The organism is Dehalogenimonas sp. W (assembly GCF_037094495.1).
Lineage (GTDB): Bacteria > Chloroflexota > Dehalococcoidia > Dehalococcoidales > Dehalococcoidaceae > Dehalogenimonas > Dehalogenimonas loeffleri.
Genome location: NZ_CP146612.1, coordinates 341,584 through 456,078 on the forward strand (window position 1 = coordinate 341,584; position 114,495 = coordinate 456,078).

The window sequence follows — 114,495 nt, forward strand, 5'->3', positions numbered from 1 at the left end:
ATTATCCAATTGTTCATCCGGCAATAGTAAGTTACGAGCCAGGCTTTCGGCTTCGGCCTGACGGCCGTGAATAAAGTCATCCACCAGATCCAGCGCTTTTTCCTCAGCCTGCAACAGCACCGCCTGGCGGATTTGTTCAGCCAGTTTGGCGCCTTCATCCCGAACATTATCCTGCATATCCAGAACGATGCCCTGAAGTTTGCGACGGTATTCGTGCATCGCCAGCGAACTGGCGCGCTGAGCCTGAACGCGGGCCTGTGAAGCTATCTGATCAATCATAGGGAAGGTATTTTGTACCGCCAGTTCAATATCCCCGGCGGGCTTTTTTTCACTTTTCTCACTGTTTTCCACGGGTACGCCTCCAGATTTTTGTTCCCGTATATATCCTAACTCCGTTCAAGGGAAGGCGCAATTACCCATTAGTACCGATTTGCGCAGAAAATAGTACCAAAAAAACAAAAAACCGCTGACGCGGTTTGATTTTGTAACATATCCAGATAAACGGCGGAGGGAGGGAGATTCGAACTCCCGACCCCGGTTACCCGAGGTAAGCACTTAGCAGGCGCCCGCACTAGACCACTATGCGATCCCTCCACGAGACGTTTCGGAGAATAAATATAGCACAGAAACCGCCTGACTCTCAAACTGCCGGACGGCATCGGCACAAGCCGGCAACTTACCGACGCCGGACATGAGTTGAGTTAACGGCGCTGGTTGATCTGCCGGTTACCGAACCAGTTAAGAATGTTACCCACCAGTCCCAGTAGCACACCGGTGATATACAGGGTGATGCCTTCGCCGATAAGGATACCGGCTAATATGGAGGCTACGGAGGCTATAATAAGGCCAAGCCCAATACTTCTTAATACCATAACTTTTTGTCTCCTTTCACTGCGGATACGCGCAGGCCAGTTAATATGATATACTAAACTCCAATCTATTGGTAGGAGAAAACACTCTGGAAGCTATTGATCTGGCCCGGCGTATCGCTGACATCGCAATGGAAAAACAAGCGGAGGATATCATCATTACCGATGTCCGCGGTTTGTCCAGTATAACCGACTATCAGGTGACCCTGTCAGCCGACAACCAGCGTCTGGCTCGGGCGATACTTGATGACGTCGTTGACAAACTCAAGAAGGAAAACATCAGACCGCTTTTCTCCGAAATAAGCGGACAGGACGCTGACTGGCTGATTCTGGACTACGGTGCTGTAATGTTGCACATCTTCACACCTCAAAAACGGGTCTTTTTTGACTTTGACCGCCTGTGGCCTGAAGCCAAGACGGTACTGGCGCTTCAATAAAGTTTCATTCAAAGACGCCTTTTTAAACGACTTCCCTATTCCATCACCCTTCGCCGCATCACCATTGAGGCCAGCAGAAACAAAGCCACCGTCGTGCCTGCAATTATCAGAAACGATGTTGCTGTTGTTGAGTTAAAATCCCCGGTCACCAAAGACCGCATCAGGTTAACCGACGGCGTTAACGGCAGAAACGGGCTGATGTCAGACACAACCGCCGGCAACCGGTCAAGCGGGAAAAAGGCGCCGGAGAAAAAACTCATCGGGGCAATAAACAGCGTGAAATAGTAGTTAAAGCTGTAAACCGACGAGGCGAACGATACAAATACGATCGCCATACTGGAAAACAACAACCCCACTATGAATGCCACTGCTGGAATCAATAAGGCCCACCAAGAATCCAGCAGACCGAATATTAGGGCTACCGAAAGAATAATGGTGGCAGTAATGATGGAGCGCGTAGCCCCCCAGAGCACTTCGCCGCTGACGATATCTTCAAGGGTCAGCGGAGTCGCCATGATGGCATCGTAAGTCCGACGATATTCCATACGAAAATAAGCCCCGTAAGTACATTCAAAAGTTGCCGTCGTCATCGCATAAGCCGCCAACACCCCGGGCACAATATAATTGATGTATTCAGTACCATCAATGACACCCATATAAGCCCCAAAACCCAATCCCACCGCCAGCAATAACAGCACCGGTTCAATCATAAAGGCCGGCGCCAATGACCACCATAACCGCAAGAATACGTCACGATTACGCCGCCACATATGAATGGCCCGGAAGGTCGGCAGGCGAATCATTCTACCAATGCCCTTCCGGTGAGCCGCATGAATACATCTTCCAGCGTCCCCAGGCGTTGCCAGGCCCGGTAACCCCGGGTGGTAAGGTCAGTGCATAGATTGCCGGCATCGGCATGAAAGACCTGAATCAGGCTTTCCGCCGGTTCTGCATCAAGACCACGTTTCTTCAGGTCTGCCAGCATCTGTTCCGCCTCGGCGGCTTCAGGCAGTATTTCCACCACTTCCTGGCCCACATGCTGTAAAACCATTGCTTTGGGAGTATCCAACGCCAGAATCCGGCCCTGGTACATTACCGCGACCCGGTCGGATAATACCGCGGCTTCGTCCATATTCTGTGTAGTCAGCAGCAGTGTCACGCCCCGTTCCTGGAGTTCTCTGAGCTTCTGCCAGACCAGGTTGCGTGACTGAGGGTCCAACCCCACGGACGGCTCATCCAGAATAATGATTTTGGGATTATTGAGCAGACTGCGGGCCAAAAGCAACCGGCGCTTCATCCCGCCGGATAAGGTTTTGATCTGGCCGTTGGCTTTGTGTTCCAGTTTAAAAAGGCTCAGTACATCATGACTGCGCCGTAACGCTTCCGCCCGCGGAATCTCAAAATAGCGGGCAAAAGAAGTCAGGTTTTCAATGACCGAAAGTTCCGGGTCAAGATTGTCGCCCTGAGGTACGACGCCGAAAGAAGCTTTGATTCGCCGCGGTTCTTTGGCCAAATCCAGACCCATGACCTTAATGGAGCCGCTGGTTATCGGAGAAATAGTGGTCAGCATTTTGACCAGAGTGGTCTTGCCGGCGCCATTAGGCCCCAGCAATCCGAAACACTCCCCTTCCATGATGTCCAAGGAAAGGCCGTCAACCGCCGTAAAATCCTTGAACCGTTTGGTCAGATTAGAAATTTCAATAATGGCGGACATTTGTTAATAATATCACCGGCACCTGCCCGGCACAAAACCAGACCCGATTTTTAGCTCATCGTGCCCTGACGCAGGCTGTTGAGCAGGTACTGGATTTCAGTGGCGGAAACACCGTAGCGGTGCAAAGCATGGCGGGTGATTTCCAAACTGGCTTCAAACTGGGGTCTGACCAATTCATTAACCCCGATGTCCTTGAGTATTTCCGCGTCCCGATCACGTTCTACCCGGGCCACGATATCCAGCCGGGGATTAAGTTTACGAGCGTTCTTAACGGTAAGCTCCACATCCATGAAACCGGGGTAGGTGCACACCAGCAATTTCGCTTTTTCCAACTGGGCGTGGGCCAGTATTTCCGGATTTGAAGCATCGCCGTAAATACAGGGGACGCCTTCGCGCCGCAATTCGGCAATCTTTTTGGGGTCAAGTTCAATGACCAGATAAGTCAGGTTTCGTCGCTTGAGCACTTTCGTCAGGGCGGCCGCCGACCGGCCGTGTCCGCAAATTACGGCATGCCCGGATAATTCCTTGATGGAACGGACGCTGGTGACTTCACCCCTCTGATTGAAAAATCGCCGGCCTAATGAGGTGTTTTCCAGCCGATGGTACAGGTTATTGCCTAACCCGATCAGAAACGGCGTTAAAATCATGGTGGTGATAGCGGCACCCAGTGTCAGTGAATAAGTTGAATCTCTCAGCACCCCTGAAGCCACCCCGACCCCGGCCAGCACAAAGCTGAACTCTCCAATCTGACTTAAACCAAAACCGGTGGCCATGGAAGTCCGTGCACTATAACCAAAAACCCAGGGCACGGCTGCACTGATAAAGAATTTCGTTACTAAAATAAACAACACCACTCCGGCAATCAACATGGGATTATCAAAGATAAACGACAAATCAGCCAGCGTACCCAGCGAAACGAAAAACAGAGCGCCGAAGGCGTCCCGGAACGGGACGATATCAGCCAGAGCCTGCCGGGCAAAACTGGACTGGCCGATCAAAAGGCCGGCGATAAACGCTCCGACCGCGGCTGAAACACCGAAAAACTCCGCGGCAATAGCAGCAGCCAACGACAGCGAAACGACAGTAATCAGAAATAATTCCCGGGAACGAACCCGCGCTACTCTTTCCAGTATCCGGGGCAGCAGCCAGAACCCCAGCGCCGCCATCGCGGCGATAAAAGCCAGCGCCTTGCCACCGGCGGTGATAAGCGCCGGGCCGATGTCGGCATCTTCAATACCCAGGGTCGGCAGAATAATCATCATGGGCACCAGCGAAAGGTCCTGTACCAGCAGAATACCGGTCATAATCCTACCGTGAGTGGTATCCAGTTCGCCGCGCTCCATCAGTAATTTCAAAACAATCAGAGTTGAACTGAGAGATACCAAAAACCCGAAAAATACGGATTCGGCGGCACCCCAGCCTAATAACTGACCCAGACCGAAGCCAGCAGCAGCTGTGAGCAGTATCTGGCCTGCCCCGCCGAGAATGGCCACAGGGCCGATGCGCCGCAGTTCTTCCAGAGAAAATTCCAGTCCCAGGGTAAATAAAAGGAGAATAACCCCGATACCGGCCATAGCCTCAATAGCTGCTGTATCCTGTACCAGGCCAAGCCCGTGTGGACTGACCAGCATCCCGGCAAACAGGTACCCAAGAAGAACCGGCAGTTTTAACCGATGCGCCAGCACACCGCCAAGCACTGCGGCTACCAGCACAATGATTATCTCTACTCCAAAATCAAGATGGCCCAAGAGCGGCTCCGATTACCTCAAGATGGTCAATTTTAACATAATCATGTCTAAGACGGTTAGATTACAGCTTTAACCACCGCCCGGCGGGTGTGATATACTAGGGAATCATGTCTAAAACCAGAGTCGGCATCCTCAACGTCACCGGTTACGCCGGGGTAGAGCTGGCGCGGTTATTGGCCGCCCACCCCGATGTTGAACTGACTTCGGTTACCGGACGAAGCACCGCCGGACAACCGCTGGGACAGGTATTCCCGCATCTGTCGGCCTTGGGGTTGACCGTGGCCGCAGAAATCGGTGAAGTTGATCTGGTGTTTTCCGCCCTGCCGCACCGGGAGAGCGCCGAACAGATACTGCCGTTGCTGGAACGAGGCCTTAAGGTCATTGACGTCAGCGCTGATTTCCGGCTTAAAGACAGCGCTCTGTATGAGGAATGGTACGGCTTCCGACATCCAGCTCCGGAACTTTTACCAAAAGCAATATATGGATTGCCGGAGCTTAATCGGGAATCTATAAAAACAACCAATCTTACGGCTAATCCCGGTTGTTACCCGACGGCCTCAATTTTAGCACTGGCACCAGCGCTTAAAGCCGGCCTGATTGACGGCAACATCATCATTGATGCCAAGAGCGGAGTATCCGGTGCCGGACGCAGTTTAAGTTTGAAAAGTCATTACTGTGAAGCAAATGAAGACATCTCAGCCTATGCCCTGACCGCGCACCGGCACCAGCCGGAGATTTTTCAGGAACTGACAGCATTGGACGCAAAGGTACAAGCCGTAGCCTTTACACCACACCTGATACCGATGAAGCGCGGCATCCTGGCGACTTGTTACGCGCCATTGAAAACCGCAGTGTCCGACACCGAAATCAGGGGTATTTACCACCAGTTTTACGAGCAGGAACAGTTCGTAGAAGTAACACCGGCACCACCGCACACCCGGGATGTCAGCGGCACCAACATGTGCCTGATTCACCCGGTAATTGACCGCCGCAGCGGTTTGTTGATTGTGTTGTCCGCTATTGATAACCTGATCAAGGGCGCCGCCGGTCAGGCCATCCAAAACATGAATTTGATGCTGGGTCTGCCTGAGGAAGCTGCTTTACCGAAGCTGGCGCAATACCCTTAGACCTATTTTCACCATATAATAAAAAGGCGCTGATTAATAATCAGCGCCTTTTTATCTTAGATTGGTTTTCCGTGCTAGGTTGCCGGTGCCGGAGCAGCGGCTGTACCCGGGTCAGGGTCAGCCGGCCGGTTTTTAGCCCTGGCTTTCGCCTTTGTCTTGGCCGGTTCAGCGACCTTTTCAGGTTTTTCTACGCTGGCAACAGCCGAAGTATCTTTTTCTGCCGGTGGCGGCACCGGTTCAGTGAAGAGTTTTTCCAATTCTTCCCCTTCCAGGGTTTCCACTGCCACGAGGCGTTCCGCAATATAACGCAAACGGTCTCGGTTATCGGTCAGTATGGTTTTTGCCAGCTGATATCCAGCTTGAATCAACGCCTCAACCTCCTGGTCAATAAGATCAGCCGTTTTTTCACCGTAATCCCGCTGCTCATGAATTTCCTTGCCCAGGAAAACCATTTCTTCCTTACTGCCGAAGGTCCGCGGGCCCAGTTTTTCACTCATACCATATGACGTGACCATTTTCTTAGCCAGGTTGGTAGCTTCCTTGAAGTCCTGAGAAGCCCCGGTGGACATCTCGTCAAATACTATCTCCTCAGCTAACCGCCCCCCCATGAAGATGGCAATCTTGGCAGCGAATTGAGATCTGGTAGCGATATAGCGGTCCTCGGACGGCAGTTGTTTGGTATAACCGCCGGCCATGCCGCGGGCTACAATAGTAATTTTGTGTACCGGGTCAGCAGAAGGCAACATCCGAGCTACCAGGGCATGCCCTGCTTCGTGATAAGCGGTAATCTCTTTTTCGTGCTGGTTGACCTTCCGGTTTTTACGTTCCGGCCCGGCAATAACCCGATCAATAGATTCTTCCAGGTCACTCATTTCAATGACTTTTTTACTAGCCCGCGCCGCCAGAATGGCACCTTCATTCATCAGATTAGACAGGTCAGCGCCAGAAAAGCCGATAGTTTGCTTGGCCAAGGTTTCCAGATTGACGTTGTCGGCAAGTGGTTTACCCTTGGCATGAATCTGTAATATCTGATGCCGTCCGTTTAAATCAGGCATATCCAGAACGACCCGCCGATCAAATCTACCGGGGCGTAATAGAGCCGGATCCAAAACATCAGGGCGGTTGGTGGCCGCAATGACAATAATCGTGGTGTTGGATTCAAAACCGTCCATCTCCACTAATATCTGGTTAAGGGTCTGTTCACGTTCATCATGACTGCCGCCGAGTCCGGCACCGCGCTGACGTCCCACCGCATCTATTTCGTCAATAAAAATAATGCAGGGAGCATTTAGTTTAGCCTGCTTAAACAAATCCCTGACGCGGGAAGCGCCAACGCCGACAAACATTTCCACGAACTCTGATCCTGAGATGGAGAAAAAAGGCACCCCGGCTTCACCTGCGATAGCGCGGGCCAAAAGAGTTTTACCAGTACCGGGATAACCGATCAGCAGGACACCCTTGGGTATACGAGCCCCCAGCGCCTGAAATTTCTCGCGTGACTTTAGAAATTCAACGACTTCTTCAACTTCTTGCTTGGCTTCATCCACACCGGCCACATCACTAAAGGTGTTAGTCGGCTTATCTACATTAAACATCTTAGCCCGGGAACGACCGAACTGCATGGCTTGAGAATTAGCACCGCGCGCCTGCGAAAACAAGAAAATGATGATACCGCCGATAATCAGAATGGGGATAAAATTAATAAATACCGCACCCCAGTCAATTCCGGTATTGCCCACCGGTGATATTTCTATTCCAGTGGGATCAAATCCAGGAATATCATAGATAGAAGTCAGACTTTCCTTGTAGGTGAACAGTTCCCGCGGGATTGCTTCATTGGTAGTGATGTTAATCTGGTCACCGTCAATAGAGATTTTCTCTATCTGATGTTGCTGTGAAAGTTCAACCAATTGGGTCTGGCTGATTTCTACCGGCTGTTCGCTGGCAGACGGCAGGAAAAACGTAAACACAGCGATACTCACAATAAGCATCACGATATAGGCAATGGTGGTTCTGCGCCAATTAAATTTCATTTTTACCTCAAAATAGATTTGGGTGCAAAGGTGGTTGGAATGTTATGTCCATTATACCAGAATAAGCGGTTTCCCAAAAGAATCAGCCCCCGATCAATCCAACGGCACAAGCTCCCGCCAGGTGCGGTACAGCAACAAGGCATCTTCTTCAATATTAGGACTTTCGCAGATAAGCATGCCGCCGGCTCTAAAGTCAGCCAACGCCTGGAGCAGTTCTTCGTACCGGTAATCCGTTTCCGGCAGGTTCAGGTGCCGCCGTTCGCCGCTCTTGCCGGCTTCAATGCCGGAAACATGTAGGTGCAGATCATTGACAGCTTCGTTGCCGAGTGCTTCGCCGACCCGGGCAAGAACTTCAGCGAATTCCGGATAACTGTTATAACGGCCGGTGACGGCGTGAAGATGGGCAAAATCAATGGCCGGGGCAGTCCCCGGCAGCTCTTTACACAGCCGCAATAGTTCCGAAAGCGTTCCGAACTGGCTGGTTTTACCGGCAATTTCCGGACGGAGCGTAATTTGTATGTCTTCTTCCCGTAATTTGGAAAGCACCAGTTCCAGTTGGTTCTTGATATTCTGATACACCGTTTCCGATTCGCCTTTGAGATAATAGCCGGCATGAAAGACCAGACTGCCGGCACCAGCCAGCGCCGCAATCCGGGCGGCGTTGAATACCATGGCAGAGGATTTACGCAGTTTGACCTCATCAGCGGCATTGAGATTCAAATAGTAAGGGGCATGGCAGGATAGCTTAAGACCAAGTTTTTGACCAATATAAGCCACCGGCGGCGCGGTATTGTCCCGGAGGTAGATACTGCGGACAAACTCAATCTCCATGCCGGACAGCCCCAATTCCTTGACCTGTCTGAGTCCGGCAATGGTATCACCGGTACCCTTGGTGCTGGCCGGAATACCGGCGGTACCAAAATAAAGCATGGCTGCAAGTATAGGTTACCCGGCAAAATGGGGCAAACAGTCCCGTTAAAAAATCTAGAATCAGGGTAACATGAAGTTGACTGCCTGAGGGGCTATCCGGATGGTTACCGGCGTGGTACCGATGATATCGCCGTCACCTTGAACCGGCATCAGCTGGGAGCAATCAATTGTGATACTGACGCCGGCGGTGCCAATGAACCGAAGTGCTCGGCGCCTACGGCGTAGTACAATGTCCAGTGCGGTGTTTGCGATATTGCGGGGTGTCCAGTGAGTGATACCCAGCACTTCCACCTGCCCATCGGCAAGAATGGATTTATCATAAAGGTGAAACTGGGGAACACCGATAACTCCGACGTTGGTGACATGCATTTCTACACCCCGAATGGTGGATGATTGACCATCAATGGTCAGTTGATAATCACAGGGAGCAACTTTAAGGGTCGCTTTGGCTGCCCCGATAACATAGGAAAACATGCCCGCTGCCGCCTTCTGGGCCGCATCCAGACCGTCAAGGGACATAGAGGATATACCGGCAGACACATTGAGTAAACATAGCTGCTCACCGACGATCAAACCGTCAACAGCGGTGACAGTGCGTCTGGCTACGGCGATACGAGCTGCCCGGGTCGAATTCAGAGAAATACCCAATACCCGGGCCAGAGTGTTAGCCGTACCCACCGGTATAATACCCACTGCGTGAGGTTTGCCGTACAAACAGCTGGCGAGGCGGCTGACCGTTCCGTCGCCACCAACCGCCAGAAAATCCCGACATCCGCTTTCTATGGCCCGATCAACGGCCATCTGCAAGCCGGGCAAAGTCTCCAAAAAGTGAAATTCCAACCGGTGTCCAACCCGCCGGAATTCTGTTTCCAGCAAGCGGCAAACTGCCGGCCGGAACTCCCCGGCCCGCGGCGAGACTACCGCCAGATAACGCCGGGAGGTGTCAAGCATCATATTCCCACATCAGATCATCTCGCTCTGTTGTCCAGAACACCTTGCTCCCTTTTAGAAACAGTCGGGAGGGGCCGGATGACCCCTCCCGAATATCGGCAATTGGGTTAATACGACAGGATATCTTCCGGCTTGAAGTAAAGAGAGATTTCATATTCAGCGGTCTCGGGTGAATCAGAACCATGAACAGCATTGCGTTCAATGCTTTCGGCAAAATCTTTGCGAATGGTACCAGGTTCTGCCTTGGCCGGATCGGTGGCCCCCATCGCCCTACGAATAACCGAGATTACATCTTTTCCTTCAAATACTGCCGCCACCACCGGACCGGACGTGATGTATTCAACAACACTGTTAAAGAAGGGGCGTTCCCGATGCACGGCGTAATGCTTCTCTGCGGTTTCGCGGGATATTTTCAACATCCGGGCCGCCACAAGGCGGGTGCCGGTGGCTTCCAGCCGGGCCAGAATGGCACCGGTATTGCCTTTCTCCACGCCATCGGGTTTAACCAGAACCAGAATTTTTTCCATTTATGCTCCTAATTTTATTTTTCGATCAATGATTCCCAACACTGTGGCGGCGTCAACCGTTTCCAATGAAGCCGTAACCATATCCGCTTCATTCAAAGCAGCCGCCGGATGGGTATTACTGACGGCAATAACCGCCATCCCGGCTCGGTGGGCGGCGATTACTCCGGCTACCGCATCCTCAATGACCAAACAGTCCTGAGGTTTCAATTCCAGCTTTTCGGCCGCTTTCAGAAACACCGCAGGGTCAGGTTTACCCCGGTCAACCTGCGAGGCATCCACTGTCGCTTCAATAAATGCTGCTAGGCCCAGTTCCTGAAGAACCAGTGCGATGTTCGCCGCTGGCGCCGAAGAAGCAACGGCCTGTTTAAATCCGCTTTCTTTTAATTCCCGAACAAGTTCCATGACGCCCGAAAATGACCGGGCGTGTCCCGCCACCATCTGGCGGTAAGAGACTTCCTTGTCATCACCGATAAGGCGGATCTTTTCAGCTGGCACCGCAAACCCGGCGATGTAATTAATAATATCGTCATTGCGCCGGCCAAAAGTCGCCTCAAACTGTTCCCGGTTCATCCTGAAACCGTGTTGCCCCAGGGCATCCCGCCAGGACTCAAAATGCAAATCGGCGGAGTCAATTATAACACCATCCATATCCCAGATTACACCACGCTCCGGCAAACCGGTGGTATCTCGCGGCTTTTTTGAAGGCGTGATTTGCGGTCGTCGCAGATACAATGGTTGTAGCGAGGCGGCTGATATGCCGTTGCCGGCGCGTAATTGTTCCAGTCCCAGCAGTCCCAAGGCCGCCGCCCGGCTGAGGCCGGTTTCATACATTATCTGAATATCCTGACGGGAGATACTGAATAACTCCACCAGCCGGTCAGGTAATTCACCGGCGACCAGCGCTCCCTGTGGTAAAGTCTGCAACAGCGTCTCCGCCGTGACGGCCTGCTCTTCCAGTGTTTTAATCCATACGCCTTCCAGACTGCCGGCCGCAGCCACAGCATAATCATGACCCAACGGCAGAATAGCCCATACCGGATGCCCCGTTTCCTGAAAGCGCCGGGCTTCGGCTTCCAGAGTACTGACGCCTAAAACCGGTTTATTCAGAACGAAGGCCAGTCCTTTAGCGGTTGCAATGCCAACTCTGACCCCATTGTAACTACCCGGACCCCGACTGACAGCGATAGCATCAAGGTCATTCAGGGTCAAGCCGGCCTGTTGCAACAGGCCGGTCAAACACGGTAACAGTTCCACCGTCTGATTATGCTGCGTCAGCCAGCCGGCCTCAGCAACCATTGCCTTGTCCCGCAGCAACGCCAAACCGGCACTGGAGGTGGCAGCATCAATAGCCAGAATAATCGTCATCCATCACCTTTCCGCAGCGCCTCAAGTTCCGTCAACAGCACCTGATAGCGTTCGCCGCAGGCCGTCAGCCGCACAGTGCGGGTGTTGTCATTAACATATTCAATCTCAACCCGCAGGTGATCGGGTGGCAAAATGTCTGCGGCCCGGTCAGCCCATTCCACAATGGTCACACCGTCGCCGTAAAAATAGTCATCCAATCCCAGGTCAGCAACCTCCGACAGATTATCCAACCGGTAAAGGTCCAGATGATACAGATTCAGCCGCCCCTGCAGCTCCCGCATGAGGACAAATGTAGGGCTCATGACACTGGATTTAATGCCCAGTCCTTTGGCAATCCCCTGAGTTAGAGTTGTCTTTCCGGCGCCCAGTGGGCCGGACATCAGCAGGACATCGCCGGGTGCCAGCACCCGGCCGATACAGCGGCCAAACTTTCTGGTATCAGCCGGTTTGGCTAAATTAATAATCAGTGATTCCATCAAGCCAATACAAAGGGTTAAAAATTTCCGATAAATTGTGCGTCAAAGCCACCACGCCGTCAATCAAAAATGCCGCCAGCCGCGGTTATTTAATGCCGCAGCCCGGCCGTCAGCCTCAAGAAAATCAAGACATCCCGCATCACGGGTTACCACCCCAATCACTGTTACCTTACACTCCGCTGCTGCGACCACTCGACCCATGACCGCCGGATGAGCGGTAAAGAGCAGTTCATAATCCTCGCCGCCGCTTATTGCCAGCTCCAGTGCTTTGTCTCCACCGACAGCTGCAACGGCAGGATGAACCGGGATCCGGGCCGCCTCAAGCCTGGCTCCGACGTTACCGGCCTGCAGCAGATGTCCCAGATCCGCCAACAAACCATCGCTGATATCGATAGCGCACTTGACGCCGTGGGCCACCAGCTGCCGCCCGATCGTCAGCCGCGGCTCTGGCCGCCAGAAAGCGGCTATAAGTTCATCGGCCTCCTTTACGTCCGCTTTCAAAGTGCCTTCAAGCAATTTCAGACCCGCGGCCGCGGCACCCAAAGAGCCGGTAACGGCAATCAAATCACCGGTTCGGGCTTTAGAACGTAACAGCACTCTGGATTTTGACTGTACCGTGCCGGTAACGGCGACGTGAACCGAAAGTTCCCCGGCGCGACTGATGTTACCGCCGGCAATGACCGTGCCGTTTTGGGCCGCCAAATCTGCCATTCCACGGTACATCGTGACAACATCTTCCACGGCGACATCACCGGGCAGGCCCAGGGACACCAGAGCATAAACCGGCGCACCGCCCATAGCGGCGATATCAGACAGGTTAACCGCAAGGGCCTTCCAGCCCAGGCAGGTCCAATCCAAATATTGTTTCTTAAAATGAACGCCTTCCACCAGCGCGTCCATGGTGGCCAGTTGATAACCGCGAAGACTTTTAAAAACTGCGGTGTCGTCGCCGATACCAATAAACGGCAGCTCCGAACCCACCGGCGGTATCCGGTTAATCTCGGTAGTGATGCGGTCAATGAGTTCAAATTCGGTCAAGCCGCTGATTTCCACCTGCGGATTATATCATATTTGTTCTCATCCGCCCGATTGACGGCGACTATTTGCCCGGCGGTCACTTTTCAGGTAAGCTAAAATCAATACTTGTATTTCGGAGGACGGTCCCATGCTGGAAGGTTTATTCGGCTTTTTCTTCGCCAGTATATTCGGCCTCATATCGTTCTTTCTGAGCCTGGTTATCTATTTTCTGCCCAGTTTCATCGCCTTTGCGAGTAAACGCCGCAACGCCCTGGCGATTTTCCTGTTGAACTTCCTGCTGGGCTGGACCTTTATCGGCTGGGTAGTCGCACTGGTCTGGTCGGTCAAAAAGTAAAATCCTGCCGATGATTAGAGGCACTGCCTCCCCTCAGAAAGGCAATTCAGTATCGGGTAGATCAGGGACATCATCCGCCAGCCGTTCCGGGCAATCGGCTGAGGTTAATTCGCAATAACGGCACTCGGAATGGCTGGGAGACCGCCTCGGCGGCTTTTCAGCCGACAACAAATCCAGAAAATAAGTCACCCGTTGCTGAAATTCCGTATCAACCGCCGCAGCGGGAATGTCGCTTGATTCGGCGTTCCGGTAAACCACACACCCCTTCAGGGATTTTCCCCGGTATAACGGCGAACCATAAGGCAACAGCAACATATATAGCATCACCTGGATAAGGTCTGAATGCCGCGGCGCGCCGGTCTTGACGTCGTAAACTGTTGTCAGCCCGCCCTCTTCCAGAGTAATCAGGTCAGGCTTGCCGGAAATAGTCAGCCCACCCTTACGGGATACTTTGAATTGGTTCTGCTCTTCTTTAAACATGGCCGTTATCCCGGCCTGACGCCGGCATAATTCATCCAGGCCCTGATTATGGGCCACCATCCAGGCGGCCTGTTTAAAATCCGAAGGTGCCTTTTCATACTCAGTGCAGTGCGCCCGAAACCAGGCGGACCAATGACATTGGACTTCACCGGCCATTAATTTGGCCAGCCAGCTTATCCATACATATGGACTTTTACGTTTCCGGGTCATGGCCAGATTATATCAGTCTTCGGTATCTCCCTACGACCCGCCATCGATTCACTTGTCCGGCAACCACAGTTTGTCATTTAGGATTTACAGCGCCTATAATTACCGCCAATGGAATCCGCTTACGCAATCGTCTTTTTCATATTCGGCACCGTCATCGGCAGTTTCCTCAATGTCATGGCCGACCGGATGCCCGGGGAACAATCCATCGTCACCCCGCCGTCACGCTGTCCCGGTTGCAGCCGCCGGCTTTCAGTCACCGATATGATACCTGTAATATCCTGGCTGGCGCTTAAAGGGCGTTGCCGGACCTGCGGCGAAAAAATACCCGCCCGCGTCTTTTGGGTGGAAACCGTGACCGGTTTGGCCTTCGCCTTTCTTTACCTGTATTTCGGCCTCACGCCGGAGTTATGGGTCGGCTTATTTTACGCCGCAGTAACCATCGTTATTTTTGTGATTGACCTGGAACACCAACTCATTCTCAATAACATCCTGATGCCGGCTATGGGCATAGCACTGCTGATCAGCCTTTTTGCCGGACAGATTGACCTCGCCCCCACGTTTCTGAACGCTGTTATCGGCGCCGTCGCCGGTTTCGGTATCTTTTTGGTGGTTTATATCGTCTCCCGCGGCGGTATGGGCGAAGGCGACGTCAAGCTGGGTGCTCTGGCGGGTCTGATTACCGGCTGGCCTAACGTTATCGTGGCCGTTATTCTCTCCTGGATTGCCAGCGGACTGGTGGCCATTGGATTACTGGCTTTCCGGCGCAAAGGCCGCCGCGAGGCCATCGCCTTCGGGCCGTTCCTCGCCCTGGCCATGTTCATCACCTTTCTCTGGGGCAGTCAGTTGATAGACTGGTATTTGGGGCTGTTCCTGAACTAATTCAACGGTTGATAGTTGAAGGACACTACAACCACTATCCCCGACCCTTCTGATTTGTTATAATACCGGTATTCCTAGGCCGTGCCGTTGCGCGGCTTGAGTTGTGAGGAAATGAACAGATGACCAGACTCCGTTTTGACGACCCTATTATTTATAATGCCATCGCCGCCGAGGACACCCGGCAACAGGAAACCATCAATCTTATCGCTTCAGAAAACTACGCTTCCCGGGCGATTCTGCAAGCGCAGGGTTCCTCACTGACTAACAAATACGCCGAAGGGTACCCCGGCAAACGCTATTACGGCGGTTGCCATAACATGGACGATATTGAAGCCCTGGCCATTGACCGCGCCAAAGAACTTTTCCGCGCCGAACACGCCAATGTTCAGCCGCACTCCGGCGCTCAGGCTAACATGGCAGCGTACTTCGCCTTGATTAAACCCGGCGACACCATAATGGGCATGAGTCTGTCTCACGGCGGACACCTGACCCACGGCGCCAAACCTAATTTCACCGGAAAAATGTACAACGTGGTTGCTTACGGCCTGGATCAGGAAACCGAGCGCATCAATTACGCCGAGATGGAACGACTGGCTGATGAGAGCCAGCCCAAGGTCATCATGTCCGGGGCGTCAGCTTACCCCCGCATTATTGACTTTGAACGCATCCGCCATATCTGCGACCGGGTCGGCGCTAAAATGATTGTAGACATCGCCCACATCGCCGGACTGGTTGCCGCCGGGGTGCACCCGTCTCCGGTACCCTATGCCGATATCGTTACCTCGACCACCCACAAAACCCTCCGCGGTCCCCGCGGCGGCTTTGTGCTGTGTAAAGAGGAATACGCCCACGCCATTGATTCGGCAGTCTTCCCCGGCATTCAGGGCGGCCCTTTGATGCATGTCATCGCCGGCAAAGCCGTGGCTTTCAGAGAAGCCGGCACTCAGGAATTCGGCCAATACGCCGCCCAGATTCTTAAAAATACCAAAACGCTGGCGCAGGAACTGGAGAAGTCCGGCTTCCGGCTGGTTTCCGGCGGCACAGACAATCATCTGGTGCTACTGGACCTGACCGCGACCGGCGTCAACGGCAAGGATGCCGAAGAAGCCCTGGGCCGCTGTAATATTGTGGTAAACCGCAACACCGTACCGTTTATCGTCGGCCAGAAACCCACGGCTCCCAACGGCATACGGCTGGGGACCGCAGCAGTAACGACCCGTGGTTTTGGTGAAACCGAAATGGTTAAAATCGCCGCCTGGATCAACGAGATTATCAAAAACTTCGGTAATACCGACACTGAGTCCCGCATCGCCTCGGAGGTGAAAGAGTTGACCGCTAATTTTGCGGTGCCTGGAATAACCGATTAATCTGAACATAAGCCGGTTGTGTATTCTTAGAGACTAGAAATTGTGAGGCGCCTGACTAATGGATGAACTGAAAGTATTTTCCGGAAACGCCAATCCTGATCTGGCTCATGCCGTGGTAGATTATCTGGGCATCCCATTGGGCAATTGTCAGGTTTTTGAATTCTCCAATGAGAATACTTTCGTCCGCATCATGGATAACGTACGCAACCGCGATACCTTCGTGATTCAGCCTTTCTCCTCGCCGGTCAATCAGAGCATCATGGAAACGATGATTATGATTGATGCGCTGAAGCGCGCTTCCGCCGGCCGTATTACCGCCGTCATCCCCTACTATGGTTACGGCCGCACGGATAAAAAGGACCAGCCGCGGGTGCCCATCACCGCCCGCCTGATCGCCGACCTGCTGACCACCTCCGGGGCGAACCGGGTGTTGACCGTTGACCTCCATGCAGCCCAGATTCAGGGCTTTTTCAATATCCCGGTTGACGAACTGTCCGCCATCAACCTGATTACCAATCACGTCAAGAAAAAGAATCTGGAAAATCTGGTGGTGGTGGCTACGGACATCGGCATTACCAAACGGGCAAGGGACTTTGCGGAAAGGCTCAACGCCCCGCTGGCCATCATTGAGAAACGGCGATTAGGCAACGATGACCGCACCGAAACCCTGAACATCATCGGTGACGTCAAGGGCCGCATTGCTTTAACCATTGACGATGAGATAGATACCGCCGGTTCGCTGATCAATTCAGTGCAGACTCTGCTTAAAGCCGGGGCGTCCGAGGTTTATTCCTGCTGTACTCACCCCATCTTTTCCGGCCCGGCCATTGAACGCATCGCCGCCTCTCCGGTCAAAGAGGTCATCGTCACCGACACCGTGCCGGTGCGTCCCGAGAAGAAACTGGATAAAATTACCGTGCTGTCCATCGCCCCGCTTCTGGGTGAAGCCATCCACCGTATCCATACCGGATTATCGGTCGGCGCTATGTTCCAACAGGATTCCTGAGTTCCTTGATTTGGTGCCTCAGAAGATTCATTGACAATTAGCTTCACCTAACACCATGTGCCTGTTTAATCCCCGGTACAGCGGTTTTTCCCCGCTTTTTTACTGGCATACATCAGGTCATCCGCTCGCCGCATAATGGTATCCGGGTCGTCGCCAGGCCTGGCAACCGTCACCCCCGCAGAGACAGTCACGCATATTTCCCGGTCTTGTCTCGTCAACATGGAACCGGCGACAAGATTGCGCATCCGTTCAGCGATTTCATAAAGCTGTATACCATCAACGTTAGTGCCCACAATCACGAACTCCTCCCCCCCCCAACGAAAGAATAATGACTGAGGACTGCGGATATTGGCCATAATAGTCCGGGCTATCATCTTCAACACGTCATCTCCGGTATCATGACCATAGACATCATTGACTGACTTGAAATTATCAATATCAAACATGATGACACCGAAAGGCCAATCATAACGGTTGAACTCATTGAACTTGGTTTCAAGGGTAATATTGGCATAACGCCGGTTACCGGCCCGGGTCAGTTCATCAATAAGCGATAGCTTTTCCAGTTCAGCGACTTGTTCTTGAAGCTGAAAGTTTTGTGAATTATCGGTGAAGGTTTCAATAGCACCGATAATGACGCCTGATTCATCACGCATGGGCATCACTTTGATGTTCACCGGCACCCTGTGGCCGTCCCGGTGCAGCATAAAAGCCGAGGATTCATGAGGCCGACCATCCGCCATGGTAGCCGTCAGCGGACAACCATTTAAACACAAACTTGTGCCTTTGTCATCAGTATGAACCAGGATATTATCAGCACACCGAAATCCCAAAACCTCAGCAGCGGTCCTTCCGGTCAGGGCTTCAGCGGCTTTATTCCAATAGGAAATCCGTCTTTCGCAATCAACAAAGTAAACGCCTTCGCTCAGATTGTCCAGCAGCGTTTCAACTAATTCGGCTTGTATCATAACAACGCATTAACCTTATCTTCCAGTTCTTTTTTTTCAAACGGTTTGGTGATAAAGGGAATCTGATGAGTGTTTAAATATTCTCTGGTCGTCAGGTCAGAAGTGTCCCCGGTAATAAATAAAATACGGCTCAGCAATTCCGGCCAACGGTGCCGAAGCTCTTCAACAAACTCAATACCGCTCATCCCCGGCATCCGGATGTCTAAAATCAGCAAATCATAGCCGCCTTGCCGCAGCTTTTCCAGAGCTTCCGCCGGGACCAGGCAATTGGTTACCTCATACCCACAGCCGGTCAAAATAGTCTTGACCAACATCCCTACCGTCGGCTCGTCATCCAACACCAAAACTCTGCCTTTTTTAGCCGGTGCAGGCGACGGAGCAACCGGTACCGGTACTGCAGACGGGGCTGTTTCCGCCGTCGCAACTGGTAACTCAATGATAAATGTGGAGCCCGAACCTTCCACGCTCTCCACGGTGATGCTGCCGCCGTGCTCCTTGATAATGCCGAACGACAATGCCAAGCCCATCCCAGTGCCCTCGCCAGGCTCTTTGGTGGTAAAAAACGGCTGGAAAAGCTTGGCCTTAACCTCAGCGGACATGCCGGGGCCGTCGTCCGTAATTGAAATCCGGATATGCCCGTCAATCCTCTCAGTCTTTATGACTAAAATACCCTTATCGTGCGCCTGCTTCATGGCAAATTCAGCGTTAACAATAAGATTAAGAAACACCTGTTGCAACTGGCCGGCATCCGCAGTTACCCGGGGCAACCGGGATTCAAAGTCCCTGACCACCTCAATATTACTGGTCTTGAGGACATAGCCCCGGAGTTCCAGGGTATTTTCAATAAGTTCATTGATATCAACGGAACTCTTTTCCGGCTTGGACTGGCGGGCAAAAGTGAGCATGCGCCTGACAATGCCTTTAACCCGCTGGCTGCCTTCGTTGATGATGGTCAGCTCTTGTTTCATATCCTCAGGCACATCAGGCCTGGTCAGTAATAATTCAGAGAAACCGATAACACCGGTCAGCGGGTTGTTGATTTCGTGGGCGATACCGGCGGCCATTTCACCTACCGCTGCCAACCGGCTGGACATCTCCGCTTTATCCCGCAACTGGTGCTGCTCTTCTTCAGCCCGCTTGCGATCACTGATATCCTTAATGATATGTACTGAACCGGTTATTTGGCCTTGGTCGCCCAGAATGGGCGAAGAAGTTGACTCCACCCAAAAGTTCAATTTTTCGTCAAAATATACACTGTATTCCACTTTGTTGTTTTCAAAAGTTCGGCTGTGAGGACATGAAGGATGAGGCGTATTCCTGCCGTGAATTACTTCGTAACAATGCCGGCCAATCACTTCATGCGGTCTGGTATTAAGAACCCTGGTAAAGGCGGCGTTGACCCGTGCTATCTTATAGTCGGCATCCACAATCGCCACCATGTCAGTTATGGAGTCAAAGGTAACCCGCCATTCCTGGACAGCGTCAACGGCAAGCTGTTCTGCCTGGCGTCGGGCAGTGATGTCAATTGAAGAAGCCACCACCCGCTCCACACCGCCAATAACCATGGTAGTCAAATTAACATATTCCCAGAACCCCGTCCCATCTGCCCGACGGCTAAACCATTCAAATTCCTGATGGCCTTCCTCGGCAGATTTGCGGATTAAGGCCAAGGCCTCGGCAGATGAAAAGGGCGCCTTAGTGAAGATATCATGGGTTATTAATTCCTCCAGCGAGGTCAAACCGTAACTCTCCCAGGCTTTGGTGTTAGCATCAACGATTTCCCCGGTGCCCTTGTCATGGACCATTATTGAAACCGGCGAATCCATAAACAGAATCTCAAATTGCCGCCGACTTTGAGAAAGCTCTGCCTCTTTTTGCTTCTGCGAAGTGATGTCCAGCATAAAACCGCGAAGTTTAACCGGAATGCCGTCACGCATTTCTACACTGACTACATCACGCAGCCAGATTAAATCGCCGTTCTTCTTAATAAACCGATATTCAAAGGTGTGCGGCTTGCCGGCTTTGGAGCATTCGTCGCAATATAAAGGCGCCCACTCGCGGTCCTCCTCGTAGATACGGTCAGTCCAGAATTTTATATCAGTCCATTCTTCCGGTTCGTAGCCGATAATCCTTTTCACCTGCGGGGCGACATAGGCCCATTGGTCAAGGACGACATCATACACCCAGGGAATAGCTTCGGTGTTTTCGGCCAGGAGCCTGAACTTCTCCTCCGATTCTCTCAACGCTTTTTCAGCGTTTACCCTTGCCGTAATATCACGGACAGTGGACACCATGATGCCCTGCTCCACCACCGGAATATTAACCGCATTGATGATTCTCGTTTCACCGGATTTGGTGGTTGTTTCTATGCCGTCCCAAACCATCCGCCCCGGGTCGCCGCTGGCAATATCCGCCATTATTTGAGAAGTAATAGTCTGCCGGTATGCCGGGTCCGGATAGACCTTTTCAAAAAAGGAACTGATATCAACAATGTCTTCTTTGGGCCAGCCGTATATTTCCTCAAAGCTGCGGTTCATATAGGTGGCCTTGCCGTCACCAATATTGTTCACCGCCAGCCCGATGGGCAAATTATCAATGATGGCTTGAATAAACACATTTTGACGCGCCAGCTCTTCCGAAGACCGCTTCAGTTTTTCCTCAGCTTGTTTTCGCTCTGTAATATCAACACTGACGCCGACAATCCCGCCAATTTCAGACATTGTATTAAACAACGGCTGCATATATACCAGAAAGGTCCGTTTATTCAGCACCGAAGTCTGTTCAAAAACCTGGGATTGACCGCTTAAGGCTTGTCTGAGGGCGATAACAAAGGGACTAGACTCAGTAAACTTGGGGGAATATTCAAAAATAGTCTTACCGACTAGGTCACCAGGGGTGCGGCCTGAAGTCTGTAATCCAAGACCTGAGGCAGTGGTGTATCTCAAGTCCTTATCCATTGACCATAAGATACAAGGTATCTGCCCTAACATCAGTTCAAGCTGGGCCTGGGCCTGAAGCAGCGCATCTTGGGCTTTCTTACGCTCTGTGATATCGCGGGCAAGCGTTAAGACCGCGGGTTTGCCCTGTAAATCAAACCTATGGATACTCACCTCAATAGGAATCTCATGCCCATCCTTGTGTCGGTATGTGGACTCCATGGTTACTTTCTTGTCAGTCTCCAGTCTTTTCGTGATGTTCGGAGGAGTTACCCCGGCTTTTTCCCAAACTACAATGTCCCTTGGACCGAGGGTCAACAATTCTGCTTTGGAATAACCCAATAACTCACAAGCGGCCTCATTGACCTCCTGAAATACACCCGGCAAACCTTCCGGAGAAGGCCGGTGCATGAAGGCAGCCTCACCGCTATCCTCGAATAGTGACTGATATTTTGACTCACTAGCCTGAAGTTTTTCTTCCGCCGCCTTGCGTTCAGTGATATCTGTGATGGTTATCTGAACCCTTTCCCACGTTGCCTGATACTCCGGCAAGATATGCACCCTCACCTGCGCATGTCCCGTTTCACCGTTGAACAGCCGTCCGTAAATCTCCGTTGCGTAGGATTCACCACGCATCAGTGCCGCCAATCTTTGGGCAAATAATGCGACTGACTGGTCAGCGAAAAGCCGTCTCAAGGAAGCGGTTAATGATTGCTTATCAGACGCCCGGAAAAGCCGAACCGCCATATCATTGGCGTCAATTATTTTCACCAGGTTGATGCAGTGGCCTAATTCATCTGGATGCTTTTCCAAATACGAACCGATATCACTGACGCCGGAAACGACCAGATTATCCAGATACGGCTTAACGGCTGAGTAATCCTGGACCATCAATCCCATCGGAAGACTGTTAAACAACCGTTGGTAGTAACTGTCGGTCTCTTCCCCGCCGGTTTGCCTGATATCTTTATCCTTCATGGTGCCTCCCGATGAATCCTGTAATCATCAGTTAAGGTGCATTCAATGTTCAACTGCCACGTTAAATCTACGGCAATAACCGTTGATTGTCCAATATTTTAATTCCATGTGACCGTTTATTATTAACTACCGTACGTTTTTCAAACAGAATGACAAAGAGGCCGGTTGTCCCCGACCCGGTCGCCTCGGTTACCATATTGGCCGCGTTCAACGTAAAATGTTATAATATGCCCCGTTTCAACAAAGCAGAGTAGAACGGAGATACCTCATAGAAATCATTCCGGCCATAGACATTCGCGGCGGCCGTTGCGTGCGCCTGTTCCAGGGTGATTATGCCCAGGAAACAGTATACTCCGACAACCCGCTGGCGGTGGCCCTGAAGTGGCAATCTTTAGGAGCCCCAAGGCTTCATATAGTTGACCTGGATGGCGCCAGAGACGGTGAAATGGTCAACTTCAGCATCATCTCCGAGATTGCCCAATCCGCCGTAGTTCCGGTGCAACTGGGCGGCGGCGTCCGTGACGTGGAAAGCATCAGAAAACTGCTCAATGCCGGAGTAGACCGGGTGGTGCTGGGGACCGCGGCAGTAGAAAATCCGGAACTGGTACGCGAAGCCTGCCGGAATTTCGGTGAATCCATCATCGTGTCCCTTGACTGCCGCGACGGCAAGATGGCCGTCAAAGGCTGGCAGGAGGCGACCGACCTGCCGACGATAGTATTCGCCCGCCAAATGATGGAGCTGGGTGTAAAAAGGTTTGTCTTCACCGACATCGCCCGAGACGGCACGCTGACCGAACCCAACTTCACCGCGCTGTACGAGTTGATCCACGCCATAAAAGCACCGGTCATCGCTTCCGGCGGCATCGCCAACCTGAGCCACCTGAAAATCCTCAAGCTCCTGGGGGCTTCCGCTGCCATTCTGGGCAAATCCATTTATACCGGAGCTATTGACCTCAGGGAAGCGCTGAGTCAGTAATCATTAACCGAATCTATAAACCTGAGTAAAAATCGGAGGAGAAAATATTTTGGCAGTCAAAGGCAAGGGTCTCAAACTGGATGACAAAGGGCTGGTCGCCGCTATCGTGCAGGACGCTAACACCAACCAGGTCCTGATGCTGGGGTACATGAACAAGGAATCCGCGGAACTGACACTCAAGACCGGCACCGTCTGGTTCTATTCCCGTTCCCGTCAGGAACTCTGGAACAAGGGCGCCACTTCCGGCAACATGCTGAAAGTCAAAGAACTGTGGCTGGATTGTGACAACGATGCCGTTCTGGTCAAAGCTGAACCAGCCGGCCCCACCTGCCACACCGGCGAGGTAAGCTGTTTCTTTGAACCGCTGACCGCGGAACACGTCGCCGCTACCGAAGGCTAGTATAATTTCCGGATAATTCAGTTAAAAAGACTGTGAGTTGCTCACAGTCTTTTTTTTGTGGCTTTAAAATGCCCGCCGCCATCGGGGCGCGCTAGGCTTTCAGCCGGGCTTCAAGCCCATTCTTCCGGGCATGTAGATCACACATATTGCCCTGGTTGGGGACCTCCACTGAGACCACCGTGCCATGTCCTGGTTGGCTATGGACGCAAAAATAACCGCCGATTAGCTGCGCCCGCTCCCTCATGCCGGCCAGACCGAGTTTACCGATGGCGGCCAGGTCGCCGACGCGTTCCGGAATGGAAAAACCGCGGCCGTTATCGGAGATGGCCACCACGGTTTTCTGTTCGCCGTAAGTTACGGTGATTTCCACATTGGAGGCCTCAGAATGTTTGCGGATGTTGTTGAGCGCTTCCTGGGCAATGCGGAATAAGAGCAACTGCACTTCACTGGGCAACTGACACTCGGTGCCGCCGATGACCACTTTAGCTTCAATACCATGCTTTTTAATCAGGTTATCCGCCATCCACTCCAGTGCCGGTATCAGTCCCAAATCGTCCAGAATGCGGGGACGCAAGTCCTGGGCGATACGCCGGGTGCTTTCCAAGGCTTCCACGGTCTGCACCCGCAGGTCTTCCATTTTTTCCTTCATCACATCGGTCAGCTTCAGGCGGCTGCTGCTCACAATAGCGTCAATGCGCTGAATAAGTAGTAACAAAGAGGGGGAAACTTCATCGTGCAGCTCCCGGGCTACCCGCTTGCGCTCGTCTTCCTGGGCGCGAATGACCTCCTGAACATAGAAGCGCATGTTGTCCTGGGTCTGTCGCTCAGTAGTAACATCGCGGGCGATGTGCTGAAAGCCTTTGACCTCGCCGCAGATGTTGAGCAGACTGGTGGCCACCCGCCAGATGGCGGCGGAACCGTCCCGCCGAATAATCCGCTGTTCATACGGCTGCTGGCAGTCCTCTCCGGCCAATAACCGCTGCTTGATACCAGCGACAGTGTCACCGTCATCGGGTTGAAAACGAAGCACCCCGTCATCAATAAGCTGACCAACAGAGAATCCGGTCAGCCGTTCCGCGGCGCGGTTGGCATAGATGACTTCCCCATCCAGATCTTCCACCCAGACGGCGTCAGAGGCATTTTCAAAAAGGTAGCGGTAATCCTGATCCGGCAGGTTAGATTTTTTCTTTTTCATAGGCTTCAATGCCCTGCGGCACGTCTTCCAGGGTTACATAGCCTTCACGGAAACCCTTGACGATAGCCTCAGTACGGCAGGAGCAACGCATTTTATTGAAGATATTGGACAGATGCGCCTTAACGGTGCGCATGGAAAGCCCCAGTTTCTCGGCAATGTCCCGGTTGCTCATACCCCGGGCTGCCAAACGCAGGATTTCAATCTCACGGGGCGATAGCTGACCCCGGCCTTTTTCATCCGGTACTTCCTTGGACAGGTTGACTACCCGCTCCAACAATTTCCGGGTGGCCATGGAATCCAGAACGGATTCACCCGATCGGACAGCCCGGATGGCACCGACGATTTCATCAGCCCGGGCACTTTTCAGCAGATAACCGGAAGCGCCGGCCTCCAGCAACCCCAGAATATAACGAATATCAGAATAAGCCGTCAGAATCAGAATACAGGTGGACGGATTAACCTTCTTGATCAGTTTGGTGGCTTCTACACCGGTCAGCTTGGGCATGACGATGTCCATCAGCACTACATCCGGTTTAAGCTCATCCACCAAGCTGACCGCTTCCTCGCCGTCGGAAGCCTCTCCCACCACATCCATATCTTTTTCCTGCTCCAGCAGGCGACGCATGCCCTCGCGAAGAACCGCGTGGTCATCGGCGATAAGTATTTTTATTTTTGCCATTTAATTCCTCACTCCGGAGTCTTAGTACAAGCTCCGGTTGAATTGTAGTATATATCAGGCTTTAAATCAATTAGTTATTAGCCCTAAGGATATAGAACTTTAGGTGTGGTTACACGATTTTTGATAACCTGAGTCTTTCTGTAAGAACCCTTGAAGGGGCTATATATATCCGGAGGCCCAGACCCTTAAACACAAATATAAGAGGACCAGATTACAGGTTCCGGCATCACAGACTGACAAATCCGGTTAATCATCCAGCTTGACGGTGCCACTGCCGCTGCAGGCGTGGCAGGTGTCCTTGCCGGTGCCGCCGCATTCCGGACAGGGAATTTCGCTGCCGTAACTGCCCGGCTGAACCATCCTGCCCGTACCGTGGCACAGATTGCACGAGATTTGCCCGCTGCCGCCGCACCTGCCGCAAGTTTCATGATGTGACATGTCAATCCCCTCCACCAGCTTTTATATATGAGTTATTTCCCGCTGTCGCTCAAGCCCGACAAGGCCAGCTTTATCTTATCTTCCAGTGATAATTCCGCGTTCTTCGGCAGGTTGACGACCGCCCGGGCGGCCTCAGCACCGCTGTAACCCAGGGCGGTCAGAGCCGCCAGAACGTCATTGTCTATGGTGCCGTTACCGCCGGCCGGCGCTGCCGCCCAACTGCGGGCTACCTTGTCCTTTAATTCCAACACAATTCGGGAAGCGGTTTTCTTGCCTACTCCCGGCACGGTACACAGCATATCGGCGTTACCGGTGGCGATGATGGTGGCCAGTTCATCAGCCTTGAAAGCCGACAGCAAAGCCAGGGCCAGCCGGGCACCGATGCCGGACACATCCAGCATGGTTTCAAATATGCCCAGTTCCTCAAAGGCGGTGAAGCCGAACAGGGTCAGCGCGTCCTCCCGCACCTGCAGGTGAGTGAAAAGGCTGACCTCGGCGGCATTTTGGATTTGCGACAAAGTAGCCGTGGACATGAAAACCTTATAGCCGATGCCGTTGACCTGGATGACCGCCCAGTCAACGCCCAGCAGTTCCACTTTGCCCTTGAGAGTTGTGATCATGCGTTGTCCTTACTGATTATAAGTATCCGCCCTAATTTACGCCAGGGTCATCAAAAAGGCAAGAATAGACCGTTTATCTCTGGAATTCAAGCTATTGGCTGCCGCAGACAACTTGAACGCGCTCCCCTTACACGTTAAGATTACAGGATATACTCACCGATGGAGCGACACCCCGCATGACCGAAAAATATGAGCCTCAGGAAATAGAACAGAAATGGCAGGCCAAATGGGCGGCCGACGGCCTTTACAAGGTCAACGAAGACTCTCCCAAACCCAAATGGTACGCCCTGACCATGTTTCCCTACACCTCCGGCGACCTGCACATCGGGCACTGGTACGCCATGGCTCCATCGGACACCTATGCCCGTTACAAGCGGATGATGGGCTACAACGTGATGCACCCCATCGGCTTTGACGCCTTCGGCCTACCGGCGGAAAACGCCGCCATCAAGCGGGGGATTCACCCCAACGAATGGACCTTGAAAAACGTGGTCAATATGCGCCAGCAGCTCAAGTCCATGGGCTCAATTTATGATTGGGAACGCGAGGTCATCACCTGCCTGCCGGAATATTATAAATGGACGGAATGGTTCTTCCTCAAGCTGTATGAAGCCGGTCTGGCTTACCGCTCCAAGGCGCCGGTCAACTGGTGCCCTTCCTGCCAGACGGTGCTGGCCAACGAACAGGTGGTCGGCAACGGCGAATGCGACCGCTGTGAAGGCCCGGTGGTCAAGCGCGATCTGGAGCAATGGTTCTTCCGCATCACCAACTACGCCGATGAACTGATGGACCACGAGGGTCTGGACTGGCCGGAGCGCATCAAGACCATGCAGCGCAACTGGGTGGGCCGTTCCACCGGCGCGGAAATAGAGTTTGGGCTGGATGTCCCCGGCGTAGCCGAAAAACGCCTCAAGGTTTTCACCACCCGACCGGACACCGTCTACGGCGTCACCTTCATGGTGCTGGCTCCGGAGCATCCGCTGGTGGCCAGACTGACCACGATGGAACAGAAGGATGCGGTGGAGGCTTACGCCGCCAAGACCCGCCGGTTGACCGAAATTGACCGGCTGTCCACCGAAAAGGAAAAGGACGGCGTCTTTACCGGCGCCTATGTAGAAAACCTCCTCAACGGCGAAAAAGTGCCGGTGTGGATCGCCGATTACGTCATCGCCAGCTACGGCTCCGGGGCGGTTATGGCCGTCCCCGCGCACGACGAGCGTGATTTCGCCTTCGCTCAAAAATATAAATTGCCTGTCCGGGTGGTCGTCAGCCCGGAAGATTATGACGGCGGCCCTATTGAGTCCGCCTATACCGGTGAAGGGCTGATGCGAAATTCCGCCCAGTTCAACGGCCAGCCGAATACCGCGGCCTTTGACGGCATCTGTGACTGGATGGAAGCCCAGGGTTTCGGGCGGCGCACCGTCAATTACAAGCTCCGGGACTGGCTGATTTCCCGGCAGCGCTACTGGGGTGCCCCGATCCCGATGATATATTGCGATAACTGCGGTATCGTGCCGGTACCGGAAAAGGACCTGCCGGTGCTGCTGCCGGAAAATGCCGAATTCAAGCCGACCGGCGAATCTCCCCTTAAATACGCCGAGGATTTTGTGAACACCACCTGCCCCAAATGCGGCGGGCCGGGCAAACGGGAAACCGACACCATGGATACCTTCATGTGTTCCTCCTGGTACTACCTGAGATACTGCTCGCCGCATGATACCGAGTTTGCCTTCAACCCGGCTAAAACCCGATACTGGATGCCGGTGGATATCTACACCGGCGGGGCGGAACACGCGGTCATGCATCTCTTTTACTCCCGCTTCTTTACCAAGGCTTTGCGGGACATGGGGCTGCTGGAGTTCGGCGAACCATTCACCCGGCTGTTTAACCAGGGCATTATTACCTCCCAGCACGCCAAGATGAGTAAATCCCGCGGCAACGTGGTGAACCCGGACAAATACGTGGCCGATATCGGCGCCGACGCAGTGCGGGCTTACCTGATGTTTGTCGGGCCGTGGGAACTCGGCGGCGACTGGAATGATTCCGGTATCGGCGGTATCTCCCGCTGGTTTAACCGCGTGTGGAAGCTGGTGACTGAGACTTATCAGCCGGGCGCACCGGACGCTGAAGCCGAGGCCGAGCTTATCCGTAAAACCCATCAGACCATCCGCAAGGTCAATACTGATATTGACAAGCTCCAGTTCAATACCATGCTGGCGGCGCTGATGGAGTACACTAACTACCTGGCGCCGGCCAAAGAGGCGGCTAAAGTCTCCGCCGAAGCCTGGCGTCAGGCCGTTGACGGCCTGGTGCTGATGCTGGCGCCGACCGCGCCGCACCTAGCCGAAGAGCTGTGGCAGCAAATGGGGCAGGAGTATTCGGTACATAATCAGTCTTTCCCCTCCTGGGACGAGGCCCTGACCGCTGAGCCAGAAATTACCCTGATAGTTCAGGTCAACGGCAAACTGCGGGCTCGTATCCCCGCCCCGGCCGATATCAACGAATGCCGGGCCACCGACCTGGCGATGAACCATGAGCGGGTCCAGGAATACACCGCCGGCAAAGAGGTTAAGACGGTCATTTATGTCCCCGGTAAGCTGCTGAATATCGTGGTAAAATAAATACAGGTCAGTCTCCCCGCGCGGAGCATCTTAAGGTGAGAGGGACTAACAATGAAAATCGCTTTTATCGGCGGCGGCAACATGGGCCGCGCCATGATCAATGCTATTATCCACCAGGAACTGGCGGTACCTGAAGACATTACCGTCGCCGATGTCCGGGCTGACAGCCGCGAGGCACTGGCAGTGGAACTGGGTGTCACCACCACCGATTCCAACATCGCCGCCGCGCTAAGTTCCGAGGTTATTGTGCTGGCAGTCAAACCGCAGAACCTGGACGAGGTCATGGCTGACCTTAACGGTCAGTTATGCGCCGATCACCTGGTCATCTCCATCATCGCCGGCAAGAAACTGGCGGCCATAACCAACGGCCTGAATCACGCCGCGGCTATCCGGGTCATGCCCAACACCCCCGCCCAGATCGGCCTGGGCATGAGTGTCTGGACCGCCACCGAAGCTGTGGACGCAGCGCAGAAAGAGACCGCCCGGCGCATCCTAACCGCCATGGGTGAAGAATATTTCACCCCCGCCGAAGCCGACCTGGACCTGGCTACCGCCATCAGCGGCAGCGGGCCGGCCTATTTTTTCCTGTTCATGGAAGCCATGGTAACGGCTGCCGAGAAGATGGGGCTGACGCCGGAAGCGGCGCGGCAACTGGTAATCCAGACCGCAGTCGGCGCGGCAGAGTACGCCCACCAGTCAGAGCACGATTTACCGGAACTGCGGCGGATGGTAACTTCCCCCGGCGGCACCACCGCCGAGGCGTTGCAGGTATTTGAAGAGTATAAACTGCGGGAAATCGTGGAAAAGGCGGCCGGCGCCGCCCTCAGAAGAGCCCAGGAACTGGGCGGCTGAGAACTTTACGCCGGTAGTTCGTTGTTACCGGCTGAAACAGCCTTGACCGCCTCGACCACCCGGTAAGCCAGCACGGATACAGAATACCGGCACTCCGGCATCTCTTGAAGACCGTAGCAGCCTTTTGAGTCCGTCGTCTGGGGCCAGACGCGGCAGGTAAAGGGACGAATCTTGTAGATAGCACAACGGCCGTTGTCCGGATTCCACCACTGACAAGGATGACCCTGTTTGATGGTCCAGTCCTTACCGTCAAAATTGAACAGCTTTTCCCGTTTCTGCTTCAATTCCCGGCTGATACGTTCAACATCTTCCAGGATTACCACGATCCGGCTGGTTTGCGAACAACACCAGCCGCAACCATCACAGTACTCTTGAAGCCGCTTCATCTGCCCGCGTGAAGGCCCGCCGGAAATATCTACCACGGCGATGAAATTCATCAGGTTTTCTTCAGTCATATCCTGAAAAACACGAGGAAAGTTCTGCCGTAGCAGTTCTCCCGTCCGCTTCAGAAAGACACCGTAGCGCGGCCCGATAGCCTTGCACTTGGTGGCTATAATTTCCTGCGCCCGGGAGACATCCGGCATTATAATGGCATCAGCCTGATTTACCTCGGAATGCCCGGCTACAACATCATCTTTCATTTCAGCGTGCAGTTGTGGTAACTAAGTGCGGGTTCAGCCGGAGCCGGCGACTTTGGCTTTCACGGCGTCCGCCACGAATCCCGGGACCAGACCCGTCACATCCCCGCCGAGGCGGGCGACCTCTTTCAAAATGCTGGAAGACAGGAACTGGTAATCCGGGGACGCCAGCAGGCAGACGAGTTCAATATCCGGCGCCAGCCGCCGGTTAATCATGGCCATATCAAATTCCAGCTCAAAGTCATTGTTGACCCGCAGCCCGCGCACCACCGTGGTCACGTTCTGCTGCCGGGCAAACTCCACCATCAGGCCAGAAAAGGGCTTGACCACCACGTTGGGCAGATCAGCAATCGCCCTGGCCGCCAGAGTGACCCGTTCGGCGGTATTAAACATCAGCTTCTTGTCCGGAGTGTCATAGACGCCGACGATGACCTGGTCAAACAACCGCGCCGAGCGACTGATTATGTCAATATGTCCGGCGGTAATCGGGTCAAAGGAGCCGGGGTATAAGGCGATTTTCATTGTATTGTCTCCTTGTGGAAGATGGCGATGACGGAATCACCGTGCCGCCGTTCCTTGTACATTTTTAAATTGCCGTAGACTTCGTCCAGAGTCACCCGCGGCGAGTGTGTGATGACCAGCCAGGTATGTTCGTCAATGAGCGTGGTGCCGGCCATCTTGTCCAGCAGCTCACCGATATCTTCTCGCCGGTACGGAGGATCCATCAGGATGACATCATAGGTTTTACCGAGGAAATTAACCGCCCGCTCCACGGGAGCGCAATGCACATGAGCCCGGTCAGCGACATCACACCGGGTAAGATTAGCTTTAATTATATCACAGCAGTCTCGACCCTGCTCCACAAAATCAACGTGCCCGGCCCCCCGCGAGAGCGCTTCAATGCCCAATGAGCCGGAGCCGGAAAATAGGTCCAGCACCTCATCCCAGTCATCGGTGACGTTGGCCAGCATGGAGAAGATGGCCCCGCGCACCAGTTCGGTAGCCGGACGGGTGGCCTTGCGGTCCGGCACTTTGATGGGGCGGCCCTTGCACTCCCCGGCGATGATTCTCATATATCCCATGGTTAAATTGTGACCGATGGCGGGAACATAATCAAGCGCTCTGTACCAAGCCTTCAGCTATCAGCTTTCAGCTTTCAGCGACCAAATACCGCCGGGAATTGTTTTTTGATTTTTTTGCCCGATGTCAATTGAAGGCGACGAATCCATTTTTTTAGCTTTAACGTCGGACCAGCATAAACGTGAGCCGTTTTTTTCAATCAATTGAAACAATCGCCGGGATTTCACAAAATTTGCCGCCATGCTTCATAGCGCACTAGTGTTCTTTTATGGATGTGCTATTATAGCGCTCTTATTAAGTATTGTCAATGGGTATTTGTCCCATTTGGGGGCAGAATTTTTCCAACAGGAGAGGATTACCGTTATAACAAGACCAGAACGACGCAGTAGCAGTTCAGCACCTTCCCAGTTTTGTCGCTGATGAGCCGGTTCAAGCTGACCTTTGACTCGGAATCTCAAGCTCACTTCGCGACCAGTGGTTCAGGGCCATATTGTTCTACTCTTCCAGAACGCTATGCTCTATTTGCGCTGTCGTTCCAAGTCTAGTGTGTACTAATTGAATATCGACACGAAGGATAACCGGAACATCCCATAAATACTTGACCAGCTCTTTGTCCCTTGTTGGCAGTCCTTTGTACTAAATCCTTACCACACTTGGGGCAAACCATTTTGGGGTAAGAAATTGAGGGCTCGCTAACTTTCGGGCTGTCTATTTCAATGGTAAATTCCTTTAATAGTTCAGCAGAATTCACATGTTGTTTAGATATACCAACAATGGATTTAATCTCTTCCAATATTTGTTCGTATAACTGTTTATCCCGCTCAAGAGTTATACTTATACCCATTTCACGATTATTGTTTTCTGAATATTCATGAAGATTCATTGAAGAGATAAGCATCATCTGCTCATTCCCATAACATTTTGCGTGTAATTCTTTGCAATAATATACTTTTACATATTTTAACTGGCTAAGAAATTGTTTTTCGGAAGGTGTTAATTCTTTTTTGCCATAAATGACATATATATTTACTGCCCGATTATTAGCTTCGACAATTCTTTCAGTAAAGTATTTAGACAGTTTCAAATATGGGGAAACAATAAATAGCTTTTGACGAGCATGAACGATAATATTGTCGATGTAATGAGCAACACCTTTGGTAGCAAGAAATTCAGCCATCGCTGTCTTCTCCTAAAGTATTTTGTCATATTGAAGACGAATTATACCATTATCAGGCAAGCATTTTGACATGATCTGATTCAAACACCCTGTTCCATGTATATTCGGCTACCCTTCGGCTCTAATACACCCACATTGAAGTCAATTAACTTTCAGCATTTTCAAAACAATCATCCCCTTGCACCCTGCTCTCCAATCAGCTAAAGTTCCACCATGCCTAAACAAAAGCTGGTTTTTGTCTGTTCCAACTGCGGCAATGAAAGCGCCAAGTGGCAGGGCAAGTGCCCCGGCTGCCATGAATGGAACACCCTGTTTGAGCAGACGGTCAAAGCCGTCAAGCCGACGGCGCGGCGCTCACCTTTGGCTAATTCTCCGCTGGCGTTGTCAGAAATCAAGATTGATGCGGGCAGTGAACGCACCGGCCTGGGGATGGGGGAGGTGGACCGGGTGCTGGGCGGCGGGCTGGTGGCCGGATCTTTAACGCTAATCGGCGGGGAACCGGGTATCGGCAAATCCACTTTGCTGCTACAGATAGCCGCCCTGATGGCCGCTAAAAGCACTACACCGGTACTTTATGTTTCCGGTGAGGAAACCCGGCCGCAGATCAAGATGCGGGCGGCTCGGTTAGGGATTGCCGGAGAAAAACTGTTCCTGCTCAATGAGACCGACCTGGACACCATCATCAGTGAAATGGAACAGTTGTCCCCGTCTATGGTGATTATTGACTCCATCCAGACGGTTTATACGGCGGATCTGGAGATGGCGCCGGGCGGGGTGTCCCAGGTACGGGAATGCGCGGCGAGGCTGGTGACCTGGGCCAAAGCGACCCAGATACCGGTGATGATTGCCGGACATGTGACCAAAGATGGCGCGATTGCCGGCCCCCGGCTGCTGGAACACATCGTGGATGCGGTATTGTATCTGGAGGGCGAACCGTTTTCCAGTTACCGGGTGCTGCGCTCGGTCAAGAACCGCTATGGCTCGGTTAATGAGGTGGGCATATTTGAAATGAAAACCGGCGGCCTGTGTGAAGTGCAGAATCCGTCCGAAGTGTTTTTATCCCGCGACCGTCAGCACCCTATCGGCTCAGCAGTGGTGCCGGTGCTGGAAGGCTCCAGACCGCTCCTGGTTGAAATCCAGGCACTGACCAATGCCACCAGCTTCGGTCAGCCGCGTCGCACCGCCAACGGGCTGGATTTCGGCAGACTGTTGATTATCACGGCGGTGCTGTCGCGCCGGGCATACCTTAAACTGGGCAATCAGGACGTCATCGCCTCGGTAACCGGGGGACTGCATGTGGCCGAACCGGCGGCTGATCTGGCGGCAGCTATTGCCATCGCCTCCAGTTATAAGAATATCAGCGTGGACCCGCACCTCATCGCCATCGGCGAGGTAGGCTTGTCCGGGGAAATCCGCAACGTGCCGCAACTGGAACGCCGCCTGAGTGAAGCGGCCCGCCTGGGCTTCACCAAAGCGCTGGTGCCGGCCGCCGCCCGAGCGAAGGCGCCGTGCGCCGACTTTACACTGGTACACGTCCGGGATGTGAAACAGGCCCTGGCAGCGGCGCTGACCGGGCAGAGGGAAACCGAACCCGACGCCGAATAGCAGTTTATCCAGCGCAGATGCCAGCGTGATATAATCACCGCTTATTATTCCTGATGAGGCCGATTGAACAAAGTCCTTCGCATATTGCTGATTATCGCCGGGTCCATCGCCCTGGGGCTGGGCATACTTGGCATTTTCCTGCCTCTGCTGCCGACAACCCCGTTTCTGCTACTGGCCGCCGCCGCCTACGCCCGCAGTTCCGACCGGTTCCATGACTGGCTGCTGGGGCACCGGGTCTTCGGCGAATACATCCGCAACTACCGCGACCATCGCGCCATCAAGCTCCAGGCCAAAGTGATGGGCATCACCATGCTGTGGCTGACCATCGGCGTCAGCATCCTGCTGGTCAGTCTGTTATGGGTAAAGCTACTGCTGGCGATAATCGCCATCGGGGTCACCTGGCACCTGCTGTCGCTTAAAACCATCCGATCATAGAAAAGGGGCGCCTCATTGCTGAGGCGCCCAAATGGTATTTCGGTCTAACCGGCTTTAAAGCTTCGGCTCATGCCGCTTATCTGATTGACCTAATTCCAGATCCAGCATGATGCCCGCTTCTTCAGCGGCCGGATGATGGTGCGTCTTGCGCAGGGCAATCTGGGGTAGTAAAAAGACCGCCGCAGTTGCCGTACCCAGAAGCAGGGCGCCGACAATAAAAACCTGATCAATAGAAACACTGTACGCAGATTTCAAGGTTTCCAGAAAACCGGCAAATGCCGCATTAAGCTGGTCCTGTACTGCAGCTGGCGCCTGGGCGATCAGGTTCTGTATCTGCGCCTGGCCTTCAGAGCTCAGGAAAGCCTGAATAGTGTTACCGTCAATATGCACCGGTGTAGCCGGACTAATCTGCTGGATCGCCTTGATAAAGGGGTCGTTGTTAATATCTGTTAATTGCCCGGCCAGGCCGGCATTCATCACGCCGCCCAGCACGGCACCGCCGACAGTGCCGCCAACGCTGCGGAACAACTGGATACCGGCGGTTACCTCACCCAGACGAGCCTGAGAAAAGGCGTTCTGCACCGCCAGGGTGAAGATGGGCATGGTGATACCCAGACCCAAACCGATAATAATCATGCGCATGACCAGCCCGCCGGAAGTGGTGTTCTGGTCAATTTGAGAAAACAGAATCATGCCGATGGTGGCGCCCATCATACCCAAAATAGCCAGTATCTTATAATTGCCGGTGCGGGAGACCAGTTGGCCAGAGATGATTGAGGCGGAGACCATCGCCAGCGACATCGGCATCAGGATTAAACCGGAGTTGGTAGCCGAGACGCCGGTGACACCTTGGGCAAACACCGGAATGAATAAAATGGAACCAAACATCCCCAGGGCGCTGAAAAAGACCGCCACCACAGAGACCGAAAAGACCTTGTTGCGAAATAGTCCCAATGACAGGATGGGGTCCCGGGCTTTTCGCTCACGCCAGATGAACAGAATCAAAGATACCGCCGCCCCGGCAAGTAATCCAATGATCATGACGGAACCCCAGGCATACTCCGAACCGCCCCAGACCAGCGCCAGCAGCAACGGCACCAGGGTCAGCGTGATAAGCACCGCGCCCAGATAGTCAATGGACCGGCTTTTAATTTCGTGCGCCGAGGAAATTTTCCTGGGTAAAGCCGCCGCCATGACGGCCAGCGCGGCCAGGCCGAGCGGAATATTAACGTAAAATATCCAGCGCCAGGAGAAGCTGTCAGTCAGCCAGCCGCCAAGTAACGGACCTATGACCGAGGTAACACCGAAGACCGCACCGAGCAGCCCCTGATACTTGCCGCGCTGAGCCGGGGGAAAGAGGTCACCAACGATAGCAAAGGAATTGACCATGATGGCGCCGCCGCCGATACCCTGAATACCACGGAAGAAAATCAACTGAGTCATGCTTTGCGCCAGACCGGACAGGATTGAACCGAATAGAAAGATGACTACCGCCAGCAGGATTAGATTGCGCCGGCCGAACATATCAGATAGTTTGCCATAAATGGGCACGGTCACCGCTGAAGCCAGCATGTAAGCAGTGAACACCCATGACAGGTGGGACAGGCCTTCAAATTCCTGTACGATACGCGGCATGGCGGTGGCTACGATAGTCTGGTCAAGTGAGGCCAGCATCAGGGTGATCATTACGCCCGCCATAATAAGGGCGGTCTTGGGTTTGGGCGTCATATTACCTCTTTTCAGTATTCTTGGAATTGACGATTTTGTCCACCAGACAGCTCAGGATTTCAAATTCAGCGTCATCCAGCACACCAAACACCTGATTCAACTGCTCCAGACGCTGTTGCCGAACCGCCTCCACCTGCTGGCGGCTGGCTTCCGGCAAACTTAAAATCAGGGCACGGCGATCATCCAGCGACTGCTGGCGAGTGAGTAAGCCCTTGCAGACCAGACTTTCCACCAACTGAGTGGCGGCGCTGGAGGTAATGCCAAGCAAGCCGGCCAGTTCCTTGATGCCGATGCCCTCGTTTTCGCTCACCAGATGAAGGGCCAGCCACTGGGAGTGGGCCAGTCCTTCGCCAGCGGCAGCCTGAGTGTCCGGGGCCATGAGGCGCTTTAGCGAATGGAATCGCTTCATTAAGCACCCGATTTGTTGTCGGCGGTCAGCCATCGTCAATCCTTAGATAAGTTACTATATAGATTAGCACCTTATCTAATAACCTGTCAAAAAAAACAAGGAGGGTTATCCAGCCCGATTGAGGAGATTTACAGCCAGGCTTAGTCGGTGCGGAAAGTCACCGCCAACACACCGGGGCCGCCGTGGGCGCCCAGCACCGGACCAATCCGGGCGAGGTGAATCTTGTCCATGGGAACGAATTCGGCCAGCCGTTTAACCAATGCTTTGGCCTCATCCGGCGTAGTGGAATGCACCACCGATAAGTCAACGATACTGTGGCCGGCGTTTTTGACCAGATCAACCAGTCGTTCAACCCCTTTGTTCCGGCTTCTGACCTGGCTGACCGGCACAAATTCACCGCCCTGAATATCCAGCAACGGCTTAACGTTCAGTACGGAACCCATCAGCGCCTTGGCCCGGCCGATGCGGCCGCCGCGGGCAATGTATGTCAAGGTATCAAAGAGAACTAACAGGGTGATTTTAGTGACGGAGTCGCGGGCGGCAGCGGCTACCGATTGGAGGTCGTAACCGGCCTGAGCAAGGCGGGCGGCGGTCAGGGTTACCAGACCGGTAGCCATGGAAATGAAAGTAGAGTCCACTATTTCCACCGGCACCGGGTTTTTCATCATTTTGGCCCCCTGCCGGGCAGAGGAAATGGTGCCGCTCATTTTCTCCGAAAGGTGGACAGAAACGATACCATCAGCCCCTTCAGCGATACGGTCAAAGGCATCGGCAAAGTCCTGGGGCGAGGGCTGGGCGGTTGTCGGATGAACCGGACCGTTCTGCAAGCGGGAGTAGAAATCATCCTCGGTAATATCCACCCGATCCCGGAAGGAATCAACGCCGAACTGGACATACAACGGAATGGTGGTAATATCAAATTGAGCAGCCAGCTCCGCCGGAATATCAGCCGTGGAATCAGTAACAATCTTGACGACCATGGCAAAACTCCTCCTCGCCTCGGCAATATTGCCTCAGTATAGCGTAGAAAGAGCTTATTGCCTAGTAAAAGTTGCGAATTATTACCCCGGAGGATTTAACTGTTGGCCGGCCGCTGCGGGCGGCGGTTCCGCCGGAAATTATAGGGCGTCCCGTCCCCGACCGGGCGCGGCGGTGCCGGACGGCGTTCGGGGCGGCGAGTCTCATAAGCGCCCGCAACGCGCGGCGGTGCCGGCGCGTTATACTCAAACCCCTCAACGGTGCGGCGTTCAATTGAGGTTTTCAACAGCTTTTCCAGTGACCGCACCATCGGCTCATCTTCCGGACTGACAAAGGTAAAGGCATCGCCGGTGCGGCCGATGCGGCCGGTACGGCCGATGCGATGGATATAAGCGTCGGAGGTGTCCGGCATATCGTAGTTGATGACGTGGGAAACATCGGAGACGTCAATACCGCGGGAAGCGATGTCGGTGGCCACCAGCACTTTGTAGGTGCCGTTTTTGAAGCCGTCCAGCGCCGCCTGACGGCGGTATTGCGACAGATTACCCTGAATAGAGGCGACTTTGTAACCCGCCTGCCCCAGGGCAATGGCGACACGTTCCGTTCGGTGTTTGGTCCGGGTAAAAACCAGCACCGAACCGGTTTCAATCTGCTGTAATATAATTTTAAGCAGACCGGTTTTCAGGTCCTGCCGTATCGGATAAAGGGCATGGGATACGGTGACCGCCGGCGCCACGGTGCCGATCTGCACTGTCACCGGGTCAGTCAGTATCTGGGTGACCAGCTTTTTAACATCACCGGGCATGGTGGCGGAAAATAACAGCGTCTGACGTTCCCGCACCAGACATTTCAGTATCTTGTGAATATCCGGCAGAAAGCCCATGTCAAACATGCGATCAGCTTCATCAATAACCAGCATTTCCACGTTATTGAAGTCAATAGTCCCCTGCCAGACATGGTCCAGCAGACGTCCGGGGCAGGCAATGACGATATCCATGCCGGCACGCAACTTGGATTTCTGCGCTTCCATGCCGACGCCGCCGTAAATGGCCATACTCCGGAGGCCGGTGTGCCGGGACAGGGTCTTCACGGTATCATAAATCTGTTCCGCCAATTCCCGGGTGGGCGAGATAATCAGGCCTCTTAATTTGCCGCGCTGACCGCGCAACAGTTTCTGAAGCATCGGCAGGACGAAGGCGGCGGTTTTGCCGGTGCCGGTCTGGGCCAGCCCGATCAGATCCCGGCCTTCCAGTGCCGGCGGAATGGCCTGAGCCTGGATAGGCGTCGGGGCAGTGTAGCCGGCGGATTTGACCCCGTCCAACAGGGCGGGGTGCAGGTTAAAAGATTCAAAACTCATTGGGCGCTATTTATCCTTGGATAATATTTTATATCGTGAAACGGTGAATGAAAAGACAGGGCGCCCTATCGGGATATAAACGAATTCCGGCTGAGTAGAAACGGAGTGGTTTAAAATTAACTGTCTGATAAATTGAACAATTTCTGATATATTGCTTTGATTATACAACTATTCGGCAGCGGGGCACAATTGTACCGTTTTAGACGGTTTTGAACACTGATTAAAGGACACCTCAGGCCGGCTGAGCTGTTTGATTAACCGTGCCGCAGTGGGGGCAACGCACGGTAGGGGCCTTATAATCAGGAGGCAGGCGCAGGGTGGTGCCGCAGTTTTTACAATCCAATTTCCGGTAATTGCTGATACCGAAAAGCAGGTTCTGAGTTTCCCGGGTGCGGGCTAGTTTGTCCGGCTCCCCGACCGCGCCTTCCAGCGATGGTTCCCGGACGGCCAGCGGCTGTTCCCCGACCAGAGCGGAACCCGGGATGATTTTATGATGGGCTACTTCCTCAGCTGCTTTTTCATAAGCCTGATAGGAAATCCCGCCGCCCATCTTGCGTAGAATTTTGACCCGCTCTGAAATAGGCGGATGGGTGCTGGTCAGATCCGCCGCCTTGCGGCCATGCTCCCTGAACGGATTAACCGTGTACATGGGCGCAGTGGCCTGATTAGCCGCCTTAACCTGATTAGTGGAAGCGCCCAGTTTTTCCAGCGCCGAAGCCAGGCCTTCCGGATAACGGGTGTATAACGCCGCTGAGGCATCGGCCAGATATTCACGCCGGCGCGAAACAGCAAAGTATATCAATTGAGCGAAGATAGGAGCCAGAATGATAAAGACCAGGCCGACGATAGCGATGATAGCCCCGCCGCCCCCGCCGGAGTCATTAGAACGCCGGGAACCGCCGCCGCCGGTAAAGAACATCATGCGGCTGAAGTAGTAAGACAAAAGCACGATGGTGCCCAACAGCACCGCGGTCAGCGACATCAGCAGGACATCGCGGTTTTTCACATGCGCCATCTCATGGGCGATAACCCCTTGCAGCTCATCGCGGTTCAGTTTCTGCAACAGCCCGGAGGTGATGGCTACGGCCGCCTTTTCCGGATCACGCCCGGTGGCGAAGGCGTTAAGCGCCGGGTCGTCAATTATGTAAACATCCGGCATTTTGGGTAAGCCGCAAGCGATGGTCATCTCTTCCACCACGTTAAAGAGACGCGGGTGATCTTTTTTCTCAATCTTTTTGGCACCGGCGGTGGCCAGGAGGATGCTGTCACCCTGAAAATAACCGACGAGGGTCATGACAATCCAGACCACGGCGGCGACGGCAACCCCGGCATAAGCACTATTAAAGAAATAGACGCCGATGCCATATCCGACGGCGACCAGTAAAGCCCCCATGCCGATGACTAATAGAATACTTCGGTTGCGATTGGCATTGATCTGTTCCCACATGGATCAGCCCAAAACCCCGCTGCCACAATATCTAAATTCCAATATCCAAGTCCTAAACAATCTCAAAATACAAAACCCGGTAAAACCGGCCGGTACTAGTTGAAGCTGACCTTGGGCGCATTGCGCTCGGCTTCAACCTTGACCTCAAAGAACTCGCTCATCACAAAGCTGAACATGCCGGCAATGATGTTGGATGGGAACATCTGGATCTTGTTGTTGTAACCCAGCACGGAATCATTGTAGAACTGCCGGGAAAAGGAAATCTTGTTTTCTGTGGATGACAGTTCTTCCTGCAAAGCCAAGAAGTTTTGATTGGCCTTCAGGTCGGGATAGGCCTCAGCTACCGCCAGCAGGCGGGACAGCACGGCGGAAAGCTCACCTTCCGCCTGAGCCCGGACATTAGGCGCGGATGACGATACCTGCTGAGCCAGATTGCGGGCTTTGGTGACGTTTTCAAAGACTTCACGTTCATGCTTGGCGTAGCCCTTGACCGTTTCCACCAAATTGGGGATGAGGTCATAACGCCGTTTAAGCTGGACATCAATCTGCGCCCAGGTATTTTTGACCTGGTTGCGCAGGCGCACCAAACCATTGTAGATGCCTATGAGCGCCAGCACCAGCAGTACAATGACCACCAGGATGACTATCAGGACGATTTCCATAGTGTTGTTTCCTCCGTTTTAATCGGCCGCATCGGCCTTAAGGGCTTCGCGTAAAAATGACATCATGCCGCCGGCGGGCGAATTATCTGTTACCGGCAATTGATTAAGTACCTGATGCAACTCCCCGCCGTCAAACCAAAGACCGTCTTCCCGAACGACGCAGGCGTCTATAACCACTTCCGGGGCGGTACCGATCTTCTCCTTGCGCATCGTCTGCCGACAGATAGGGCACCGGCGTTTGGCTTCTTTGACGGTGGCCTCCCGGCGATGAAAAAAGGCTTCCAGACAAACCGTTGTGTCAACCGGGCAGCTTCTTTCCACAATCAGTTCCAGTTCACCCCGATCCAGCCATACGCCGCGGCATTCCGGGCAATAGTCAACGGCGATCTGATCATGTTCAACAACGATCATCGGCGAGTGGTCTTTTGGACAGTTCATGCTGATTTAAGTTTAGGCCCAAGAGTCGACGGTGTCAATATCATCACACAGGATATAACGCCAGCGCGCTTCAAAGGTTAGAGACGCCCGCCGACTGCCCTACTGAAAGAAATCCTTGATGGTATCAAATTGAGACGGTAATAACGACAAAATAAATGGGAATTTATCCAGCAGGAAGCCGGCCATAAAGGAATCCGTCAGGGCATCGCCGCCGAAAAATTTAGCCCAGGCAGCCAAAGCCGCCCCGATGATAAACACGCCCATCAACAGAGCAAAGACGGCACCGCCCAGCCGGTTGACCCAGCCCAGAAAAACGATGGAAGCCAGCCTGGTCAATATGCCGGCAATGACGGCAAAAATAATCCAGACGGCCAGGATAATGGCAACATAGGCCACAATATTGGCCCAATCCGGATTGGAAATAAAACTGAACAGGCTGCCGGCCAAACTCTCATGGAACCGTCCGGCTAACACTACACCGACAATCAGCCCCAGTAGACCGGCCAGCGACTTGATAAGCCCCTGAGTCAACCCCCGGAATACCAGCAGTGCCAGAATAACCAATATGACGATATCTAACCAGTTCATGAAACCATTAAATCACCTTTTTACGGCTGACGCAATACCCTGTTTTACCATATGGAGATTTTTAGCTATAATAGGTGTTACCAATTTGGCGAGAGGTTAAAAAAAGAAAAATGGCTTTCAAAATTACCGAGGAATGCATCAGTTGCGGCGCCTGCGAACCGGAATGCCCCAACAACGCCATCACCGAGGGAGAAACTGTTTACGTCATTGACCCGGTCAGGTGCACCGAGTGCGTTGGTTCTTTTTCCACCAAGCAGTGCGCCGATATCTGCCCGGTTGATTCTTGTGTTCCTGACGAGGCCAATCAGGAATCTCACGAAGCGCTGCTGGAACGGTGGCGCGGCCTCCACCCCGGCGAAGAACCCAAGGTATAAATCAAAGAACAATCAAGTTCAAGAACAGGCGGCCGATATCGGCCGCCTGTTCTTGAACTTGATTCGCCGGAAAATCTAATCCTCGTTTAGCCGTTGTGTTATAATCCATCTTCGCATGGGGCTGTAGCTCAGTTGGGAGAGCATTGCGTTCGCATCGCAAGGGTCAGGGGTTCGAATCCCCTCAGCTCCACCACCATATTTAACGATATCTAGAAACACCTTCTCCCAGTCTGTTCCATCAACACGATAATAATTGTAAACGTCAATACCACCTCAGAACCGAGTTTTACCCCTGACTATTTGGTAAAACTCTTCAGAAACGGCCTACGCTCTGCCACAGAGTCCTCTTCAGATCTAAAAAAGCCGGTTATGATTTCACAGTGTTGATTTAACGATTATTCAGCAATGGCCAACTTCATAAGAGCGTTGACTGCCGCCGCCGCCAAGTTGCTACCGCCTCGGGTGCCGCGAACGGTGATATAAGGGACGTTGCGCTTTACCAGTGCCTCTTTGGACTCCTTGGCCTGGACGAAGCCAACCGGCATCCCGATCACCAAGGCGGGGCGAATTTGGCCGGCGTCAACGAGTTCCAGCAACGCATACAGAGCGGTAGGTGCGTTACCGATGGCCACAATCGCGCCATCAATTCGGTCGGCGAGCCTTTTAATAGCTACGGCGCTCCGGGTCTGATTAGTCGCACTGGCTTCATCGGCCAGATCTTTCTCATCCAGAGCACAAATGACCTGAACCCCTAACTTCTCCGCGTTCGCCCGGTTAATCCCCACTCCGACCATGCGAACATCGGTAAATACGCCCTTACCGGCACGGAAGGCGGAGATGCCTGAATCCACTGCGTTAGCAGTCATCTGGATTTTGCTAGCCAATGGTATTTCGCCGGAGGCGTGAATCAGCCTTTTGACTACTTCTCTTTCGGATCGGTTGAAGGACAGTTCCGGGAGGTTTGCTTCAATAATCTCCATGGACAAAGCCTCGATCTCTTCCGGGCGGTTGGCTTTTGCTGATTCATCAAAATGCGGTAACAACTCCGGAACGGCCGCGCCCAGTCTTTCAGCAACGAGTTCAATCAGGCTTTCTGCCCGGTCCAAAGTACCGGCCAACTTTAGTTTGAAATCCGGGTATTCTTTACTGATATCATCTATCATCATCGGGATGTCGTGGCTAACATGTTGGCCACTATATAGGAAGTACGGCATGATTACGACGTTCCGGACTCCCTCTTGATAAAGGGCGGAGGCTGATTCGGCCAGGGTAGGGTGATTGAACTGCATCGCCGCCCAACGGATTTCGATGCCCGGCGCCAGGTAACGTTTCAGGCGCGAACATAATCCCGTCATGATAGAAATAACGCTATCGGCCTTTGGGCTGCCGTGGGATAGAATTATTACTGCAGACTGGCTTTGTTTGACAGGCATCATTATCCTCCTGAGATTTTGCTACTGGATATCTCCAGCGTATCTTCATTGATGTGAAAATATTACCATTAAAGTCCTTGACAATCAACTACAGATGATATAAATTAAGTTCAATTGAATAACCCAACAATCTAAGGTAGCTCGAGAATCGGGCGTACAGGTGTAAGTCCGGTGAATAGTCCGGCACAGTCCCGCCTGCTGTAACCGGTAATTAAACGACCGGAAGTCAGAACCCTGGCCTTAGGTTAGATGGGCGCATCCGCGGAAGAAGGATAGTGCCAGTTTATTATTGACGCTGACCCTTCGGCCGCCGGCTAAAGGGTTTTTCTTTTTGTAAAGATACAGTCTCAAAAGGAGGAGAAGATGATACAAAACCGAGTTAACCCTGTACCGACCAAAATTTCCGATAAAAACCGGAAGTCTGTTATTCAAGGGGCACTCACTACCGTAGCTCTTTTATTTCTCGCTCCTAAGCAAATTTCTGCAATGCATATTGCCGAAGGTCTCCTACCTGCAGCCTGGGCAATCGGCTGGTATATCCTGGCTTTACCTTTCCTGATTGTCGGCGTCCGGATGATCTCAACCCGGGTTAAAGAAGACCGCAGAATACTGCCGTTATTGGGTTTGGTCGGGGCCGTTGTTTTTTTGATCTCAATATTCCCCATCCCAGTACCCGTCGCCGGAACATCCTCTCACCCCTGCGGCACGCCTTTGGGTGCCATTTTGCTGGGACCGTTCATCAGCACCGTGCTGGGCGCCATTGCCCTGCTGTTCCAAGCACTTTTCCTGTCCCACGGCGGTCTTAGTACGCTGGGTGCCAACATCATCTCAATGGCGGTAGTCGGTTCTTTTGTTGGTTTCGGGGTTTTCTGGCTCACCAGGCGTTTCGGGGCTAGCTTATTTTTGGCTGCTTTTGCTGCCGGCATTATAGGCGACTGGGCAACGTACACCATGACCTCATTGGAACTAGCCTCCGGACTTTCTGTTGGCAATTTCGGTGAACTATGGCGGACTTTGATTATTGGCTACGCCCCAACTCAATTGCCCCTTGGTGTCATTGAAGGCCTGTTTACCGCAGCAGTGGTGGTAGCTATTGCACAGCGTCGCCCGGAATTGTTGTCAAATTTCTTTGCCCCCAAGAAAACCGCCTTTCAAGGAGCAACACCGTGAAATCTAATAATATATTCATCAACGTTATGATCATTCTGCTGGCGGTCGCTGCCGTCGCCGGCACCTTTTACCTGGCGGATAATAATCCCGCCAAGGAGGAAGGCGTTATCAACGATGCCACCGATGTGCTGGCCAGTGGTGCCGCAACCGAGGCTGGGCGGGAAGCCCGAGATCCGATAATCAATACCGAACAAGGTAATATGCTGGTCTTTTTCTTCACGTTGGGCGGTCTTGTCGCAGGCGGATTAGTCGGTTTCAACTGGCGCAGGCTAATGACCGGCAACGAGAACCCAAAATCATCCGCAACCGGACGAGTCGGGATTCTGGCGGGATTTATTCTTGTCGGTGCTTGGATTATCCTAGCCGCTTTCGAAGCTTTTTCCGGCAACCCAATCTTCAATCCAGAATTGGGTGATGTGGTGCTCTTCATCTTCATCTCTTCCGGGTCCGTCATTGGCATCATAGCCGGCTATCAATACCAGAAGTACGCTGTTGTTAAAAACGGCCGCGCTGGAACTCAACTAATTGGCTGATTTCCATATTCTAGAAGCTGCAGCCGCCAGCGACAGTCGCCTGAGCAGGTTTGACGCTCGGTTGAAGGTGATTATCGTTATCGTTGCCATCACTGTAAACCTGTTCAGCCTCAATATTTTGGCACCCCTGTTAGTAGCTGGAATCAGCTTAGGCAGCCTTACGGTTTCCGGTATTCCCCTCAGGCTGATCCGCTTGAGGCTGGGGTTGCCTATTGTGATGGCCGTGATAATCTTTCTGACCCAGCTTTTTCTTTATGGAGAGTCGGTCATCGGTAAGATTGATGTTTTAGGGTTGACTTTGTCGATGTATTCTGAAGGTTTGGACCGTGGGTTGCTGATCATTGGGCGGGTAATTGGTGGCGCAGCTCTTGTTGTGTGGCTGAGCCTATCCACACCGGTAGAACAGCTTATAGGAGCCAGTCGCTGGTTCCGGATACCCAAAATCATCGTCGAGATCATGGCACTTATGTACCGTTTCATTTTCGTCCTCCTTGAGGAGGTCATCGCCATTCGTCAAGCACAGCATTTGCGCCTGGGTTATACCCGCTGGCGCACCGGCATTAAATCGATTTCCATCCTGGCAGCAAATTTGTTTTTTCGGGCTTATGATCGTGCCGACAAAGTCTTTGAGGCAATGAGTCTGCGAGGTTATTCCGGTAACTTGGTTTCAGTTAATAAACGCGTGCTTTCAACCATTGACTATGTATGGCTCAGTCTGGCACTATCGCTCCTTATCGCAATTTATTTCATTGGCAGGGTCGCGCTTTGATAAATCTAGATCACGTTTCCTTCCGCTATCCCGATGGCACCCGGGCATTGAAAGACATTTCGTTAGAAATTCCGACTGGCCAGTTCTGGGCTTTGCTGGGCGCCAACGGTTGCGGTAAAACTACGCTGCAAAAGCTACTGGTTGGTCTTTTCAAACCGACAACGGGTTCCATTTTGCGTGATGGCCGGGATCTGAATAAGATCAAGGACACGGAACGTTTCTCTCAAATTAACCTTGTCTTTCAGGACCCCAATGACCAGCTGTTTGCCACGACCGTCGCCCAGGACGTCGCTTTTGGCCCCGTCAATCTCGGACTTTCATCGCTTGAAGTTGAATCACGAACCCGGGAAGCACTAGCCGAGGTTGGCTTGACCGGTCTGGAAGATCGGCCGATTCATACGTTATCCTACGGGCAGAAGCGACGGGCTGCCCTGGCTGGCGTCCTGGCGATGCGCCCGGCGGTCATCCTGCTTGATGAGCCTACCAGTGGGCTTGACCCCAAAGGCATATCCGCCATTATGCATTTACTACGCAAGGTAAACCGCGATAAAGGTACCAGCATTGTCGTCGCCACCCATGATGTTGACCTGGTTCCCTTGTTCTGTGACAAGGTCGCCATTTTAAAATCTGGCGAACTGTTGTCTTGCGGGCAACCGGAAGATGTATTTGCCGATGAAAAACTCACTCGGTCTGCCGGGTTACGGTTGCCCCGTATCGCTCACCTTATGGAAATACTGGAGAAAGAAGATGGCTTATCCTTCACCCGCCGCCCGCTGACTATCGTTGCCGCCCGGCAGGAATTGAAGGAAGTTATCCGTAAAGCTGCTGATAACAAGTGACATCATGAAAATGTATTCATTTCACAGCGGTATTGTCAGGTTGAAAAAAGCGGGAGGGTATCACTAGATGCCATTGTTCATCTATGGGGTTAACCACAGTGCCACCCCGGTTCATATCCGGGAGAGACTGTCCATTACCTCGTCGCGGCTGAAAACCGGACTTGAAATGCTGCGTGATTATTTCCCTCACGCCATAATATTGTCCACCTGTAACCGGACTGAGATTTATTTTCTGGCACATTCCGGTAGTGATAAAAACATCCTGACTTTTTTCGGTGAATGGTCCAAGCTGTCCCGTCTGGAGCTTGAACAGTATCTTTACACTTACCAGGATTACGAAGCCATGCACCACTTGTTTGAGGTTGCCGCCGGTTTGGACTCCATGATTATCGGAGAATATGAAGTACTGGGGCAGGTGAAGCAGTCGCTTGAGGCTGCGCGTCAGAGTGAAATGACCAGTTTGAAGCTGGAAAGATTATTTGACCATGCTATTCTTGCCGGTCGTCGGGTCAGAGCTGAGACCGGAATAAGCCAGAATGCCTTATCCATCAGTTCCGTGGCTGTTGACCAGGTAGAAAGTATTGCCGGTAATTTGGAGCGATGTAAAATACTGGTGATTGGCGCCGGTGAAGCCGGTTGGCTGGCAGCGGAAACTATCGTTAAACGCGGCGGCAGATTGTCCGTCTATAACCGGTCTTCCGATAAGGCTCGCCTGCTGGTTGACTCGCTGGATAATGCGTCATTAGCGAAGGGTCATTTAATATGTGAACTGGAAGCGACCGACGTCGCCATCAGTTGCACCTCCGCCCCTCACCTGGTTGTCGGTTACGACCTTGTTGTTGAGGTGATGAAGTCCCGGCCTGAGCGACCGCTTGTATTTATTGACATCGCGGTGCCCCGCGACATTGATGACCGGGCGCGCGATATCGCAAATGTACATGTATTCAACATTGATGACTTGAACCATATCTGTCAGCAAAACCGGGCCAAACGGCTGGCTGAGGTTGACCGGGCGAAAACTATTCTGGCTGTTGAAATGGACCGATTTTATATGTGGTGGCAATCCCAGAAAAATCGTCCGGTCATTCAGGCCCTGTATCAAAAAGCTGAAGTAATCCGTCGCCAGCAGTACGAAGAAACCGTTAAAGCACTGCATCAATCCGATGATTTTACCTTGGAAAAAATAGATGCCATGTCGCAGGCAATAGTAAATAAACTTCTTCACAGCGTCGTGGATAAGTTAAAACTGGAGGCCTCCCGAGACAATTATCTGGACGAACTGGTTCAGGAGTTATTCAACTTGAAAGTGATGAAAGATGAAAAATCTGAGGTCTGACCAGTTTTGCCGATGAGAAAACTAATGTTGTCCGGACAGAAAAGCTGCTTATGAAGACGATGACCATAGACCGCGAACACCTCAGGCGAGGTTTTACCACTGGAGCCTGTGCCACCGCCGCAGCCCGGGCAGCCGCACTCGCCCTTATTGGTCAAAAGAGAGTAACGGCGGTGGAAATCAGCCTTTTAACTGGGGAGACGGTGGCTTTTGACGTTAGTGAATGCCGATATTCCAGGGGCGAGGCGGTGTGCCGCGTCATCAAGGACGCCGGAGATGACCCGGATATTACTCATCACGCAGTTGTGGAAGCCACCCTCAGGTGGACTGATACACCCGGCATCAAACTCGCCGGCGGCGAAGGCGTAGGGACAGTAACCCGTCCGGGTCTGGAAGTGCCGGTGGGTGAGTCGGCTATTAACCCCGGACCCCGGAAAATGATTACCGGTGAACTCATCCCGTTATTAGGTACTTGTGAGGGCGGCCGGGGGTTTTCGGTGACGGTGGCCATTATCGGCGGCGAGGCACTGGCGAAGCGCACCCTCAATCCCCGTTTGGGTATTGTCGGAGGCTTATCTGTATTAGGGACTACCGGAATCGTCATACCGTATTCGTTGGACGCTTATAAGGCCAGCATTCCGCAATCGGTGAGTATCGCCAAGGCCTGTGGCTGTCCCAAGGTGGTGGCGTCGACCGGACGCCGCACTGAGAAGTACGCTCAGGCGGCGAACGACCTTGGTGAGGAATGCTTTATTTTAGTCGGCGATTTCATGGACGAGGCGCTTCGGGCTTGCGGTGAGAAAGGTGTCCCTGAAGCAGAAATCTGGTGCATGGTCGGCAAGGCGAGCAAACTGGCGGCGGGTGAGATAAATACCCATTTTACGAAATCCGATATTGACATCGGCCTGCTTGCCGGCATTGCGGTCGAAATGGGCGCGTCCGAAGAATTACAAACCGAGTTGGGTACAACGGTCATGGCTAATGAGTTTCTCTCAAAGCTGCCTATTGAAATGGTTCCCGATTTCTGCCGCCGTCTCAGTCTCGCGGCGGCGTCACGCTGTGCTGATTTCACTGGTGGAGGACTGGTTAAGGTTGTATGTGTCGTCTGTGACTATGACGGAAAAATCCTGGGGCGAAGCGATGACTGATAAATTGGTCCACATTGTCGGCATCAGCGGTGGTCGCGAGAGTGTTCCTCCGGCTACCAGAGAAATCATTGAAACGGCAGAGTTGCTCATTGGCGGTGCTCGTTTGCTGAAGATGTTCCCCGAAATCAAGGCCGAGAGGCTAGCCATCGGCCATAACTTGCCCGAGGTTATCGCCGCGGTCAAGGATAACCTTCCCCGGCGCCGGGTAGTTGTGCTGGCATCGGGCGACCCGAACTGTTACGGCATTGCCAAGAACCTGACCGGTGCTCTGGGACCGGATAATATCAAAATAATACCGGGAATCAGTGCCTTTCAACTGGCGTTTGCCGCGGTTAAAATCTCCTGGGATGATGCCGTCCTGTCCAGCGTTCACTCCCGGCCGATTGACGACATTATCGGTCTGGTGCGCCAAAACCAGAAGGTATCGTTGTTGACCGACAGAGACAACACGCCGTCAAAAGTAGCGCAAACCCTGATTGCGGCCGGGATAGATCGCCAGGTCTATGTTTGTCAGGATCTGGGTACGGGCGATGAGCAAGTATTTTCAGGAACTTTAGCGGAAGTTGCCGCAGCTGAGTTTTCGCCGCTTAACGTGATGATTCTCTTGGGTGAATTGCCACCGAAACAAGATATGCCGTTCTTCGGGCAGGACGACACGAGTTTCATTTTCCGCACCCCTGATAAAGGACTTATCACCAAGATGGAGGTCAGGGCCATCAGCCTAGCCAAACTTGGCCTGCGGGATGATAGTGTAGTCTGGGATATCGGGGCTGGCAGCGGTTCGGTCTCCATTGAGGCTGCCCGGGTGGCACGCTGCGGCCGAGTGTTCGCTATAGAACGAGCCGCTGAAAGCCTTGAAGGATTGAAGGCCAACGTCGCAAAATTCAGCGATGGAAATATCTCTGTCATCGAGGGCGGCGCGCCTGAGGCGTTAATCGGACTGCCTGATCCGGACGCCGTATTCATCGGGGGCAGTGGCGGTAGGATAAACAAGATACTGGCTAAGATTTCCGGCCGTTTGAATACTCAAGGCCGTATCGTGCTCAATCTGGCCACAATCGAGAATCTCACCGAGGCCAGGCAAGCATTAAATGATCTTGGATTTGATTCAGATATGATTATGCTCAATATTTCGCGCAGCCGCGCGATCGGCAGTCTAACCCGGTTCGAACCATTGAATCCGGTATTCATCTTATCAGCCCAACGGCAGAAAGAGGTAAACTAGGTGACTCAAGGAAAACTATACGGTATCGGTGTCGGACCCGGCGATCCGGAACTGGTTACCATCAAGGCATTGCGTCTCCTTCGAGAAGTCACAGCTATTTTTGCCCCATGTAAAGCGGAAGGAGAGCCCAGCCTGGCCTCGCGCATCGTTTGTCAGCTTGACGGTACTCTGGGAGCTAAAATCACCAACCTTGTTTTCCCCATGTCTGATGATGAGACGGAACTCGATGCCGCCTGGCGGGCCGCTGCCCGTGCCGTTGCCGCCAAGCTCGATGACGGTCACGATTGTGCCTTCATTGCGGAGGGCGATCCGTTTTTGTTCGGCAGCTTCATCTATCTCTACGAAAAACTGGCCGCCGACGCTGACCGATGGATTGAGGTCGTACCCGGCGTTTCATCGATCACCGCCGCGCCGGCCCGCGCCGGCATTCCTCTGGTGCGAGGCGATGAGCGGCTGGCTGTTGTGCCGGCGCCTTCGGACCGGGAGGCGATTCGGAGCGTTCTCTCCGAATTTGACAGTGTTATATTCATGAAAATCAATCCGGTTTTTGATGAACTTGTCGTTGTGCTGGAAGAAATGGGGCTTCTAGGCCGGGCCACGGTGGTAATAAAGGCTTCGACCACTGAAGAGCGTATTATCCGCGACCTTAGGGAACTCAACGGCCGGAAACCCGGCTATTTTTCACTGATGATGGTACGGAGGTAAAGATGACCCAGGTATATTTTATCGGGGCCGGCCCGGGCGATCCCGATCTCATAACGGTCAAGGGCATGAAGGCGCTTGGTCAGGCGCAGGTTGTTATATATGCCGATTCGCTGGTTAATCCAGAAGTGTTGAAATTTGCTCAACCCGGTGCCGAGATTCACAAGAGTGCCGCGATGAACCTGGAAGAAACTACCGCTGTCATCGAAAAAGCGGTCGCCGATGGCAAGCTGGTAGCCCGGCTACAGACCGGCGAGCCAAGTCTCTACGGCGCCATTGGTGAACAGATGGCTGAACTGGACAAGCGGGGCATCGGATACACTGTGATCCCTGGCGTGAGCTCCCTCTTTGCCTCCGCTGCGGCGCTAAGAACAGAACTGACAATCCCAGAGGTCAGTCAGACGGTGGTTATTACCCGTCTGGCTGGTCGTACGCCCGTACCCGAAAATGAGGCATTGCACCGCCTGGCCAGCAATGGTGGCACGCTGGCTATATTCCTCAGCTCCGGTATGGTGCCGGAGGTCGCCGCCGAACTGTTAAAGGGCGGCCGCAATGCGGAGACTCCGGTGGCCGTGGTTTACCGCGCCAGCTGGCCGGAGGAAAAGGTGATCAGGACAACAATCGCCAATCTTGCGTCCGATGTCTCAAAGGCGGGGATTTCCCGCCAGGCGCTCATCATTGTCGGCGATGTACTTGCCGCGAAAGATAGGGGCATGGTTTCCAAGTTATACGATAAAGAGTTCTCCCATGGTTACCGCTAAGCTCGGCATCGTCGCTGTCACCAAAAAGGGCACGGCGCTGGGGCGGCGGCTGAAGTCACTTTCACCGCAGTCCGTACTATACGCTCCGTCCCGGTTTCTCGATAACCCGCAGACCGGCGAGCATCCCTATGAAGGACCGGTGGGTGAACTGATCGGACGGTTGTTCAAGGAATGCGGGTCAATGGCACTCATCATGGCCAGCGGTATTGCTGTCAGGGCTATTGCGCCTCACCTTAAAAGCAAGCAGTCTGATCCAGCAGTGATCGTCATTGACGAATGCGGCGAAAATGTCATCAGCTTACTATCCGGGCACCTCGGGGGGGCTAATGCGCTAACCCAGAAGGTCGCGGCGGTGTTGGGGTCGCATCCCGTGATCACCACGGCAAGCGATGTCTCGCACAACCTGTCGCCTGACAATCTGGCGGCGCGTAATAACTGGCGCACCGAACCAGGCAGCGACTTTACCGGATTGGCCGCGGCGTTAATCAACGGGGACCCGGTAGGAATTTACCAGGATTCGGGAGAGACAGATTGGCAAGAAACGATTTCAGGAAACGTTACATTGTATAAAACAATCGAGGAATTGAAATATGAGAAAGCCACAGCCCGGATGGTGATAACCAATCGAGAAGTGAAGTTGGATTCCGATATTCCGACGGCAACCTTCCATCCCAAGAATTTGGCCGTGGGCATCGGTTGTAACCGTGGCACCAGCGCCTCCATGATCGAAAAAGCGATAAACGGGGTATTTTTGAAGTACGGCTTGTCAACAATGTCAATAGCCATGCTAACCTCCGTTGATCTGAAAAGTGACGAGCTTGGACTGATCACGTATGCTAAAATGGGCGATATCCCACTTAAGTTTTTTCCTTCCGATGAGTTGGCGCGGGTTCCGGTGCCGTCATCACCGTCGGCGCACGCCCTCACTCACGCAGGGACTCCTTCGGTAGCTGAGGCCGCTGCCCTGTCAGCAAGCGGCAACACGGCGCTCCTTGTGGAAAAGCACGCGGTGGACGGTCAGGTCACGGTGGCTGTAGCTGAGATCGTCGCCAGTACAGTCAAAAGAGGAAAACTGTCGGTAGTCGGCATCGGACCCGGTGATTTCGCCGATATGAGCTTTCGCGCCCGGCAAGCCATTGATGAAAGCGATGTCGTCATCGGCTACAAGATGTACCTCGATCTAATCCAGCCGCTATTGGCTGGGAAGACTCTGATGTCCAGCGGTATGACTAAAGAGGTAGATCGAACCCGCGAAGCAGTCAAATTGGCCTGCGCCGGGAAAATAGTCTCTCTCATCTCCAGCGGGGACGCCGGCATTTATGGTATGGCCGGCCTGGCACTCGAGGTGGCGGCGGAAATGGAAGTGACGCCGGAAATCGTGGTGATTCCAGGTATTTCAGCGGTTTCAGCTGCGGCCTCGCTCCTCGGTGCACCGCTTATGACCGATTTTTGCACCATCAGTCTGAGCGATTATCTCACCGACTGGCCGAAGATAGAGAAGCGGATTGCGCTGGCCGCTGAAGCTGATTTCGTCATCGGCTTCTATAATCCCAAGAGTCGGAAACGGCCGCACCAGATCGAAAAGGCCGTACAAATTCTCTCAAGGCATCGTGACAGCGGTACCCCGGTCGGCATCGTCAGCGATGCTTACCGTCCGGATCAAACCGTGGTCATTACCGACCTGGCAAGTCTTACCCGGCAGGAAGTGGGTATGACCAGCATCGTAATCGTTGGTAATTCACAAACCACTATTATTGAAGGGCGAATGGTAACTTCCCGTGGGTATCAGCAGAAGTATGAACTTGGGGATTCGGATAGCACCTGATCAGTCTTGGTGAATTCAGATTTTGTCACGAACACGATTGCCTCTGTTCGCCATACACGTCAGACCACCACGCCGAACTCAAATCTAGAATTTGCGCCTTGTTATATACTAAGGTAACATTGGAGATTCGGGCTACACCAAACTAAACGAAAACCCTTGATCATGAACGTAGGTATACCTACACAAGGTCGGGGATCCTGGTATTCACATGATGACAAAAGCACATTCAAAAGTTCTAGCTATCGTTCCCTCAGCTCCATTTTTCTTCGGCTTTTCTACCAAAATTATTATCGGCCCCCTTTTTACACACCCCTCAAACTGGGCTATGATTGAAGCATGACAACAGATCACACAAAGGAATTATCCCCGGCACAACACCAGGAGCTTCTGATAACCCTGGAAGCCCGCTTCAAGACAAACTTCAGCCGCCACAAAGGCCTTGAGTGGGACAAGATACAGCGCAAGCTGGAAGCCAGCCCGGAGAAACTGTGGTCACTCAGTGAAATGGAAAGAACCGGCGGAGAACCGGATGTGGTTGGTTATGATGACAAGACCGGTGAATACATTTTTTACGATTGCTCACCGGAAAGCCCCAAAGACCGCAGAAGTGCCTCCTATGATCGTGAAGCGCTGGAGTCACGGAAAGAACATCAGCCGAAAAACAGTGCCGTTGACCTGGCAACCGCCATGGGTATTGAGCTTTTAACGGAAGCCCAGTATCGGGAACTGCAGGGCCTCGGCGAATTTGATACGAAAACATCAAGCTGGATACAAACACCACCAGAAATTAGAAAACTGGGGGGTGCCCTCTTCGGCGACCGTCGCTTTGACACGGTATTTATCTACCACAACGGTGCGGAATCCTACTATGCCGCCAGAGGGTTCAGCGGTCGGCTGAAGGTATAACGTAATTCGGACAGCCTCTCTTGACCAGAGGGAGCCAACAGTTGGCTTAGAAACAGCCTAACTGGCAAATGTGAACTTTTAATCCCATGGCGCTTATTTCATCAGCAATCACCATGGGATTCAACTTATGGGTCTTAGCCAGGTCAAATACCGCAGCACAGGTAAGCTGATCGTCAGCCTCCAAGCCTTCAATGGCGGCAACCACGCCGCTTTCAAGCGCTTCATAATCTGTTTTCTTCCCAGGCGTCTTGGCCACTCCGAAACAGCCTAATTGACATTTGACAACCCGGACTCCCAGGCCGTCGGCGATACTCCCGATCACAATTCGGGGGACTTTAGCTTCGTCCGCCAGCACCCAAGCCGCCGGACAAGGCAAATACCCGTCTTTCAATGAGCCTTTGACCACATTTTCCAGTTCGGCCAGGACTTCAGGGGAGAGATTACCGGGGTTGGCCGGTACGTTTATCCTTTTTTGTTTCTTCTTTTTGTCAGCTTCATTGAAATCCCGCATTACCGTTCCCCCTTTATGAATTTAATATACCATATAATAAGGAATCCCGAACATGCAGTGCCGGCTGAATGCTGGTGTCGCCCGTGCTACAATAATCCGACCAATGACCATCGCCGGTAAAAGACAGCAAGCACGGTCAAGAAACCATCCCGCTGCCGCGGTATACTGCCGGATGGAGGTAAAGTTACGGAACACTGGGAAAAGGTAAAAGCGGTTCAGCGGATGCAGGACCACATTGAACGGCAACTCCAGGAACCGATTTCACTACACGACCTGGCAGTCGCGGCCGGCTATTCCCCCTGGCATTCGGCCAGAATATTCAAAGAACTCACCGGCAAAACTCCGTTTGAATACATACGGGCTTTGCGGCTGTCCCGGGCAGCCGCCAGACTACGCAATGGCGGCGCGCGAATCATTGACGTGGCTCTGGATTTTGTCTTTGAGTCCCATGAAGGATTCACCCGCGCTTTTTCCCGTCAGTTCGGCATGAGTCCCCTTAATTACGCCAGGAACAAGCCGCCGCTCAAGATGTTTATGCCGCCCGGCGCCCGTGACTATTACCTTACGCTACAAACAGGAGACACTGAAATGGCAACCAACGACATGAATATGGACACGGTTTTCGTCCAGGTAGTAGAGCGCCCGGCGCGGAAACTGCTTTTGAAACGGGGCAAAAAAGCGACTCATTACTTTGAGTATTGCGAAGAGGTAGGCTGTGACGTTTGGGAAACCCTTTCCGGCATCAAGGATGCGCTATACGAACCCATGGGTATGTGGCTACCGGAGAACCTCCGCCCGGCAGACACTTCGGCATACGCTCAGGGGGTGGAGGTACCGCTGGATTATACAGGACAGGTACCTGAAGGGTTTGACATCGTAGAACTACCGCCATGCAAAATGATGGTGTTCCAAGGGCAGCCGTACGACGACGAGAAATTTGAGCAGGCTATCGGGGACCTGTGGGCAGTGATGAAGCGCTACAACCCGGAAACCTACGGCTTCCGCTGGGCGGATGAAGACGCCCCCCGATTCCAATTGGCACCGGAGGGGTACCGGGGTTATATTGAAGGCCGGCCGGTGAGAGAACTGAACAAAAAGTAGAATGACCTGAAGATTATCAGGCCGGGCATAACGAAAGGCCCGCGCCATCCAGCGCGGGCCTTTCGCAGGGAGGGCAAATTATTACCAGTTCTCAGCCAGCAGTTCATAATAGGACTGCGGATGTTTGCAAGCGGGGCAACATTCCGGCGCTTCGGGTCCTTCATGGACGTAACCACAGTTGGTGCAATGCCATTTTACGGTCGCCGGGCGTTTGAAGACTTCACCCTTATCAATATTAGCAGCCAAAGAACGATAACGCCGCTCATGGAACTCTTCCACCTCAGCGATTTCGCGGAAAGAAGTCGCGATATCAACAAAGCCTTCTTCATCCGCTACAGCGGCGAAATTGGCATATATCACCGACCATTCCATCTTTTCACCGTTGGCCGCTTCTTCCAGGTTTTCACGGGTGCTGCCGATGACACCGGCTGGATAAGTGGCGGTAATTTCTACATCACCGCCTTCCAGGTATTTGAAAAATACCTTGGCATGCTCTTTCTCATTTTCCGCAGTTTCAATAAAGATATGGGCTATTTGTTCAAAGCCCTCTTTTTTGGCGGCGCCGGCAAAATAGGTGTAGCGATTACGTGCCTGAGACTCGCCGGCAAAGGCGGTCAGCAAATTAACCTCAGTCCTGGTACCCTTAATTGATTTTCCCATCAACAACCTCTCTATCTGATTTATTATTTGTTTTGTCCATGATAACAGGAATTTTGTCGGTTACAAAACAGCGATATTGGCATCATCAGGTTTGAAAACTGCCGGTTTGAACGGATTGGATTCCAGCAGAGAATGGAACAGGGTGGGATAGAATCGTCTCAGGTAATTCAAGTGTTCCAGCCAGAGTTTGACCAGCGGCTGGTAGATCTTGGTGAAGTCACTGGCAAGATGATCAAGCTTAGCCTGCTTGAGAACCATCAGGTCAGGATGAGCGGCTAACTCGCCCCGCAAGTGGAACATGGCACGAAGCAAAGAATTAAACAAGTCGTGTTCAAATACATGGGGTGCCTCCAGCAAGCGGAACAACAGACCCGAAGCCAATAACTTACGCAAGGCTTCGGCATCAGCAGCTAACGGATCAATGTTAACGCGGTGAAGTTTCAAGGCCCGAGACAGAGGCGCGAAATCATCTTCCGTCCATTCAGATTGATCAGGTAATGCCGCCTGCAACCGATGGTGGTCAACATCGCACTGATGGAGCATTCTAAGGAGATTATCCCCGATTTCACTGAAAAACAGGGTGGTCAATGTATTCAACTGCTGAGCGCGGCGGGTGTCCTCCCGCTTTTCAAAAAAAAGTTGAACACTGGTAACCACTACGGCGGTAAAAAATGTAAAACCGGTAATGACAACCACCATTGAAAGAACCTTGCCTCCGGTCGTCGCCGCCACAATATCGCCATAACCCACAGTGGTGATAGTCATGACCGTCAGGTAGAAGGCATCAAAGAACGTCAGTTTCTCCACGGCCATGAAGCCGCCGGTACCGACGGCAACGATCCCGATAAGGATACCGATTACTAACAGCAGGCGTTTAAGAGTGGCGCTCATGAATTACCCCGGTACAAGTAGAATATAAATGACATCTTAACCCAAGGTGACTATTTTGCCAAATTGAAAAGGGGGCGGTATTTCACCGCTCCCCCTGTTTACGGATAGCCGATGTTATTCCAGCGGATTCATCACCCGGCCGGTGAATAAGACGGCACCAGTGGCAATATCTTGAATGAGAAAAATAAACGGCCGGTCAATGGTCATGGTGACAGGGTCACCACCCGGGGCGGAGGTCAGGTCCATGATCACGCCGGTGGCCGCTGCGGCCTCGGTGCCGGCTTCATCAACCGCCACAAAGGACTTATGAACCACATCCGCGATCAGCAGGTTCGGCTGGCCGGTGATGCCGGAAAAATCCGCCGCGTCGGTAAAGGCAACGGGCATACCCATGGCTGAGAGCGCGGATTTCAGGCTGAATGAGGACTCAAATTCAAATTTAGGCATGAACAGATTGACAAACCCATTGCGCAGATCACCGATGATGTGTTGCAGCATCACCCCGTCAAGAGTATCCTCAAAGGATTCAAAACCCCCAACCTCAGGTAGAATGATAACCATGGACAATTCACCGCCGTCATACTGCAGCTCTACCGCCTGATAGCCGGAACCGGCGGCATAGCCCAAGGTTTCACTCTGGTGCATCATGGAAACCGTCACCGGATTGCCGTTAAGCAGGTTAAAAATCCCGTCAGTTGTGGCATTCTCCTCAAACGGTTTTAGCCAGCCGCCATTAAAATAAATAGCGTTGGTCAGCACCAGCCGGGTAATTTCCTTGATGCTGCCCGGCGGCAGCAGATCCTGGATGCGTTTTTCGGTTTCCCGGGCTACCCAGTCGTTGATGGTTTTGCGGGCACCTTCCGGGTCAGCCGCAAAATCCAGCGTACGCAGCCCGGCACCGTAATTCGCCGCCAACAGGTCCAGATACGAATTTAAAAACTGAAAATCCTGCTGGCCCCAGATGGCATTAACCACCTTCAGGGAGAAGGGCTGATCATCCTTGCCTTTAGCCCCCTGACCACGGGAATTGACGGCGGCGTCCAGCGCATTCAACGCCTGATGGAGCTTAGCCTGCCCCAGAGTGAAACGCAGCGTATCGGCCATCTGCCGCTCCGTTTCACCGTTCGCCCCGGCATAGGTCATAGCCAGGGCGACAGAAATGCTGTACGGGGAGTAGAAAAAGTTGCCGCCCTCTTCTTTTAGTAACTGGTACAACGCCAGGGCGAAGTCAGTATTGCCCGACACCAGTTCGGTCATCTCCGCCGCCGGGACATCCGGCGTTTGCCGGGGCAGGTCCGACTTTAGTTCCTGGCCGTAGCTAGGACGGGTACAGGCCGACACAACAATCAGCGCTGACAGAAGCAGCGGCACCAATACTTTTTTCATGCGAACACCTCACCTGATTATAAAGTGGATTGATCGCTCAACCAACAATTATAACGCCGGAGGGGTGGTAGAGATAGGAAAGACTTTCAGTAAAAGCGTCTCAACGCCAATTTTCCAGCATCTTGTTGACCGATCGATTCATCTCAATCGCAAAATCTGCAGTGAACTTCCGAAAAAAGACATCTTGCCCCGCGTTCGTTATTTCAGGAGCATGAACACCAGCAATAAATTGAGTTTCCATATCCGTAAAAACCGTTTTCAGTTTATCAGCATCCAGTCGGCGGTATTTATCCTGATGCACAAGCCCCTCACGCGGTAGTCGGAGGGTAAGTTTACGGCGCAAGGCGCTTTCGGTCGGGTGACCAAAACATACCATAGTAATCGGCAATGTATACGGGGGTAGATTAAACAGTTCCCGATGATACTCGTAGTTCTCCAGAATATCGCCGATATAACACGAACCGATTCCTATGGATTCGGCGGCAATGACCGCGGTCTGGGCCGCTATTAAAGCATCGCAGCAAGCTAATAAAAGATCGCCGGACTGAGGGTGACGAAAAGGGCGGTTTAACTCTTTTGCGCGCGGTTCAACATTGGAAAGGTTAAAATAATCAAACCATCGCTGATAATCAGCCAGGAAAAGCAATACATAAGGCGCTTTGGCAATGAAAGGCTGATGATCACAACTAGTTGCCAATTTGTCCTTTAAGCCCTGGTCAGCAATGTCAATGACTGAATAAAGCATCAGTCCTCCGGCTGTCGGAGATCTGAAAGCGGCATTCAAAATCAGCTCCTTTTCGGAATCGGTAACTGGCTGAGAAGTATAAGCCCTTACAGAGCGGCGATTATTAATGATTTTTAATGTCTCATTCATGCACTGTCCACTCCAGTTTTTAAGGTTACAGGAACCTCACCCTTCACGAGGGTGGTCATGTGAACCCTCTCAGCAACCAGGTTGGCCGTGATGCCCGCAACAACTCTGGCGTTTTACCAGCTTAATGCCGTTGTTGCGGAAAACCAGATAGATTTTCTTATGGAGGGGCATGGGCGCAGACATGTTGGTAAAAAAGGCTTTAAGGCTCGGCACGATACAACCTCCCGAATCTTTGGTGCCCCTGGCGCGACTCGAACGCGCGACACGCGGTTTAGGAAACCGCTGCTCTATCCTCTGAGCTACAGGGGCCTGGGGATGATTATAGCAATATTGAGGTACCGTGTAATCCGGCGCCTAATGCTTTGTTGGTTTCTCCGGTTCCAAAGTACAGGTATCTGTAGCCGGCTGCTTGAGCAGAAACAGCACTCCAATAATACCAGCTACGAGGGACGTACCGACGATAGCCAGTTTGGCGGAATCTATGGAGCCGACGTCAGTAAACGCCAGGCCGGTGATGAAGATGGACATGGTAAAACCCACGCCGGCCAGCAAACCGGCACCGATGATATGATTCCATTGGCAGGTGGCCGGCTTGGCAATCCAGCCGATTTTGCTGATAAGCCAGGTCAGTCCAATGATGCCCACAGGCTTACCGATCAGCAGACCGGCCATAATGCCCAGAGTAATCGGCTGGACCATTTCAATATCACCGCCGATGGCGACGCCGGCGTTGGCCAGGGCAAAAACCGGCATGATGAAAAAGGCACTTATAGGATGCAGCGCGTGCTCCAGCCTAAGCAAAGGATTCTGAACATGTTCGTATGCCGCACCGATTTTTTCAACGGCGTCTTGTTGTTCCGAATTCAACAGAACGTTTTTACGCCGGGACTCGGCGCCGCTGAAGGCTTCCAATTCCAGATTGCAGGTATCCACAAACTCCTTGCTGGAAATCTTCTGCCTTACCGGAATGGTTAACGCCAACAGTACGCCGGCAATAGTGGCGTGAATGCCGGATTCAAAGACAAAGAACCAGAGTATCAGGCCAAGAGCCAGATACGGTGTTAGTTTTTTAACCCCACCGGCATTAAGCATGATCAGACCGGCGACAACCACACCCGCCATACCAAGGGAACCCCAGTCCAGATTACTGGAATAGGCTACGGCGATAATCAGGATAGCACCGAGGTCATCAATGACGGCGAGTGACACCAGAAAGACCTTGAGTGCCAGTGGCACCCTCTTACCCAGCAGCATCAGGAACCCCAGCGCAAAAGCGATGTCGGTAGCCATGGGGATTCCAAAACCGTGCGCTTTGCCGCCATCGGCCATATTAATGGCCAGATAAATACCCGCCGGTACCAGCATGCCGCCGAGGGCACCTATGGCCGGGAAGGCGGCTTTAGCCGGTGAGGACAATTCACCGACCATAAGTTCCCGCTTGATTTCCAGGCCGATGAGCAGGAAAAACAGTGCCATCAGGCCATCGTTGATCCAGTGAGCCAGCGACATTTCCAAATGAAAATCACCGACATTAATGCCGGCTTCTATATGCAGAAAGTCAAAATACTGGGCAGACAGCGGGGAATTGGCGATAATCATGGCCAACACCGCAGCACCGAACAATAAAAACCCGCCGGTGGACTCCTGGCCCAAAAAACGCTCAACGGCGCTGACTATTTTCAGATTATTGAACTGCAAACGCATGCGGTTAAAATCCTCAAGAGTTGATTTGACGGACAATTCTAGCAATTAACCCTTGTTGGTGGCAATAGGACGCCCCGGCACCAGCACTGTATCCGGATGATTTACCGGCCTTGAATAAGCTTTCCTGTAGATTTTATTCGCGGTTTGTAGCTGGTATCCTTTACGCTTCAGCGTTTTTGACCTATAATGGTTATGTATCCCGAGGGAGGGGATTTTATTATGGCAAGTCGGTTTGACAAATTTTCTGAACGCGCCAGACGCGTTTTAACCTACGCCCAGGAAGAGGCGCAGAACTTAAATCACAACTACATCGGCACCGAGCATATCCTGCTGGGTATGGTGAGGGAAGAGGACGGCGTCGCCGCCCGGGTGTTGACCGGAATGGACGTTAACCTGGCTAAGTTGCGCTCCGCCGTAGAATTCGTTATCGGTCGGGGTGAAAAACCGTCCAGCGGCGAAACCGGACTGACTTCAAGGGCTAAAAAGGTTATTGAACTGGCGATTGACGAAGCCAGAACCCTTAATCATAACTACATCGGCACCGAGCATCTGTTGCTGGGGCTATTGCGCGAAGGCGAAGGCGTTGCCGCCGGTGTGTTGGACAGCTTCGGCATCACCATTGAAAAGGCCCGGGCGGAAATTACCCGAGTACTGTCTCAGGGGGCTATCAACCGCGGCGCGCCGCTCAAGGCCGGCAAGGCGCAGGGTAAGACGCCTAACCTTGACGCAGTGTCTCTGGACCTTACCGCCGCCGCCCGCGCCGGCAAGTTGGACCCGGTGGTTGGCCGACAGAAGGAAATTGATCGGGTCATCCAGATTCTGTCCCGGCGCACCAAGAATAACCCGGCTCTGATCGGTGAACCCGGCGTCGGTAAAACCGCCATCGTGGAGGGCCTGGCCCATCGCATTATAGCCGCCGACGTCCCAGAGACGCTGGAAAATAAACGGCTGGTTTCCATGGACATCGCCTCCCTGGTAGCCGGCACGAAATACAGGGGTGAATTTGAAGAGCGGCTCAAGAAAATACTTGAAGAGTTAAGAAGCGTCGGCAATATCGTCGTCTTTATTGACGAATTTCACACCATGGTCGGCGCCGGCGCGGCCGAGGGGGCGGTAGATGCCGCCAACATCATGAAGCCGTCGCTGGCCCGCGGTGAAATTCAGATTATCGGCGCTACCACACTTGATGACTATCGCAAGCATGTGGAACGGGACGCAGCTCTGGAACGGCGCTTCCAGCCGGTGCTGGTTGAAGAACCATCGCTGGAAGATACTATTGAAATTCTGCGCGGCATCCGAAGCCGCTATGAGGAGCATCACCGGCTGGACATCACCGATGACGCACTGGAAGCGGCGGCCAACATGGCCTCGCGCTACATCTCCGACCGTTTCATGCCGGATAAGGCGATTGACATTATTGATGAGGCGTCCTCCAGGGTGCGCATCCGTCACCGAACCAAACCCATGCCGCTCAAGGATCTGAAGAAGGCGGAGGACTCCTACCGCCGCGACAAGGAAGCCGCACTGGCTACCCAGCAGTACGACTTTGCCGCCGAACTGCGGGAACGTGAATATCAGATCGCCGAAAAACGGCGCAAGATGGAAGAAGAGTGGCAGCAGGAACAAGGCCAGGAAAAGCCCCGGGTCACCAAGGAAGACATTGCCGACGTGGTCAGCATGTGGACCGGGGTACCGTTGTTGCAACTGACCGGCGATGAAACCGAACGGTTGCTGCACATGGAAGAAGTGCTGCACGAACGCATTATCGGCCAGGATGAAGCGATTGTTACCATTGCCAAAGCGGTCAGGCGCGCCCGCGCCGGTCTTAAAGACCCGCGACGGCCTATCGGCAACTTTGTCTTCTTAGGGCCCACCGGCGTCGGCAAGACTGAACTGGCCCGCGCCTTAGCCAAGTTTATGTTCGGTTCAGAAGACAGCATGGTGCGCATTGATATGAGCGAATTCATGGAGAAATTCGCCGTGTCCCGCCTGGTGGGAGCGCCTCCCGGTTATGTCGGTTACGATGAAGGCGGCCAACTCACCGAAGCGGTGCGCCGCAAGGGGTACTGTCTGATTCTGCTGGACGAGATTGAGAAAGCCCATACAGACGTTTTTAATATTCTGCTCCAGATATTTGACGATGGTCACCTGACTGACGCCAAAGGCCGGCGGGTGGATTTCCGCAACAGCATCATCATCATGACCTCCAACATAGGAGCCGACCTGATCCGTAAAGGCTCCGGAGCCATCGGGTTCTCCACAACCAGCGATGAGACCAAAGCGGTTGAGGTCAACTATGAAAAGATGAAGGATAAACTGCTGAGCGAGGTCAAGAAGAGCTTCCGACCGGAGTTCCTGAACCGTATTGACTCCACGGTGGTCTTCCATTCGCTGACCCGTGACCAAATCAGGCAGATAGTTGACCTGCAACTGATGTCGGTTACCACTCAGCTTAAAGAAAAGAATATCGGAATTGAAATCACTGAAGCCGCCAAGGACGTCCTGGGCCGCAAGGGTTATGATGAGGTGTACGGCGCGCGTCCGTTGCGCCGCGTCATCCAGAGCCTGATGGAGGACAAACTTTCCGAGGACCTGCTCCGCGGCGATTACGGCCCCGGCGATACCGTAGTGGTTGATGCCGCCGGCGAAGGTGAAGAACTGGCCTTCACGATCCGACATGCACCGCCGGCGGTGGAGGCTCCGGAAGAGTACCCCGCCCTGGTCGGCGGCAACGAAGGCGAGTAGCGCTGGGGTACCGCCAACTTTGAGCCTAAATTAAAAAGCCGCCGGGTGAATCACCCGGCGGCTTTGTTCAATCATACCGGATAAAGTATTGACATCCCTGTAATGCGGGCATATAGTTGAACAAGCTAATCAACTGGGATTGACAGATGAAACGCCTGATTCCCAAATCGTTGGTTGTTCTTATTGCCTGTATATTCGGTCTTATCCCCCTGTCGCTCAGCGCCGCCGCTTATGATTTTGCGATACAGGATGTCATGTCGGGAGGGATACCAGGAGTTAACGCCGTAGTTAATGGCTCAGGAAATGGCTACTACGGACAGTCTTTACAAGCGACCTTTAATAACGCCACCGGGAACACCTACCACATAAAAGTCCCCATCGGACTGGCCATGGTCCCGCAGAATGTCGTAACTCAAACGATGTACACCGCCGGAGCCGAAATTATCACTGTTCCGCCCGGCACCAGCCAGAGTCTCATCATCGCCTTCTGCGGAGAACAACATGATTCCGGACCCAGGCGCTCAGACATTTTTTCACCTGGCGATATGGCCACAGGCAGTTTACTTCAAACATTGGAGAATATAAACCGGTCAGGGGAATTCGGCAGTACTGCTCAGCATGCCGTCTGGCATCATACCGATGGTTATGACATATCCGGTGATGAGGCAGCCACGGAGTTGGCCCAGGGGTTTGGCTCTCTCGGGACCACCGCGGCCGCTGGTCTGGCGGCAGCGGCCCTGGCCGTTGGGGCCGCTTTGTTGGGAAATCGCTTTGAAAGATACCCAGAAACAAGTGCTTCAGGAGGGTCAGACCCGTACTTTGTTTCCGCCGAAGAGACCTTCGGCGATAGCTATATCACCGGTGCGTCGGGTGATAACCTGCCACCGGAATTACGGCCACCGATTGAAATTGCCGCGATACCGCCGCCGGAGGACCCTGCCGAAGGGATACTGATTGCGGGCGGGGATGATGGCTTTTTTGAAACCCTATTTAATTTGGTACGCCAAGGCGGCCAAATGGAGGTAAAGCCCCCGGCAGTGCGCCCGGCAATCTTCGGCCCGCCGCCACCAGAAGATGAGAGTTTCTGGGAAATGGTCCAACGTATTACGCGGTGGGGACAAACCCAAACACCTGAAGAAAGGGAAGCGCAGGATGAAGCTGATGCGCACGGAGGACAGGTCCTACGGGATAATGCGCCTTTGGGCAGCGGCGGTAAACTCAACCCTGCCTTATCGGGCAATAGTCCCGACCAACTGGTTCGCCAAGTCAATAGAGAAAAGTGGGAGGAAGGCGCCACGGAAGGCATCAGGATTATTCGCCGGTTGATGAATTTAACATCGCTGGCCAACTCCCAGGGAGGCAGCAGAGACACCTCAGGATTTGCCAATATCGGACGGGATCTGGTAGAGCCAGATGCTCGGGGGCTAATTGATATGACCGGGGTTTACCAGAAGGACGCTGCCGCTCATCAGGCTTGGAACGAATTCTATGATAAATACGGCTCGGTTCCCGACCCCGATAACCAAAGCGATGTTCATAATTTCATGAACATTCTCAATCGGTTCAAAGGTCACTGAACATGTCAAACAAAAGCCGACAAGAAGTTTGTATACCAGCCCCCCGCTGTTTTCAACCAATTGAAGTGCAAACTATATTTCACACTCTTTTCCAGGCCCACAGAAAGGGAAAGTTTACATTCCGGGAGTTGGGCGAAGCCTTGAAAGCACTTCGATTCTACGACAGTCAGAGAACGGTGTGGACTATCGGCGCCGGTTCAGGGAAATGGTACCGACTGGTAAATAATCAGTGGCAAAGCGACGGTACACCGGCAGGAGAACTGGTGGCAACCATTCAAAAAGGGTGGCAGCATTATATGTCAACACTGGATCAAGGAGCCAGATGCCTCAAATGCGGTCATGGCCTGCCGGATTCTGCTCGTTTCTGCCTGAATTGTGGCACGACGGCCATTGTCCGAACCGAGACCGACAGAACTACGGTTTTCTGCCGTCATTGCGGAAGTCGTCTGGCGGCAGAGGCCAGGTTCTGCAATCACTGTGGGCAAGAGAGACAGTAATATGTTGAATACCGTAATGTTAATCGCCGGATACGCCTCTATACCACTCGTCCTGTTATCGGTCTTTGCAATGATGAGAACGATCGGCAAACCACGGCCATTAATGGTAACCGGATTGATTGCCCAGATATTATTCAGCGCTCTGTTTTTGCTGCTTTACCGTTTCCTGCTCAATCTGAGTGAACCTACGCTTCTTTCCTGGGGACTGCTGGGCATAGGCCTGTTTGGCGGGGTTTTCCAGGGGTTTACCACAAAAATCAACATCACCGGTGATAAGATTACCGCCAAAAGGTCTGTCATATATCTGATTATCTGGGGCGTGTCCTTCAGTGCGACCCAGGCTTTGGCAATGCTGGGCCAGGATACCATCGCAGCTTACGGCCTTTCATCGGTATATCTAGCGACCGGAATCGCCATTGGAATGAACGCCACTTTATTGGTCAGGCGTCTATTGACCGCCCCTGCCAATGTATCACCATCAATTCTGCAGGGGTCAATCTGCCCCAAGTGTGCTGTGTCCAATTCATCAACAAGAAAATTCTGCCGCAATTGCGGGACGGCTCTGGGTTCGTTTACAGTCCCTGTCGGCTCATCGTGCCCAAATTGCGGACAGACGGCAACGCCGACCCAGAAATATTGTAATCATTGCGGCCGCACATTGCAGTAGTCATTTACGGAGGAATAGTATGCGCTGTCCCAGGTGCCAATCGATAAATGAAGCCGGATCCGGTTTCTGCGGAAACTGCGGGGCTAAACTTGAAATTGTTCCGCCGGCTCCACCGGCGATGAAGGCTGTATCACAGATCTACTGCCAAAGGTGCGGAAAAGGCAATCCTGCCGCGTCCAAATTCTGCGAAAGTTGTGGTTCAGCGATGGGCCCGTTGCCCGAATCTATCCCGAGCGCCGGCAGCATGCAGAATAACAAAACCGGCCATCCTTCCGGGGTCTGGTGGCTGTTACCGATATTATTTGGCTGGTTGGGCGGTATTATCGCCTGGGCGGTGATAAAAGAAAGTAATGGGGGCAGGGCTCGGCAGATGTTGGGGTTGGGATTTTTTATAACTTTTCTATGGATTGGTGTCGCCTTCATGCTGTCAGGCGGTCTTGCATTATCTGATTTCAGTTTTGACTAAAGGCAACGATAAAATCGTTCAGCTATCTCGTGCGGCTTTAATACCGTTTTGGAAGACTTTTAGTCCGGCTCCGGGTTCATCAATACTCTGACGCGTCCATCTGGGGCGCTGGGAGGCGCGGATGAAGCGTTCCGGATGAGGCATCAGGGCAAACACCCGGCCGGTGTTGTCGGTCAGGCCGGCGATATTATCCAGTGCGCCGTTAGGGTTAGCCGGATATTCAGCAGTCGGCTTTCCAAACTCATCGGCATAATAGAAGACCGGACGCAGACGGGACAACATCTCCGGTGCAGCTACCAGTTTGCCCTCACCATGAGCTACCGGCACCTCAAGTTGAGTAATACCTTCAGTCCAGACACAAGGGTTAGAGGGTTCAGCGGTCAGTTTAACCCAGCGGCATTCAAAACGTCCGGAATCATTATTGGTCAGGGTGACCAGCGGCAAAGCGGGGTCAGGCGGCCCGGGCAGGATGCCGGTCTTAATCAGGACCTGGAAACCATTACAGACTCCGATAATCAAACCAGAGCGAGTCATAAACCCCTTCAATGCCTCAAAAAGACGCAGGCGCATCTCATTGGCTTGTACCTTGCCGGCACCCAGGTCATCGCCGTAGGAAAAACCACCGGCGAGGCCGATGACCTGATAATCCCGGAGGTTAACTTCCCCGGAGATAAGCTCGTTGATATGAACGACCCGCGGTACGCCACCGGCCAGTTGAAAGGCCTCAGCCATCTCCCGGTCACAATTGGTACCCGGAGCCCTAAGAACTAAAACCTTAACCTCGGTTACCATTTAAGCGGCCTCTGCCAGGCATTCTTCAAATCAGTTATCCCCTGGTCAATGACAACGTTGCCGTTCAAGCCCTTAACGACCACCCGGTCATCCGAGGCCACCACACCGATTAGGGCGACCGGGGTCATGCCCATTACCTCTTCAAATGCAGCACGGTTTTCCGGTGCGACTTCAGCCAAAAAGCGGGAATTGGATTCCGCAAAAAGCAACGTGTCGTCACGGATAATGTCATTATCTCGCATTACCTTGGACAGGGATACATCAGCACCATATCCTCCGGCAAAAGCCATTTCCGCCAGGGCAACACCCAGGCCGCCTTCAGACAGGTCATGGCACGCCTGCACCAATCTTTTATCGGTAGCCGCCGCCAGACGCTCATAGATAGCGCGGGCCTGGGCCGTATCCACCGCAGGAGCGCCGTTACCGATACAACCCCGGTGGGCATAGTAGGCCGACCCGCCGAGTTCTGCCCGGGTACGGCCGATGGCATAAATCAGGTTGCCGGGTGACTTGAAATCCATGGTGACGGCTTTTGAGGTATCCGCCATAATACTGATAGCCGAGATTAACAGAGTATGCGGAATGGATACGATTTTATCACCCACCCGGAACTGGTTATTCAATGAGTCTTTACCGGAGATAAAAGGCGTTTCATAGGCCAGTGACAGATCGGCGCAAGCCTGAGCCGCCCGGGCCAGCGCGCCGAGGGCGGCCTGATCAGTGGCTGAACCCCAGCAGAAATTATCCAGCAGCGCCAGGCGATCCAGCGAACCGCCGACGGCGATAATCTGCCGCACCGCTTCATCAACCGCTGAGGCCGCCATATTGTAGGCATCCACATCGGCATAAGCCGGATTGATGCCACAGGAAACAATCACACCCCGCTGCGAACCGGCAACGGGTTTGACGATAGAGGCGTCACCCGGACCGTCGGATTGCCGGCCTACCAGCGGTTTCAGTACACTGCTGCCCTGAACTTCATGGTCGTACTGGCGGATAACCCATTCTTTGGAGCAGGTGTTCCACCGGCCTAACAGCTGTAACAGATCATCATCCAGCCGCTCCGGGCAGGGAAACGACGGCTCCGGATTTGACGACGGCCGGTCGGTGGCCACGAGTTCCAGTTGCGGCCGTCCTTCATGCAGAAAATCCATATCCAGGTCACAGACCTGATGGTTTTTATAATGAAGTTTTAATTTTTTGTCATCGGTAAACTCACCTATTGCGGAAACTTCTACACCTTCGCCGCGACAAATTTCTTCCAGGCGGGCAAAGTGCTGCGGCGGAACGGCCAGCACCATCCGTTCCTGAGACTCGGAAATCCAGATCTCGGCATAGGACAAACCGGAGTATTTCAGCGGTACCCGGTCCAGGTGAACTTCCACTCCGGTGTCAGCTCCCATCTCGCCGACTGCGGAGGACAACCCGCCGCCGCCGACATCGGTAATGCGGCTGAAAAGTCTTTCATCCCGAGCCTGGATGATGGCTTCAATCATTCGCTTTTCCACGATGGGGTTGCCGATCTGCACCGAGGAAAAGGACTGCTCATTGCTCTTATCGGACAGTGCTTCGGATGAAAAGGTAACCCCGTGAATGCCGTCACGACCGGTTCGGCCGCCCATCAGCACCACCAGATCACCCGGGGACTGCTGTCCCGGTTTAGCTGCCCAGACCGGCATGATACCGGCAGTGCCGCAATAGACCAGCGGATTGCCGGTGTACCGTTCGTCAAAAAGCACCGCCCCATTGACAGTGGGAATACCCAGGCGATTACCATAATCAGCCACCCCGGAGCGAACACCTTTAAATACCCGGCGGGGGTGCAACGCACCGGGCGGGACTTCTTCGTACGGCATATCCGGTTCGCCAAAGCAGAAAACATCGGTATTAAAAATGGGACGGGCGGCGAGCCCGGTGCCTAGGACATCACGGATTACCCCGCCCAAACCGGTGGCAGCGCCGCCATAAGGCTCTACCGCTGAGGGATGGTTGTGGGTTTCCACCTTAAAACAGACGGCGTACTCACCATCAAAATCAATCACACCGGAATTATCCACAAAAACGCTCAGGCACCAGGGCTTGTCAAGCTGTTTGGTCGCCCGGGCAATAGTGGATTTGAGTAAGTTATCTATGACCTGACCGTCAAGGTTATATCTGGCCTTGAAGGTCTTGTGAACGCAATGCTCACTCCATGACTGGGCCAGCGTTTCCAATTCCACATCTGTCGGCTTGCGGCCGGCTTTCTGATAATAATCAGCGGCGACCCGGACTTCGTCCGGTGACAGGCAGAAATCTCGGCCGACGGCACACAGCGCGGAATCGTCATCCAGCAGGTCAACTTCCCGCAGCGCAAAATCATAAACCGGGTTTTCCCCGAAAATGACCGAGGCCGGCGTCACCGCATGCTGAATAATGGGATTGAGCAACAGCCGGTTGGTAATCAAGGTGAGGGTATCGGCGTCAAAATCACCTTCCAGAAGATAGAGCTTGCCGGTTCGGGCGCCGGAAAGAGTCACGCCCAGATCCGCCGCTGCCTTCAGAATGGTCTCTTCCACCGGATCGGCAACACCCGGATTGTGAACAACCAGCACCGCCTGACCGGTAAATGATTTTTCCACGGGTTGTTCCACGGAGAACGTCTCGGTCACCGGGTCGGCCAACAGCTCTCGGCCCACGATATCGGCGTCAGATCGTTCAATATCGCCCTTAAGCCAGTACACGTCGGAAACTCTGACATTGGTGACACCACTGAGATTAAGGTCGGCGATGTCCTTTAACAGCGCCGCACCGCGCCGGTCGGTAAGATTGGAAACGGGTGAAACATCAATGCGGTAAATCAAGATGCTTTATTATAGCCAAAATCAGCCGGTGGGGCTAATCTTTGCCAGACGAAGGTTTTTGCATCAGCACCACGTCTTTGACCGGGAACCGGCAGGACCATCCCAGACCGGCGGCGATAAACCGCAGTGTCTCTTCACGATAAAAAACTACATGAGTGGGATCACGGCGATAATACCAGTCAACAAAGGCGGCATCATCAGTTTGGAAACAGGTCATAACCGCCAGCCGGCCGCCGGGACGAAGCAAACGGTCAAAACCGGTAAACTCTGCCGCTGGCTGGTGAAAATGCTCCGCCGTTTCGGTACAGGTAATAAAATCATAGGTTTGTTCCAGCACCCGGCGGTCAGGATAAAACAAGGGGTCATACAGCTCCACCTGATGTCCGGCTTCCTTAAGTATTTCAGCCAGAGCCGCCCCCGAACCGCAGCCATAGTCCAGACCACTCTGCCCGTCAGACAGCACCTCCAAAAAAGGTATCGCCAGCCGCGACAAAAACGCGCGATAGGCCGGGTCATCCGGATGATTACGGTGCTGCCGGTACCGCTCGTATTCCCTTTCCCGCGGCATTCTGTGAGCGGGGTCCAGAAAAGTTGCCCGGCAAACGGGACAACGGTAATAGTCACGACCGTCAGCCGTAATGAAAAAAGCCGCCGCCGGCGACGGGCAGACAATACAAACCTGATTATTTTTGGAGTCAGTCATCACCTGAGGCTCATTTTAGCAGTAAAACCAGACTGAAGCCATGATTTTGTTGTTATTTATACTCTATGGTAGTATATAGTATATTAACCTAAAGGATGACAAATGGAAAACGCCCCAGCCGTGCAGGAACGCTATCTCTACACCGCCGAGACGGAAACCTTGCTGACCAGAGTCAAGAAGATTCAGGGGCAGGCCCGCGGTATTGAGAAAATGATAACCGACGGCCGTTATTGCCTGGACATCGTCCAGCAGTTGACCGCCCTGTCGGCGGCGGCAGATGAGCTGTCGCTCAAATTGCTGGAAACCCATATTGAGGGTTGTGTCGCCGGAGCTATCCGCGCCGACCAGGCTTCCGGCGAAGCTCACATCAAGGAACTGATGAAATCCATTCGTAAAGCCTTGAAAAGATAAAAAAGGAGAAGCATGATGACGACCACCACACTGACCATTAAAGGCATGAGCTGCGGCAACTGCGTCCGACACGTAGAAAGCGCCCTCAAAAAACAGAACGGCGTCGCCGCGGTCACCGTTGACCTGGCCGCCGGTCAGGCGACCGTGGAGTTTGATCCGCAGGCAACCAACCTCAATACCCTGAAGCAGGCGGTCACTGATGCCGGCTACGAAGCCACTGCTAACGACGAATAAATTCCAGCGGGAACCGGTTCCAGACCGCTATCTCAGGAAGCTGACCAATGACTGAACATCAAAAAACCGTGCCCATAAACCTTTTTATCGGCGGCATGACCTGTGCGGCCTGCGTCCGGCACGTAGAGTCCGCCTTGAAAACCGTGCCCGGCGTCACGGCGGCTACCGTCAACCTGGCGACCAGCAAGGCGCTGGTGTCCTACGACCCGGCGGCGGCCAGCCTGGCTGACCTCAAGAAAGCGATTGAGGACGTGGGTTACTCCGCGGCTTTTAATAACGCCAAGCTGACCATTACCGGCATGACCTGCGCCTCCTGCGTTAACAACGTGGAGCGGGTTATCGGCAATATGCCCGGTGTTTACCATATCATCGTCAACCTCTCCACCGGCAGTGCCTCAGTTGAATATGCCCCGGCGGTGACGCCGCTGGCGGAAATCATCAGCGTCATCAAGGATTCAGGTTACGGCGCGGTGGAAAAGATTGAAGGCCAGGCGGCACTGGACCAGGAACAGGCGGCCCGGGAAGCCGAGATAAAGAAGCAAAAACGTAATCTTATTATCGCCTGGACAATGGGTTTGTTGGTAATGCTGGGTATGTTTCAGCCGTACTGGATTCTGTCATCTTTCATTCCGGAATGGATGAACAATAAGATCTTTCTGTTCTTGCTGACCACCCCTATCGTTTTTGGGCCGGGACGGCAATTCTTCGTAAACTCCTGGAACGGCCTTCGGCGCGGGTTGACCGACATGAACCTTTTGTACGCCACAGGTATCGGGGCAGCCTACCTTATTGCCGTCATCAACACCTTCTTCCCGGAGGCAGGTTTCGGCGGCCCTGAAGCCACTTTTTACGAAGCAGCCGCCCTCCTGACCGCCTTCATCATCCTGGGACGCTATCTGGAAGCCGTCACCCGCGGCCGCACCTCAGAGTCCATTCGCCGCTTGATGAAGCTGCAACCCAAAATGGCGCGGGTGATCCGCGACGGTCAGGAACTGGAGATACCGGCTGACAACGTCGTCGCCGGCGACATCGTCGCGGTGCGCCCCGGAGAAGCGGTGCCGGTTGACGGCATTATTATTGAAGGTTATTCCGCCGTTGACCAGGCCATGATTACCGGCGAAAGCCTGCCCGTGGAAAAACAGGTCGGCGATGAGGTTATCGGCGGCACCATGAACAAGACCGGCGCTTTTCGCTTCAAAGCGACACGCGTCGGCCAAGAAACAGCACTTGCCCAGATCATCAAACTAGTTGAGGATGCCCAGACGACCCGCGCCCCCATCCAAAAACTGGCCGACCGGGTAGCCGGTCACTTTATCCTAGGCGTTCATATTATTGCCCTGTTGGTATTTCTCTTCTGGTTTTTCTTCGGCTATGACCTGTGGTTTACACCGGAAACGAAATTGATTCTGACCCCATATACCCTGCACGGGCTCGGTGTTTTCGGCTTCGCCCTGCTGACCTCCGTCACCGTGCTGGTCATCTCCTGCCCCTGTGCGCTGGGACTGGCCACGCCGTCTGCGGTGATGGCCGGCAGCGGCAAAGGTGCCGAATACGGCATCCTGTTTAAGGGCGCCGATGCCATGGAAACCACCGCCCGTTTAAATGCCATAATATTTGATAAAACCGGCACTTTGACTCGCGGTGAACCTTCGGTGACCGACGTAGTCACCACGGGAAGTTTTGAACGCGATGAAGTCTTACACCTGGCAGCGGCAGTGGAAAAACACTCCGAACACCCGCTGGGAGAAGCGATCGTCCGGGCCTATCAGGAAGAGAGTACCCAGCCGGCCGAAGCAACCAACTTCAGCGCTTTACCCGGCCACGGTGTCGCCGCCCTATTTAACAACCGCCGGGTGCTGTTAGGAAACCGCAAGCTGATGGCCGACCACGGCATTGACATTGCCTCAGTTGAAACGGAAGCCGTCAGGCTGGAACATGAGGGTAAGACGGCCATGTTTGTGGCTGTTGATGATGCAATGGCGGGAATTGTGGCCGTGGCCGACACGCTCAAAGAAACCTCCGCCCCGGCTGTCGCCGAACTCAAACGTCTGGGCATCCGCGTGCTGATGATTACCGGCGACAACCGCCGGACCGCGGATGCGGTTGCCCGGCAGGTCGGCATAGACCAGGTGCTGGCTGAAGTGCTGCCGGAAGATAAAGCGGGTGAGGTTAAGAAACTCCAGGCCGAGGGACTGAAGGTAGGCATGGTCGGCGATGGTATCAACGACGCCCCGGCGCTGGCCCAGGCTGATGTCGGCATTGCCATCGGTTCCGGAACCGATGTCGCCAAAGAAACCGGCCATGTCATTCTGGTCAGGGACGACATTCTGGACGTGGTGGCCGCGCTTCAGGTAGGACGGCAGACACTGGGACTGATCAGGCAGAATCTGTTTTGGGCTTTCGGATACAACACCCTGGCTATCCCGCTGGGGATGGGACTGCTCTATCCCTTTACCGGACAGATGGTTTCACCAGAACTGGCGGCACTGCTGATGGCCACCAGCTCATTATCGGTAACGCTGAACACACTGCGAATGCGCGGCTTTGTGCCCGCCATCCGCCGCAACGTTATTAAAGCCCGAGGCGCTGTATGAAAATAAAGCCCGGATTTGCCGCCGTCGTCTATACCGGTCTGTCGCTGCTGGGTTCAGCACTGTTTCTGATGGTAACTGCGTCTGGAGGCTATTCCGGAGTGGAGCGGATCGGCGGTTCCGTATGGATATTTATCCTGCTGATGATTGTGCTGATGCCGGCGATCACCGGCCTGACGAAAAAGTAGCCGCCCGGCTCACTCCAGCCCGGCGAGATAGCGGTCAATATCCGCCGCCGCCGCTTTACCGGCGCCCATGGCAGAAATAACGGTGGCGGCGCCGGTCACGATGTCGCCGCCGGCCCAGACAGCCTGTTTCCTAGTCAGGCCGGTTTGTTCATCGGCAATCACATTTCCTTTACCGGCGAATTCCAAATCCGGGGTAGCGCGGGCAATCAACGGATTAGGTCGGGTACCCAGCGCAATAATGGCCATGTCAACCGGCAGATTAAACTCGGAACCGGCCACCGGCACCGGCCGGCGACGACCGCTGGCATCGGGTTCACCCAGTTCCATCTTTTGACAGGTCATGCCGTTAACCCACTTGTGTTCGTTGATTTGAAAACTGACGGGATTGGTTAAATACAGAAAATCAATGCCTTCTTCTTCGGCGTTTTCCACTTCCTCAATCCGGGCCGGCATCTCTTCCCGGCTGCGCCGGTAAACTACGGTGACATGGGCCCCCAGTCTGACAGCACTCCGGGCAGCATCCATGGCTACATTGCCCCCGCCGATGACGACAACCTCCGTACCAACCTTTAGCGGTGTATCGTACTCTGGAAAGCGCCAGGCTTTCATCAGATTGACCCGGGATAAAAACTCATTGGCTGAATAAACTCCGGGTGCATTTTCACCTTCAATATTCAGGAAAAGCGGCAGTCCGGCACCGGTACCCAGGAACACCGCCTGGAAGCCGCCAGCCAGCAGTTCATCTATGGTCAGCGTCTTACCGATGACGGCGTTAAGTTCAATATTTACGCCCAGACTTTTGACGTAATCCACCTCAGACTGCACGATGCTTTTAGGTAAGCGAAACTCCGGTATGCCGTACATCAGTACGCCACCGGCAACGTGGAGGGATTCAAACACGGTGACCTCATGTCCCAGCCGGGCCAGTTCCGCCGCAGCGGTCAGACCGGCGGGACCGGCGCCGATGACGGCGACGCGCTTGCCGGTGGGTGCGCGGAGTTCTCCCGGGGCAGTTTTGGCCGACTGCCCCAATTCCCAGTCAGCAATGTAACGCTCCAGCCGCCCGATGGCGACCGGCGCTCCCTTTTTAGCCAGCGTACAAACAGCCTCGCACTGACTCTCCTGAGGGCAAACCCGGCCGCAGACGCCGGGCAACGCATTGGTCCGCTTAAGTATCCGGGCGGCTTCCGGCAGGTCGTTGTTTTTTAATGAACGGATAAAATCCGGTATTTCAATGGCCACCGGGCAACCAACCACACAGTTCCGGGCCTTGCAGTCAATACAGCGGGACGCCTCCTGTAAAGCCTCTTCAGCGGAATAACCCAGCGCGACTTCGTCAAAATTAAGCCGCCGTTGGTCTGCCGACTGCTTGGGCATCCCTACCCGGTTAAGGTCCAGCTTAGCCATGACAGACTCCGGTTTTCATCCCGGCCCCTCAGGACAGCGGCAAAGTTCCAGAGAACGCTTTTCTTCGTCAATATAGGTGCGCTGGCGCGACATGAATGAGTCCCAGTCAATGGCATGGGCATCAAATTCCGGGCCATCCACACAGGCAAAGCGGGTTTGTCCAGCCACCGACACCCGGCAACAACCGCACATACCGGTACCGTCAATCATAATGGGGTTCATACTGACAATGGTCTTGACGCCGTAAGGCTGAGTGGTCAGGGCGGAAAACTTCATCATAATGCTGGGGCCGATGGCAATAACCCGGTCAATTTTATCGCCCCGCTCCAGTTTTTCTTTTATCGGCTCGGTCACCACGCCTTTTCGGCCGGCGGAACCGTCATCGGTACTGATAATCAGTTCGTCACTGACCTCAGCCAAACGGTCCTGCCAGAAAAGCAGGTCTTTATTGCGCGCCCCGACAATGGTGATAATGTAATTACCGGCGGCTTTCATGGCCCGGGCAATGGGCATGATGGTCGCCGTAGCAAACCCTCCGGCCATCAGGCAGACAGTACCGAAGTTTTCCACTTCAGTGGGATTGCCGAGCGGGCCGACGAAATCAGCGATGCTGTCGCCGACCCCCAGCCGGGCGAGTTTGGTGGTAGTGGTGCCGACTTCCATAAATACCACAGACACGCTGCCTTCGGCGGCGTCCCAGTCAGCGATAGTCAGCGGAATGCGCTCCCCTTTTTCATCCACCCGCAGGATTACGAACTGACCGGCGGCAGCTTTTTGAGCCACCCGCGGCGCGTGAATACGATACAACCTGACTCTGGGGACCAGTTCGTCAACAGCAATAATGGGATACAATAAAACTCCTTGACGGCATTAACAGGATTAAGACTGAAGTACCAGTACCGTGCCATAATCTATCACTATAAGACCCCGTTGTTCAAGCCTGACGCGGCATAAAAAAGGGAGTGCGGCTGACCGCACTCCCTGATTCAGAACCGTAACGATTTTTAGTAATAGTCAAAGAATGACTGGTCAGCCGGCGGCTCATCGGCTTTGAGTGCCGCCTCATGTTTAGCTTCTTCTTCCTTGCGTTTGGCTTCCTCGGCGGCCTTGCGCTCAGCCTCGGCAGCCTCTTCAGCCTCTTTTTCTTCCGGTGTCGGCTCCGGCATCTTGACCTCAGCCGGGATGGACAGATGCATTTCCGAGAACTTCCAATTATCGTCAATCTTTTCCGCCACTGCCGTCAGGCGCATGTCCAATACCAGCTCTCTGGTATTTTTGGTCAGCGTCTCATAAAGATGGCTGGAGACCCAGGCTACATCACCGTTAGCCTTGATAGTGGTATAACCGTACTTCACCGCCACGGTATCCGCCATGGCGAAATGTTTCTCAAAACGTTCTTTAAGCTGTCCCGGGCCGATGCTCATCTCTTCCTGGCCCGGCCCGATGTTGAGCATATTGGGATCCTTGGTGGTTACATTCAGCAGCGCGTCAACATTTTTAGCCTCAAGCGCATATTTATACTCTTCAAGTAAGGCATTTATAGCGCTGCGTGTCTCAGAATCAGCTCTCATCTGTCATCTCTCCCTTTTTTATAAATCAATTGAAGTACTTTTATAGGCTAAACATGGCATCAGTGTCAAGCCTTTACGTTACGGTAATTATTGCTGACGCGCCACCGGCGACATGGCGCGCAGACGGCTGACAACCTCAGGCAAAACGGCCATCACCCGGTCAATCCCCGCCTTACCAGTCCCGCGCCCCAGTGATAAGCGCAGGGAACCGAAAGCCTGATGCGGCGGTAAGCCCAGGGCCGTCAAAACGTGCGAAGGCGAGGTGCTGGTCGAGGAACAAGCGGAACCCGGAGAAGCGGCAATGCCCGCCAGGTCCAGGTTAAGGCAAACCGACTCCCCCTCCACATAATCAAAACTGAAGTTGGCATTATTCGGCAGACGACGGGTCGGATGCCCGTTCAGGCGTGAACCCGGCACCCCGGCCAGAACGCCGGCAATCAGCCGGTCTCGCAGGAGCGTCAACCTTGAGGCTTCCGCGGTCAGGTCAGCAGCCGCCAGTTCAGCGGCTTTGCCGAGACCGATGATACCCGGCACATTTTCAGTACCGGAACGTTTGCCCCGCTCCTGCCCGCCGCCCCAAATCAGCGGCGCTATGCGGGTGCCCTTCCGGATATAAAGCGCACCGATGCCTTTAGGCCCGTACAACTTGTGGGCTGAAATGCTGAGTAAATCCACGCCCAGGGCCTGAACATCCACAGGAATCCGGCCGAACGCCTGCACCGCATCGGTATGCAGATAAACACCGGCCGGCCGGGTAATCCGGGATATGGCAGCCAAATCCTGAATGACCCCGATTTCATTATTAGCCAGAATGACGGAAACCAGCACCGTATCCGGCCGCAGGGCTTTTTCAACACTAACCGGGTCAACGAACCCCTGACCGTCAACCTGGAGTATCGTCACCGCGACACCCTGCTTTTCCAGAAAGTGACAGGTTTCCAGTACGGCGTGATGTTCAATCGCAGTGGTTATGATATGGGGATGACTCTTAGCCGAAGCCCGGCACACCCCAGCCAGCGCCATATTGTCGGCTTCGGTGCCGCCGCTGACAAAGGTTATCTCGTCAGACCGGGCGTTAATAACCCGGGCGCAGGCGGCGCGGGCGCCTTCAACCGCCTGCCGGGCTTGCTGGCCTTCAGCGTAGATTGCCGACGGATTCCCGGAAACAGCCTGAAAGTAAGGCTGCATGGCTTCTATAACTTCCGGGGCTACCGGAGTGGTGGCGGCATAATCCAGATAAATGCGAGTCATATCGTCTATTATAACCGAAACAAACCCAAAAAAGGCGGGCTAAAAATCATCCAGGCTGCTGAAAAATATTTCCGGTATTGAAGGGGTGTTTTCATTGACCCAGCGCTGCAGACAGGTCAGCGAACAGAAGCCGTAGCGTTTGATATCCTCCGGCCCTTTCAGATGAGATACGATATACCAGCCCTGCAACGTCAGGCATGGCAGATCCGAAGACTCCACCCCCTGGTTGCGGCCGCAGCCGTAGCAATGACAAGTACGTTCACTCAATACCGGTTCCAACCCTCAGGCCTAAAAGGGCCCCATATAACTGTATCTACCTTTCAATTATCCTTTTGATTCCGCGTTGTGTCAAACGGGTATACATCTGCCATCAGGGACCCGGTAGAATTCTGGCGAAAAGATTTCAGTTCCGGTATATTGGCATGAAACGCACAATGAATTAGAGAGACCCCATGTCTGATTATCCGCCCGCAGCAATGATAACCCGAACCCCTGAACTTGAGCGGGCAACTGCCGATATGCGACATTCCGATGTCCTTGCCGTTGACACCGAATCCAACAGCCGGCACCGTTACCCGGAACAACTCTGCCTCATCCAAATTGCCACCCGCCGTAAAATCTATCTGATTGACCCGATTTCGCTCAATGATATATCGGCGCTCCATGAGGTATTTAATGACAACACCATTAAGAAACTGTTTCATACCGCCGACTCCGACCTCCGCACGCTTGACCGGCACGGCGGCTTTCGTCTTAATAATGTCTACGACACCAAAATCGCCGCCCGTTTTATCGGCCTGACCCAATTCAGTCTGGTGGCCGTTATCCAGGAAATGCTCGGTCTCACCATTGAAAAAAAGGCGGCGTTGCAAAAAGCCGACTGGGGACAACGGCCGCTGTCAGGTGAAGCCGTTGACTATGCCGCCGGAGACGTTCGTTACCTCATCAGACTTCAGGAAGGACTGGACCAAAAACTGGAAGCTCTGGGCCGAACCGCCTGGGTATCGGAAGAAAACGCCCGGCTTGAAGCAGTCCGCTACAACCCGCCCGACCCCGAAACAGTTTATCTGTCGGTTAAAGGCGCCTATACGCTTAACCCGCGCGGTTTGGCCGTCCTGAAAAGTCTGGTTAGTTTTCGTGAAGCCGAAGCCCGGCGCTGGAACCGGCCGCCGTTTTATGTCATGCCGGACTCCGCCCTGATCAGCCTCGCGGTTAACCCCGTTGACGACCTTGCAGCAGTGCCCGGCATCGGGAAACACGTTTTGGACCGATTTGGACCAGCGCTCAAACAGGCCTTGCGCGCCGGGCTGTCGGCATCGCCGGTCATTCTGCCGTCAGTGAATCCGCCGCCGCGCCTGAACGCTCAGCAGTTGCAACGCCTTAACCGGCTCAAAGAATGGCGTTCCTCTATTTGCACCAACCTTTACCTGGAACCTGATCTCATCTGGCCGACCGCCAGCCTGGGACGTTTAGCCTTAGCACCGGACACGTTGCAGATTGAACTGGAAATGCCCGCCATTCGCCGGTGGCAGCGGGACAATTTTGGAATGACGCTTCAGGCGGTTTTGGATTCTGAGCCACCGCTCAATCCATAAACGGATGCCGGGCGGCCGAGATAGTACAGATAACTCAATTTGTTGATGGGTACACACTTCACCCTCAAATCAGGGGTTATAAGAGGACGTCAATATCTGAAGAGACAATACCGGGGTTTGAAAGGCAAACTGGGAAGAATTTAGAATACCCCCAAGGGAATTCGAATCCCTGTTGACGGCGTGAAAGGCCGTTGTCCTAGTCCACTAGACGATGGGGGCACGATAACCGAAGTAGTATAGCAAAAAACCTGTTCGCTGACAAACGTCAGGCGCGGTTTATGCTAAAATGACTGCCGATGAATAACCCGGATACACCCGAAGACTTGAAACCGCCGGCTGACGAACACCTGGCCCCTAAAAACGGCGTCTGGGTTCAGCGGCGGCTGTTACCGATACTGTCCATCGTATTCGTCGTCGTCATCGTCGGCGGCGTCCTGTATGTCTATAACTCCAACCCCGACCTGACCGCGAAACTTCAGGAATACGGCTATCTGGGTGCCTTTTTAATCAGTGCCATGCTCAATGCTACCGTTGTGCTGCCGGCGGGTAATTTTCTGGTACTCGCTGCCCTTGGGGCCGCGATGCCTTCGCCCACCTTTGTGGGTCTGGCCGCCGCATTGGGCGCGGCGATAGGTGAAATGACCGGTTATCTGGCCGGCTTTTCCGGCCGGGCGGTGGTGCCGCAACACCACAAGTGGTACCAACGCGTTCACGGCTGGTTGGACCGCTACGGCATGTGGGCTATCTTCGGGCTGTCGGCAGCACCGCTGGTCTTTGACGTGGCCGGCATTACCGCCGGAGTCATGCGTTTCCCGGCTCGCAAGTTCTTTATCGCCTGCTTCCTGGGCCGCAGCGTCCTCTACATCATCCTGGCCTGGGCCGGCGCACTGGGCTGGGATCAGGTTATTGACTGGCTGGCCGCTTAACCTTCAGAATCAACAACCCCCCAATCACAAAATAAAGCAGCGCCGCTGAAAGCATGACCTGATAACCCATATTAGCTGATACCCCGTTAAAATGGTCAATCACCGGACCGATGAGTCTGGCCAGCGCCGCCCCACCGGCGGTCGCCATATTGGCGATGGCCAGATAACGCGCTTCCTGACCGGGCACTACCAGATCCGCCGCCAGCGCCCAGTTAACCACCACAAAGGTACCGGTGGCATAACCGGTAATGGCAGCCGCCACATAAACCGCAGCGGCGGTCGGCCAGACGATCAGAATAAGAATACCAAATGCCCCGGTAAGCGCCGCCGCCATTGATAACCGGTGCCGCCCATACCGGTCTGCCAGATAACCTGCCGGAAACACCGACAACGCCATCCCCGCCACCGCTATTACCAGGAATCCGGCGGTCGCCCCGGCCGGGTCGCTCACGCCGATAACATCCCGGATATAATAAAGGGCAAATTGCTGGATTGTTGCCCCGGCCATAAGCACCAGAAGACGGGAGGCCAGAAACCAGCCGAATCCGGGCACTTCTTTAAGGTTAAAGCGGTAACTCAGCAGCGGGTTCTTGAATTTAGGCAGCGGTAAGACAATCGGCGGTTCCCGGAGGCGTTTCCACAGATAAACCAGGATTCCCATGTTCAACAACGCCAGTAGCCACAGCGCGGTCCACAATCCCCGGTCGTCTGCCATGGTATAGCCGGACAGGAGCCGACCGACCACCAGCACCGCCACCGCGCCGCCCATGATTTCCATCAATGACTTTAAAGATGAGGCCCTTCCGCGATAAGCCGGTGAAACCAGTTCCGGCAGATAACCCTGATAGGGACCTTGGGCGGTATTACTGGCCAGTTGCAGCAGACAATACAAGACAAACAAGGCTGCCAAACTGCCCGCCAGGCCGATGCCGGGCAACAGCAGCAGCCCGGCGATACCGCCGCCGATGACATAAGGCTTGCGCCGTCCCCAGCGGGTCACCGTAGAATCCGACAACGCCCCGGCTACCGGCTGCCACAGGGCGGCAATAACCAGACCGGTAAAAGTCAAAGCCCCCAAAGCGGTGTTTTTATCGGCTTCACCGACAAAATCCAGCACCCGCAGGGGCAGAATAATACCGTGGAGACTTTGGGACAAAGCGGTCAGGCCCAGACCGAGAATGGTAATCTTGAGATAATCGCTTATCCCCAGTACTGGAAACCTTAACCGTTTCATGCGGCCACTTTAGCAGAGCCTGAGGCTTTTCTCAATCGGCCCACCCGTTGCCGGAACCGCGCCGCCCGTGCTACACTTCCGGGCATGACAGCCTTAGCGAAAACGGAATTACTCCAGCTTATCCAGGGCACGCCGCCGCTCCTGACGGATTACCCTGATCTGGAAGCCCAGTTGCAGCCCAATGGTGTAGACCTGACTTTGAAAGAGGTTTTCAGTATTAAAGGCCAGGGAGTTATCCCGGTCAGCAACACCGGCCGGGAACTATCCACTTTGACCCCATTAACCTACGACGATACCGGTCGCATCCACCTGCCCCCGGGGAATTACCTGATCACTTATAATGAGGTCGTCAGCCTGCCTAAAAATGTTATGGCCCTGGGCCGCGCCCGCTCCAGCCTGCTGCGCTGCGGCACCGCCATCCACACCGCCGTCTGGGACGCCGGATATTCGGGGCGTTCTCAGTCACTGATGGTGGTTTATAACCGGGACGGTATTACCTTTGAGCGAAACGCCCGGTTGATGCAGCTGGTGTTCTTCCGGCTATCCGGCACCACCGAAGGTTATGAAGGCATTTATCAGAACGAAAACACCATCCGTTACTAAGACCTGCCGTTTCTATCGGTAACTTAGGTCAGCTTCAGTGACGCCCGACCCGCCGTGCCAAACGTCTGCCTGGCGGTGGCTGATAACCAGCGGATGCCCGGCCAGATAACGGCCGACCTCCAGTTTTAACACCCCGGTGCCCTTGCCGTGATTCACGCGCACCCGGTAATGCCCGGCTTGAAAAGCATCATGGATGAACTCATCCAGTTTATCCAGCGCCTCCATCACCGTCAGAGCATGCAGGTCAATCTCCGGCGCAAATTCAGCAGCCCCCGGTGACGGGTGGCCGGCAACCGGAGCAGTCTGGCTTTTTCGTGGTTTTTTACGGCCCATGACTGATTATAACACCTGTAAGCCCCGGCCGGTCGGAAACAGGCGTTTATTGACCCTGATTAGGTAAAAATACCTATTCCCTTTCGTATGAAGGACTATTATAATCAGTGGTGGAGGATACTGTCATGACAACAATAAAGCAGTTACATCCGCTGTCCCTCAATGAGGGTGCGCGTCCGGTCGGCTTGTTGCCGCAGTCGGAGAACCGCAAGGTTTTTTACGCCCTGCCTGAAGGCGGCTGTTTTCAAATTCCCCTGCCGGAATCAGGCGATGCCCGTCTTCATAAGAAAGTAACCGACCCGGACTGGCATTTTTACCTCGGCAGCCGCTGAGGCGCTGTTTTTCTGACCCTGAAACGCCCTGATATACCCGGTAATTCCCGTTTGTCCATTTCCGATTTGTCAATAACTATTGACACCCCCCTTGCCGCCTCTTATACTTCAAGCTAACGGGCTTTGACATCGGACAGGGAGGTCCCCATGGACGAACGCAGCATAGAAGAACGTATCCGCAAAGAGGCGGAAAGACTGGCCGCCGAAAGGCAGCGTCGGGATGCCCGTGAGGCCGAGGAGATTGTGCGCAATCTCCAGACTGAAGAACAAGCCCAACCTGACCGGCAACAGCCCTCTGCCGTCGTCGAAAAAGCGGGAGAGTCAGAAACGATGAAACCGGAAAAACCCCAGGCTGAGGTTCAAGACCAGGACACCGCCGAGTTGTCGGAAAAAGCCCGGAAAGAGTTGGCCAAACAACAAGCCCGGGAGGCCGAGGAAGCCCGTCGCCGGGCTGAACAGGATGCCCGCCTGAAAGCTGAAGCAGAAAGAAAAGCTCAGAAAGAAGCAGAACTTCAGGCCAAACTGGAAAAACAACAAGCCGAGCAGACCGCCAGAGAACAAGCAGAGGCGGAGAAGAAAGCTCAAAAAGAAGCGGAACTTCAAGCTAAACTGGATAAACAGCGCCAGGAAAAAGAAGCCCGTGAACAGGCCGAAGCAGAAAAGCGCGCCCAAAAAGAGGCAGAGCTTCAAGCTAAACTGGAAAAACAGCAGGCCGAGCAAGCCGCCCGGGAAAAGGCGGAAAATGATCGCCGCCAAAAATTAGAAGACGCCGCGAGGGCCAAACAAGAAGCGGAAGCTAAAGCCCGGGAAGAGGCTGAGGCCCGCGTCCGCGCCGAGCAGGCCGCCAGAGAACAAGCCGAAGCTGAAAAGCGTGCCCAAAAAGAGGCCGAACTTCAGGCTAAACTGGATAAACAGCAAGCCGAGCAGGCCGCCAGAGAGCAGGCCGAAGCCGAAAAACGCGCTAAAAAAGAGGCCGAACTTCAGGCTAGACTGGAAAAGCAGCAGGCCGAGCAGGCCGCCCGAGAACAGGCTGAAGCTGAGAAGCGTGCCAAAAAAGAAGCCGAGCTTCAGGCTAAACTGGAAAAACAGCAAGCCGAGCAGGCCGCGAAAGAACAGGCTGAAGCTGAAAAGATTGCCAAAAAAGAAGCCGGCAAACCAGTGGCAGCGGCTGCCGGCCCTCCGGCAACTGCACCGGATGAAATCCCGGAGGCCGCGGCACCGGTTGCTGCAATCATTGAATCAGAACCCGCATCAGCCGGGGAAATCCCGCCCGGAGTTTATGCCCTGCACCTGAACAGCTTCCCGGCGCAGACCATCGCCGAAATTAAGGAAGCCTTGCTGAACACCGATGGCTGCCGGCTGAACGCGCTGTCCGGTTCCGGTCACGTCATCACCATTAAACTGACACTGGAACAGCCGTTGCTGTTCCATGCTACCCTCCGGTCTTTACCCGGTGTGGTTGAAGTGAGCCACAAGGACAACATCTTCGTACTTGATGCGGTGGCGTCCCGCCCGGCGGAATAATCACCCCACCAGGTAAAAGTATAAAATCAGTAGTTCCGGTACCAATCCGCGTCCGGAAGGGCCCGCTCTTCTTGAATCCCGTCGGCACTCCGGTACCAGGGCCGGCCCCACTGTCGGGTCAGGTCAATCAATTCATTCAGCCGCGCTAACGCCGTCGTTTCAAAAAATCGCCGCCGGGCATCACGGTCTGTCATGGCAACGGCTTCCTGCCAGATTGCCCGGCCGCCTAAAAAGCCGGAGGCTCCGGCGCGGCAAGCCAGCTCCACCTGACGGCGGAAGACGCTGAAATCAGCCCCGGCGGAGAGAATCACCCAGGGTTTGGCGGAAGCCGCGTCCAGCGCCCGGCAGGCATCCAGCAGCCTCCCTTCATCGGTAACCAGCTTCATGTCAGCAGGGAACTCCGCCTTAAGCACGTCAATAGGCAGCGCCGTCATCATTTTCGCCGTAGCGATGACTATGTCGGTCTTTTTGGCGCCGTACGCTTCAGCGGACTCCCCGTCCAGCGCATAACTTACCGGTTCCACCAGAAACGGAATGTCATGCTCCCGGCATTGCGCAGCTGCCTTAGCCACCGTATCCAGTTGGATAGTAGCCAGGTCACCCGAATCCGGCCTGAAATAGACCAGCATTTTAACGGCTGAGGCACCGAGGCGTTTGATTTTCTCCACCCCCCAGCCGTCCAGCAGCCGGGTAACCCTGGCCGTTTTACCGCCCTCATAACCGGTGGCCTCCACACTGACCAGGAGGCCGGTGTTACCGGGCAAAGCGCCTGATGCTATGGCCTGGGCGGCCCCATAAATCGGGTCAAGCAGCACTCCGGATGACGCCGGGGCCAGAGCCCGGCATAAATCAAGCTTGAAATCCACCATCAGCCGGAAGCAGTCGGCGTCAGGGTCAATGCAAAGTCCCTTTTCCAATGAGCCGCGGTGATCCATGGCGGTCATAATAAATAACCCTTGAGCATCCGCCAGTTGCTGCAAGCCGCGTAATTTGCCGATGGTCAATGCATCATCAATTCCCATACTCTGATTATGCCCCTGTTTGGGGCTTAACGCAATCCTGACAGTATCCCCATCATGGAGTGACTAAGGTACTGAAAAATAAGTACTAATTGGGGTCTTGTATATGCCTCAGGGTTGATGTATAGTACTATTTGGTGAGCTATAGTTAGTTAAAGGAAGGTTTGAAGAGTTATGGGGCAAACAGTTAACCGGCCGGCGGTGACACCGATGCTGACCACCAGTGAAGTGGCCGTCGTTCTCAACGTTCATATCAATACCGTCAGACGCTGGAGCAACCAGGGCACGCTTAAATCCTATCAGTTAGGCCCCCGGGGCGACCGCCGCTTCCGGCGGGAGGATATAGACGCCTTTCTGGCTGGCCACCGCCACCCGGACAATGGTGCCTCCGGCTCTGAGGAACAAGGAGAATAGTCATGAATATGCACAAGACCAGAATCATGGTCTGCGATGAGCAGCCGTTCTTCCGTTCCGGCGTGGCCCACGCTCTGGGAAATAAGCAGGATTATGAAGTCATTGAGTGCGACCCTTCGGACAAGCCGCTGGAAAGAATAGAAGAAACCATGCCGGAGGTGGTGCTGCTCGGCTCGGATCTCACCTCCCAGAACGGGCTGGACCTGGGCCGGAAGATTGTGCGCCTGTTCCCCAACATCCGGGTCATTATCCTGTCACCCGACCCCAATGACGCGGAGCTTTTTGATGTCATCCGCACCGCTGCTGTGGCCTGTGTCCGGAAGAGTTCCACGCCGGAACAACTGCTGGAAACCATCCAGCGCGCTTCCCGCGGTGAATACCCCATCAATGAAAGCCTGCTGAGTCCCAACATCGCCCAGCGGGTGCTAAAGAACTTCCAGGAACTGGCCGATGATGATGACGGCCTGGACGTGGTCACCCCGCTGACACAGCGGGAGCGCCAGATACTTATCCGCGTCACCGACGGCCTGACCAACAAGCAGATTGCCACCGAGCTTAAAATAAGCGAACAGACCATCAAGAACCATGTCTCGGCCATCCTGCGCAAACTCAATGCCAATGACCGCGCCCATGCCGCCGTACTGGCCATCCGCCGGGGGTATATCCCCCTGGGTCAGGATAAAGGCCATGAACAAGCCGGGTAAAATAACGTTCGTTAATAATATTCAGCGCGTTTGAACTAACATAAATTGTATGATTAACTTGAATAAGGGGAATTAAAGAATGCCGGTATCCGCCACCGAAAAAAACATCGCCGCCGGACTGTCGGCCTATTTGCGCGGTCAGGGTTATGAGGTCACGGAAAAAGCGGCGCTTAAGGGCCGTTCCGGGCTGGAACACACTTTTGACATCCTTGGCCGCCGCAATGACGGCTTTACCCAGCGCACCATCGCTTTTGCCGTCCTGTCCGGTTTGTCTGATCAATCGGCCGCAGAATCAGCCATCTTCGCTTTTGCCAACAAAACCTATGATGCCGGCATCAATGAACGGGTGGTCATCCTGCCTTCGGCACTGGTGGCCAAATCCCAGGAATTCGCCGACAGCCAGAAGGTCCAAATATTTGACGAAGGGTCATTGGCTGCGCTGTTCAGCCAGAATGACCCGTCAACCGCCGCCGCGCCGACACTGAACCAACCGCTCAAGTTTGTCAGCCGGGCTGAACTGGTTGAAGCCTTAATTAAGACCGGTTACCGGGTGGAAGAACACGCGGTCCTGTCCGGCCGCAGCGGTGTGGAACACACCTTTGACCTGCTGGCCAGATCCAATGGCTCCCGGGAACACAGCCTGGGCATTGATATTTTTGATAACGTTCCCATGGTCAATCTGGAAGAAATCTCAGTTTTTGACACCAAGGCTTACGATACCCGGGTGGGGGCCAAATTTATCGCCACCACGGCACCGCTGACGCCGGAAGCCCGCAAATTCGCTGACAGCCAGAAGATCAAGATTATTGAACTGGAACCCAGGCCGTTATCCCAAGCCAAAATAGAGCCGGCAACCCAGGAAAAACCGGCTGAGACTGACGTCAAAACGCCGGAAAAGCCGCAGGCAGCCACCTCTGTCCCGCCAATTCCGGCTGTCCCGAAAACGGAACCTAAAAGTGATAAATCTTCCAGCCAGGAACCATCGTTACGACAGGCTCCCACCGCGGAAGCTCTCAAGCTTATTCCTGAAATCATGGCCCGCCGCTACTCCGCCATGCCCATCAAACTTACCGGCAACACGCTGGAAGTGGCCATGTGTAACCCGTCCGATATCATGGCTATTGAGGCGCTGTCCGCCTATTCCAAACGCCGGGTGAAAGCCGTCAAGGCCGACGAAAATGAACTCCGTGATGCCATGGATTTCAATTACAAGGGCTATGGCGAGGTGGACAAGTTCCTGTCGCGCGTTTCCATTTCTTCTGAAGCCAGCGACGAATCCATGGCCGTTGACGCCGCCATGGACGCCCCACTGGCCCAGGCGCTTAACCTGATCATTGAGGAAGCCGTCAAAGCCCGTGCTTCAGATATTCATCTGGAACCGGATGAAGAGCGCCTGCGGGTACGTTTCCGCATTGACGGCACCCTTCAGGAGATGATGAGCCTGCCCATCAGCGTCCAGCGGGCTATCGTCTCCCGCATCAAGATTCTGTCGTCATTGAATATCGCCGACCATCATCATCCCCAGGACGGCCAGTTCTCCACTGTTTCGGGCGGCCGCAACATTGATATCCGGGTGGCTACCGCGCCCACCGTTCATGGTGAAATGGCGGTGTTGCGTATTCTGGATAAATCCCGTGGCTTGCTCCAATTACCGCAACTCGGCTTTAACGAAAAAACCCTGGCTAAATATGAAAGCATGCTCCGGGTGCCTTACGGCATGATTCTGGTATCGGGCCCCACCGGTGCCGGCAAGACCACCACGCTGTATGCGTCTTTGTCCACCATTGACACCAAAGGCCGCAACGTCATTACCATTGAGGACCCGGCGGAATACCGTTTCAAGGACATCAACCAGATTCAGGTTAATGTTCAGGCCGGCATCACCTTCGCCTCCGGTCTGCGTTCCATCCTGCGCCTGGACCCGGATGTCATCATGGTCGGTGAAATCCGGGATGCAGAGACCGCTAACATCGGCGTTCAGGCTGCTCTGACCGGCCACTTGATGCTGTCATCCATCCATGCCAACGATACGGTCGGCGTCCTCTTCCGGATGATTGATCTGGGGGTGGAGCCATTCCTGATCTCTTCAGCCGTCATCGGCGTTGTGGCCCAGCGCATGGTGCGCCGCATCTGCCCCTATTGCAACCATGAAGTGGAAGCCCCGATCATTGAACAGGTGGCTTATGAGCGGGAAACCGGCGAGAAACGCACCAAATTCACCTATGGCACCGGCTGTAAATCCTGTGCCTTCACCGGCTATCTGGGCCGGGTGGGTATCTATGAGATTATGTTTTTCTCGGAAACTCTGAAGCGGATGCTCCTTGAGGGTGCCAGCGCCGGCGATATTCACCACCAGGCTATCCGGGAGGGCATGGTTACCATAATGAAAGATGGCATGCTCAAGGTTCAGGAAGGTATCACCACGCCGTCAGAAGTACTGCGAAACGCCTATTCACCGGAGGAAGCGTTCTAAAAAAGCCTGATTTAAATCATATATACTATTGCAAAACGGAGTATAATACTTATTAGAACACTTAGCGTATGCAGGAGTAATCAACGAAACAAGCGGCATTGCCGGCAATAATTATGAGTATTAGGATTTAATAAAATGGATTTCGCTTACGTCGCCTACAATCAGGAACGCCGATTGGTACAAGGTAAGGTAGCAGCAACCGACAGGGATGCCGCGGCCAAACTCCTGGCGCACAATGGATTTCAGGTTTTATCCCTGAAGTCTAAATCAAAGCTGTTTTCCGCCGGTACTTCCAGTATGTTTGCCCAAAAGGTGAAGCTGGGTGAAATCATCCTGTTCTCCCGTCAGTTGGCGCTCCTGTTGGAATCCGGCACGGACATCGTCACCGCGCTGGAACTATTGCAGGATCAGACCACCAATAAAACATTCCGGGCCACCCTTGGGCATGTCGCCAATGATATCCGGGGCGGAACATCGTTGTCCGGTGCCATGAGCAAACACCCCAGGGTCTTCTCTCCGCTCTTTCACCGCGTCCTGTCCGCCGGCGAACAGGGCGGCAACCTGGAAGTAGTCCTGCGCAATATGGCGGACTTTCTGCAACGCATGAATGAAACCCGTAAAAAAATAAAAAGCGCCCTGACCTACCCCGTCGTGGTGGCCATCGTCGCCGTTATCGTGGTCGCGGTTCTGATGATCTTCGTATTACCCACGTTCACTGACATGTACCGGCAACTGGGCACGGAGTTGCCCGCTGCCACCAAGATTTTGATATCGGTAACAGACTTCTCCACCGCTTATGGCCTTTATATTTTAATTGGTTTGGCGGCAATTATTATCGGCCTGGTGGTATGGGGCCGCACCGCCAACGGCAGATATATGATTGATAAAGGCTTGCTTAGAATGCCGGTCATCGGCCGCATCATCCTGCTGTCTGAGCTTTCACGGGCCGCCCAAACAATTGCCCTGTTGTTCAAAGCCGGTCTGCCTCTGCCGGAAATCATGGTGCAGGCTAAAAACGCCACTTCCAACAAAGTTGTGAGTGAGGCTTTAGAAGAAGTCCAAAGGGAGCTTATCCGCGGTGAAGGCATCTCCGGGCCTATGTCCCGGCGCAAAGTCTTCCTGCCCATGATGGTCCAGATGGTCGGTGTTGGTGAAGAAACGGGCAAACTGGATGACACCCTCGCCACCGTGGCCCACACCTATGATATGGAATCTGATGACCGTATCAAAGGCGCCATTGACCTGATCCAGCCGGCTATGACCGTCATCATCGGCATCATCGTCGCCTTCATTGCTGTGGCGCTGGTATCTTCCATGTACTCCATGTACGGCCAACTATAAATAAGAATAACACTCCACCGGTAGCGGCGGACAAACGAGAGGGCCTTTATGGCCGCTATGAATAAAATAAAATTGAAGAAAAACGGCTTCAGCATGGTTGAAGTGCTGATTGCGTTGCTGTTGCTGGGTACCGTCGGACTCGGTTTCTTGGCGGTACTGGCCAATTCTTCCAGCCATACGCTTAATGCGGATGTCAGAGCGACGGCGGAAAGTATCGCCCGCAGTCAGATGGAATATGTTAAAGCCCAACCCTATGACGGATCCAATCCACCTGTTTATTTGGTGGATACTACAAAATTTGATGCCACGATATGGCAGATTACCATCACCGGAGAACGCCTGGATCCACGGGGCGATGGTACCGGCAACGATGACGGTCTTCAAAAGATTACCATCACCGTGGAATACTATCGTGGCGGATCATGGGATGACGTTGTGGTACTGGAGGGTTACAAGTACACAGGATGAAGATGCTGTTTAAGCGCCTGTTTAATACCAGGCGGGGATTTACCCTGGTGGAAGTGTTGGTAGCCCTAACCATCACCGGCTTGATCATGGGTGGTATTTCCACGGGTATCATCCAGCTTATGTCAATATCAGAGCGGAATACCAACGCCATCACCGCCCAACGTCAACTGCAACAGGCTGGCGATGCCATCAGCACCGATGTCGTGCAAGCACGCCGTGTATTATATGGGCAAGGAAATACTCCGGCGGGTACGGGCTTCAGCATAGTACTGGAATGGACCAATCTCGTCGGTAATGAATTCACCATCACCTATCGGATTACTAATGACGGCCTGCTTCTCCGGGACGAGTCCATCAATGGCGGCACAGCCACCACCAGAAAGATAGCCGAGCATATCAGCACCTCAGCGGCAAACACTTTTTTTGTTCCCAGGTCAGGGTTCCCCGGGACCTATACCCTGACCATCACAGCCATAATAGAGGGCAGATACACAGTAACAGAGACCCGGATTTATGAAGTCCGGCAGAGGTCAAGCTAATGAAAAAATCATTTTCCATACTTAATAAAAGCCAGCGCGGGCAAGCGCTGATATCAATGCTGGTGTTTATTGCCATCGGCGCCATTATCTTGGCTCCAGTCCTCAATTATATCGGTACCGGTTTAATTGTCGGTGAGGTTTTTCAGGAAAAAACTGATGATTACTACTCAGCAGATGCCGGCATCGTCGATGCTCAGTGGCAGATAAAATATGACCGCTTAAGCACCATTTTCCCTTCTCCGGAATATGATCAGTACAATTTTAATAATCCTGACTGGGGAGCCACCGTTGACGGAGATGGAGGTTGGTATTATCCCAGTGAAGTCGGTGACTATGATGGTATTCACATTGCTTCCATTAACGACCGGGAAGTAGCTGTACAGGTCAGTAACATCTGGGTACCCTCCAATATTGATACACCCGATGCCGCTACAGCCAAGAATCTGGCGGAAACCTATACGCTTGTTGTCACCGGCCGAGATACCGGGACCATAGATACTTCGGGCCGTAAATTTGAAGTATCCATTACTTATTATCCGGACGGGTCTAATCCCTCTCTTGAAACCATCGGGGTCTGGTTGCCTCCAGGCTTCACAGTCGTGACCGATGGTTCTCACGGGCTATACATAAATGGTGAGGAATATGAGTCTTTAACCAGCCAGTCTCAGTCAGCCAACGCCAACGGCACCGCGTTTGTCTGGGAACTGGATACCCCTACAGAATTCAGTGACATGCCTCAGGTGGCTTCCAATGACAATCCGATCCGCCTGATTGTGACTTTCTGGTATCGGTACGAAGTGACCGGTCAGGAAAACAGCCGGATCGCTCAGACAGTCGGCTGGGTAACAACCGACGATGATGACCTGTTCGCCTGGGACGCGGATGTTCATGTTATCGCCTTAACCTCCAAGGCCTCCAGCACCTATATTGACGCCATTGTCATCAGACAAGAAACGCGGCAGTTGGGCGAATCGGTTAACGGTGATTATTTTGCCACCGGCAACTCCCTGCTTTCTCCAACCTCCAACCAGGCCTTCCGTGACCGCTTCTACGGTGCCAGTGGAACCGAAGTGGCAGCAAACGACATACCGGCTGGAGCTAAGATAGAAGCGGTCTATCTCTACTGGAGCGGCTGGATAGACTGGCATGGTTACAATCCGTATGGTTCTTCAGACACGGTACTAAGCCCGCCGGGCATTGAAACAGCCTCCAGTTGGACCAGCTCTGCCTGGCCTACCTGGTCCAATGGCAGCAGGTGGATAATTTCCAGCGGCCAGTTCCGAGCCCGAGGAGGCAGCTATTCTGAAAGCCAGTTGACCCTGACCTCAGGCGTTGTCGACCTGAGTTCTTATTCCTCTGACACAGTGTATATTTACTGGAACCAATCGGAAGGCGGCACTTTGGAGGATGATGACCGGCTTTATTACGCCTTCAATGACGGCACCGGCTGGAGTTCCTATTTTGAGGCCTTCCGTAATGATGGTCCCCCATCTTCTTTTTCTGTGGTCATTCCTTCGGAATATCTGACAGCAGGATTCCAGGTACGGTTTTATGCCGATATTAATGCCACAAACGAATATATGTATCTGGATAATATCCAGCTGGTAATCCCCTCCATTTTCCTTGACTCCTGTTCCAGCCTGTCCGGCTGGATACAGACCGGTTCCACCTGGTCTGTATCCAGCGGCAGATTCCGCGGCGTCGGCGGCGGCACCACCACCGCCAGTTATCTGGAACTCTCTGGAAGCCTGAACCTGTCATCATATGCCGGGGTCAGCCTGGCGGCTTCCTTTGACCTGACCAATGTGTCATTAGGTTCCGGCGAAACCCTTATCCTCAGCTTTTCCGGCAATGGGGGTACTAATTGGGGCGGTGACGTCGTGGTCGCTAATTCATCTTCTACTTCCGGTTTTGTCAGTACTCTTATTCCGGACGCTTATAAAACAAATGATTTCAAGATGAGATTTAAAATCACAGCCGGTTCTTCCCTCAACGATTATGTCTATATTGACAACATCGCTATATCCGGCCCGACCTTGAAATATCCGACCAATGGCGACCCCAGCGCCATCAGCCATCTGGTGGAAGAAACAGCTAAGGTCAATCAGGTGAATTTCGGTACCACCGGCGGCAATACGCAAACCGTTACCGCAGATACTTATCAGGTTCTGGCTAACCAGTACGGCGCGATTGATGCAGATTTCATCAGCACCTGGTCCTATATGGCTATGGCTGATATTACCGATCAAGTGAATAACTGGATTCTCGATGGGGACGCGGCGAGCAATGGGGCGGCAACCTATACTTTGGGGCATGTAATCGCCGCCAACGCCGAGGATCCGCTGTATTCTTTCAATTTCTACGGCGGCGGCACTACTGGATACCCCCTGGGTACTCCCGCCCTTAATACCAGTGACTTGCCATACCAATACAGCTATGCCGGTTGGTCTATGATTATCATCTACTCCAGCCCGGAGACAAAAAGCCGCCAGTTATGGCTGTATGACATCGCTACGCCGGGCTTCACCTTCTCCGAGGCGTGGGAACCTTCCGGTATCACCGACCCTGATTTTGACGGTGATGGCAACGGCGGCGGCACCATCAGCGGTTTCCTGGTGCCGGAAGGTATTGAACTTGAGAATAATTCCAGCAAGATGACCGTCTTTGTGCTTGAGGGCGATAGTGGGATTACCGGTGATCAGATTATTGTTACCGGACAGGACGGGAACAGTCAGGCTTTAGCCAATGCGGCTTCTCCATCCACCAATGTTTGGAATTCTACTTCCCCCGGACTTTCATATCCGGGTATTGATATTGACACTTTCTACGTCAATTACCCGCTGATTGAACCTGGAGACACGTCAGCCACCATCAATCTACCGACACAGAGCGACGGTTTCCTTCTGGGTTATATCATAATTTCGTTCCGGAGCGACACCACGACGGGCGGTGCTATTTCGTATTTGATTCGTTGAGAGGAATTTCTTAAATGCACAAACCTAATGTCAAAAGGAGCCTGGCATGAAGATCAGTAAGCCATTAATTGTGGTTCTTTTCCTGGGCATTATTGCCATCGGTGCCGGTATGCTGTACATGCTCTGGCAGGATGAGCGCGACCGGGAAGCCCAGCTTAACGCCAGCCTGGACACCACACAGGCATTATTGCCGGTTGTTCAGGACGGAGTCACCAGCGCCGAAGATGAACTGACGGCGGCAGAGGCGAAACTGGCGGAAACACAGGCCCGCATGACCGCCGCCAGGGCTGCGCTGGATGAATTCATCGCCAAATTCCCGACGCCGATTCATCCGGCGGCAATTCAAACCATTGATTACGGCACCCGGTTATTTATCCGCGCCGCCAATCATTCATTGAACCTCGTGGAGTTTAACGCTGAGGACTTCAGTACAATAACCATTGACAAAATCAGATATCAGAGCACCTCTTTTGTGTTTCATGTTACCGGCAATATTGAAAACATCAATAACTTTATCGGCAGCCTGGAAACTGTGGCCTTGATTGAACCGTATCTTACGGTGACCATAGACTCAGTTCAGATAGAAATATACCATGAATACGACCCTGAAATAGCCGCGGTACCTTCGCCGGAGGCAACAATCGCCATAACCTTGATGGCACTGGAGGACAATTAAAATGTCAAAACAAGTATCTTTGTTTATTGAGGACCGCGAGATCAAACTACTGGTCACCAACGGTAAGGTCGTGGAAAAATGGGCCTCGTTGATGCTGGATTCCGGGCTGGTGACTGACGGCGTCATCCAGCAGGAAGACACCGTGGCCGAAATCCTGAAAAACTTTATGGCGGAACAGGAACTGGCCGGCTCTGCCGTGGTCGCTTCGCTGTCAGGCTTAAATTCCATCTTCCGCATTATCTCTCTGCCGGCAGATGTGCCGAAAAACATCCTGGATGATGCCATTCAGAATGAAGCTACCCGTGTCATTCCGATACCGATGGATCAGGTATATCTGTCCCGGCAATTGCTCAGTGCCGCCGATTTGGAACACCGCTATTTTCTGGTAGCCTATCCTAAAAATGCCACCGAAGCGCTGGTACGCACCGTTATGAAGGCCGGACTCAAGATAAAATTCATGGATGTTGCTCCATTAGCGTTAGCCCGGCTGGCTAACGTCAACCGGGCCGTCATGGTCAATACTTGGTTGTACAATATTGACATTATTATCCTTGTGGACAGGGTTCCGGAAGTCATCCGCTCTTTCCCGCTGCCGTCGGAAACCATGACCGATGCAGAGCGGATAATGAGTATCGCCGAGGAAATCTCACGCACCATTACCTTTTACAATTCCTCGCATACCGAGAACCCGCTGAATGCCGAAGTACCCGTGCTGGTATCCGGCGGACTGACCCGTGACGTGAACGCCTGGCCCGCACTGGGTGGGCAGGAAGGGCACCCGGTGGCGGCGCTGACAACGCCGTTTGAAGCGCCGGAAGGCTTTGATGTGAGCCAATTCATCGTCAACCTGGGATTGGTACCCCTGCCGAAAGAAGATACCGCCTTCGGCAGTGTGATCAATGTTAATGTGCTGCCGTCACAGTATCTGCCCAAGGGCATCAACTGGTTCAATATCCTGGCGCCGGTAGCCGGAGTTGTCCTAATCGGAGGGCTGGTTTATGGCTGGTTCCTGATAGATGACTTCAAGACCCAAAACGATGAAATACAGACTAGAATTGATGCTGTTCAGACACAGGTAACGCTGGCTCAGGCGGATATCGCCCGGATTCAGGCCGAGACGTCTGGTTTAGAGTCTCAGACTGCGGGTGTTGAAACTGCCATTACACCGATTATCACTAAAACCAATTCCCTGGAAGCCCAGTATCAGTATATGCGTGACCAGCGGGAGGAAGCGTCTGGAGATGTCCGCAACGCCTGGATACAGATTCCTTCAACCAAGGTCACCGTGGACACCATAGACTGGAATGACGGTGTTCTATCTGTGACGGGTATTGCCACCGAAAGTGAAACTAATGTTTTTGCTTACGCCGCGGCTCTCAGAGACCTCCACCGCTTTGAAAATGTGATTGTTTCTGAAATAACAAAAGAATTAACCGAAGATACCAAGGTTTATGTATATAATTTCACCCTGATTCTCTATTAGCTGCTGATTGAATCGCTGCCAATTGTAGAAAGAAAAACATGATAGACATCTTTGCCCTTATCACTGAAGCCCGGGATCGGGACGGATCCGACCTGCACATGGTGGTGGATTCTCCGCCGCTGGTGCGGGTGCGCGGCTCGCTGGAGCACCTTGCCGCGCCGCCGCTGACGGCACAGGATACCGAAGACGCCCTGGCCCAGCTGGCATTGCCGGAAGACGTGGAAATCTTCCAGAAGGAAAAGGAACTGGATTTCGGCTTCACCATGCCCGGTGTGGGGCGCTTGCGCTGCAATGCCGCCAAACAGCGGGGGGCCGTCAGCCTGGCAGTGCGGCTGTTGCCGCCCCAAATCCCGACAGTTGAAGAACTGGAACTGCCGGATATCTGCAAGGACCTTATCACCGTCCCCCGGGGACTGGTGGTAGTCACCGGCCCCACCGGCTCCGGCAAATCAACCACTCTGGCCGCCATGATGCAACACCTTAACCACACCGAAGCCAAGCATGTGGTCACCATTGAAGACCCTATTGAGTATATCCATCCTTCGGTTAAGTGCGCCATCACCCAGCGTCAGCTGGGGACCGATACGCTGTCATTTTCCCATGCGCTGAAACACGTCCTGCGGCAGAACCCGGATGTCATCATGGTGGGTGAAATGCGGGACCTGGACACCGCCGCGGCGGTACTTAACGTGGCAGAAACCGGCCATCTGGTGCTGTCCACCAGTCACGCCCCCAGCACTTACCAGGCACTGGAACGCATTATTGATCTCTTTCCGCCTCATGAACGCCACCTGGCCCAGACCCGGCTGGCCTCCCTCATGGTCGGCGTCCTGTGTCAGACGCTGGTGCCCCGCTCCATCGGTACCGGCCGTATCGCCGCGGTGGAAGTCATGCTGGCCAACGGCGCCGTCAGAAACCTGATACGCGAAGGCAAGATTTACCAGTTACCCAACGTTATCCGCACCAGCCGGGAAGAGGGCATGATTACGCTGGATGAGTCATTGGTGGATCTGTGCCGACGAGGCAAAATTGGCCGGGATACGGTATTTGAATTCTGTAATGAAACCGATGAAGTGGAACGGCTGATGGGTAGCAACAACGGACACTCCGGCAATGGCCGACGCAAGGCTAAAAGCACCACGCTGTCAATGTTGTTCTAGTCGTCAGTTAGCAGTTAGCAGTTGTCAGTAATCAGTTTTCAGACATCATCATTCAGCTGTCAGCTGTTAGTAGAGGCAGTAGGTAGTTTACAGTAACTAGTTGTCAGTTTTCAGCCGGCAGCTTTCAGCTATTAGTGGGCAGTGGGTGGTTACAGCAAAGGGTGCTGGGGCTTTAAGACAAACGTAAGCCTTATTCAGATATTGGAAATTGGTAGTATTTGTAGTATTGGTAGTATTTAGCGTTTGTACCTCCCCCCTCCTTCCCCCTATAATGTTGCCCATGAATTCACCCAAAATCATCGCTATGGTCGGTATGGCCGGCGCCGGCAAAACCGAGGTTTCCCGCTTTTTTGAAGAAAACGGCTACACCCGTGTCCGCTTCGGCGACGTGACCGACGATGAGGTTAAACGCCGCGGCCTGCCGGTGAATGAAGCCAACGAACGCACCGTCCGTGAAGCGCTGCGGCAGGAACTAGGCATGGCGGCTTACGCCCAACTCAATCAACCGCGCATTGACGCGGCGCTCCATGACGGTCCGGTGGTCATTGACGGTCTCTACTCCTGGGAGGAGTACATCTTTCTCAAGGACTATTACAAAGATGAACTGGCCGTGGCGGCGGTCTGGGCCTCACCCGGCACCCGCGCTAAACGACTGGCTACCCGCGGCATCCGGCCGCTGACCCGCGAGGAGACTTTTTCCCGTGACCGGGCCGAGGTGGAGAAAGTCAGCAAGGCCGGCCCTATCGCCGTAGCGGACTACATGATCACCAACGAAGGCGATTTTGAGGCGCTGCGGGCACAGGTGGAGCAACTCATCCACGGGTTAAAGTCATGAATGCGCTAACCCCAGCCCGTCTTTGCGACCCCTTGATCAAGGTTTGTAGGGGCGAGGCATGCCTCGCCCGCCAGATCCGTACCCTACCCGACCAACCCAAACAAGGCCACCAAATTCCAACACGAGAAATCCAGCAACTGAAGGCTAACCGATGAACAGACCGGAATCTGACGATTATTTCCTGAAAATTGCCGCCGTGGTGGCCGAACGTTCCACCTGCCGCCGGCGGCACGTCGGCGCAGTGGCGGTTAAGAGCAAGCATATCCTGACCACCGGATACAACGGTGCGCCGGCTGGCGTGCCGGACTGTCTGGAACTGGGTTGCCTGCGCGATGAAAATAACATTCCTTCCGGTACCCGCCATGAAATCTGCCGGGCGGTCCACGCCGAGCAGAACGTCATCATCCAGGCGGCCCAGCACGGCGTCAATCTGGATGGCGCTACCGTCTATTGCACTCACACTCCCTGTATCCTGTGCGCCAAGATGCTGGCTAACGCCCGCATCAAGCGCTTTGTCAGTTTCGGCCGGTACGCCGAGGACTCTTTTCTTGAACTCTTCAGGCAGGTCGGCATTGAAGTTGACCTGCGCAGCCGCCCGCCGGGCGTCATTGAGTTTATGGAATAGCCGAAAAGCTGTCAGCCATCAGCTTTCAGCCGTCAGCCTCTTCTCTTAATCGGCCTTTCATGGATTCACAATGCTCATCACCAACGGCTCTCCTAATGAATCCGCAGCGTGAGTGGAAATCCCAAATAACAAGCTCCAAATCCTACACAATATGTAAATCCCCGATGTTGAATGACCAAAACGGCTGCTGAAAGCGGCCCGTGGTCATTTTTAATTTTTCAGCTGCTTCGTTACCACGGACTGATTCATGATGGCCTGGTTTGAACATTGAGATTTTGATATTTGAATTTGTTCGGTGCTTTAGAAATTAGAGTCTGGATATTCGCAGCTGATAGCTGAAAGCTGACTGCTGACAGCTATCAGCTGCGTACTTTCGTACTTTCTCAAAATATTTTTTGAATTTTCAAAAAAAAAGTGTTGACATTGACCTGTTTCACCCATAAAATGGGTAAACGTGGTGAATTGTGGGGAACTGCGGAGTTAGCTGGTTATATGAATTTTTTTGGCGAATTTAATTACAAACTGGATGAAAAGGGCCGATTACCGGTACCTCCCCGTTTCCGCATGCCGTTGAAAGACGGTCTGGTGCTGTCTCCCGGCCCGGAAAAGTTCATCGCCGCCTATTCTAACAAAGAATGGGACCGTTTGTCAGAACAGATTGAAACCGCAGACACCAGCGCTTCAAAACTGCGTAAACTTAAACGTTCCGTCTTCGGCCAGGCCTTCCCGGTTATGCTTGACGGCCAGGGACGCATCAGCCTGCCGGAAAAGCTGAGAGCCTATGCCGGCATTACCGCGGACGCCGTCGTTGTCGGTGTGTCCGGCCATCTGGAAATCTGGGATGAAGCGGCTTGGGAAGTTGAAAAAGCCGATGACCTGGAACAGGCCTGGGATATCATTGAAGGGCTGGAGACCAGGTAATTGGCCGGCGCTGACCATATTTCGGTATTGTTGCAGGAGTCACTGCAAGCACTGGCAGTCGGTCCCGGCGGCCGTTACGTTGACGGCACCACCGGTGCCGGCGGGCATGCCCGGGCCATACTGGAGATGAGCGCCCCCGGCGGGCAACTGCTGGGTCTGGATGCCGACCCGGATTCACTGGCCGTCGCCCGGCAGAATCTGGCCGGTTATGAAGGTTCCTTCCTGCTGGTCAATGAGAATTTCAGCAACATGGAAGCCGTTTGCCGCGCGCGTGATTTTTATCCGGTCAACGGCATTATCCTGGACCTGGGACTGGCGTCCATGCAGTTAACCGCGTCCGGCCGCGGCTTTTCCTTCCAGCATGAGGCCCCGCTGGACATGCGTTTTTCCCCGTCGCAGAAAGTCTCTGCGGCCGAAATTATCAATACTTATTCTGAAACTGAGATTGCCGATATTATCTGGCGTTACGGCGAGGAACGCCGCAGCCGCATTATCGCCCGGCGTATCGTTGAAGCCCGGCCTTTGAAAACCACCACCCAGTTGGCGGAGCTGCTAGTCAAGGCTATCGGCCGCCACGGCGATATTCACCCGGCCACCCGCACCTTCCAGGCGCTGCGCATCGCGGTCAACAAGGAGCTGACCCGGTTGGAGAGCACCCTGGAGCAGGCGGTAAGCCTGCTGGGGTTCAGCGGGCGGCTGGTAGTCATCAGTTACCACTCGCTGGAAGACCGGATCGTCAAGCAGTTCCTGCAGCGGGAATCATCGGACTGTATCTGCCCGGTTGACCTGCCGGAGTGCCGTTGCGGTCACGCCGCCAGATTACGCCTGTTGAATAAGAAGGTAATCACCCCCGCCGATGCGGAATTGCGGGCGAACCCACGCAGCCGCAGCGCCCGTTTGCGGGCTGCCGAACGCATCCTGAGCCGCCGGGAGAATGAGGTTTCGCTCAGCGAGCATTTTTTTCTGAATATGACCAAAGATGAAGATAACGTATCGGATAGGCATTGCCTTGAGGCGGGCACCCCTACCCTCTGCGCACCCGGACTGACCCCTCTGAAAGGGAGGTCCAAGATGTGAATATGGCTATAAATAAAATCTAGCATAAACCTGCCAATCAATCTAAAGGAGGAGGAGAATGAAACGCAGAATTGTAACGGCGATAGATGTCGGCACAACCAAGATATGTACATCCATCGCTGAAATCACCGAAAACGGCAGCGCTCAGGTCATCGGCGTCGGCATCAGCCCGTCGCACGGCCTTCACAAAGGTCTGGTGGTCAACATCAGCGATGCCGCCCAATCCATCAAGGATTCCATCACCAAGGCCGAGCAGGCCGCCAACTATAAGGTGGAAAGCGCCTATGTCGGCGTCACCGGACGGCACGTCAGCTCGGTCAACAACAAAGGCGTGATCGCCATCACCCGGAATGACCGGCTGGTGCGCTCCGACGACCTGAAGAGGGTACTGTCCAACGCCCAGTCCATCAAGGTTCCCAATGACCGCAAACTACTGCACGTCATTCCGCGCAACTACGCGGTTGACGGACAGGTCGGCGTCCGCAATCCTGTCGGCATGCACGGCTTCCGGCTGGATGTGGAAACCCACGTCATCACCGCCGCCGCTGCTTCAGTCCAGAATCTTATCAAGTGCATCCGTTCACTGGGTGTGGAAATTGATGACCTGGTATTGGAGCCGCTGGCCTCATCAGAAGCGGTGCTGACCGAAGATGAGAAACAGGTCGGCGTGGTGCTGGCCGACATCGGCGGCGGCACCACCGACATCTGTGTCTTCAAGGACGGCGCCATCTGGCACACCGCCATTCTGCCCGTCGCCGGCTATCAGTTAACCCGCGATGTGGCCATCGGCCTGGGTCTGCCCTTTGACGTAGCGGAAGAGATGAAAAAGCGCTACGGCTCGGTCATGCCGATCTATGAAAGCCGCATGGAAGCCAACCCGATCTCCGAAGACGGTCACGGCATCAGCTATCAGGACCTGTGCGACATCCTGCGCGCCCGCATTGAAGAAATCACCCGCCTGATCCTGCTGGAGCTGCCGCGTTCGGATTACGAAAGCGTCGTCCCGGCCGGTATTGTGTTCACCGGCGGCTCGTCCAATATTGCCGGACTGGAAACCCTGGGCCGAGACATCACCCAGCTTCCCATCCGGGTGGGCATGCCGTCCAACATTTACGGTATCACCGACGCCCTGCGGGATCCGGCCTATGCCACCAGCGTCGGACTGCTGCTCTGGGGTGCCAAGAATCAGCCCAAGACCCGTTGGGGCAAACTGGGCTTCTTCAACCGCGTCAAGGGCATGCTGTCCAAGTTCTTTAACTAAAACCGAATATTAGAAATTAAAAATATAAGTGAGGAGAATAAAATAATGGCTAAGACAAGTTTCGTCCCCAACCCGGCCCGGATCAAGGTTTTCGGCTGCGGCGGCGGCGGTTGCAACGCAGTCACCCGCATGGTGCGGGAAGAAATCCAGGGCGTTGAATTCATCGCCCTCAACACTGATGCCCAGGCTTTGGCCATCACCGAAGCCCCGGTACGCGTCCAACTCGGTGAAAAGATCACCCGCGGCCTTGGTGCCGGCGGCGATCACACCATGGGCCAGAAAGCTGCCGAAGAAAGCCGCGATGAAATCCGCGAACTGGTCACCGGCTCCGACATGGTCTTTGTTACCGCCGGCATGGGCGGCGGCACCGGCACCGGCTCCGCCCCTGTAGTGGCCGAGGAAGCCAAGAAAAGCGGCGCACTGACCATTGCCGTGGTCACCAAACCATTCAGCTTTGAAGGCGCTCACCGCACCAAGACCGCCAAGGAAGGCATCCAGAAACTCCTGGGTAAAGTTGATACGCTGATCATCATCCCCAACGACCGCCTGCTGGAGCTCTGCGACCAGAAGACCGGCGTTGATGCCGCCTTTAAGATGGCTGATGATGTCCTGCACCACGGCGTTCAGGCCATTTCCGAGGTCATCACCGTCCCCGGCACCATCAACCTGGACTTCGCCGATGTCAAAGCCGTCATGAAAGACGCCGGCCCGGCCTGGATGAGCATCGGCCGCGGCACCGGCAAGAACCGCGCCATTGACGCCGCCCGCGAAGCCCTGGCTTCGCCCCTGCTGGACGTCTCCGTCACCGGCTCCCGCGGCGTTCTGTTCAATATCGTCGGCGGCCCGGACCTGTCTCTCTTTGAAGTCAATGAAGCCGCCGAGGTCATCCGCAAGTCGGTTGATCCGGATGCCAATATCATCTTCGGCGTCGGCTCCAACGCCAACATGGGCAACGACGTCCGCATCACTCTCATCGCTACCGGTTTCCACACCAACAGCGAAGACGTAGAGGATGAAGATGAAGTGACTAACCTGCTCCGCGGCATCAAGACCGAAGAAGAGCTGGACGTACCGTCCTTCCTGCGCAAACCGCTGTTCTCTCACCAGCGCCAGAATTACAGCGAGCCGGCCAAGACCCCGCGCACCCCGTCCCGCGCTCCCTGGGCCAGATAACCGAAAATTCACCGAAAGCAAAAGGCGGCGGTCCCGGAGGACCGCCGCCTTTTTTGTCATTGTAATTTTGAATTTGTTTAGGATTTAGGGCTTAGATATTGGAATTTCTCGCCCTCTAGCTTCTCAGCTTCGCGCCCAATTCAGAACCCAGCGTGGAGAAAATCTCGGCCATCACCTTGTCTATCTTCTCATCAGTGAGTGTTTCCTCCGCTGACTGGAAGGCCAGACGGTAAGCCAGTGACTTTTTACCGCCCTCCAGTTGTTTGCCGGCATAGACATCAAACAGGCTGACACTCTTGAGCAGCGGGAAGGCCGACAACGTGTCCAGTACCTGCTGATGCGACACGGCGGCATCCACCACCAGAGCGATGTCGCGCACTACCGCGGGATACCGCGGCAACGGCTCGTAAGCCCGGCCCGGCTTTACTTTTTGCATCAGCACCGCCAAATCAACCTCAAAAAGATACAGGGTTTCGGCGACATCAAAGCTGGCGGCTACCCGCGGGTGAACCTCACCGATAACACCGAAGGTGATATCGTCAATGGAGAAGGAAGCCTGCACGCCGGGGCGCAGTCCGGCGTCCTGAGATACTTCAACCTTATAATTGACCTGCATCCGGTTCAAAATGGTTTCAATCAGGCCTTTGACATCATAAAAATCAAACCCGCGCTTGCCCTGCTGCCAGCCGGCCGGCTCGGCCTCGCCGGCAACCACGCCGCAGACCATCTCGGTTTCCACGGGCAGCGGGCCGTCGCCGGTGTTATATACCCGGCCGATCTCAAACAACCGCATCCCGCCCGGCTCATAACGCCGGTTAGCGGCCACCGCGGCAAAAAGCGCCGGACGCAGGCTGGTGCGCAGGATTTCCTGCTCCGAGGACATCGGATTGAGCAATCTGACCGGACGGCCTTTCAGTTCCCCGTCAGCCGTCCCCCGCCGCATGGCGTCCTCTGAGGTCAGCGACAGCGACAGCAATTCCTGGAAGCCATAGCCGACCAGTGCAGTCCGGAACAATTTTTTGAAGCCCATGATCGGCGGCCCTACCCGTTTGGGGATGGGGCCGGACAACGGGCGCGCGGGGATATTGTCGTAGCCGATAATCCGGGCGACTTCTTCAATGATATCTTCAGGAATATTCAGGTCAGTACGCCACCAGGGTTGATAAACCCGGAGGAACTGCGTGCCGGCCGGCATACCGAAGTCTTCTTCGTCATTATTCTCAACATACCAGGTCAGCCCCAGCGCCTTGAGGGATTTGGTTACCACTCCGAAGTCATAACGGCTGCCCAGCACTGCTGAAATACGGTCAACGGCCATCATGATGCCGACGGCATATTTCTTACCGGGATAGGCATCCACAATACCGCTTTGGGCCTGACCACCGGCGATCTGCAGTACCAGTTGCGCTGCCCGCTTGAGGGCATGGGGCGGCAGTTCCGGGTTCAGATTGCGTTCAAAACGGGTGGAAGCCTCCGAAGTCAGCTTCAAACGGCCGGCGGTATGGTGAATGGAGGCGGCATTGAAATTAGCCGATTCCAGAACGATGTCCGTGGTGGTATCCGAAACCTCACTGTTAGCCCCGCCCATGACACCGGCGATAGCGATTGACCGTTCCGCATCGCCGATCATCAGCGTATCAGCGGTCAATGTGCGTTCTTCATCATCAAGGGTGACGAATTTTTCACCTTCTTCGGCACGGCGGACGCTGATCTTGCCGCCCTTGATGTTTTTCAAATCAAACGCGTGCAACGGCTGGCCGTACTCCAGCATGACGAAATTGGTAATATCAACGATGTTGTTAATCGGCCGCTGTCCCAGGTCCGTCAGCCGCTTCTGCAGCCATTCCGGTGACGGGCCGACCTTGATGCCTTTGATAACGGCGGCAGTATAGCGCGGACACAGGTCCGGCGCTTTAATTTCCACGGTCACCGATTCAGCGACCGGGGTTTCACTTTCTTCATAGGCGGTATCCGGCAGTTTGATGCCGTTCTGGCCGGTGACCGCAGCAACTTCCCGGGCAATGCCGGTAATGGACAAACAGTCTGAACGATTAGGGGTAACTTCAATATCCAGCACCTGGTCACCCAGCACGTCAGCCAGCGGCAAACCCACCCTGGTTTCGGCGTCCAGCACCAGAATGCCTTCATGGTTATCGGACAGACCGAGTTCCTTTTCCGACAACACCATGCCGCAGGACTCAACCCCGCGGATAACCGCCGGTTTAAGCTCCATGGCCTGGCCGGTATGGCCGTCAACCAGTTTGACGCCGACGCCGGCAAAAGCTACCTTCTGCCCGACCGCTACATTAGGGGCGCCGCAGACCACCCGGGGCTGGGATTCAGCGCCGGTGTTCAGCGTCACCAGCCGCAATCGGTCGGCGTTAGGGTGACTCTCTACCGCGGTAACCTCGGCCACCACAATACCGCCCCAGGCCGGAACGGTGGAGGTGATGGCGGAAACTTCATTGCCGGCCAGCGTCAGCCTTTCAGCGATCTCCTTGACCGGGCGGTTAATCTCTACATATTCTTTCAGCCAGGAAATTGGGGCTTTCATTAAAACTGCCTCAGGAATCTTAAATCGTTAGAATAAAACAGGCGGATATCATCCACCCCGTAGCGCAGCATCGGCAGACGTTCCACGCCGATGCCGAAGGCGAAGCCGGTGTAAATCTCCGGGTCAATGCCGACGCCTTTGAGGACATTGGGATGCACCATGCCGGCACCCAGTATCTCCAGCCAGCCGGAATTACCGCACACCCGGCAGCCGGCGCCGCGGCAGGAAGCGCACTCAATGGCCATTTCCACGCCGGGCTCCACGAAGGGGAAGAAGTCACAACGGAAACGCACCTTGCGGTTGGGGCCGAAGAAACGCCGGGCGAATTCGTACAGGGTACCCTTAAGGTCGGCAAAGGACACGTCCTTGTCCACCATCAGCCCTTCCACCTGATTGAACATCGGCAGATGGCTGGCGTCGGTGGCCTCATAGCGGTACACCCGGCCCGGCACCACAATCCGGAAGGGCGGTTCCTTATATTTTTCCATGAAGCGCACCTGCATCGGCGAGGTATGCGTCCGGAGCAGGGTATGGCGGGCTTCTTTAGGCGCGCCGTCATCCACCCAGAAGGTCTGCATGGTGTCCCGTGCCGGATGCTCCTTGGGGATGTTCAGGGCATCAAAGTTATAACGGTCCAGCTCCACTTCCGGGCCTTCCACGATGGAAAAACCCAAAGAGGAGAAGATATCGGAGATTTCATTGACGATGCGGGTCACCGGATGCAGCCGCCCCGCCAGCCAGGGCCGGCCGGGCAGGGTGATGTCAATGTCGCCGGCCATGCTCATCTGAGCATTGGCCAGTTCTGACTCACGGGCTTCCAGCGCCGCTTCCAATTCTTCCCGCACCACATTAGCCTGAGCGCCGACAGCTTTGCGTTCTTCCACCGGCAGCGTGCCGAGGCCGCGCAACACCGCGGTCAATTCGCTCTTTTTACCGAGCCAGGCAACGCGCCAGGACTCCAGCGCTTCAGCGGAATCTACCCCCTGCAATTCAGTCAGGGCTTTTTGTTTCAGAGTGTTAAAAGATTCAGTCATTTTTTACAGCTTTCAAGTTAAGGATTATATCTACCTGACCCCTCATCGGTCAAGCGGGCAAGCACCCGGCTTTCAGGTTTCAACTCGGGTTATCCGTGCCCGTCATCGCTTGACGAAGGGTGATGTGCCTGACCTTTCCCTAATACCCCAAAATTATATTTTGAAAATAGGACATTATTACGGTTTTTCAGCGTATTAATGTGCTATAATATATACGGTATTTCAAGCCTCTTTTTCCAATCGCAATCGGCTCAAACGGCAATATGACAGCCGGGAAACATGGATTGTTTTCACCAGCGGGAATTGATTTAATTGATGTTAATTTTATCTAAGATGCGGGCTCACGTTTGAGGTCTTTTTCAACCAAAGCTAAATCACGGAGTCGTTTCCTGAAATTGGCATCGGACTGAAAAATCAATTCACTCCCGGTTTAGCTTGAAGCTTCCGGTCTGGTTAGCGCCAAACGTCATTTTGTATTATCCTTAATATGGTACCTTCAAGGAGTTAAATAATGTCTTCACGTTGGAAAATCGCCCTCGGCAGTCTGGTAGCCGTCATCGCCGTCTTTTTTTCTTTCGGCCTCGGTTATTTTACCGCGGTTCTGGCGCCGCCGGACGGCGACGAGCTTGACCGGGTGGTTGAGGCCTGGAATACCCTGACTGAAAAATATGTGGAACCCGGCAGTATTGACCGCAATGCCCTGGCCGAAGCGGCCATCAGCGCCATGGTGGATTATCTCGGCGACCCCTACTCCGCCTATCTGGACACCGCCGGTTACCACGCCACGCTGGATGATTTCAGCGGCACCTATACCGGCATCGGCGCCGAGATGGCCATCCGGGACGGGGCGCTCATCGTGCTGACGGCTTACCCTGATTCTCCGGCGGAAAAGGCCGGCCTGGCTCCCGGCGACCGGATTACCGCCGTTGACGGCCAGCCGACCGAAGGACTGAATATGACCGAACTGGGACTGCTGGTGCGGGGCGATGCCGGCATTCCGGTGACTCTCACCGTTGACCGCGCCGGCGAAACCTTATCAATGACCATGGTTCGGGCGGTCATCACCCCGCCGTCGGTTAAATTGGAGATGCTGGGCAACGTGGCGTATATTTCCATCTCCAGTTTCAATGATCACGCGGATGAGGAAATGCTGCCCGTCATTCAGGAGATCAACCGCAACGGCGCTGAAAGCATCATCCTGGACCTGCGCTATAACCCCGGCGGCCTGGTCACCACTGTGGTAAACACCGCCGGCTATTTCCTACCCGACCAGACTATTTTTACCGTCAAGGACAACGACGGTAAAGTGACTACCCACAAGGCTGTCAGTCAATCGGCGACCACCGACCTGCCGATGGTGGTGCTGGTCAACGAGTTTTCCGCCTCCGGCTCTGAAGTCCTCTCCGGCGCACTCCAGGATCATGACCGGGCGGTCATCGCCGGCAAGCAGACATTCGGCAAGGGTTCAGTCACCCAGTTATTCAACCTGTCCGGCGATACCGGCATCTACCTGACCATCGCCCGCTGGTACACCCCCGACGGCCACCTGATTGAAGGCATCGGCATCACGCCGGACTTCGCGCTGGAATTAACCGGCGAAGACCTGGTGAACTGGGCGATTGACTACCTGAGCGGCAGCTGAAAGATTTCAGCCCGCCGGTGGAAGCAGTAAATGGGAGGAGATTTGCACATGAAAATACCGGAGTACGTTACCAAAGAAGAGGTGGCCCGGGTCTGCCGGGAACTGGGATTTAAGGATTGGTCATCCGCCACTCCTGAAATCACTGACGCCGAAGCCGCCGTCATCCATGACATCGTCAATACCGCCAGACTGGCGGTAACGGCGGCGGAATTCAAACGCGGCTTGGAAGTAGAGCTGGAACACGGCACCATGTATCCGGACGCCAATGTGACCAACAATCACCCTGTACTAACCGGCCTGATCGTCATGGCCCACCTGAAGGAAAGCCTGGATTATTACCAGCGGCTGGAAGTGGCGGAGATTGAGGGGGATATGTTCAAGGCCCATAAAGCCGGCGATGCAGATATACTCCAGGCTAAATACAGCAAGCTCATCGCCGCCCGGTTTGATTTGGCGAAAACCGAGGCCGGACAAGCGTAACCCCGTTGCGGCCCTGAGCTATTTAACAAAAGACCGGTTATTCCCATATAATAGGCGATGCGCCGGCGTAGCTCAGTTGGTAGAGCAGCGGTTTCGTAAACCGCAGGTCTGGGGTTCGAGTCCCCACGCTGGCTCCATAATCAGTAATCAACACAAAGCTGGACCTTATCAGCGTTATGAAGAATCCTGACCATCAGATTCCGTGTCTTGTGTTGCGGCGAGGTCACCGCGGCGGCAGCATCTGCCATGCCCGCAATCATCTGAACCTTTCAGGACGTAATTGCCGCCTTCAATGCGCAAGGCTTTACCCTGGGTGATGGCTTCAGCGACATGCCGCCGGGCCTGGGTCAAGACTCGCTGGACTGATGCTCTGGAAATTGACATCCTGATGGCACACCCTGCCTGATCCAGGCCTTCTAGGTCACACAACCTGAGAGTCTCAAACTCTTCAACGGTCAGGTTTACTTCTTCTATAAACCGCAAGGGTATTCCCGCCGGTTTGAAAAAACTGACCCCCGGCAGGGTGTCCACCGCTCGGCATTTTTTAGGTCTGGGCATGAGAAAACCTTTGCCTTGATATATTAATGACTATGCCCGTGCCCGTGGGTGTGACCGCAGGGCTCGTCGCCATGGGAACAGACATTTTGGCCGGATTTCAGCGTCTGATTAAGATGACTTTTAACCGCAGTTTCCGGGTCAGGTTCGGTGATTCCCAGGACAACTTCAATGCCGGAGCGCTCAAAAACCGTCCTGGGGGTATAACCCATACCGCCGGCCAAAACAATGCCGACTCCTTCACGGGCCAGCATCACCGGGGTCGCCCCGCAATTATGGGCGGCTGCTGCGACGACTTTTTTGCCGGTGATGTTGCCCTCGGCATCGGTATCAATCAGCATAAATTCTGTTGACTGACCGAAATGCAGGGATAAGCGCCCTTCATAGACTGGGATGGCGTACTTCATAACAGGTCTCCTTTTTGAGTATATGCTCATAATATCATTGTGGTATGCCGGTGTCAATACCTGACCGAGACCGCACCTTTATATACTGACGGTTTGATGTTAAAATGAACGTTCTTGATTATTCCGGAGGGTGAATGAGTATTTTTAAGGCAATCCTGGGTATCTGTGAAACCAAACCCCTGGCCGAAACCGCCTGGGAAGCTTCAAACGGTACGGCGACGGTAGACCTTAAAGCCGCCGCAGTCCTGGCAGATAAGGGCGGCGCCGCCTATCTTAAAGGCAAGGGACTGGCCAAACCGGTGCTGGTGATACGCGGTGATGACGGCAGGCTGTACGCCTACCAGGACCGCTGTACCCACGGCGGGCGCAAGATTGATCCGTTACCCGGAGAGGGCAAACTCAAGTGTTGCAGCGTCAACCATTCCACTTTTGATTATGACGGCAAACCACTGTCCGGGCCGGCTAAACACAATATCACCCGTTATGAAACCGAGGAATCAGCCGACCGGCTGGTGATTAAACTCAGCTAGGAAGTATCAATTATGTCAAACCGTTTCAACGACCAGTTAGAAAAAACCATGCGCGGCAGCGGCCGTCCGTTGGGCTTCGGGCAGTACACCACTCCGGTGAAAAAGCGGCTGTTTATCATCGCTCAGGCCGGCGATAACGATAAAGGCACCACCCTGCCGGGTATTGATGCCGTATTCGTGCCCGGCGCCTGTCAGTGCCGGGGTGAAAAATCCGGCGTACTTCACGGCTGCACCGGCCCGGCTGCTGCCGGCTGTGATTTCATCGTCACCGACCTGAACGGGGCGGTTGACGCCGACCCCGGTGAGGACACCGCCCGCCTGCTGGCCATTAAAGATGACCTAACCGATGCCCAATTGCGCGCCTTGACCGGCCTGGATACCGCCGCCGTGATCGCCGCCGTGGAACTGGGTGAGACCCTGACCTTTCGGGAACTGCTGGCCGTTCAGCGTCTGGCGGATTTCTCCGGCAAGCCGGTAATCCTCAACCTGCCGAAGCTCTATTCTAAAATCGAGCTTCAGGCCCTGTGGCACCGCGGCATCGCCGGAGTGCTGGTGGATTCAAACTCAGTTGATACCGCCGCCCTGCGGGAACTGGTGGATTCCCTGGAACCCAAAAAGCGGGACAAGGACCGCATGATGGCGCTGGCCGGGGTCACCGCCAATCCGGCTCCGGCCGAAGCGGACGACGAAGAACCGGAGATTGAACCGGATACTGAAGGGTAACGGACCAAAAGCCAACTATCTGAAATCCGATATCCCGGCCCTGAGCAAACCCCGTTTTGCAAATGTTCAAAAAGAATAACTGGATTTTAGATTTACCT

General features: G+C 53.9%; 113 protein-coding genes, 5 tRNA genes, 1 pseudogene and 1 riboswitch (1 of these 120 only partly in view). Of the genes and pseudogenes, 62 read left to right on the plus strand and 57 right to left on the minus strand.

Annotated features, from left to right (window positions below; genetic code table 11):
• From V8247_RS01710 to V8247_RS01720, 3 genes are all read right to left on the minus strand, one after another.
• Positions 1-351, minus strand: partial view of a hypothetical protein gene (locus V8247_RS01710; RefSeq protein ID WP_338738149.1) — the 5' portion only. Its footprint begins 192 nt before the window's first position; the window shows 351 of its 543 coding nt (coding positions 1-351); it begins with the start codon at positions 349-351; its stop codon lies beyond the left edge, outside the window.
• A 154-nt stretch (positions 352-505) separates the two neighbouring features.
• Positions 506-594 (minus strand) — tRNA-Ser (locus V8247_RS01715).
• A 107-nt stretch (positions 595-701) separates the two neighbouring features.
• Positions 702-872, minus strand: a complete 171-nt coding sequence (locus V8247_RS01720) for a hypothetical protein (protein WP_338738151.1) — start codon at positions 870-872, stop codon at positions 702-704.
• A gap of 68 nt (positions 873-940) precedes the next feature.
• Here V8247_RS01720 and rsfS point away from each other — a divergent pair, with 68 nt between their 5' ends.
• Positions 941-1,306 (plus strand): ribosome silencing factor, encoded by a 366-nt coding sequence (rsfS, locus tag V8247_RS01725; protein WP_338738153.1) that lies wholly within the window; start codon positions 941-943, stop codon positions 1,304-1,306.
• Between the two features lie 35 nt (positions 1,307-1,341).
• Here rsfS and V8247_RS01730 read toward each other — a convergent pair whose 3' ends face one another.
• The 3 genes from V8247_RS01730 to V8247_RS01740 are packed head-to-tail and all read right to left on the minus strand — an operon-like array spanning position 1,342 to position 4,768.
• On the minus strand, positions 1,342-2,109 hold the full coding sequence (locus V8247_RS01730) for an ABC transporter permease (RefSeq protein ID WP_338738155.1): 768 nt from the start codon (positions 2,107-2,109) through the stop codon (positions 1,342-1,344).
• Positions 2,106-3,020: an ABC transporter ATP-binding protein gene (locus tag V8247_RS01735; protein WP_338738157.1), complete on the minus strand. Its 915-nt coding sequence runs from the start codon at positions 3,018-3,020 to the stop codon at positions 2,106-2,108. The genes V8247_RS01730 and V8247_RS01735 overlap by 4 nt, the downstream gene beginning before the upstream one ends.
• A 50-nt stretch (positions 3,021-3,070) precedes the next feature.
• Positions 3,071-4,768 (minus strand): cation:proton antiporter, encoded by a 1,698-nt coding sequence (locus tag V8247_RS01740; RefSeq protein ID WP_338738159.1) that lies wholly within the window; start codon positions 4,766-4,768, stop codon positions 3,071-3,073.
• A gap of 107 nt (positions 4,769-4,875) precedes the next feature.
• Here V8247_RS01740 and argC point away from each other — a divergent pair, with 107 nt between their 5' ends.
• Complete coding sequence (gene argC, locus V8247_RS01745) at positions 4,876-5,895, plus strand: N-acetyl-gamma-glutamyl-phosphate reductase (protein ID WP_338738161.1); 1,020 nt, start codon at positions 4,876-4,878, stop codon at positions 5,893-5,895.
• A 74-nt stretch (positions 5,896-5,969) separates the two neighbouring features.
• On the opposite strand, the gene ftsH is transcribed toward argC, so the two are convergent.
• The 7 genes from ftsH to thiL all read right to left on the minus strand — a co-directional run bounded on the left by ftsH (position 5,970) and on the right by thiL (position 13,215).
• A complete protein-coding gene (gene ftsH / locus V8247_RS01750; protein WP_338738163.1) occupies positions 5,970-7,928 on the minus strand; it encodes an ATP-dependent zinc metalloprotease FtsH in 1,959 nt (652 codons plus the stop codon).
• Positions 7,929-8,021: 93 nt separating this feature from the next.
• Positions 8,022-8,858, minus strand: a complete 837-nt coding sequence (locus V8247_RS01755) for a TIM barrel protein (RefSeq protein WP_338738166.1) — start codon at positions 8,856-8,858, stop codon at positions 8,022-8,024.
• A gap of 60 nt (positions 8,859-8,918) precedes the next feature.
• Entirely contained in the window at positions 8,919-9,812 is an 894-nt protein-coding gene (locus tag V8247_RS01760) for a diacylglycerol kinase family protein (RefSeq protein WP_338738168.1), read from the minus strand.
• A 104-nt stretch (positions 9,813-9,916) separates the two neighbouring features.
• Complete coding sequence (gene ndk / locus V8247_RS01765; RefSeq protein ID WP_338738171.1) at positions 9,917-10,336, minus strand: nucleoside-diphosphate kinase; 420 nt, start codon at positions 10,334-10,336, stop codon at positions 9,917-9,919.
• Complete coding sequence (gene tsaB / locus V8247_RS01770) at positions 10,337-11,701, minus strand: tRNA (adenosine(37)-N6)-threonylcarbamoyltransferase complex dimerization subunit type 1 TsaB (RefSeq protein WP_338738173.1); 1,365 nt, start codon at positions 11,699-11,701, stop codon at positions 10,337-10,339. It lies immediately after the preceding gene.
• On the minus strand, positions 11,698-12,177 hold the full coding sequence (gene tsaE, locus V8247_RS01775) for a tRNA (adenosine(37)-N6)-threonylcarbamoyltransferase complex ATPase subunit type 1 TsaE (protein WP_338738175.1): 480 nt from the start codon (positions 12,175-12,177) through the stop codon (positions 11,698-11,700). The genes tsaB and tsaE overlap by 4 nt, the downstream gene beginning before the upstream one ends.
• 63 nt (positions 12,178-12,240) lie before the next feature.
• Complete coding sequence (thiL, locus tag V8247_RS01780; RefSeq protein WP_338738177.1) at positions 12,241-13,215, minus strand: thiamine-phosphate kinase; 975 nt, start codon at positions 13,213-13,215, stop codon at positions 12,241-12,243.
• Positions 13,216-13,342: 127 nt separating this feature from the next.
• On the opposite strand from thiL, the gene V8247_RS01785 reads away from it, so the two are divergent.
• Entirely contained in the window at positions 13,343-13,549 is a 207-nt protein-coding gene (locus V8247_RS01785) for a superinfection immunity protein (protein WP_338738179.1), read from the plus strand.
• Positions 13,550-13,582: 33 nt separating this feature from the next.
• Here V8247_RS01785 and V8247_RS01790 read toward each other — a convergent pair whose 3' ends face one another.
• Positions 13,583-14,185 (minus strand): PD-(D/E)XK nuclease family protein, encoded by a 603-nt coding sequence (locus tag V8247_RS01790; RefSeq protein WP_338738181.1) that lies wholly within the window; start codon positions 14,183-14,185, stop codon positions 13,583-13,585.
• A gap of 162 nt (positions 14,186-14,347) precedes the next feature.
• On the opposite strand from V8247_RS01790, the gene V8247_RS01795 reads away from it, so the two are divergent.
• The 3 genes from V8247_RS01795 to V8247_RS01805 all read left to right on the plus strand — a co-directional run bounded on the left by V8247_RS01795 (position 14,348) and on the right by V8247_RS01805 (position 17,491).
• The gene (locus V8247_RS01795) at positions 14,348-15,118 is read left to right on the plus strand and encodes a prepilin peptidase (RefSeq protein WP_338738183.1); all 771 of its coding nucleotides are present in this window, start codon (positions 14,348-14,350) and stop codon (positions 15,116-15,118) included.
• Positions 15,119-15,237: 119 nt separating this feature from the next.
• The gene (gene glyA / locus V8247_RS01800) at positions 15,238-16,485 is read left to right on the plus strand and encodes a serine hydroxymethyltransferase (RefSeq protein WP_338738186.1); all 1,248 of its coding nucleotides are present in this window, start codon (positions 15,238-15,240) and stop codon (positions 16,483-16,485) included.
• 58 nt (positions 16,486-16,543) lie between these two features.
• On the plus strand, positions 16,544-17,491 hold the full coding sequence (locus V8247_RS01805; RefSeq protein ID WP_338738188.1) for a ribose-phosphate pyrophosphokinase: 948 nt from the start codon (positions 16,544-16,546) through the stop codon (positions 17,489-17,491).
• Between the two features lie 65 nt (positions 17,492-17,556).
• Here V8247_RS01805 and V8247_RS01810 read toward each other — a convergent pair whose 3' ends face one another.
• Both V8247_RS01810 and V8247_RS01815 read right to left on the minus strand, forming a co-directional pair.
• Positions 17,557-18,459 carry a GGDEF domain-containing protein gene (locus V8247_RS01810; protein ID WP_338738190.1) on the minus strand — a complete coding sequence of 301 codons (903 nt, stop codon included), beginning with the start codon at positions 18,457-18,459 and terminating at the stop codon, positions 17,557-17,559.
• Positions 18,456-22,373, minus strand: a complete 3,918-nt coding sequence (locus V8247_RS01815) for a PAS domain S-box protein (RefSeq protein WP_338738192.1) — start codon at positions 22,371-22,373, stop codon at positions 18,456-18,458. The genes V8247_RS01810 and V8247_RS01815 overlap by 4 nt, the downstream gene beginning before the upstream one ends.
• Before the next feature lie 268 nt (positions 22,374-22,641).
• Between V8247_RS01815 and hisA the strand changes: the two genes are divergently transcribed.
• Both hisA and hisI read left to right on the plus strand, forming a co-directional pair.
• A complete protein-coding gene (gene hisA, locus V8247_RS01820) occupies positions 22,642-23,349 on the plus strand; it encodes a 1-(5-phosphoribosyl)-5-[(5-phosphoribosylamino)methylideneamino]imidazole-4-carboxamide isomerase (RefSeq protein WP_338739281.1) in 708 nt (235 codons plus the stop codon).
• A 49-nt stretch (positions 23,350-23,398) separates the two neighbouring features.
• The gene (gene hisI, locus V8247_RS01825) at positions 23,399-23,749 is read left to right on the plus strand and encodes a phosphoribosyl-AMP cyclohydrolase (protein WP_338738194.1); all 351 of its coding nucleotides are present in this window, start codon (positions 23,399-23,401) and stop codon (positions 23,747-23,749) included.
• A 91-nt stretch (positions 23,750-23,840) separates the two neighbouring features.
• Here hisI and V8247_RS01830 read toward each other — a convergent pair whose 3' ends face one another.
• The 4 genes from V8247_RS01830 to ruvA form a co-directional block, all read right to left on the minus strand.
• Positions 23,841-24,944 carry a PAS domain-containing sensor histidine kinase gene (locus tag V8247_RS01830; protein WP_338738196.1) on the minus strand — a complete coding sequence of 368 codons (1,104 nt, stop codon included), beginning with the start codon at positions 24,942-24,944 and terminating at the stop codon, positions 23,841-23,843.
• Positions 24,925-25,623, minus strand: coding sequence for a response regulator transcription factor (locus V8247_RS01835; RefSeq protein WP_338738198.1), 699 nt, complete (start codon positions 25,621-25,623; stop codon positions 24,925-24,927). Before V8247_RS01835 ends, V8247_RS01830 begins: the two co-directional genes overlap by 20 nt.
• 246 nt (positions 25,624-25,869) lie before the next feature.
• A complete protein-coding gene (locus V8247_RS01840) occupies positions 25,870-26,061 on the minus strand; it encodes a hypothetical protein (protein WP_338738200.1) in 192 nt (63 codons plus the stop codon).
• Between the two features lie 32 nt (positions 26,062-26,093).
• Entirely contained in the window at positions 26,094-26,681 is a 588-nt protein-coding gene (ruvA, locus tag V8247_RS01845) for a Holliday junction branch migration protein RuvA (RefSeq protein ID WP_338738202.1), read from the minus strand.
• A gap of 176 nt (positions 26,682-26,857) precedes the next feature.
• Between ruvA and leuS the strand changes: the two genes are divergently transcribed.
• On the plus strand, positions 26,858-29,302 hold the full coding sequence (gene leuS, locus V8247_RS01850) for a leucine--tRNA ligase (protein WP_338738204.1): 2,445 nt from the start codon (positions 26,858-26,860) through the stop codon (positions 29,300-29,302).
• A 51-nt stretch (positions 29,303-29,353) separates the two neighbouring features.
• On the plus strand, positions 29,354-30,154 hold the full coding sequence (gene proC / locus V8247_RS01855) for a pyrroline-5-carboxylate reductase (protein ID WP_338738206.1): 801 nt from the start codon (positions 29,354-29,356) through the stop codon (positions 30,152-30,154).
• Between the two features lie 5 nt (positions 30,155-30,159).
• Here proC and V8247_RS01860 read toward each other — a convergent pair whose 3' ends face one another.
• The 4 genes from V8247_RS01860 to V8247_RS01875 form a co-directional block, all read right to left on the minus strand.
• Positions 30,160-30,795, minus strand: a complete 636-nt coding sequence (locus tag V8247_RS01860) for a YkgJ family cysteine cluster protein (RefSeq protein WP_338738209.1) — start codon at positions 30,793-30,795, stop codon at positions 30,160-30,162.
• 33 nt (positions 30,796-30,828) lie between these two features.
• The gene (coaD, locus tag V8247_RS01865) at positions 30,829-31,314 is read right to left on the minus strand and encodes a pantetheine-phosphate adenylyltransferase (RefSeq protein ID WP_338738211.1); all 486 of its coding nucleotides are present in this window, start codon (positions 31,312-31,314) and stop codon (positions 30,829-30,831) included.
• Positions 31,311-31,865 (minus strand): 16S rRNA (guanine(966)-N(2))-methyltransferase RsmD, encoded by a 555-nt coding sequence (rsmD, locus tag V8247_RS01870; RefSeq protein WP_338738213.1) that lies wholly within the window; start codon positions 31,863-31,865, stop codon positions 31,311-31,313. The genes coaD and rsmD overlap by 4 nt, the downstream gene beginning before the upstream one ends.
• 548 nt (positions 31,866-32,413) lie before the next feature.
• On the minus strand, positions 32,414-33,049 hold the full coding sequence (locus tag V8247_RS01875; protein ID WP_338738215.1) for a phospholipase D-like domain-containing protein: 636 nt from the start codon (positions 33,047-33,049) through the stop codon (positions 32,414-32,416).
• A gap of 213 nt (positions 33,050-33,262) precedes the next feature.
• Here V8247_RS01875 and radA point away from each other — a divergent pair, with 213 nt between their 5' ends.
• Both radA and V8247_RS01885 read left to right on the plus strand, forming a co-directional pair.
• Positions 33,263-34,654, plus strand: coding sequence for a DNA repair protein RadA (radA, locus tag V8247_RS01880; RefSeq protein WP_338738217.1), 1,392 nt, complete (start codon positions 33,263-33,265; stop codon positions 34,652-34,654).
• Positions 34,655-34,717: 63 nt separating this feature from the next.
• Positions 34,718-35,089 (plus strand): YbaN family protein, encoded by a 372-nt coding sequence (locus V8247_RS01885; protein WP_338738219.1) that lies wholly within the window; start codon positions 34,718-34,720, stop codon positions 35,087-35,089.
• Positions 35,090-35,143: 54 nt separating this feature from the next.
• Here the strand turns inward: V8247_RS01885 and V8247_RS01890 are convergent, their stop codons facing one another.
• The 8 genes from V8247_RS01890 to V8247_RS01925 form a co-directional block, all read right to left on the minus strand.
• Positions 35,144-36,817: an MDR family MFS transporter gene (locus V8247_RS01890; protein WP_338738221.1), complete on the minus strand. Its 1,674-nt coding sequence runs from the start codon at positions 36,815-36,817 to the stop codon at positions 35,144-35,146.
• A 1-nt stretch (position 36,818) separates the two neighbouring features.
• Entirely contained in the window at positions 36,819-37,226 is a 408-nt protein-coding gene (locus tag V8247_RS01895; RefSeq protein WP_338738223.1) for a MarR family transcriptional regulator, read from the minus strand.
• 140 nt (positions 37,227-37,366) lie between these two features.
• Positions 37,367-38,206, minus strand: coding sequence for a DegV family protein (locus V8247_RS01900; RefSeq protein WP_338738225.1), 840 nt, complete (start codon positions 38,204-38,206; stop codon positions 37,367-37,369).
• A 95-nt stretch (positions 38,207-38,301) separates the two neighbouring features.
• On the minus strand, positions 38,302-39,561 hold the full coding sequence (locus V8247_RS01905) for a DEAD/DEAH box helicase (protein ID WP_338738227.1): 1,260 nt from the start codon (positions 39,559-39,561) through the stop codon (positions 38,302-38,304).
• 232 nt (positions 39,562-39,793) lie between these two features.
• Positions 39,794-41,008, minus strand: coding sequence for a M48 family metalloprotease (locus V8247_RS01910; protein WP_338738229.1), 1,215 nt, complete (start codon positions 41,006-41,008; stop codon positions 39,794-39,796).
• A gap of 95 nt (positions 41,009-41,103) precedes the next feature.
• A complete protein-coding gene (locus V8247_RS01915) occupies positions 41,104-41,670 on the minus strand; it encodes a LemA family protein (RefSeq protein WP_338738231.1) in 567 nt (188 codons plus the stop codon).
• Between the two features lie 18 nt (positions 41,671-41,688).
• Complete coding sequence (locus V8247_RS01920) at positions 41,689-42,108, minus strand: zf-TFIIB domain-containing protein (RefSeq protein ID WP_338738233.1); 420 nt, start codon at positions 42,106-42,108, stop codon at positions 41,689-41,691.
• A gap of 99 nt (positions 42,109-42,207) precedes the next feature.
• On the minus strand, positions 42,208-42,696 hold the full coding sequence (locus V8247_RS01925) for a CvpA family protein (protein WP_338738235.1): 489 nt from the start codon (positions 42,694-42,696) through the stop codon (positions 42,208-42,210).
• Positions 42,697-42,806: 110 nt separating this feature from the next.
• Between V8247_RS01925 and V8247_RS01930 the strand changes: the two genes are divergently transcribed.
• Positions 42,807-43,070 (plus strand): YfhL family 4Fe-4S dicluster ferredoxin, encoded by a 264-nt coding sequence (locus V8247_RS01930; RefSeq protein ID WP_338738237.1) that lies wholly within the window; start codon positions 42,807-42,809, stop codon positions 43,068-43,070.
• Between the two features lie 117 nt (positions 43,071-43,187).
• Positions 43,188-43,263, plus strand: a tRNA-Ala gene (locus V8247_RS01935).
• 202 nt (positions 43,264-43,465) lie between these two features.
• Here V8247_RS01935 and V8247_RS01940 read toward each other — a convergent pair.
• A complete protein-coding gene (locus tag V8247_RS01940; protein WP_338738239.1) occupies positions 43,466-44,503 on the minus strand; it encodes a precorrin-8X methylmutase in 1,038 nt (345 codons plus the stop codon).
• 117 nt (positions 44,504-44,620) lie between these two features.
• Positions 44,621-44,761: riboswitch (cobalamin riboswitch) on the plus strand.
• A 105-nt stretch (positions 44,762-44,866) separates the two neighbouring features.
• Here V8247_RS01940 and V8247_RS01945 point away from each other — a divergent pair.
• The 11 genes from V8247_RS01945 to V8247_RS01995 all read left to right on the plus strand — a co-directional run bounded on the left by V8247_RS01945 (position 44,867) and on the right by V8247_RS01995 (position 55,714).
• Complete coding sequence (locus V8247_RS01945; RefSeq protein WP_338738241.1) at positions 44,867-45,673, plus strand: energy-coupling factor ABC transporter permease; 807 nt, start codon at positions 44,867-44,869, stop codon at positions 45,671-45,673.
• Positions 45,670-46,206, plus strand: coding sequence for a hypothetical protein (locus V8247_RS01950; RefSeq protein ID WP_338738243.1), 537 nt, complete (start codon positions 45,670-45,672; stop codon positions 46,204-46,206). Before V8247_RS01945 ends, V8247_RS01950 begins: the two co-directional genes overlap by 4 nt.
• A complete protein-coding gene (cbiQ, locus tag V8247_RS01955; protein WP_338738245.1) occupies positions 46,199-46,975 on the plus strand; it encodes a cobalt ECF transporter T component CbiQ in 777 nt (258 codons plus the stop codon). The genes V8247_RS01950 and cbiQ overlap by 8 nt, the downstream gene beginning before the upstream one ends.
• Entirely contained in the window at positions 46,972-47,814 is an 843-nt protein-coding gene (locus V8247_RS01960; protein ID WP_338738247.1) for an ATP-binding cassette domain-containing protein, read from the plus strand. The genes cbiQ and V8247_RS01960 overlap by 4 nt, the downstream gene beginning before the upstream one ends.
• Positions 47,815-47,881: 67 nt before the next feature.
• Positions 47,882-49,150 (plus strand): glutamyl-tRNA reductase, encoded by a 1,269-nt coding sequence (gene hemA / locus V8247_RS01965; protein ID WP_338738249.1) that lies wholly within the window; start codon positions 47,882-47,884, stop codon positions 49,148-49,150.
• A 50-nt stretch (positions 49,151-49,200) separates the two neighbouring features.
• Positions 49,201-50,295: a cobalt-precorrin-5B (C(1))-methyltransferase gene (locus V8247_RS01970; RefSeq protein ID WP_338738251.1), complete on the plus strand. Its 1,095-nt coding sequence runs from the start codon at positions 49,201-49,203 to the stop codon at positions 50,293-50,295.
• A complete protein-coding gene (cbiE, locus tag V8247_RS01975; RefSeq protein ID WP_338738253.1) occupies positions 50,288-51,520 on the plus strand; it encodes a precorrin-6y C5,15-methyltransferase (decarboxylating) subunit CbiE in 1,233 nt (410 codons plus the stop codon). The genes V8247_RS01970 and cbiE overlap by 8 nt, the downstream gene beginning before the upstream one ends.
• A complete protein-coding gene (gene cobI / locus V8247_RS01980; protein WP_338738255.1) occupies positions 51,521-52,225 on the plus strand; it encodes a precorrin-2 C(20)-methyltransferase in 705 nt (234 codons plus the stop codon).
• A 2-nt stretch (positions 52,226-52,227) separates the two neighbouring features.
• Positions 52,228-52,983 (plus strand): precorrin-4 C(11)-methyltransferase, encoded by a 756-nt coding sequence (gene cobM, locus V8247_RS01985; RefSeq protein ID WP_338738257.1) that lies wholly within the window; start codon positions 52,228-52,230, stop codon positions 52,981-52,983.
• Complete coding sequence (gene cobJ / locus V8247_RS01990) at positions 52,970-54,808, plus strand: precorrin-3B C(17)-methyltransferase (protein ID WP_338738259.1); 1,839 nt, start codon at positions 52,970-52,972, stop codon at positions 54,806-54,808. Before cobM ends, cobJ begins: the two co-directional genes overlap by 14 nt.
• 336 nt (positions 54,809-55,144) lie before the next feature.
• Positions 55,145-55,714, plus strand: coding sequence for a DUF4256 domain-containing protein (locus V8247_RS01995; RefSeq protein WP_338738261.1), 570 nt, complete (start codon positions 55,145-55,147; stop codon positions 55,712-55,714).
• 46 nt (positions 55,715-55,760) lie between these two features.
• Here the strand turns inward: V8247_RS01995 and V8247_RS02000 are convergent, their stop codons facing one another.
• Positions 55,761-56,225, minus strand: a complete 465-nt coding sequence (locus V8247_RS02000; RefSeq protein ID WP_338738263.1) for a hypothetical protein — start codon at positions 56,223-56,225, stop codon at positions 55,761-55,763.
• Positions 56,226-56,447: 222 nt separating this feature from the next.
• On the opposite strand from V8247_RS02000, the gene V8247_RS02005 reads away from it, so the two are divergent.
• Entirely contained in the window at positions 56,448-57,326 is an 879-nt protein-coding gene (locus tag V8247_RS02005; RefSeq protein ID WP_338738265.1) for an AraC family transcriptional regulator, read from the plus strand.
• An 81-nt stretch (positions 57,327-57,407) separates the two neighbouring features.
• On the opposite strand, the gene rbr is transcribed toward V8247_RS02005, so the two are convergent.
• From rbr to nhaA, 7 genes are all read right to left on the minus strand, one after another.
• Positions 57,408-57,986: a rubrerythrin gene (gene rbr, locus V8247_RS02010; RefSeq protein ID WP_338738267.1), complete on the minus strand. Its 579-nt coding sequence runs from the start codon at positions 57,984-57,986 to the stop codon at positions 57,408-57,410.
• 60 nt (positions 57,987-58,046) lie between these two features.
• Positions 58,047-58,877, minus strand: coding sequence for a potassium channel family protein (locus V8247_RS02015; protein ID WP_338738269.1), 831 nt, complete (start codon positions 58,875-58,877; stop codon positions 58,047-58,049).
• Positions 58,878-58,991: 114 nt separating this feature from the next.
• Positions 58,992-60,263, minus strand: coding sequence for a serpin family protein (locus V8247_RS02020; protein WP_338738271.1), 1,272 nt, complete (start codon positions 60,261-60,263; stop codon positions 58,992-58,994).
• Positions 60,264-60,363: 100 nt separating this feature from the next.
• On the minus strand, positions 60,364-61,137 hold the full coding sequence (locus V8247_RS02025; RefSeq protein WP_338738273.1) for a nitroreductase family protein: 774 nt from the start codon (positions 61,135-61,137) through the stop codon (positions 60,364-60,366).
• Positions 61,138-61,206: 69 nt separating this feature from the next.
• Positions 61,207-61,350 (minus strand): hypothetical protein, encoded by a 144-nt coding sequence (locus tag V8247_RS02030; protein WP_338738275.1) that lies wholly within the window; start codon positions 61,348-61,350, stop codon positions 61,207-61,209.
• Between the two features lie 20 nt (positions 61,351-61,370).
• Positions 61,371-61,446, minus strand: a tRNA-Arg gene (locus V8247_RS02035).
• Positions 61,447-61,491: 45 nt separating this feature from the next.
• Positions 61,492-62,841 (minus strand): Na+/H+ antiporter NhaA, encoded by a 1,350-nt coding sequence (nhaA, locus tag V8247_RS02040; protein WP_375340877.1) that lies wholly within the window; start codon positions 62,839-62,841, stop codon positions 61,492-61,494.
• Positions 62,842-63,060: 219 nt separating this feature from the next.
• On the opposite strand from nhaA, the gene V8247_RS02045 reads away from it, so the two are divergent.
• The 6 genes and pseudogenes from V8247_RS02045 to V8247_RS02065 all read left to right on the plus strand — a co-directional run bounded on the left by V8247_RS02045 (position 63,061) and on the right by V8247_RS02065 (position 68,793).
• Positions 63,061-65,586 (plus strand): ATP-dependent Clp protease ATP-binding subunit, encoded by a 2,526-nt coding sequence (locus V8247_RS02045; RefSeq protein WP_338738279.1) that lies wholly within the window; start codon positions 63,061-63,063, stop codon positions 65,584-65,586.
• 146 nt (positions 65,587-65,732) lie between these two features.
• Positions 65,733-67,163: a hypothetical protein gene (locus tag V8247_RS02050; protein WP_338738281.1), complete on the plus strand. Its 1,431-nt coding sequence runs from the start codon at positions 65,733-65,735 to the stop codon at positions 67,161-67,163.
• Positions 67,164-67,303: 140 nt separating this feature from the next.
• Positions 67,304-67,660: a zinc ribbon domain-containing protein gene (locus tag V8247_RS02055; protein ID WP_338738283.1), complete on the plus strand. Its 357-nt coding sequence runs from the start codon at positions 67,304-67,306 to the stop codon at positions 67,658-67,660.
• Between the two features lies 1 nt (position 67,661).
• The gene (locus V8247_RS02060; RefSeq protein ID WP_338738285.1) at positions 67,662-68,327 is read left to right on the plus strand and encodes a zinc ribbon domain-containing protein; all 666 of its coding nucleotides are present in this window, start codon (positions 67,662-67,664) and stop codon (positions 68,325-68,327) included.
• A gap of 19 nt (positions 68,328-68,346) precedes the next feature.
• Positions 68,347-68,514 (plus strand): annotated as a pseudogene (locus tag V8247_RS09115) (double zinc ribbon domain-containing protein); the annotation flags it as partial.
• 27 nt (positions 68,515-68,541) lie between these two features.
• Positions 68,542-68,793, plus strand: a complete 252-nt coding sequence (locus tag V8247_RS02065) for a hypothetical protein (RefSeq protein ID WP_338738287.1) — start codon at positions 68,542-68,544, stop codon at positions 68,791-68,793.
• An 18-nt stretch (positions 68,794-68,811) separates the two neighbouring features.
• Here the strand turns inward: V8247_RS02065 and purQ are convergent, their stop codons facing one another.
• The 3 genes from purQ to V8247_RS02080 are packed head-to-tail and all read right to left on the minus strand — an operon-like array spanning position 68,812 to position 73,128.
• Complete coding sequence (gene purQ, locus V8247_RS02070; RefSeq protein WP_338738289.1) at positions 68,812-69,585, minus strand: phosphoribosylformylglycinamidine synthase I; 774 nt, start codon at positions 69,583-69,585, stop codon at positions 68,812-68,814.
• Positions 69,579-72,425, minus strand: a complete 2,847-nt coding sequence (purL, locus tag V8247_RS02075; protein ID WP_338738291.1) for a phosphoribosylformylglycinamidine synthase subunit PurL — start codon at positions 72,423-72,425, stop codon at positions 69,579-69,581. Before purL ends, purQ begins: the two co-directional genes overlap by 7 nt.
• Before the next feature lie 34 nt (positions 72,426-72,459).
• Positions 72,460-73,128: a class I SAM-dependent methyltransferase gene (locus V8247_RS02080; protein WP_338738292.1), complete on the minus strand. Its 669-nt coding sequence runs from the start codon at positions 73,126-73,128 to the stop codon at positions 72,460-72,462.
• Between the two features lie 102 nt (positions 73,129-73,230).
• Between V8247_RS02080 and V8247_RS02085 the strand changes: the two genes are divergently transcribed.
• The 4 genes from V8247_RS02085 to V8247_RS02100 are packed head-to-tail and all read left to right on the plus strand — an operon-like array spanning position 73,231 to position 76,552.
• Positions 73,231-73,539 carry a metal-sensitive transcriptional regulator gene (locus V8247_RS02085; protein WP_338738294.1) on the plus strand — a complete coding sequence of 103 codons (309 nt, stop codon included), beginning with the start codon at positions 73,231-73,233 and terminating at the stop codon, positions 73,537-73,539.
• Positions 73,540-73,554: 15 nt separating this feature from the next.
• Positions 73,555-73,773, plus strand: coding sequence for a cation transporter (locus V8247_RS02090; protein ID WP_338738296.1), 219 nt, complete (start codon positions 73,555-73,557; stop codon positions 73,771-73,773).
• 47 nt (positions 73,774-73,820) lie between these two features.
• Positions 73,821-76,367, plus strand: a complete 2,547-nt coding sequence (locus tag V8247_RS02095; protein WP_338738298.1) for a heavy metal translocating P-type ATPase — start codon at positions 73,821-73,823, stop codon at positions 76,365-76,367.
• Positions 76,364-76,552 (plus strand): hypothetical protein, encoded by a 189-nt coding sequence (locus tag V8247_RS02100; RefSeq protein WP_338738300.1) that lies wholly within the window; start codon positions 76,364-76,366, stop codon positions 76,550-76,552. The genes V8247_RS02095 and V8247_RS02100 overlap by 4 nt, the downstream gene beginning before the upstream one ends.
• Before the next feature lie 9 nt (positions 76,553-76,561).
• On the opposite strand, the gene gltA is transcribed toward V8247_RS02100, so the two are convergent.
• From gltA to V8247_RS02125, 5 genes are all read right to left on the minus strand, one after another.
• The gene (gltA, locus tag V8247_RS02105; protein ID WP_338738303.1) at positions 76,562-77,959 is read right to left on the minus strand and encodes an NADPH-dependent glutamate synthase; all 1,398 of its coding nucleotides are present in this window, start codon (positions 77,957-77,959) and stop codon (positions 76,562-76,564) included.
• A 15-nt stretch (positions 77,960-77,974) separates the two neighbouring features.
• Complete coding sequence (locus V8247_RS02110; protein WP_338738305.1) at positions 77,975-78,811, minus strand: sulfide/dihydroorotate dehydrogenase-like FAD/NAD-binding protein; 837 nt, start codon at positions 78,809-78,811, stop codon at positions 77,975-77,977.
• Positions 78,812-78,963: 152 nt separating this feature from the next.
• Positions 78,964-79,530: a nuclear transport factor 2 family protein gene (locus V8247_RS02115; protein ID WP_338738307.1), complete on the minus strand. Its 567-nt coding sequence runs from the start codon at positions 79,528-79,530 to the stop codon at positions 78,964-78,966.
• A gap of 87 nt (positions 79,531-79,617) precedes the next feature.
• Positions 79,618-80,781, minus strand: coding sequence for an IscS subfamily cysteine desulfurase (locus V8247_RS02120; RefSeq protein ID WP_338738309.1), 1,164 nt, complete (start codon positions 80,779-80,781; stop codon positions 79,618-79,620).
• Between the two features lie 39 nt (positions 80,782-80,820).
• The gene (locus V8247_RS02125) at positions 80,821-81,048 is read right to left on the minus strand and encodes a hypothetical protein (protein ID WP_338738311.1); all 228 of its coding nucleotides are present in this window, start codon (positions 81,046-81,048) and stop codon (positions 80,821-80,823) included.
• Positions 81,049-81,233: 185 nt separating this feature from the next.
• Here V8247_RS02125 and V8247_RS02130 point away from each other — a divergent pair, with 185 nt between their 5' ends.
• A complete protein-coding gene (locus V8247_RS02130) occupies positions 81,234-82,376 on the plus strand; it encodes an HRDC domain-containing protein (protein WP_338738313.1) in 1,143 nt (380 codons plus the stop codon).
• A 146-nt stretch (positions 82,377-82,522) separates the two neighbouring features.
• On the opposite strand, the gene V8247_RS02135 is transcribed toward V8247_RS02130, so the two are convergent.
• Positions 82,523-82,595 (minus strand) — tRNA-Glu (locus V8247_RS02135).
• A 77-nt stretch (positions 82,596-82,672) separates the two neighbouring features.
• Between V8247_RS02135 and V8247_RS02140 the strand changes: the two genes are divergently transcribed.
• Positions 82,673-83,302, plus strand: coding sequence for a VTT domain-containing protein (locus tag V8247_RS02140; protein WP_338738315.1), 630 nt, complete (start codon positions 82,673-82,675; stop codon positions 83,300-83,302).
• Here the strand turns inward: V8247_RS02140 and V8247_RS02145 are convergent.
• Positions 83,280-84,536: an MFS transporter gene (locus V8247_RS02145; RefSeq protein ID WP_338738317.1), complete on the minus strand. Its 1,257-nt coding sequence runs from the start codon at positions 84,534-84,536 to the stop codon at positions 83,280-83,282. The genes V8247_RS02140 and V8247_RS02145 overlap by 23 nt on opposite strands.
• An 84-nt stretch (positions 84,537-84,620) precedes the next feature.
• On the opposite strand from V8247_RS02145, the gene V8247_RS02150 reads away from it, so the two are divergent.
• Positions 84,621-85,139: a deoxyuridine 5'-triphosphate nucleotidohydrolase gene (locus tag V8247_RS02150; protein ID WP_338738319.1), complete on the plus strand. Its 519-nt coding sequence runs from the start codon at positions 84,621-84,623 to the stop codon at positions 85,137-85,139.
• Positions 85,140-85,151: 12 nt separating this feature from the next.
• Here the strand turns inward: V8247_RS02150 and V8247_RS02155 are convergent, their stop codons facing one another.
• Entirely contained in the window at positions 85,152-85,472 is a 321-nt protein-coding gene (locus V8247_RS02155) for a Smr/MutS family protein (RefSeq protein ID WP_338738321.1), read from the minus strand.
• A 125-nt stretch (positions 85,473-85,597) separates the two neighbouring features.
• Here V8247_RS02155 and V8247_RS02160 point away from each other — a divergent pair, with 125 nt between their 5' ends.
• Both V8247_RS02160 and V8247_RS02165 read left to right on the plus strand, forming a co-directional pair.
• A complete protein-coding gene (locus V8247_RS02160; protein WP_338738323.1) occupies positions 85,598-85,804 on the plus strand; it encodes a hypothetical protein in 207 nt (68 codons plus the stop codon).
• 147 nt (positions 85,805-85,951) lie between these two features.
• The gene (locus tag V8247_RS02165; RefSeq protein WP_338738325.1) at positions 85,952-87,328 is read left to right on the plus strand and encodes a hypothetical protein; all 1,377 of its coding nucleotides are present in this window, start codon (positions 85,952-85,954) and stop codon (positions 87,326-87,328) included.
• Positions 87,329-87,354: 26 nt separating this feature from the next.
• Here the strand turns inward: V8247_RS02165 and V8247_RS02170 are convergent, their stop codons facing one another.
• Positions 87,355-88,350: a tagatose 1,6-diphosphate aldolase gene (locus tag V8247_RS02170; protein ID WP_338738327.1), complete on the minus strand. Its 996-nt coding sequence runs from the start codon at positions 88,348-88,350 to the stop codon at positions 87,355-87,357.
• A gap of 171 nt (positions 88,351-88,521) precedes the next feature.
• Here V8247_RS02170 and V8247_RS02175 point away from each other — a divergent pair, with 171 nt between their 5' ends.
• The 16 genes from V8247_RS02175 (at position 88,522) to ftsZ (ending at position 106,472) form a co-directional block, all read left to right on the plus strand.
• A complete protein-coding gene (locus V8247_RS02175) occupies positions 88,522-88,761 on the plus strand; it encodes a helix-turn-helix domain-containing protein (RefSeq protein ID WP_338738329.1) in 240 nt (79 codons plus the stop codon).
• A 2-nt stretch (positions 88,762-88,763) separates the two neighbouring features.
• Positions 88,764-89,465: a response regulator transcription factor gene (locus V8247_RS02180; protein WP_338738331.1), complete on the plus strand. Its 702-nt coding sequence runs from the start codon at positions 88,764-88,766 to the stop codon at positions 89,463-89,465.
• Between the two features lie 79 nt (positions 89,466-89,544).
• Positions 89,545-91,938, plus strand: a complete 2,394-nt coding sequence (locus V8247_RS02185; RefSeq protein ID WP_338738333.1) for a GspE/PulE family protein — start codon at positions 89,545-89,547, stop codon at positions 91,936-91,938.
• 135 nt (positions 91,939-92,073) lie between these two features.
• On the plus strand, positions 92,074-93,279 hold the full coding sequence (locus V8247_RS02190) for a type II secretion system F family protein (RefSeq protein WP_338738335.1): 1,206 nt from the start codon (positions 92,074-92,076) through the stop codon (positions 93,277-93,279).
• A gap of 57 nt (positions 93,280-93,336) precedes the next feature.
• On the plus strand, positions 93,337-93,747 hold the full coding sequence (locus tag V8247_RS02195) for a prepilin-type N-terminal cleavage/methylation domain-containing protein (RefSeq protein ID WP_338738337.1): 411 nt from the start codon (positions 93,337-93,339) through the stop codon (positions 93,745-93,747).
• A gap of 2 nt (positions 93,748-93,749) precedes the next feature.
• Positions 93,750-94,286, plus strand: a complete 537-nt coding sequence (locus V8247_RS02200; protein WP_338738339.1) for a prepilin-type N-terminal cleavage/methylation domain-containing protein — start codon at positions 93,750-93,752, stop codon at positions 94,284-94,286.
• Complete coding sequence (locus V8247_RS02205) at positions 94,286-97,261, plus strand: hypothetical protein (protein WP_338738340.1); 2,976 nt, start codon at positions 94,286-94,288, stop codon at positions 97,259-97,261. Before V8247_RS02200 ends, V8247_RS02205 begins: the two co-directional genes overlap by 1 nt.
• A gap of 46 nt (positions 97,262-97,307) precedes the next feature.
• Positions 97,308-97,937 carry a hypothetical protein gene (locus tag V8247_RS02210; protein ID WP_338738341.1) on the plus strand — a complete coding sequence of 210 codons (630 nt, stop codon included), beginning with the start codon at positions 97,308-97,310 and terminating at the stop codon, positions 97,935-97,937.
• Between the two features lies 1 nt (position 97,938).
• Entirely contained in the window at positions 97,939-99,420 is a 1,482-nt protein-coding gene (gene pilM / locus V8247_RS02215; protein ID WP_338738343.1) for a pilus assembly protein PilM, read from the plus strand.
• A gap of 38 nt (positions 99,421-99,458) precedes the next feature.
• Positions 99,459-100,580, plus strand: a complete 1,122-nt coding sequence (locus V8247_RS02220; RefSeq protein WP_338738345.1) for a PilT/PilU family type 4a pilus ATPase — start codon at positions 99,459-99,461, stop codon at positions 100,578-100,580.
• A gap of 280 nt (positions 100,581-100,860) precedes the next feature.
• A complete protein-coding gene (locus V8247_RS02225) occupies positions 100,861-101,415 on the plus strand; it encodes an AAA family ATPase (RefSeq protein ID WP_338738348.1) in 555 nt (184 codons plus the stop codon).
• 151 nt (positions 101,416-101,566) lie between these two features.
• Positions 101,567-102,040 carry a dCMP deaminase family protein gene (locus V8247_RS02230; protein ID WP_338738350.1) on the plus strand — a complete coding sequence of 158 codons (474 nt, stop codon included), beginning with the start codon at positions 101,567-101,569 and terminating at the stop codon, positions 102,038-102,040.
• 492 nt (positions 102,041-102,532) lie between these two features.
• On the plus strand, positions 102,533-102,961 hold the full coding sequence (gene mraZ / locus V8247_RS02235) for a division/cell wall cluster transcriptional repressor MraZ (protein ID WP_338738351.1): 429 nt from the start codon (positions 102,533-102,535) through the stop codon (positions 102,959-102,961).
• Complete coding sequence (gene rsmH, locus V8247_RS02240) at positions 102,962-104,038, plus strand: 16S rRNA (cytosine(1402)-N(4))-methyltransferase RsmH (RefSeq protein ID WP_338738352.1); 1,077 nt, start codon at positions 102,962-102,964, stop codon at positions 104,036-104,038. It abuts the gene before it with no gap.
• Positions 104,039-104,096: 58 nt separating this feature from the next.
• Entirely contained in the window at positions 104,097-105,299 is a 1,203-nt protein-coding gene (gene ftsA / locus V8247_RS02245) for a cell division protein FtsA (RefSeq protein WP_338738353.1), read from the plus strand.
• 45 nt (positions 105,300-105,344) lie between these two features.
• Positions 105,345-106,472 (plus strand): cell division protein FtsZ, encoded by a 1,128-nt coding sequence (gene ftsZ, locus V8247_RS02250; RefSeq protein WP_338738354.1) that lies wholly within the window; start codon positions 105,345-105,347, stop codon positions 106,470-106,472.
• 115 nt (positions 106,473-106,587) lie between these two features.
• Here ftsZ and pheT read toward each other — a convergent pair whose 3' ends face one another.
• Both pheT and pheS read right to left on the minus strand, forming a co-directional pair.
• A complete protein-coding gene (pheT, locus tag V8247_RS02255; RefSeq protein WP_338738355.1) occupies positions 106,588-109,026 on the minus strand; it encodes a phenylalanine--tRNA ligase subunit beta in 2,439 nt (812 codons plus the stop codon).
• On the minus strand, positions 109,026-110,060 hold the full coding sequence (pheS, locus tag V8247_RS02260; protein ID WP_338738356.1) for a phenylalanine--tRNA ligase subunit alpha: 1,035 nt from the start codon (positions 110,058-110,060) through the stop codon (positions 109,026-109,028). The genes pheT and pheS overlap by 1 nt, the downstream gene beginning before the upstream one ends.
• Before the next feature lie 511 nt (positions 110,061-110,571).
• Between pheS and V8247_RS02265 the strand changes: the two genes are divergently transcribed.
• The 3 genes from V8247_RS02265 (at position 110,572) to V8247_RS02275 (ending at position 112,319) form a co-directional block, all read left to right on the plus strand.
• On the plus strand, positions 110,572-111,702 hold the full coding sequence (locus tag V8247_RS02265; RefSeq protein WP_338738358.1) for a S41 family peptidase: 1,131 nt from the start codon (positions 110,572-110,574) through the stop codon (positions 111,700-111,702).
• A gap of 48 nt (positions 111,703-111,750) precedes the next feature.
• Entirely contained in the window at positions 111,751-112,182 is a 432-nt protein-coding gene (locus V8247_RS02270; RefSeq protein WP_338738360.1) for a DUF5661 family protein, read from the plus strand.
• A 61-nt stretch (positions 112,183-112,243) separates the two neighbouring features.
• Positions 112,244-112,319: transfer RNA gene (locus V8247_RS02275), tRNA-Thr, on the plus strand.
• A gap of 37 nt (positions 112,320-112,356) precedes the next feature.
• On the opposite strand, the gene V8247_RS02280 is transcribed toward V8247_RS02275, so the two are convergent.
• A complete protein-coding gene (locus V8247_RS02280; protein WP_338738362.1) occupies positions 112,357-112,740 on the minus strand; it encodes a DUF134 domain-containing protein in 384 nt (127 codons plus the stop codon).
• Positions 112,741-112,763: 23 nt separating this feature from the next.
• The gene (locus V8247_RS02285; RefSeq protein ID WP_338738364.1) at positions 112,764-113,144 is read right to left on the minus strand and encodes a NifB/NifX family molybdenum-iron cluster-binding protein; all 381 of its coding nucleotides are present in this window, start codon (positions 113,142-113,144) and stop codon (positions 112,764-112,766) included.
• A 134-nt stretch (positions 113,145-113,278) separates the two neighbouring features.
• On the opposite strand from V8247_RS02285, the gene V8247_RS02290 reads away from it, so the two are divergent.
• Positions 113,279-113,674: a Rieske (2Fe-2S) protein gene (locus V8247_RS02290; RefSeq protein WP_338738366.1), complete on the plus strand. Its 396-nt coding sequence runs from the start codon at positions 113,279-113,281 to the stop codon at positions 113,672-113,674.
• A gap of 12 nt (positions 113,675-113,686) precedes the next feature.
• Positions 113,687-114,397 carry a hypothetical protein gene (locus V8247_RS02295; protein WP_338738368.1) on the plus strand — a complete coding sequence of 237 codons (711 nt, stop codon included), beginning with the start codon at positions 113,687-113,689 and terminating at the stop codon, positions 114,395-114,397.
• Positions 114,398-114,495 lie beyond the last annotated feature (98 nt).

Excerpts from the sequence above, each read along its gene's own strand:
- V8247_RS01720 (WP_338738151.1), bottom strand. The coding sequence starts at position 872 with ATGGTATTAAGAAGTATTGGGCTTGGCCTTATTATAGCCTCCGTAGCC.
- V8247_RS01730 (WP_338738155.1), bottom strand. The coding sequence starts at position 2,109 with ATGATTCGCCTGCCGACCTTCCGGGCCATTCATATGTGGCGGCGTAAT.
- V8247_RS01735 (WP_338738157.1), bottom strand. The coding sequence starts at position 3,020 with ATGTCCGCCATTATTGAAATTTCTAATCTGACCAAACGGTTCAAGGAT.
- argC (WP_338738161.1), top strand. The coding sequence starts at position 4,876 with ATGTCTAAAACCAGAGTCGGCATCCTCAACGTCACCGGTTACGCCGGG.
- ftsH (WP_338738163.1), bottom strand. The coding sequence starts at position 7,928 with ATGAAATTTAATTGGCGCAGAACCACCATTGCCTATATCGTGATGCTT.
- V8247_RS01755 (WP_338738166.1), bottom strand. The coding sequence starts at position 8,858 with ATGCTTTATTTTGGTACCGCCGGTATTCCGGCCAGCACCAAGGGTACC.
- V8247_RS01760 (WP_338738168.1), bottom strand. The coding sequence starts at position 9,812 with ATGATGCTTGACACCTCCCGGCGTTATCTGGCGGTAGTCTCGCCGCGG.
- ndk (WP_338738171.1), bottom strand. The coding sequence starts at position 10,336 with ATGGAAAAAATTCTGGTTCTGGTTAAACCCGATGGCGTGGAGAAAGGC.
- tsaB (WP_338738173.1), bottom strand. The coding sequence starts at position 11,701 with ATGACGATTATTCTGGCTATTGATGCTGCCACCTCCAGTGCCGGTTTG.
- tsaE (WP_338738175.1), bottom strand. The coding sequence starts at position 12,177 with ATGGAATCACTGATTATTAATTTAGCCAAACCGGCTGATACCAGAAAG.
- V8247_RS01785 (WP_338738179.1), top strand. The coding sequence starts at position 13,343 with ATGCTGGAAGGTTTATTCGGCTTTTTCTTCGCCAGTATATTCGGCCTC.
- V8247_RS01790 (WP_338738181.1), bottom strand. The coding sequence starts at position 14,185 with ATGGCCGGTGAAGTCCAATGTCATTGGTCCGCCTGGTTTCGGGCGCAC.
- V8247_RS01795 (WP_338738183.1), top strand. The coding sequence starts at position 14,348 with ATGGAATCCGCTTACGCAATCGTCTTTTTCATATTCGGCACCGTCATC.
- glyA (WP_338738186.1), top strand. The coding sequence starts at position 15,238 with ATGACCAGACTCCGTTTTGACGACCCTATTATTTATAATGCCATCGCC.
- V8247_RS01805 (WP_338738188.1), top strand. The coding sequence starts at position 16,544 with ATGGATGAACTGAAAGTATTTTCCGGAAACGCCAATCCTGATCTGGCT.
- V8247_RS01810 (WP_338738190.1), bottom strand. The coding sequence starts at position 18,459 with ATGATACAAGCCGAATTAGTTGAAACGCTGCTGGACAATCTGAGCGAA.
- V8247_RS01815 (WP_338738192.1), bottom strand. The coding sequence starts at position 22,373 with ATGAAGGATAAAGATATCAGGCAAACCGGCGGGGAAGAGACCGACAGT.
- V8247_RS01830 (WP_338738196.1), bottom strand. The coding sequence starts at position 24,944 with ATGAAAAAGAAAAAATCTAACCTGCCGGATCAGGATTACCGCTACCTT.
- V8247_RS01835 (WP_338738198.1), bottom strand. The coding sequence starts at position 25,623 with ATGGCAAAAATAAAAATACTTATCGCCGATGACCACGCGGTTCTTCGC.
- V8247_RS01840 (WP_338738200.1), bottom strand. The coding sequence starts at position 26,061 with ATGTCACATCATGAAACTTGCGGCAGGTGCGGCGGCAGCGGGCAAATC.
- ruvA (WP_338738202.1), bottom strand. The coding sequence starts at position 26,681 with ATGATCACAACTCTCAAGGGCAAAGTGGAACTGCTGGGCGTTGACTGG.
- leuS (WP_338738204.1), top strand. The coding sequence starts at position 26,858 with ATGACCGAAAAATATGAGCCTCAGGAAATAGAACAGAAATGGCAGGCC.
- proC (WP_338738206.1), top strand. The coding sequence starts at position 29,354 with ATGAAAATCGCTTTTATCGGCGGCGGCAACATGGGCCGCGCCATGATC.
- V8247_RS01860 (WP_338738209.1), bottom strand. The coding sequence starts at position 30,795 with ATGAAAGATGATGTTGTAGCCGGGCATTCCGAGGTAAATCAGGCTGAT.
- coaD (WP_338738211.1), bottom strand. The coding sequence starts at position 31,314 with ATGAAAATCGCCTTATACCCCGGCTCCTTTGACCCGATTACCGCCGGA.
- rsmD (WP_338738213.1), bottom strand. The coding sequence starts at position 31,865 with ATGAGAATCATCGCCGGGGAGTGCAAGGGCCGCCCCATCAAAGTGCCG.
- V8247_RS01875 (WP_338738215.1), bottom strand. The coding sequence starts at position 33,049 with ATGGCTGAATTTCTTGCTACCAAAGGTGTTGCTCATTACATCGACAAT.
- radA (WP_338738217.1), top strand. The coding sequence starts at position 33,263 with ATGCCTAAACAAAAGCTGGTTTTTGTCTGTTCCAACTGCGGCAATGAA.
- V8247_RS01890 (WP_338738221.1), bottom strand. The coding sequence starts at position 36,817 with ATGACGCCCAAACCCAAGACCGCCCTTATTATGGCGGGCGTAATGATC.
- V8247_RS01895 (WP_338738223.1), bottom strand. The coding sequence starts at position 37,226 with ATGAAGCGATTCCATTCGCTAAAGCGCCTCATGGCCCCGGACACTCAG.
- V8247_RS01900 (WP_338738225.1), bottom strand. The coding sequence starts at position 38,206 with ATGGTCGTCAAGATTGTTACTGATTCCACGGCTGATATTCCGGCGGAG.
- V8247_RS01905 (WP_338738227.1), bottom strand. The coding sequence starts at position 39,561 with ATGAGTTTTGAATCTTTTAACCTGCACCCCGCCCTGTTGGACGGGGTC.
- V8247_RS01910 (WP_338738229.1), bottom strand. The coding sequence starts at position 41,008 with ATGTGGGAACAGATCAATGCCAATCGCAACCGAAGTATTCTATTAGTC.
- V8247_RS01915 (WP_338738231.1), bottom strand. The coding sequence starts at position 41,670 with ATGGAAATCGTCCTGATAGTCATCCTGGTGGTCATTGTACTGCTGGTG.
- V8247_RS01920 (WP_338738233.1), bottom strand. The coding sequence starts at position 42,108 with ATGAACTGTCCAAAAGACCACTCGCCGATGATCGTTGTTGAACATGAT.
- V8247_RS01925 (WP_338738235.1), bottom strand. The coding sequence starts at position 42,696 with ATGAACTGGTTAGATATCGTCATATTGGTTATTCTGGCACTGCTGGTA.
- V8247_RS01930 (WP_338738237.1), top strand. The coding sequence starts at position 42,807 with ATGGCTTTCAAAATTACCGAGGAATGCATCAGTTGCGGCGCCTGCGAA.
- V8247_RS01940 (WP_338738239.1), bottom strand. The coding sequence starts at position 44,503 with ATGCCTGTCAAACAAAGCCAGTCTGCAGTAATAATTCTATCCCACGGC.
- V8247_RS01945 (WP_338738241.1), top strand. The coding sequence starts at position 44,867 with ATGATACAAAACCGAGTTAACCCTGTACCGACCAAAATTTCCGATAAA.
- hemA (WP_338738249.1), top strand. The coding sequence starts at position 47,882 with ATGCCATTGTTCATCTATGGGGTTAACCACAGTGCCACCCCGGTTCAT.
- V8247_RS01970 (WP_338738251.1), top strand. The coding sequence starts at position 49,201 with ATGAAGACGATGACCATAGACCGCGAACACCTCAGGCGAGGTTTTACC.
- cbiE (WP_338738253.1), top strand. The coding sequence starts at position 50,288 with ATGACTGATAAATTGGTCCACATTGTCGGCATCAGCGGTGGTCGCGAG.
- cobM (WP_338738257.1), top strand. The coding sequence starts at position 52,228 with ATGACCCAGGTATATTTTATCGGGGCCGGCCCGGGCGATCCCGATCTC.
- cobJ (WP_338738259.1), top strand. The coding sequence starts at position 52,970 with ATGGTTACCGCTAAGCTCGGCATCGTCGCTGTCACCAAAAAGGGCACG.
- V8247_RS01995 (WP_338738261.1), top strand. The coding sequence starts at position 55,145 with ATGACAACAGATCACACAAAGGAATTATCCCCGGCACAACACCAGGAG.
- V8247_RS02000 (WP_338738263.1), bottom strand. The coding sequence starts at position 56,225 with ATGCGGGATTTCAATGAAGCTGACAAAAAGAAGAAACAAAAAAGGATA.
- V8247_RS02005 (WP_338738265.1), top strand. The coding sequence starts at position 56,448 with ATGCAGGACCACATTGAACGGCAACTCCAGGAACCGATTTCACTACAC.
- rbr (WP_338738267.1), bottom strand. The coding sequence starts at position 57,986 with ATGGGAAAATCAATTAAGGGTACCAGGACTGAGGTTAATTTGCTGACC.
- V8247_RS02015 (WP_338738269.1), bottom strand. The coding sequence starts at position 58,877 with ATGAGCGCCACTCTTAAACGCCTGCTGTTAGTAATCGGTATCCTTATC.
- V8247_RS02020 (WP_338738271.1), bottom strand. The coding sequence starts at position 60,263 with ATGAAAAAAGTATTGGTGCCGCTGCTTCTGTCAGCGCTGATTGTTGTG.
- V8247_RS02025 (WP_338738273.1), bottom strand. The coding sequence starts at position 61,137 with ATGAATGAGACATTAAAAATCATTAATAATCGCCGCTCTGTAAGGGCT.
- nhaA (WP_375340877.1), bottom strand. The coding sequence starts at position 62,841 with ATGCGTTTGCAGTTCAATAATCTGAAAATAGTCAGCGCCGTTGAGCGT.
- V8247_RS02045 (WP_338738279.1), top strand. The coding sequence starts at position 63,061 with ATGGCAAGTCGGTTTGACAAATTTTCTGAACGCGCCAGACGCGTTTTA.
- V8247_RS02050 (WP_338738281.1), top strand. The coding sequence starts at position 65,733 with ATGAAACGCCTGATTCCCAAATCGTTGGTTGTTCTTATTGCCTGTATA.
- V8247_RS02060 (WP_338738285.1), top strand. The coding sequence starts at position 67,662 with ATGTTGAATACCGTAATGTTAATCGCCGGATACGCCTCTATACCACTC.
- purQ (WP_338738289.1), bottom strand. The coding sequence starts at position 69,585 with ATGGTAACCGAGGTTAAGGTTTTAGTTCTTAGGGCTCCGGGTACCAAT.
- V8247_RS02080 (WP_338738292.1), bottom strand. The coding sequence starts at position 73,128 with ATGACTGACTCCAAAAATAATCAGGTTTGTATTGTCTGCCCGTCGCCG.
- V8247_RS02085 (WP_338738294.1), top strand. The coding sequence starts at position 73,231 with ATGGAAAACGCCCCAGCCGTGCAGGAACGCTATCTCTACACCGCCGAG.
- V8247_RS02090 (WP_338738296.1), top strand. The coding sequence starts at position 73,555 with ATGACGACCACCACACTGACCATTAAAGGCATGAGCTGCGGCAACTGC.
- V8247_RS02095 (WP_338738298.1), top strand. The coding sequence starts at position 73,821 with ATGACTGAACATCAAAAAACCGTGCCCATAAACCTTTTTATCGGCGGC.
- V8247_RS02100 (WP_338738300.1), top strand. The coding sequence starts at position 76,364 with ATGAAAATAAAGCCCGGATTTGCCGCCGTCGTCTATACCGGTCTGTCG.
- gltA (WP_338738303.1), bottom strand. The coding sequence starts at position 77,959 with ATGGCTAAGCTGGACCTTAACCGGGTAGGGATGCCCAAGCAGTCGGCA.
- V8247_RS02115 (WP_338738307.1), bottom strand. The coding sequence starts at position 79,530 with ATGAGAGCTGATTCTGAGACACGCAGCGCTATAAATGCCTTACTTGAA.
- V8247_RS02120 (WP_338738309.1), bottom strand. The coding sequence starts at position 80,781 with ATGACTCGCATTTATCTGGATTATGCCGCCACCACTCCGGTAGCCCCG.
- V8247_RS02130 (WP_338738313.1), top strand. The coding sequence starts at position 81,234 with ATGTCTGATTATCCGCCCGCAGCAATGATAACCCGAACCCCTGAACTT.
- V8247_RS02140 (WP_338738315.1), top strand. The coding sequence starts at position 82,673 with ATGAATAACCCGGATACACCCGAAGACTTGAAACCGCCGGCTGACGAA.
- V8247_RS02145 (WP_338738317.1), bottom strand. The coding sequence starts at position 84,536 with ATGAAACGGTTAAGGTTTCCAGTACTGGGGATAAGCGATTATCTCAAG.
- V8247_RS02150 (WP_338738319.1), top strand. The coding sequence starts at position 84,621 with ATGACAGCCTTAGCGAAAACGGAATTACTCCAGCTTATCCAGGGCACG.
- V8247_RS02155 (WP_338738321.1), bottom strand. The coding sequence starts at position 85,472 with ATGGGCCGTAAAAAACCACGAAAAAGCCAGACTGCTCCGGTTGCCGGC.
- V8247_RS02160 (WP_338738323.1), top strand. The coding sequence starts at position 85,598 with ATGACAACAATAAAGCAGTTACATCCGCTGTCCCTCAATGAGGGTGCG.
- V8247_RS02165 (WP_338738325.1), top strand. The coding sequence starts at position 85,952 with ATGGACGAACGCAGCATAGAAGAACGTATCCGCAAAGAGGCGGAAAGA.
- V8247_RS02170 (WP_338738327.1), bottom strand. The coding sequence starts at position 88,350 with ATGGGAATTGATGATGCATTGACCATCGGCAAATTACGCGGCTTGCAG.
- V8247_RS02175 (WP_338738329.1), top strand. The coding sequence starts at position 88,522 with ATGGGGCAAACAGTTAACCGGCCGGCGGTGACACCGATGCTGACCACC.
- V8247_RS02180 (WP_338738331.1), top strand. The coding sequence starts at position 88,764 with ATGAATATGCACAAGACCAGAATCATGGTCTGCGATGAGCAGCCGTTC.
- V8247_RS02185 (WP_338738333.1), top strand. The coding sequence starts at position 89,545 with ATGCCGGTATCCGCCACCGAAAAAAACATCGCCGCCGGACTGTCGGCC.
- V8247_RS02190 (WP_338738335.1), top strand. The coding sequence starts at position 92,074 with ATGGATTTCGCTTACGTCGCCTACAATCAGGAACGCCGATTGGTACAA.
- V8247_RS02195 (WP_338738337.1), top strand. The coding sequence starts at position 93,337 with ATGAATAAAATAAAATTGAAGAAAAACGGCTTCAGCATGGTTGAAGTG.
- V8247_RS02200 (WP_338738339.1), top strand. The coding sequence starts at position 93,750 with ATGCTGTTTAAGCGCCTGTTTAATACCAGGCGGGGATTTACCCTGGTG.
- V8247_RS02205 (WP_338738340.1), top strand. The coding sequence starts at position 94,286 with ATGAAAAAATCATTTTCCATACTTAATAAAAGCCAGCGCGGGCAAGCG.
- V8247_RS02210 (WP_338738341.1), top strand. The coding sequence starts at position 97,308 with ATGAAGATCAGTAAGCCATTAATTGTGGTTCTTTTCCTGGGCATTATT.
- pilM (WP_338738343.1), top strand. The coding sequence starts at position 97,939 with ATGTCAAAACAAGTATCTTTGTTTATTGAGGACCGCGAGATCAAACTA.
- V8247_RS02220 (WP_338738345.1), top strand. The coding sequence starts at position 99,459 with ATGATAGACATCTTTGCCCTTATCACTGAAGCCCGGGATCGGGACGGA.
- V8247_RS02225 (WP_338738348.1), top strand. The coding sequence starts at position 100,861 with ATGAATTCACCCAAAATCATCGCTATGGTCGGTATGGCCGGCGCCGGC.
- V8247_RS02230 (WP_338738350.1), top strand. The coding sequence starts at position 101,567 with ATGAACAGACCGGAATCTGACGATTATTTCCTGAAAATTGCCGCCGTG.
- mraZ (WP_338738351.1), top strand. The coding sequence starts at position 102,533 with ATGAATTTTTTTGGCGAATTTAATTACAAACTGGATGAAAAGGGCCGA.
- ftsA (WP_338738353.1), top strand. The coding sequence starts at position 104,097 with ATGAAACGCAGAATTGTAACGGCGATAGATGTCGGCACAACCAAGATA.
- ftsZ (WP_338738354.1), top strand. The coding sequence starts at position 105,345 with ATGGCTAAGACAAGTTTCGTCCCCAACCCGGCCCGGATCAAGGTTTTC.
- pheT (WP_338738355.1), bottom strand. The coding sequence starts at position 109,026 with ATGAAAGCCCCAATTTCCTGGCTGAAAGAATATGTAGAGATTAACCGC.
- pheS (WP_338738356.1), bottom strand. The coding sequence starts at position 110,060 with ATGACTGAATCTTTTAACACTCTGAAACAAAAAGCCCTGACTGAATTG.
- V8247_RS02265 (WP_338738358.1), top strand. The coding sequence starts at position 110,572 with ATGTCTTCACGTTGGAAAATCGCCCTCGGCAGTCTGGTAGCCGTCATC.
- V8247_RS02270 (WP_338738360.1), top strand. The coding sequence starts at position 111,751 with ATGAAAATACCGGAGTACGTTACCAAAGAAGAGGTGGCCCGGGTCTGC.
- V8247_RS02280 (WP_338738362.1), bottom strand. The coding sequence starts at position 112,740 with ATGCCCAGACCTAAAAAATGCCGAGCGGTGGACACCCTGCCGGGGGTC.
- V8247_RS02285 (WP_338738364.1), bottom strand. The coding sequence starts at position 113,144 with ATGAAGTACGCCATCCCAGTCTATGAAGGGCGCTTATCCCTGCATTTC.
- V8247_RS02290 (WP_338738366.1), top strand. The coding sequence starts at position 113,279 with ATGAGTATTTTTAAGGCAATCCTGGGTATCTGTGAAACCAAACCCCTG.
- V8247_RS02295 (WP_338738368.1), top strand. The coding sequence starts at position 113,687 with ATGTCAAACCGTTTCAACGACCAGTTAGAAAAAACCATGCGCGGCAGC.